Source organism: Limnobacter humi (genome assembly GCF_024518835.1).
Taxonomy (GTDB): domain Bacteria; phylum Pseudomonadota; class Gammaproteobacteria; order Burkholderiales; family Burkholderiaceae_B; genus Limnobacter; species Limnobacter humi.
This window is the reverse complement of record NZ_JANIGO010000002.1, coordinates 63,193-178,535: the sequence shown is the minus strand read 5'-3', so window position 1 is coordinate 178,535 and position 115,343 is coordinate 63,193. Positions and strand designations below refer to the sequence as shown.

Below are 115,343 nucleotides of genomic sequence, written 5' to 3'. Positions count from 1 at the left end.
GGCCCAACGCCACTTGAAGGTATTGCTTGCGTTGAATGATCAAATCCTCGCAGCAGTGAGGTGACTGGCACCCCAGGTGGTGCGCCAACGTTTTTTAACCTGCGTCAAACCGAGCAATGCACACAGAGACAATACGGCAAATACTGAAAAACCGACTTGATAACTGCCCGTCAGTTCTCGTGAATATCCCAAACTGGAGGCGAGGTAAAAACCACCCACACCACCGGCCATGCCCACCAGGCCGGTCATCACGCCAATTTCTTTTTTGAAGCGCTGCGGCACCAGTTGGAATACAGCACCATTGCCCATGCCCAGTGCCAGCATGGCCAACACAAATGCGATCAACGCCATCCACGCCATGGGCAATCCCACACTGACCACAGCCAAAAAGAGGGCAGCCAAGACATACATGACACTCAAGGACTTGACCCCGCCGATGCGGTCAGCCACTGCACCGCCGACCGGGCGCACCAGAGAGCCGGCAAAAACACAGGCTGCCGTGAAATAACCAGCCGTTTTGGCATCCAGCCCATATTGAGTGTTGAAATAGATCACCAAGGACGACGCCAAGCCAACAAAACCACCAAATGTCACGGCGTAGAAAAACATGAACCACCAGGCATCCCGGTCTCTCAGCACATCAAGGTACTCCGACAAGGTTTTGGCGGCTGGTGCACCCGGTGCATCTTTGGCAACCGCACAAAACACCACAAACACAACACCCAACGGAATCAGGGCTAAACCAAACACATTGGTCCATCCGAAAGCCATTGCAAGACTTGGGGCAAACAACGCGGCCAGTGCCGTTCCGGAGTTGCCTGCGCCAGCAATGCCCATCGCTGTACCCTGATGCTCTGCCGGATACCACCGAGACGCCAAGGGCAGGGCGGCTGCAAACGACGAACCCGCCACACCCAGGCAAACCCCAAAAACAAGCACGTCGTGAAATGAGTGAAGACCGACCAGCCAGGCGTATGCCAGGGCACCCATCACCACCAATTGACCAATGATGGCCGCCTTTTTCGGTGACAAACGATCGACCAACACACCCATGACTAGACGCAACAACGCACCAGCCAGTACCGGGGTGGCCACCATCAAGCCTTTTTGGGCGTGGGTTAAACCAAGGTCCTTTGAAATACCGATGGCCAATGGTCCCAACAGAACCCAAACCATAAAGGCCAAATCGAAATACAGAAATGCTGCAAACAAGGTGGGCGTGTGCCCAGCCTTGAGAAATGATTGCTTGCCCATGCTGATGATTGCTCCATCGCAAATTAGAAACGAAAAAAGGCGCCGCACATGCCAACCCTCAAATTGGGCTGGAATGTGGACGCCATAGTCCGGTTGTGCGAAACGACGCACACGAAGGTTCACCGTTGAACCATCAATGATCAAACCCAATGCAAAGACCGGGCCACCTGAATAAGCCAGGTCAACCGCGCGACAAAGCACCAAGGCAAAGCAAAAACACGAATGAAGGGCACTAGGGCGGTGCATGGGTGCACCAGAGGGATTGATTGATGTGTAGTAGTTTACATAATACAAATTATACGCATGAATGATGGATGTTGGGGGGACCCGAGTGACCCCCACCAAAACTGAGGATGCTGAGCAGCGTGGGTGCGGCCGACAATCCATTTGAGCAGTGTCAATCCCAATTCATTTTTTCCACGGGTGTATCGAATGTACAAGTTTCTGTTTGTCGCATTGCTAGGATCTGCCGTTTTTCCAGAATGGCCTGTCACAGTGGTTCAACAAGGTTTCTCCGTTGTGCACACCCTGGAAGGCACCACACAAATGGTGAGCTCCGCCTTGAGATAAATCAAACAAGTTGAAGATGGTGATGGCATGCATGACGTGAATTGGTGCTGATTCGCCCCTTTTTTGCGGTGTTGTGGAACGGACGCTATTTCATAGACTGTCATCGTTCTAACCAACAACAGGTGACAATTCATGTCCAGCACCGAACAACACCCCAAAGGCCGTGTCGCCCGCATGGCCGTACCCACCAACAACACAGAACGACTGCTGGATGCCAAGGTTCCCATCGTTACCAAAACCGACCTGAAGGGAAAGATCACCTATGCCAACCCTGCATTTGTGGACATTTCAGGTTTTGAACTGAATGAATTGCTAGGACAACCCCACAATGTGGTCCGCCACCCCGACATGCCCGGGGATGCGTTTAAAGACCTGTGGGAGACTGTTCGGCAAGGTGAGCCGTGGAAAGGTTTGGTCAAAAATCGATGCAAAGACGGTGGATTCTACTGGGTTGATGCCTATGTCACCCCCTTGACGCAAAATGGTCAACGCATTGGTTACATGTCCGTTCGATCCAAACCCAATGAGGATCAAAAGCGCGATGCTGAACGCCTCTATCAATCGGTCAATGCGGGATCAACACCATTTCCATGGACCAAAACCAATCAAGGTCGATTGTTCGATCTGGACTTGGCCATGGTTTGCCTGTTGCCAGTGTTGTTTGCGCTGATGGCGGCATTTAACAACCCGGTGTTGACGGTTGTGGGCACTGTGTTGGGACTGATCACCGCTGTGTCTGGGCTGTTTTGGCTGAAAAGCCGGATCAAAAACACCACTCAGGCCCTCCTGGATGCCATGTCTGCCTTGTCTGAAGGCAATTTCAAGCATGAAATCCCCTCCTCGCCTGTTCGGGAGTTCAATCAGGTCCACACCGCCTTTAAAAGCATGCAAGTGAACTTGCGCGCCATTATTGCCGATGTGGTGTCTGGCTCTGGTCAAGTCAGCGACAACGCCAATGATTTGAGAAACCTGGCGGTTGACCTGATGAGCCGCTCCAATCAGCAATCCGATGGCATTAACAGCGTGGCCGCAGCGCTGGAGGAATTGTCTGTGTCGGTCCATGAAATTTCGGAGGCCACCAACAAAAGCTCAAACCATGCGAAAAATGCCATGGATGTGGTGGAAACAGGTTCAGTGAGCATGCAACGCTCCACGCAAGCAACTGGCAAGGTGGCTGAGGTGGTTCTGGATGCCAAACGCAACATTGAAGAATTGAATGTGGCGGTGCAAAAAATCAGCACGGTTACTCGCACCATCACTGAAATTGCCGAAAAAACCAACCTGTTGGCCTTGAATGCGGCCATTGAAGCAGCCCGTGCCGGAGAATCCGGGCGTGGTTTTGCAGTGGTGGCTGATGAGGTCCGCAAACTGGCTGAAATGACCCGGCAATCCACCACGGAAATTGCATCCACGGTTCAAGAGGTTCAGACGGGCACCACGCGAGGCCTGGAGACCATGAACCGTGCGGTTCGTGAGGTGGAGGTGGGTACCGCACTCATTCAGGAAGCTGGAGAAAGCCTGGCTGCCATCAAAGCGGCCAGCAGCGGCGTGGCGCAATCTGCCAAAGACATTTCGGCCATGCTTGAACAGCAATCCACCGCCAGCTTGGAAGTGGCCAACAGCATGGAACGCATGAGTGCCCTCACGGAGAGCAACATGGCGGCCATTCAGGACCTGGATTCCGCTGCTGGCCGCTTGGCCAATACATCGGGTGACCTGAAAACACTGGTGAAGCACTTCGAAGCCAGTCTATAAAACTGCCGATGGGCCTTGTTGGTTTGGTCTGCTTATTGAACAGTGGTATCGGAAGAGCGGGGGCGATTCAGTCGCATGGCCCGCTCTTTGCGCATGATTTCAAAAGCCAGTGCTTTCTGTTTGGCACGCAGCGCGTAACCGGCTGCATTAAAACCCGCATCATTCACGCTGGATGGGTCTGCTCCCAGTTCAAGCAGCTGCCGAACCGCCTCCTCCCTGCCCGACCGCGCCGCCATCATCAGCGGTGTGGTGGAGTTTTCTGATGGGACATTGACATCAGACCCGGCTTGGACCAAGGCCTGAATCACGGGCACGCTGCCAGCGCTGGCTGCATAATGCAATGCCGTCCAGCGTCCCGCTTGCCCCAGTTCAGCACCGCGGTGGATTAATTGCTGAACCCAATCCAGCCGCCCCATGGCGGCGGCCACCATCAATGGCGTGTCGCCCTTGGTATCCACCACATTCGGGTTGATGGATGGCGAACTCAACAGCGCCGAAAATGCCGCTGGTGACTCTTGTTGCATGGCGTACACCAAACCGGCACTTCCATCCTCATTCAAGGTGTTGGGGTCGAAACCCCGAATAAGCAAGTGACGCAGCCGGGTAGCATCGTCGAATTTGATGGCGGTGAAAAAATCCGCATAGGCCCCAGCTGTTGCCCAACCAGGCCAAACGGCAAATAGGCAGCTCAGTGCGATGAGCCACAACGGTCGCCAACGCGAAGTCATGGTGCCCTGGCAGCCATGTTGAACAAGCGATCGAAATTGTGGGAGGTCATGCGGCCAACATCTTCCAGCGCAAGGTCTTTTTCACGCGCAATCACCGCAGCAACATGGGGAACAAAACTGGGCTCATTGGTTTTTCCCCGAAAAGGAACCGGCGCCAGGTACGGGGAATCTGTTTCGATCAGAATACGGTCCATGGGGGTAAAGCGCACCACCTCGCGCAGATCAGCGGCATTTTTGAAACTGACGATGCCAGAGAAAGACAAATAAAAACCCAGGTCCAAAGCAGCACGGGCGAAGTCCAATGTTTCCGTAAAACAATGGATGATGCCGCCACATTGTTGGGCCCCCTCCTCGCGCAGGATTTTCAAAGTGTCCTCACCCGCATTGCGGGTGTGCACAATCAAGGGTTTGGCACAGGCTTTGGCCGCCTGAATGTGGGTGCGGAAACGATTGCGTTGCCACGTCAAATCGCCGGTCAATCGGTAGTAGTCCAGGCCCGTCTCGCCGATGCCGATGACTTTCGGGTGCTGGGCCAAAGCCATCAAACCCTCCACTGTGGGTTCCTGAATGTCCTCATAGTCCGGGTGCACACCAGCGGTGGCCCACAACATGTCATGGGCTTCGGCCAGGGCCAACACGTTTGGAAAATCTTCCAGTTGAACGGAAATGCAAAGGGCTCTGCTGACTTTTGCTTGCTGCATGCGATCCAGCAAGTCAGGCAGGTGTTCGATCAGTCCAGGAAAATCGAGATGGCAATGAGAATCGGTAAACACTACAGCGTCGACGTCTTTTTAATGGAATACACCATTTTACCAACCATTTGCTCAATGGCCTGGCGTGCGCTTTCGCCGCTGTCATCCTTTGGGAACTGAATCCCGATGCCTTGGGGTTTGTCGCCCCGCGCATTGGGACCGCACACCCAGACCACCTTCCCATTGATGGGAAATTTTCGAGCCTCGTCACCGACCGTCAACAGCACAAAAACAGGATCACCCAGGTTGTAGTCCTTGTCGGTCTCTACAAACACCCCGCCCCCTTTGACAAAGGGCATGTACACCTGCGCCACGTGCCCTTTGTCAGTCAGGTTCAACGACAACATCCAGGGCCTGGCTGACTCTTTGGCGGTTTTGTTCACAGGGGCTGCACTGGGGTTGGACATGGCTTCGCGCATGGTTGGAGAATCACTGGTTCAAAGTTTGCCATTGTTGACCGACAAACTCCAGCGCCAAACGGGGGTTAATTGGATGGTGGGCCAAATGAAACTCCCGCTGCAGGCTGTTGTACAACAACGACCATTGGTGCGTCGGTACTTGCTTGGCCCACAACAGTTTGGGGGCCAACCAGCCGAAATAGTCTGCCTTCAAACCGTGTGCAATGTGAATGCAGTCGTGGCACAAACGCATCGACAACTCCAGCACAGCCGCCAAACCAGCTTTTTCAAGGCCGGCAGGTACCCATGCATGCTGATCCGGATTGGCCAGCCATTCCAGCAGTTTTCGTCGAAGTTCCAACTGATCAGGTTGGGCAATCGCCAGGTTGCTCGCCTCAAATGGGTCGTTCATCGCAACACTGAGGGCCACCTCTGGCGCCTGTATGCCCTGCTCTTGAAGCCAGGCAATACACTCCGATGGATTGGGTTGAGGCACGTGAAGTGACTGGCATCGGGAACGGATGGTGGGCAATAGATTGTCGACTCGGTTGCCCACCAATACAAAACGCAAACCGCGCGGCGGTTCCTCCAAGGTTTTCAGCAGTGCGTTGGCGGTGTTGGTGTTCATGGCGTCAAATGGATAAACCACCACATAACGGTCTGCGCCACGGCTCGATGCTGTGGTGAAGTAGCTCTGCAGGTCCCGCACATCGTCTATTCGAATATCGCCGCTGGGTTTGGCACTGCCTTTGATGTCCAGTGGAAAGCCCAGATCAATCGCCACCGCTTGTGGCATCAGCAAACGCAGGTCCGGGTGACCATTGGATGCACGCATGTGGCAGGCTGGGCATTGACCGCAGGGCTTGAGTGCCGTGCGGCTGGCCGCTTCACACAGCAACGCCCCCAACTGCGCATGCACCAGGTCATACAGACCACGGGCCTGGTGGCCATGCAACAGAATGGGGGCCGTGGTCGCATCGATCAATTGGTTGAATTGCAGCGCTGCCCGGTGGAGCCAAGGTGCATTCATGTCAGCGCTTGGCCTTTTTCAGGTGGGTGTGAATAAAACGATCCAGCTCAGCCAGCACAGCCTTCGCCACGGTGGTTTCGTCAGGCTCGGCATCAATCAGTCGAACTCGGGTTGGATTGATCTGGGCGCGCCGAATGAATCCCGCCCGAACCGCCTCGAAATAACTGATTGGCTTTCCCTCAAACTTGTCGCCCTGCCCTGCTCTGGCTTGAATCCGGGCCTGCGACACCGCAATCGGCAAATCAAACAGAAAAGTCAATGCAGGTTCAAATCCTTTCAAGGCCCATTTGCTGAGTTTTACGCAGTCTTCCCACACCGCCCCGCCCGCACTGGCCTGGTATGCAAAACTGGAGTCCTCAAAGCGGTCCGAAATAACCCATGCTCCTCTGGCCAGTGCCGGCGCGATGGTTTGAACCACATGTTGTCGGCGGGCAGCATACATCAGCAACAGCTCAGTGTTGATGTCCATGTCATGGTGAAGTACCAACTCCCGAATGGCTTCACCGACGGGTGTACCGCCAGGCTCGCGTGTTTGAACGCATTCAATTCCCAGCGAATCCAGATGCTGACGGACACGCTCCATGTGAGACGACTTCCCCGCGCCATCCACCCCTTCAAAACTGATGAAAAATCCGCTTTGTTGCGTGTTTAGCACGTCATCGCCCCAGTTGGTATTTGCGTACCGCGTTGTTGTGTTCGTTCAAGTTTTTACTGAAATAACTACTGCCGTCGCCTTTGGCCACAAAGTAATAATACTGGGATTCCTCGGGACGCACAGTGGCATATAGCGCAGCCTTTCCCGGGTTTGCGATGGGGGTTGGCGGAAGCCCGGGCCGAGTGTAACTGTTGTATGGATTGTCTGTTTGGAGATGCTTGCGGGTGAGGTTGCCATCAAATTGCTCCCCCACACCATAAATGACCGTGGGGTCGGTTTGTAGCAACATGCCGGCTTTCAAACGGTTAACAAATACACTGGCCACTTTTGGCCGGTCTTTTGCTTGCCCGGTTTCTTTCTCAACAATCGACGCGAGAATCAACGCTTCATAGGGTGATTTCAAAGGCAAACCGGGTGCACGTTGAAGCCAGGCTTCCTGCAGCGTTTTTTGCTGAAGCCGTGTTGCCCGTCGAAGAAATTCGCTCAATGTCGAGCCTGGCGAATATTTGTAGGTGTCCGGGTAAATCCAGCCTTCCAGACTTCCACCTTCCAGCCCCAGTGTTTTGGCGATCTGCTGCGGGCTTTGCCCGGCGAGGTCATCCACCAAATCAGGTTGAGCGCGCAACTTGCGAAGCAACTCTTGCGCCGTAAAACCCTCGACCAGGGCCACGCTGCTGAGTTTGCTAACCCCTTTGCTGAGAAATGTCACCAATGCCCAGGTGCTGATGCCCGGTGGTACTTCATAGCGCCCAGCTTTTAACTGTGCGCTAACGCCGGTTAGTCGGGCTGTCATCGTAAACAGGGTTGGGTTTACCAGCAGACCTTGTTCACGCAATTCCTCTGCAATGGCCCTTGCACCCTGCCCAGTGCTGACATGTACATCCAGCATGTTGCTGCTTCGCTCAACAGCGGCGTTAAGCCACCACCAACCGGTGATCAATACAAACAGGCTGATGGCCAACACCAGTGTTGCTGCCCGCCGAACGCCAGTCCAAGCGGCTGGAGCAGGCTTGCTGCGTCCACGGTTTTTTTTGAGAGGTTTGGGGGAAGTTTTTTTCACGGGATCGGCCAAAGCATGGAACAACTGTTCAGATGCCAACCGCTAAAACACCATCGAATGTTAAAAGCGGGCAAACGAGCGCCTATGATAACGACAAAGGCTTGAGAATGGACGACCCAACCCCATCTCCGTCAAGCCATTGAACATTCGCCATTCATTTTTACACAGGAAGTTTGTCACCATGTCCAATCGAAATGCGTTGACCCGCTGGGGGGTGATTCAAGTCACTGGACCGGATGCAATTCAGTTTTTACACGCACAACTGAGCAACGATGTGGCGGGGTTGGGAGAGACAACGCTGCGCATGGCTGGCTTGTGCACCGCGAAGGGAAGGCTGTTGGGCACATTCTTCCTGATGCGCAAGGCCGATACGGTGCTCATGATCACCCGGAAAGACACCATCGCAGCGCTGGTCAAGCGGTTGTCCATGTTTGTATTGCGCAGCAAATGCACAGTCACCGATGTCAGCGCGAATTGGGCCATTCACGCGCTATCCCACCAGGACGGTGCAACGCCCATGCAGGTCACCTGGCCCGAGGATGCAACGCAACCCATCCAGGCCAGCCTGCGTCCATTGGTGCTTGGTGAACACGCCGACAAACAGCGCCTGCCGGGTTTTGAATTGGTCAGCGGCGGTGGTCGCCAGTCCGAAGAGGATCACGCTGACGATGCATTTGAGCAAGACCTGTTTGAACTGGGCATCGCCTACGTGTCTGCGGCGACAGTGGAGTTGTTTGTGCCGCAAAGCATCAACTACGATTTGGTCGGCGGCATCAGTTTCAGCAAGGGGTGTTACCCTGGCCAAGAAGTTGTGGCCCGTTCGCACTATTTGGGAAAGCTCAAGCGCCGTGCCGTCAAGGCACTGACTTCAGACACGCATTCGTCGATCAATTCCAGTCTTTGTGCGGGTCAGGATGTGTGGCTGATCGGCAAAGACAATGAACCTGCGGGACAAGTCATCACAGCAGTTCCATATGGTCAACAGTTGGCTCTCATGGTCGAGTTGCCGCTGGACATGCTGGAATCACCAGCAGCGCAGTTTGAACTGCGCCTTCCTGCACAGACACTGCAGCTCAAGGTGCTGGGTGCACCGTATGACTTGCACCAAAAAGGCAATGTGTTCGAGGCGATTTAGATTGAACGTCTTGTATACCTACTATCGGGTTCCAAGTGTGCACGATGACTGGTGCGAAAAAGCAGCACGCCTGCTACTGAGCCAGGTCTTGCTGGCGGGCGCCGCTAACACTCGGTTGTACCGGCGCATCGAACCAGGTAAAACCTACACGACGTGGATGGAAATGGTTGAACTGCCCGCCGCTGCCGATGTGGACCGTTGGCAGCAACGACTGGATCAGCTTGCCAGTCTGTGTTTTGCCTCCACAGCCTACTTTCCACAACGAATACACGAGGTATTTCAGGCATGTGCCTAGTCGCCATCGCCATTGGGGCCCATTCCAAACTCCCATTCGTGTGTATTTCCAATCGGGACGAATTTCACAACCGGCCCACTGAACCTCTGGGCCCTCGCGAAGGCTGGGGCGATTGCATCACCTATGCCGGTCTGGATATTCAGGGTGGAGGCACGTGGCTTGCCATCTCGGAACGGGGAGACTTCGCCTTGCTGACCAATGTGCGAAACCCGGCATTAAACAAACCAGCCTCCGCACCATCGAGAGGTTTGCTGGTTAAAGCGGCCATTGAGGGTCAATTGGGCCAACTGGACAATTGGCAAGACTATTCTGGTTTCAATCTCGTCCATGGCCAAGCAACACAACACCGGTTGACCGTGTTGACCAATCAGTGGATGACTGGCTCAACCCGTGAGCCTCATTCAACAGCACTGCATGGCCCCATTCATGGCCTGTCCAACGCACACATCGATGCTGATTGGCCCAAAACCATGGCCTTGAAAACCCGCCTGCAACAACAACTCGCGCAGCTGCAGGGTGATGAACCGGATGAAACCATTGAAACTGGTTTCTTGAATCTGCTGGCCGATACGAGCACTGCAATCGACGCCGAGTTGCCCTGCACAGGAGTGCCTTATGAGTGGGAAAAACGGCTATCGGCAATTAAAATCGAGTCACCGTTGTATGGCACTCGCTCCAGCACCGTGGTATGGATGTCGGAAACGGGCAAAATCAGTATCAGTGAAGTGTCGTTTGGCACCGCAGGCCAAAAAACCGGCATTCGCCGATATTCGTTTTACACTTCGTAGTCCATGCACTGCCGGGCGCTGCGCACTTCACCAATAAAAGCCTTGATGGCTTCATGGGTGGGGTGTACCGCGTAGGCATCCAGTGCCGCCTTGCTTTCAAACACCGAGTACAAGGCCACATCATATGTGCATTCCAAACCTTGCCCACCCAGGGCCACTTCGAATTCCAGGATACCGGGCACCACCTGGGCACAGCCCAAGAGCTTTTCCTTCACCAGTTGCATATTCTGCGCTTTGGTGTGGCCCAGTGCTTCATCTTTCAATTGCCAAAAAACAATGTGCTTGATCATGTAGATGTCCTAAAAATTCAACAGGCCACGCGGTCCTCCGGGTGGCCTGAACGGGTTTGCAAATGCGGGCTGTTTAACCAGGCAGCTTGTAATCCTTGAATTGCTCCCGCAGCTTCAGTTTTTGGATTTTACCAGTTGCGGTGTGGGGAAGTTCCTCAACAAAGGCCACATCATCCGGAATACTCCACTTGGCCACCTTGCCATCATAAAACTTCAGCAATTCATCTCGGCCAACCTCGGCATTGGGCTTTCGAACCACCACCAAGAGCGGACGCTCGTCCCACTTGGGATGAAAAGCTGAAATGACGGCCGCTTCTTGTACTGCTGGATGCCCCATGGCCACGTTTTCCAGATCAATGGAGCTGATCCACTCTCCCCCGGATTTGATCACATCCTTGCTTCTGTCGGTGATTTGCATGTAGCCGTCCGGGTCAATCTTGGAAACATCGCCAGTGCTGAACCACTGCTTACCGGCTTTGTCGACCGTAAATGCATTTTTGCCGTCACCGCCAAAATAGCCACCCACCACCCAGTGGCCCCGCACCAGCAGGTCACCAAACGCTTGGCCGTCCCAGGGCAACTCATCGCCTTCGTCATTGACAATTTTCATGTCCACGCCATAAATGGCCACACCCTGCTTCTCCAGTACTTTCTGCTGCGCCTCCAGGGGCATGTCCATGTGTTTTGCTTTAAGCCGGCACACGGTGCCCAATGGCGAAAGCTCGGTCATGCCCCATGCGTGAATGACCTCAACCCCCAGGCTGTTCAGGGTTTTGATCATCGCGGGTGGCGCAGCCGAACCGCCGATCACCGTGCGGTTGAACGTGGAAAATTTCAAGCCGTGCTGCTGGACATAATTCAACAGGCCCAGCCACACCGTGGGTACGCCTGCGGAAATATTGACCCGTTCAGCTTCCATCAGTTTGTAGATAGACTCCCCATCCAGCGCGCCGCCGGGCATGACCATTTTTGCACCCACCATGGCGCCAATATATGGCAAGCCCCAGGCGTTGACATGGAACATTGGAACCACCGGCAACACCGTGTCACGGCTGCTGATGCCCAAGGCATCTGGCGTGCAGGCGGCCATGGCATGCAACACGGTTGAGCGATGGGAATACAACGCACCCTTGGGATTGCCAGTGGTGCCTGATGTGTAGCAAAGCCCGCATGCGGCATTTTCATCCAGTTCTGGCCAGTCATAGACGTCGCTGGCTTGCGCGATGTACGCCTCATAATTGAGGCAACCAGCCACTGCCGGATCGGCTGGCATTACCGCCTCGTCACACAGTTGCACCCATCGCTTTACCGTGGGGCAAGCGGGTGCAATCGCTTTGATCAGCGGTGCGAATGTGGTGTCAAAAAATACGGTGGTGTCTTTGGCGTGGTTGATGATGTACACCAACTGTTCAGGAAACAGCCTTGGATTCAGGGTGTGAACAACCGCCCCCATGCCGGAAACAGCGTAATAAATTTCAACATGGCGGTACCCGTTCCATGCCAAGGTGGCCACGTTCTCGCCTTGCTGGACACCATCAGCAATGAGGCGATTGGCCAGTTTTTTTGCCCGCTTGGCGATCTGCCCCCAATTGGTGCGGTGAATATCGCCCTCTGTGCGTCGCGACACGATTTCACCTGTGGGATGGTGCCGCTCCGCGTGCTGCAGCACTGACGATATCAATAGCGGCATGTGCATCATCAAACCCTGCATGTTGTCTCTCTCCTCCAGATCATGCTGTTTTGCCGGTGTGAACCCTTTTACAATGGCCTGTGTGGCCATGCGTCGCGGTTCGTAACCGTGGCCATGGGCCGTGTTACTCCGTCTGTCGTCATGACTATATCGCAGGACTTCACCTTGTTACATTCGACCGATTCTGTTTTGGTTCAGGAATACGCCAGTCTTGGGCAGCCATTTCTAACCGCTGTGCCCACAACCCCATTAAAAACACCAGTTCACTGGGTGTCTGTCAATCAGGCTTTGGCTGGGCGGATTGGCATCGATCCATTGGGCTTGCAGTCCAGCCATGGTCTGGATGTGTGCAGTGGTAACGCGCCTTGGCCTGGCTATCCAAGCATGGCCAGCGTGTATTGCGGCCATCAATTTGGAGTTTTTGTGCCACAGCTGGGCGATGGGCGGGCCTTGTTGATCGCGGAAATTCGGAAGGGGCGTCAATATCATCAACTGCAGCTCAAAGGCGCTGGGCCAACGCCCTACTCTCGCCATGCAGATGGCCGGGCTGTGCTGCGGTCATCCATTCGTGAATACCTGTGTTCAGAGGCCATGCACCACCTCGGCGTTCCCAGTACTCGGGCGCTGTCTCTGACTGCCAGCAGCGACCCTGTTTTCCGGGAGACCACCGAAACCGCAGCCATCGTGTGTCGGGTCAGTCCCAGCTTTTTGCGCTTTGGCCACATCGAATATTTCTGTTACAGCAATCAGCATGAGCGTTTGCGAGAATTGGTGGCCTGGCACATGGATCAACAACATCCAGAGATTGATCAGGGAAACAGCGATGAAGCATTTAGCCATGCCGTGCTTCAATGGCTGACTGTCGTTATTCATCGCACGGCCGTGCTGATGGCAAAATGGCAGGCGGTGGGGTTTTGCCACGGTGTGATGAACACCGATAATATGAGCCTGCTGGGGCTCACCATCGATTACGGTCCTTTTGGCTTTATGGACGGGCTTGATGTGGACCATGTCTGCAACCACTCAGATCAACATGGGCGGTACAGTTACCGCAACCAGCCTCGCATTGGCCACTGGAACCTGTATGCACTGGCCCAAGCGCTTACGCCGTTGATTCGCGCAGACAAAGACCAAATCCAGGCTGTGTTGGATGACTATGCGGCGGTATTCCATCAACACCACAACACCAGTTTTGCCATCAAGACGGGCCTGCTATCGCCCGAAACGCCAGCCCAACCGTCAACACCCGTAATAGACAATGCCGTGGAGAGCACCTTGCAATTCATGCACCAACACCAGCTGGATTTCACCCGTTTCTTTCGCTCGCTTTCAGTATTGAACCCCATGGCCAGTGTTGATGAAAACTTCGCAGCATGGCAGTCCAGTGCGCATTTCCCCCTGGCCTTGGGCGACGAAGCGCAAATCGACCAAGCCAAAGCATGGTTGGGCAATTGGCAGCAGTGGTTTGAGTCCATTCATGGCCGTGCAATGCTGGATTTGCCGGTTTGGCGAGCCGGTTTGAATCAGGTAAATCCCGCCTGGGTGTTGCGCAATCACCTGCTGCAACAGGCCATTGACACGGCACAGCACGGCGATTTCACCGAGGTGAACCGGCTCGCGGCTGCCTTGTCTCACCCGTTCGATGAGCAACACCCAGCCTCCGACATGGCCGCACCGCCGGAATGGGCGCGGGGCCTGGTTTTAAGCTGTTCATCTTGAGCAACCCAAATCGCATCAGAACAGGAGTTCACATGGTTCAGAAAGTGGTTAAAACAGACGCGCAATGGCGCGAGGAATTAACACCCATGAGTTACGAGGTGACACGCAACAAGGGCACTGAGCGGGCATTTACAGGCCACTACTGGGACCACCACGAACCAGGCATCTACCGCTGTATTTGCTGTGGCACCCCACTGTTTGCATCCGATACAAAATTCGAATCCGGCTGCGGTTGGCCAAGCTACTTTGCGCCGCTGAATCCGGATCATGTGGCCGAACACATTGATCAAAGTCATGGAATGCTGCGCACTGAGGTGACATGCAGCGTGTGTGATGCGCACCTTGGCCATGTGTTTAACGATGGGCCACCCCCAACTGGTTTGCGGTATTGCATCAATTCGGTGAGCCTGGCTTTTGAGCCTTTTGCGCAAGACAGCTCGGCATGACCTGTTTTTGATTTACGATGCCGACATCCATTGACCGTATTTCCCGCCATCTGCAGGCCCCATGAAACTAATTCTCGATTTTTTACCCATCGTGCTGTTTTTTATCAGCTTCAAGTGGGCTGGTACTCACCCTGATCAGGCACGTCAATGGCTGGAACCCCTACTTCAGCCATTGTCCGGTGTGGCCATTCAACCCACCCAAGTGCCTATATTGCTCGCCACGGTGGTTGCGATTGTGGTCACCGCCGTGCTGATTGTGATTCAACGGGTCAGCGGGAAAAAAATTGAAACCATGCAATGGGTTGGCCTGGCGGTTATCGTGGTGTTTGGTGGGGCCACGCTCGTCCTTCAAAACGAAACCTTCATCAAATGGAAGCCCACCGTGTTGTACCTTGCCATGGCTGTGGGCTTTGCCGTTGCAACATTGTTCAAAAAAAACCCGATTGAACTCATGATGAAAGGGCAAGTTGAAATGCCACCAGCGGCATGGACTCGATTGCTGTGGGCATGGATCCTGTTTTTTCTATTGATGGCTGCTGCCAATTTGTTGGTGGCTTATAACTTCTCCACCGATATCTGGGTTGATTTCAAGCTGTTTGGTGCTTTAGGCGCTACCCTGGTGTTTGTCATCGGGCAAGGTATCTACATGTCACGCCACATGAAACCGCAAAACGGAGCGCACTGACATGGGCATCACTGCAGATCAGTTGCGCCAACGGTTGGAGCAAGCGCTGGAAGCCACCGTCGAGGTTGATGATGAATCCCATTTGCATGCGGGACATGCCGGTGCAAAAGACGGCGGGCGTCATTTTCGGGTCCGGGTGAAAAGCCGCAAATTCGCAGGATTGAGCACATTGGGCCGTCATCGGCTCGTGTATGATGCTGTGTCAGATTGGATGAAAAAAGAAATCCACGCCCTGGCCATAGACGCAGCCCTCGCTGACGACTAGCTGGAAGCCACCAGCGCCCTTTCTTACCCTACGAGACACACAAGGTATTTGTTATGTTGAAGAATTCATTGAAAACAGCCGCTGTGGCCGGTTTGATCGCCGCCGCAGCACTGGCCGGCCCTGCCGCATTGGCCCAAAATGCAGCGCTGGTCAACGGACAGTCCATTCCCAGCGAGCTGGTGGACTTTATTGTGAAAGAACAAGGCAAGCGCGGCCAGGCGCCATCGCCAGAACTGCGTGCAGCCATTCGGCAAGAACTGATCAAGCAGGAAGTGTTGAAGCAAGAAGCCCTGAAAAAAGGCTTGAACAGCAAGGCCGAAGTGAAGTACCAGGTTCAAATGATGAATCAGGCGATTCTGGCCAATGCGCTTCGCGAAGATTTTCTGAAAGCCAACAAACCCACCGATGCGGAATTGCAGGCGCAATACAAGAAAATCGCCGACATGATGGGCGGTTCTGAATATCGGGCAAGCCATATTCTAGTCCCGTCCGAAGATGCAGCCAAAGCCATTATTGCCAAACTGGACAAAGGTGCCAAGTTTGCCGATCTGGCCAAAGCCGAGTCCAAAGACCCTGGTTCCGCACCGAATGGCGGAGATCTGGACTGGGCCAACCCCAACAGTTTCGTGCCTGAGTTCTCTCAAGCCATGGTTGGCCTGAAAAAGGGTGAATACACCAAGGCCCCCGTGAAAAGCCAGTTCGGCTATCACGTGATCCTGTTGGCGGACACCCGTCAAGCCACACCGCCCGCCTTGGACCAGGTGCGCGAGCAACTTGAACAGCGCATGGTTGAAGAGAAGTGGGAAGCCTATCAGGAAAAACTGATCTCAGGCGCCAAGGTCAAGTAAGCTCACCTTCGGTACGCCCAATGCTGGTCAGAACGTCTGATCAGCACCCAATAAAAAAGCCCTGACCAAGTCGGTCAGGGCTTTTTTCGTTTCAGTGCTGCCTCACACTTGCCCAAGGCGTTCAATGGCCGCCTGATAACTGTAGCTGCTGGCCAAACCACTCCAGGTCAACAACGGTCCAGTGCCCAGCAACCGGTTCATTCGACGGCTGCGAATTTCCATGTTGCGCAAAGCCTCGGGAATTGGGTCATTGACCAAGGTTTCGATGTCCTCAAAATTGTTGCAGCTCAACACCGCATCACACCCGGCCCTCAGCGCGGCAGCCGCCCGATCCCGGATATCACCCTCCCCATGCGCACCCACCATGTCCAGATCGTCGCTGATGACCGCTCCGTCAAAACCCAGTTTTACCCGGAGAATGTCTTCAATCCAGATTTTTGAAAAACAGGCTGGCTTGCTATCCACCTCGGAATACACCACATGAGCCGGCATGACACTGGCCATATTCAGCGCATTGTTGAACTCGTAAGGCAGTGCATCTGCGCGCAAAATATCGGCCAACGAGCGATTGTCCTGGGGAAGCGCCAAGTGACTGTCTAGCTTCACCCAGCCATGTCCAGGGAAATGTTTTCCGCAGGCTTGCATTCCTGCCAACGCCATGCCGTTCATCAGGGCTGCAGCCAAACGGGACACCATTTTGGGATCGTTTGAAAATGAACGATCTCCGATAATTTCGCTGTTGCCCCAATCCAAGTCCAACACCGGCGCAAAACTCAGATCGATGTCGCAGGCACGAAGCTCAGCCGCCATGACATAGCCAGCCTCACGGGCCAGTTTCAAACCATCGTCCAGGTCCTCAACGGCCCTGCGACCGATTTGGCGCATCGATGGAATGGCCGTAAAGCCCTCCCGAAATCGCTGCACTCGACCACCTTCATGATCAACAAACACGGGTTTGTGTCGGCCGCCATTTGCGCGAATGGATTTGACCAAATCCATCAGCTGGCTTTTGTTTTCAAAATTTCTGGAAAACAGGATGAGGCCACCCACCGATGGATTTTGGATTCGACGGATATCGTCTGAGGAAAGGGTTAGCCCGGTCAGACCAATGATGAATGGGCCAAGAGTCATGCGCGATATTCCTGTGTTTGGGTTAATCCAATAATGTCTGCAAATTTACTGCGCAGTGCGCACCACAACAACCATGGCCATGGCCAAGTGATCGGTGTCACTCAGAGAGACCTCTGCGTTCAACTGGTCATGTTCTGCCCGGCTCAACCAAGTCGCTGAAAACTCAAACACCGGTTTTCCGCTGTCCAGGTTCAATACCGATACATCCTGAAACGACAACTTTTCACCAACCCCAGTACCCAGTGCCTTGGACAGGGCTTCCTTTGCTGCAAATCTGGAGGCCACAAACAATACACCCCTTTGCCAGGATTTGCTGCTGCGTACTACATATTCGTTGTATTCCAGGGGGGTCAATATCCTTCGAATGAATGGATCCCCCAGCGATTGCATGGATTTTTCGATTCGTTGGGTATCCACCAAATCACAGCCGATTCCCACCAGTCGTGGAATATTCATCATGAACGGGGGCGAATCGAGTTCATCCGAGCCTCGACCATCAACGCCTTCATGGTTTTTATGGCTTTTTCCCACCCCATGAAGACAGCATTGGCCACAATACTATGCCCAATATTCAGCTCCGCAATGGTCTCAATCGCTGCAATCGCCTGCACGTTCTGATAATTCAAGCCATGACCTGCATTGACACGAAGACCTTCGGATGCACCAAAGTTCGCCGCAGCCCGAATACGCTCAATCTCCGCCTGCAGCGCAGCCCCCTGGGCATGGGCATAGCGACCGGTGTGGAGCTCTACGGCATCGGCACCCGCAGTCAACGCCGCTTCTATTTGTTCTAGATTTGGATCGATGAACAGTGAAATGCGCATACCCTGCGCTTTCAAACGGGCAATTGCAGGTCCAATCAAGTGGAGTCCACCAATCACATCCAAACCGCCTTCTGTGGTGACCTCTTCTCGACGTTCTGGCACAAAGCAAACATCGTGGGGAGCCACCGCCTCAACCAAGCGAATCATTTCCTCCACCACGGCGCACTCGAAATTCATGCGAGTCGCCAGTTTCGGACGAATCAGCTTAACATCACTGTCTTGCATGTGGCGCCGGTCCTCCCGAACATGCACGGTGATGGCATCAGCGCCGTATTCTTCGGCCAGCAACGCCGCTTGAAGCGGGTCTGGCTCAACACCTCGGCGCGCCTGCCGTATGGTGGCCACGTGGTCAATGTTAACACCGAGTTCAATCATGCTTTAATCAATTGCTCCATCCACGACCTTGACACCACGCCGTTGGGTGCCACATGGGCTGCCAACATTTTGCGCGTGACCATTTTCAGCACACTCGCTGCAGCGCGGGTCAAAACGCCCGACTGCAGATCCAGAATAACCTGCCCAGGTACACCATGTTCAACGATTGCATCGTCCCCAGGCAATACACCTAACCCATCTGAGTGAGACCAACCCACTTCGTTCAACCAGACATACAACGCATCGGGACGAATGGGTTGACCGTCTGCATCGTGGTCCAGCGTAAGTCCATAACCCAGGGCCTGCAGCAACTCAATCTCGAAGCGTCTAACCACCTGTGTCATGTCTTCACCAACAGCCAGCGCGGCGAGCGCCTGGGCATAACTGTCAAAAAGTGCCGGATGCGCATCCTCGCGCCCCAAGCCCTGCATCAACAATTCATTGAGGTAATACGCAGAAAACAAGGCCTTGTCAGTGGGTGCCAGAAGCCCCCCAGCCCATTCAGCAGCCATCAAGGTTTTTACCTCAGAGCGCCCGCTGAACCGGACATGGATGGGCTGAAAACTCACCAGCACAGCACGCAAACCAGAATGGGGGCGCTTGGCACCTTTGGCAACCACAGGCAATCTCCCCGATTCGCGACAAAACAGTTCCACGATCAAACTGGTCTCTTTGTAAGGCACTGCGTGCAGTACAAAGGCCGTGTCCGACAATGCGATGTTCCTGTTCATCTTTGCTCAGGGCCGTTTAGTCATAACCCAAGGTCTGCAACACAGACGCGTTGTCCGCCCAGCCACCACGCACCTTGACCCAGGTTTCCAAGTGAACGGAGCCGTCAAACAGTCGTTCCATGTCCTGTCTGGCTTCAGATGCAATGCGCTTGAGCTTTTCGCCTCCCTTGCCAATAATCATCGCCTTGTGGGAGGCCCGATCAACCAGGATGGACGCATGGATCATTCTGCGCCCCTCTTCAATCACAAACCGATCAATGACCACGGTGCAGGTGTACGGCAGTTCATCGCCCACCAGGCGGAATAACTTTTCACGAATTCGCTCTGCTGCCAAAAACTTCTCAGGTCGGTCCGTGAGCATGTCTTCGTCGTAGTAAAACGCCTGTTCTGGCAATGTTGTCGAAAGGGCCTCTTTCAGAGCATCCAAATTCAATGCTGACTCGGCACTCAGCGGCACCACCGCAGCAAAAGAACGCAAGTCTGCCACTTTCTGAAGAAACGGCAATACCAGGCCTTTGTCCTTGAGCATGTCCACTTTATTCACCACAGCGATCAGGGGAACATGTTGGGGGCACAGCTCCAGAACTCGGGTATCTGCAGACGTCAGCTTGCCCTGCTCCACCACCCAAAGCACCGCGTGAACATCGGCCAACGCAGTCATTACCGCACGGTTCATGGTTTTGTTCAGAGCGTTGGAATGTTTGGTCTGAAAGCCTGGGGTATCCACGAAAATGAATTGGGTCGGTGTGTTCTTCACCGTCTCAGTGATCACACCCAGGACCCGATGGCGTGTCGTCTGGGGTTTGGATGACGTAATTGACAAATGCTCACGAACCAGCGCATTCATCAGCGTTGATTTGCCCACATTGGGACGGCCCACCACGGCAATCACACCACATCGGGTCGTTTCCATTACACACCACCTTTGATATTGGATTGTTGGCTCAACTGGTCCAGTAAAAAACTGGCTGCCTCCTGTTCGGCCAAACGCCTGGAAGTGCCCACGCCAAGCGCGGACAATCCCAAACACTCCACCGTACACTGAACCTCGAAATTCGGCGATGTGGTGGTACCGCCCTCCACCAGCACGGTGTAGATTGGCAACTTCAGTTTCTGCGCTTGGAGCTGCTCCTGCAAGCGGGTTTTGGCATCCTTGCCCAAGTTGTCCTCCGGCGTGCTGTCCAGCACGGGAGTCAGAAGCCGAAACACAGCACTTTTGGCCCGATCGAAATCAGCATCCAGCAAGATGGCGCCAAACAGCGCCTCAACCGAGTCAGCAATGATGCTGTCCTTGATTGTCCTTCCGCTTTTGATTTCGCCAGCGCCCAGCTGCATGCACTGGTCCAAATTCAATTCACGGCCAATTCGTGCAAGACAATCTTGCTTGACCAAGTGAGAACGAATGCGGGACAAACGACCTTCATCGAGGTCGGGAAAACGCTCAATTAACAGCATGGAGACAGCGCAATTGAGCACGCTGTCGCCCAAAAACTCCAACCGTTCATAGTGAACCCCAGCATAACTGCGGTGTGTCAGGGCTTGCATGAACAGTGCTTGGTTCGAAAACACGTGCCCCAAGGCCTTCTGCAAGTCAATCAGCGTGGGCTTCACAGTGCGCGACGTGGATTGCTCCATCAACGGAAAAAACCAATCCGAGAGAAGTCGTTAAAATTCATCCACACCAGAAAAGCCTTGCCAACGATTTGCTTGTCCTGAACGAATCCCCAAATCCGGCTGTCGCTGGAATTATCCCGGTTGTCGCCCATCATGAAATACTGGCCCTGAGGTACGACGCAACGAAAGCCATTCACATCGTACTGACAGTTATCCCGGTTTGGAAAGTTTTGAGCACCCACTACGTACACAGGCGCTTCCTCATCATTCAAAATGCGGTGCTCCCGGCCGGCCAGGTTCTCCTTGAATTGCAGGGAATAACTGAAGGTGTTGGGATCGTAAAACTTGTCCATCGCGGTCTGTGCCTGGGGCACGCCATTGATGGTCAACTTTTTGTTTTTGTACTCCACCACATCACCACCAATGCCGACCACGCGCTTGATGTAATCCAGCGATGGATCCATGGGGTAGCGAAACACCACCACATCGCCGCGCTTTGGATCTGACAACGGCACAATCTTTTTGTCGACAATCGGCAAGCGAATGCCGTAGGTGAACTTGTTGACCAAAATTAGATCACCGATCAACAGCGTAGGGATCATCGAACCGGATGGAATCTTGAACGGCTCCACCACAAATGAACGGAGCAGAAACACAAACAGAATGACCGGGAAAAAGCTGGCACTGTACTCCAGCCAAATGGGCTGTTTCATGAATTGGTGGCGAAGTTTTCGCTCAGTGGCGGGGTCTAGCTGAGCCGATTGACTCGCCGACGCCAACGCTTGCTGCGCGGCAAACCGCCGTTTGGGTTTGAATACCAACAGGTCCAGCAGGTAAAAAAAGCCTGTAAAGAGGACCAGTACAAACAGGATGACCGAGAAATTCATTGTTATTTGTCTTCCACTTGAAGAATGGCCAGAAATGCTTCCTGGGGAATTTCGACGTTACCGACCTGCTTCATGCGTTTCTTGCCGGCCTTTTGCTTTTCCAACAATTTTTTCTTGCGGCTAATGTCGCCGCCGTAACACTTGGCCAGCACGTTTTTGCGCAGGGCCTTCACGGTCTCGCGGGCAATGATATTGGCACCAATCGCTGCTTGAATGGCCACATCGAACATTTGCCGAGAAATGATTTCTCGCATTTTTTGGGCCACTGCCCGTCCCCTGAATTGAGAATTGGCCCGGTGTACCATGATGGACAAAGCGTCTACTTTTTCGCCGTTGATCAGCATGTCCACCTTCACGATGTCGGCAGCTCGGTATTCCTTGAACGCGTAATCCATCGATGCGTAACCGCGCGATGTGGATTTGAGCTTGTCGAAAAAATCGAGCACGATTTCAGCCATGGGCATTTCAAAAGTGATTCGAACCTGTCGACCGTGATACACCATATTGGTTTGAACACCGCGACGCTGCTGACACAAAGTCATCACCGCACCAACGTATTCTTGTGGCATCAACAGGTTGACCGTGACGATCGGTTCGCGAATTTCCTGCAATTTGCTCAAGTCTGGCATTTTGGAGGGATTATCAACCCGCACCACCAAACCATCGCGTTGCACCACCTCATAGACCACCGTGGGCGCTGTGGTGATCAGGTCCATGTCGAATTCCCGCTCAAGGCGCTCTTGCACAATGTCCATGTGCAACATACCGAGGAAGCCACAGCGGAAACCAAACCCCAGCGCTTGCGACACCTCGGGTTCGTAGTTCAAGGCAGCATCGTTGAGTTTCAACTTGTCCAGGGCTTCGCGAAGCGCCTCATACTGGTTGGCTTCAACCGGGAACAAACCTGCAAACACTTGGGATTGGACTTCCTTGAAGCCCGGTAATGGAGCCGGTGCCGGCTGGGCAGCCAGGGTCACCGTGTCGCCCACTTTGGCGCTCGCCAGTTCCTTAATACCTGCATTGATGTAGCCGACTTCACCGGCTGACAGGCTGTCGCGCGCCACCGACTTGGGGGTAAACACACCCAAATCTTCCACCATGTGAGTGGAATTGGTGGCCATCAGTCGAATCTTGTCCTTGCGGTTCAATACACCGTTCACCACACGGACCAGCATCACCACGCCGACATAATTGTCAAACCAACTGTCGATGATCAAGGCCTGTAGCGGCGCTTCCCGCGACCCCCGGGCGGGAGGAATCTTGTTGACCACCAGCTCTAGAACATCCTCGATACCCATGCCTGTTTTGGCAGAGATGGGCACCGCATCTGCCGCATCAATACCGATCACATCTTCGATCTCGGTTTTGGCGGTTTCCGGATCTGCCTGCGGCAGGTCCATTTTGTTCAACACCGGCAGCACTTCCACGCCCAAGTCCAGTGCGGTGTAGCAATTGGCCACGGTTTGGGCTTCCACCCCCTGTGATGCATCCACCACCAGCAGCGCACCTTCGCAAGCCGACAACGAACGGCTGACTTCGTAGGAGAAGTCCACATGCCCTGGTGTATCAATCAGGTTCAGCAGGTAAGTGTTGCCATCCTTGGCTTTGTAAGTCAGGGCTGCGGTTTGCGCCTTGATGGTGATGCCGCGCTCACGCTCAATGTCCATGGAATCCAGCACCTGCTCATCCATTTCGCGGTCGCTTAAGCCGCCGCACCGTTGAATCAGGCGGTCGGCCAGCGTGGATTTGCCATGGTCAATGTGGGCAATGATCGAAAAATTGCGTATGTGCTGCATCTGCATCATTAAAAAGGGGGCAACGATGCCCCCAGGTAGATTCGGTAACTCTTTATTTTACCTGATCGGGCCCTGAATAACACGCAGTTTGCAGGGCCTGATCCGAGAAAGGCATGGTTTAGGGGGTGAGCACCACAAAGAAAGAATTTTCTCCCCGTCGCACCAGAATCGGGACAGCCTGCCCCTTCGCAACGCCCTTCACCACCTCGGCAAATTGCTTGGCCGAGCTGATGTCCTGACGCCCAACCTGAAGGATGACATCGCCCACGGCAATACCAGCGTCAGCAGCCACACCCTCCACGGCACGCACCACAACGCCGCCGCCAAAGCCCAAGGATTTCCGTTCAGCATCGGTGGCATCGCTCACTGCCATGCCGAAACGGTCTGCTTGCGCAGGCTCAGTTTTTTTCGGTGCCGACGCTTTGGCTGCCTTTTCGTTTTCAAATTCACCGACAGTGATCTGAACGGTTTTCTCTGCGCCTTTACGCCACAATGTCATGTTCACCCGGGAACCAGGCTTGGTCTCTCCCACAATGCGGGGTAAATCGGATGCCTTGTCCACCTTGCGACCATCAAATTTCAGAATAATGTCGCCGGCGATGACGCCAGCCTTGTCCGCTGGGCTGTCCTTCGTCACTGAACCCACCAGTGCGCCTTGCGCAGTGTTCAATCCCAGGGCTTTGGCAACGTCTTTGTCAACCTCGCCAATACCAACACCAATTCGTCCGCGGCTGACTTTGCCGGTTTCACGAAGCTGCTTGACCACTCGCATCGCTTCATCAATCGGAATGGCAAAAGAAATACCCATGAACCCACCGGTTCGGCTGTAAATTTGGCTGTTGATACCCACCACTTCGCCATCCAGATTGAGCAAAGGCCCACCCGAGTTGCCAGGGTTCACGGCCACGTCGGTTTGAATAAATGGCAGGTATTCTCCAGTGTCACGCCCCTTGGCGCTGATAATGCCAGCGGTCACCGAGTTGTCCAGACCAAACGGGGAACCGATGGCCACCACCCACTGCCCCACCTTGGCTTTGTTGACATCCCCAATTTTCAGGGCCGGAAACCCTTTGCCTTCAATTTTGACCAACGCCACATCGGTTCGCTGGTCCGAACCGATCACCTTGCCCTTGAACTCCCGTTTGTCAGGAAAGGTCACAAAAATGGATTCGGCGCCATCCACCACGTGGTGATTGGTCAAAATATAACCTTCTGAATCAATCACAAAGCCAGACCCAACCCCGGCGGGAACCTCACGCTCAGACTTGCCGCGAGGTGCTTGAGGCTGCTGGGGCTGTTGAGGCTGCATGGGTGGCATGAAGCGTTTGAAAAACTCGTAGAACGGATCGTTGGGATCCAGTCCCGGAAAGTTGGGCATTGCATTTTGCTGAACCTGGCTAACTTTCTGGGTGGTCCGAATGTTCACCACCGCGGGCCCCACCTTTTCAACCAGATCTGAAAAGTCCGGCAGATCTTTGGCGGCAGCATGGGCTGGTTGCATGCTGCCCACAGTCAAAATCAGGGCCAAAACTGCCAGTGCCTGTGCCCACCAGGCCTGCAGCGTGTGTTGTGTATTCGATCTCATGTTGACGTCCTTGTTATTGAGACTTCCATCGAACGGATTTTAGAAAAAGACCCAGTGTTTTCTCAGGAACCTCGCCCAGCACGGTAACCAGGTGTTGGCCCTGAACCTCTGACCTTGACATGACGGCGCCGTGGCTGATGGGAGCCTGCGGCATGGAATGCCCGTCATTGGCCTTTTGGATGAACACCGACACACTGGAGAGGCCGTCGGTGTAGAGTGTTTGATGGATCTGGGATTCCTTCCCACGGATGCGGCACAAGGTATCCGAGCGCTTGAAACCCACAAATATGTCGGGCAGGCTGTAGCTGAGTTCGCCATCTTTCAAGACTTTAATTTCTGTTGAGGTGACCTTCCAGCCAGGGCCTGCCTGCGGCATTTCGGGCTTTATAACCTGATCCGCGTCGAAGTTGATTTCGGTAAATCCAACATGTTCGAGTACTTCTCCCTTGGAGGAAAACAGCTCGGAACGCAGCAGAAGATTGCGCTGCCGATCCAAATAAAACCGATAGCCATAACGCAGGTCATCTTTGGGTGTGAGTTGAATCACCCGGGTGGAGCGACCAGCAACCCGTTTGGCTGCTGCTTCCCGGATGTCATACAGTTTGACCAGCATGGAAGTGCCATCCGGATTGGACAACAAGCGCGGGAAGGCGACCGATGTTTGCCGTTTTTCAGACAAGACCAGCTTCTTATCCGGCAATATGCACTGGATGTCTTCATTGTGCCGAACCCACTTGGCCGAGGGACCGTCCAAGCGCTCCAACACCTCAAATTCGCCCGACTGCCCGCTTTGATGCAGCAGTTTGCTGGCCTGCGTAAACTCACCAGACTGCGTGAGTAACAAGCCAGAGTATGTCAATGCCCTGGCCTGTTCATGGCTGTTATCCAACAAGGCCCACAGTTCTCTGGCGTTATTGTCTGCACGGCTGGGAAACGGCCATAGCCCGCCCAACCCAACCACCAACAAGAGGAAGACCGATAAATACCGCCGATGGTGCATGGTCAACAACCAACTCATCGGCCAGCAGACACGTAGTTGAAACGAACCGAGGATGAGTCCATCCATGCATCATCACTGGGTTGCCAAACGTTCATCCAATCAAGCCCGTCTGGCGTCCCCACATTGACCTGACTAACCGTGTTGAGCTGCGGGCGTTCCGCTTCAACCCGGGCGATGGGAGAAACACCGGAGAGGCCGCTCCGAAGACTATTTTGCTGATGCGCCATGAAATATTCCTGCCACAGCGCAAGATCCTGATCGGAGACGGTTTGAACGGGCGTTGTTCTCACCATCTGCACACTTCGCTCCAAGGGTGGAACCGCCTGATACATGGCAAATGAGAACACCGCCACCGCTGCCGCACTGGCGACCATTCGACGGGTTGAGCTGGTGCGTGACAAACGCTGGACCATGCGCTGCGACCAATGTGCAGCCAAGGCCGGAGCCAGCACGGTCGCTTCCTTGGACAACTCGACTTCAAACCGCTTTAAAAACGAGGGGGAGTGGTGGGCCACCAACTCGGAGGAACGCATCACATCCCCCACTGTATTGAGAAGGTGCCACGTCTGCAGCGCGTCATCATCAAGGTTGCGGATCACCGCATCCAGGTCCTGGTCATCCAGCTCCCCGTCTAAGAGTGCCGATAGTTGTTCAGTGTGCACCATGTTACATTCGTCCAGTTACCAACGCTTGCCACCCGTGGGTTCCAGCAGCGGCTTGATTCTTGCCGCCACCGCTTCCCGCGCCCTAAAAATGCGCGATCTCACAGTCCCAATCGGGCAATCCATGGCCTGCGCAATTTCTTCGTAACTCAAGCCATCAATTTCACGCATTACGATGGCTGCCCGAAGTTCTTCCGGCAATGCAGCCATGGCTTCATTGACCGCCTCGCCGATTTGTTTGGTCTGGTACAGCGACTCAGGCGTGTCAATGTTACTAAGAGCAGCATTGTCCTCAAAAGTTTCACTGTCTTCATCACCCACCTCTTTCAAGGTGGTTGGGCGTTTACCCTGGTTCACCAACAAATTTTTGGCTGTGTTGATGGCAATTCGATAGATCCATGTGTAGAAGGCGCTTTCACCGCGGAAATTGCCGATGGCCCGATAGGCCTTGATGAAGGTTTCCTGAACGATCTCTTCAATGTCTTCTGGATTTCTGACCATTCGCGTCAAGAGGCGGCCAACCCGCCGATGGTATTTGGACACCAGCAGGTTGAACGCCTTCTGATCGCCAGCCTGAACCCGCTGAACGATGAGATAGTCCTCGTCGCGTTCAGTGGACATGGCTGGGCCCTTGATACACCTGAGACCGGGATGTAGAACGACGATGGTTTAACCAACGCTTGCAAACGGCCATGTCTTCGGCCGCTCCAAGCAGCAGCACGGTGAGTGCGCGAACACGTCGGGAAGGTCTTCCCGATCGGTCAAAAAAGCCCTCCAGCCTCAGGAAAGCGAATCGCCCGACATGCCACGCCTGCTGAACATCGATCAACACCAGTTGGGCTGACTCCGGGGAGCGCAAATAGGCGATCGGTTGATCGGTCGAGCGCACTGCACCGTCCAAAGTAGGCTCGTTGAATGACGTTAAGATGACGTACCAGGGTCGCCATGCATCCCGGAGCGACCACTGGTGAACAGTGAGCTCCGTTTGCATAACCGGATTCCCGGGACAGATCGATTGCAACTCAACCCCGCTTCAAACCCTGGCGATCGCCAAGGTCCCGTTGGTACCGCCAAATCCAAAGGAGTTGGACAATGCCAATTGGATGTTTAAATCCCGGGCGGTGTTTGCACAGTAATCGAGGTCACAACCTTCACCGGCTTCGTGCAAATTGATGGTGGGTGGGGACACCTGGTGATGCACTGCCAATGTGGTGAACACGGCTTCAATTCCCCCTGCAGCACCCAACAAATGGCCAGTCATGCTTTTGGTGGAGTTCACCACGGTTTTGTAGGCATGGTCACCCAGCGCTCGCTTGACGGCCATGGTTTCTGCCACATCACCCAGGGGAGTTGAGGTGCCATGGGCATTCAGATAATGCACATCGCTGGCGTTCATGCGTGCGTTGCGCAATGCCGCTGCCATGCAACGAGCTGCGCCATCACCGTCTGCACAGGGTGCAGTCATGTGACTGGCGTCCGCACTCATGCCGTACCCCACCACCTCGCCATATATTCGGGCTCCGCGGCGTTTGGCATGTTCATATTCTTCAAGAACAAGCACTCCGGCACCTTCGCCCAGAACAAAACCATCACGGTCCTTGTCCCATGGCCGACTGGCTGCCGCAGGGTCGTCATTGCGGGTCGACAAAGCACGCATCGCCGCGAAACCGCCGATGCCCAAAGGCGACACGGTGGACTCTGCGCCACCCGCAACCATGACGTCTGCATCGCCATACTCGATCATTCGAGCGGCTTCACCAATCGAATGCGTTCCGGTTGTACACGCAGTTACCATGGCAATGTTGGGGCCCTTCAAGCCATGCATGATGGACATGTGCCCTGAAATCATGTTGATGATACTGCCCGGCACAAAGAATGGAGAAATTCGTCTGTAGCCCTTGTTGATCAGGTCTGAATGGGTCTCTTCAATCATCGGAAGCCCGCCAATGCCGGAGCCGATGCTGACGCCGATCCGCTCAGCGTTTTGCTCGTTGACCTCCAGGCCCGAATCCTTGAAGGCCTGGATGGCGGCTGCAAGACCGTAATGGATGAATGTATCCATGCGGGCTGCTTCTTTGCCAGGAATGTACTGGGCAACGTCAAAACCTTTCACTTCGCCGGCGATTTTGACACCGAGTGATTCGGTGTCAAATTTGGTGATGGTCGAAATGCCCGAGCGACCTTCAGTCAGGTTGGTCCATGCTTCGGTCACCGAATTGCCAACGGGGCTCACAATGCCCAATCCAGTCACAACAACACGTCTGCGGCTCACAAGCCCTCCCGCGAATCAAACGGTTTCAATGCAGCAGCCCGGCCCATCAGATGGACCGGGACTGCTTGCACAACCAAAGCACTGTTAGGCCTTGGAGTTGCCCTTGACGTAATCAATGGCTTGCTGAACGGTGGTGATTTTCTCAGCTTCTTCGTCGGGGATTTCTGTCTCGAACTCTTCTTCGAGCGCCATCACCAGTTCCACTGTGTCCAAGGAATCAGCGCCCAGATCATCTACAAAAGAAGATTCGTTTTTGATTTCCTCTTCTTTAACGCCGAGCTGTTCGGCCACAATCTTCTTAACGCGCTGTTCAATGTTTTCCATTACGGAGCCTCCGTGGGTTTAAATAAAAATCGAAAAAGTCTAGCAAAGCAATGTGACAGATCATAGTCGATTGCCGTGCCTTTAGCCCATCCACATGCCACCATTGACATGCAAAGTGGTGCCAGTTACATATCCCGCTTGATCACTGGCCAGGTAGACCACTGCCGCAGCAATGTCCTGAACCTGCCCAAGTCGTCCCAACGGAATTTGTTGCTTCAACTGATCCACCTGTGTCTCGGACAGGGCATCAGTCATGTCAGTCTGTATAAAGCCAGGCGCCACACAGTTTACCGTGATATTGCGGCTGCCCAACTCGCGGGCCAGCGCTTTTGTCATTCCGGTTACACCGGCCTTGGCTGCTGCATAATTGGCCTGGCCTGGGTTTCCGGCGGTACCCACTACGGAAGTGATGTTGATGATACGCCCGGTCCGTTGCTTCATCATGGGCCTCATCGCCAGCTTGGCCAGCTTGAAGTTCGACGACAAATTGGTCGCAATCACAGCGTCCCAATCGTCATCCTTCATGCGCATGGCCAACTGGTCGCGCGTGATGCCTGCATTGTTCACCAGGATCGACAAGGATCCGAATTCGTTGGCGATGCGCTCAAACAAAGGCTCAAATCCGGCTGTTTCGGTGACGTTCAACACGGCGCCAAAACCTTGAATGCCCGTTTCTTTAAATGCGGCCGATATGCCCTCGGCCCCAGCGTCAGAGGTGGCTGTGCCAACCACCATGGCACCCGCTTTGCCCAAAGCCATGGCAATTTCACGCCCGATACCACGACTGGCACCAGTCACCAATGCCACCTTTCCTGTCAAATCAAACCAATTCATTGAATGAATGCTCCAGTTGAAGGATCCTGTTGAATGAGCGTCAAACCGCAGCCAGGGCACTTGTCAGACTGTCGGGGTCGTTCACATTGACAACCGGCACCTCGGAGATGCGCTTGACCAACCCCGCCAACACCTTGCCTGGCCCACATTCTACAAACATAGTTGCCCCAGCCTTCTCCATGGCGACGATGGTTTCAACCCATCGCACGGGACCGTACGCCTGTCGCACCAATGCATCAACAATGCGTGAAGGCGCTGTTTCAACCGCCACGTCGATGTTGTTGTATAGCGGCACCCGCGGTGTTTGGAGATCCAGTGTTGACAAATGCGCCTCAAGCGCGATGGATGCGGGCTTCATCAAGGAAGAGTGGAATGGGGCTGAAACTGGCAGCTCAAGCGCGCGCTTTGCGCCCAGGGCCTTTGCTGCCTCACAGGCAGCCTTGACGCCGGCAGCGCTACCGGCGATCACCACTTGATTGGGGGCGTTGAAATTCACAGCTTCGGCAATTTCACCTTGGACGCTGCCCGCCTTGCAGGCTTGATGAACCTGTTCATCGCTCAAGCCCAAGATGGCTGCCATACCGCCCTGCCCCACCGGTACTGCATCCTGCATGGCTTTCGCCCGGACGCGAACCGTTCTCAAACCGTCTTCCAGGCTCATGACCCCAGCCACGACCAGCGCCGCATATTCACCCAGTGAATGCCCGGCAACCATGCTGGGCGTAGGCCCACCCGCAGCCTTCCACGCCTCAAACGCCAATACATCGGCGAGCAACATGGCGGGTTGTGTGTTGACGGTCAAATTCAAAGCTTCGGCGGGCCCCTCAGTCACCAAGGCGTCGATATTCTGGCCCAACGCGGCATTGGCACGTTCAAGGAGATTCCGACTCAGGGCTTCAGTGACAGGACTGGCCTTGAAGCCATTGAGCATTCCCACACTCTGTGAACCCTGGCCGGGAAACAAGAAGGCAATTTTGCTTGTCATGCTTTTGAGGAAATCATCTAATTTTTAATTTGGCGCTATTCTACATGCGAACGAGCACACTGCCCCAGGTAAAACCACCACCCACGCCTTGCAACAACACATTGTGCCCCTTTTTTATCAGGCCGCTGGACACTGCGAGGTCAAGCGCCAGGGGCACCGAGGCTGCCGATGTATTGCCGTGCTGCCCCACTGTCACCACCACACGAGACTCGGGCAACTTCAGTTTTCGAGCAACTGCGTGCAATATGCGGACATTCGCTTGGTGGGGAACCAGGAAATCCAGTTGATCCAGTTGGAAATCGACTGATTCAAACAAACTGATGGCGCTGCTGCCCAGTACCGAAACGGCTTGTTTGAACACAGCCTGCCCGTCCATGCGCAAAAAAGGGTCTCCCACAATGCGACCATTTTCAATGCGACCATCCGCATTCAGAATACACCCCAGGGTGCCGTCAGCCTTCAATTCGCAACCCAGTACGCCGGGCTCTTCTGAGACCTGAAGGAATGCCGCACCCGCCCCATCGCCGAACAAGACGCACGTCGTACGGTCCATCCAGTCCATCAAGCGACTAAACACTTCGGAGCCAATCACCAAAGCATTGCGTACCTGCCCCGAGCGAATCATCGAGTCGGCCACGGTGAGTGCGTAGACAAACCCGCTGCACACGGCTTGAATGTCAAAAGCCATGGCCCGCTGAGCACCCAATGCGGCTTGAACACCGCAAGCGGTCGATGGAAAAATTTGGTCAGGGGTGGATGTGGCAAGGATAATCAGATCGACAGACTGGGCATCCACACCCGCTTTGGCCAGGGCCTGCTTCGCAGCAGCCGTGGCCATCGAGGTGTTGGTTTCATCTCCTTCTGCGAAATGTCGCTGAAGAATGCCCGTTCGTGTCTGAATCCATTCGGCGCTGGTTTCAACGCCTTTGGCTGCCAGAAAATCAGTGAGTTCCTGATTGCTGACGGCCCGCCTTGGCAGGTAGGAACCGGTGCCAAGTATTGCGCTGTGCTGAGGCATTCAATCTCTTATTCTGGTTTGGCCTCGGTTTCAGCAAGGGCTTCCACGGGTGTATCGGCTGCAACAGCCGGTACATAGTGGGCCATGGTGACGCGGATACTTTCCAGCAAATTGGAATTTGCTGCATCGTAAGCGCGTTTGATGGCGTGGAAAAATGCGTAAGCATCTGCTGAGCCGTGGCTCTTGATCACAATCCCTTTCAACCCAAGCAGCGCTGCTCCATTGTATCGGCGGTGGTCCATCCGTTTTTTGAAGCGAAGCAGGACTGGCGCGGCCACAACCGCAGCAATCTTGGGCCAGAGGCCTTTCTTGAACTCTGTCTTGATTACATCGCCCAGCATGCGTGCCAGACCTTCTGAGGTTTTGAGGGCCACGTTGCCCACAAATCCATCGCACACCACGACGTCGGTGGTGCCTTCGTATATGTTGTTGCCTTCCACGTTGCCGTAGAAATTCAATTCACTGGCGCGCAACAGCTCCGCTGCTTTTTTAACAACATCATTGCCTTTGATGACTTCCTCGCCAATGTTCAGCAAGCCCACTGTGGGACGATCGATGCCTTCCGTGCCTTTAACGAAAGCCGAGCCCATGACGGCGAACTGAAACAGGTGCTCTGGCGAGCAGTCCACATTGGCACCCAAATCCAGCATCAATGTACCTTTGCCCTTTTGGTTGGGCAATGCCGATGCGATGGCTGGCCGGTCGATGCTGTCGAGTGTTTTGAGAACAAAGCGGGAAATGGCCATGAGCGCGCCGGTGTTACCGGCACTCACGAAGGCGGCTGCCAGCTCGTCTTTCACGAGGTTGGCGCACACGCGAATGGATGAGTCTTTTTTGTTACGCAGCGCTTGCGCTGGCGGCTCATCCATTTCAACCACTTCACTGGCATGGCGAATGGTGATGCGGGGGTGTTCCAATGCCTTCTTCTTGAGAAGAGCACCTTCCACCTCCGCCTGCCGGCCCACCAAAATCAACTCCACGTCGTCGTACTGCTTCAAAAAACGCAAGCAGGCGGGAATGGTCGTCGTTAGACCGTGGTCACCACCCATGCAATCAATCGCAATGCGAACCATCTGTGAGAGCCCTATTCTGTTTCGGCAACAAACTGCAGTTGCCCTGTTGTTGTCGTTGGCTGGCCAGTGTACTGCGCAATAAAACCGATTTATTCGTCGGCTTTGGTCTTCACAACCTTTTTACCACGATACATGCCATTTGGGCTGATGTGGTGACGCAGGTGGGTTTCACCGGACGCTGAATCAGCAGACAACGTTGGCGCTGTCAGGTTTTGGTGAGAGCGGTGCATGCCGCGCTTGGACGGTGATTTCTTGTTCTGTTGAACGGCCATGTTAAAACTCCAGTATCAAAGGGTTATTTCTTGCTGCCCTTGAGCAGGTCACTCAAGTTCGCAAAGGGACGCTGAACCTCGCGCTCCTGCTCCACGGCAGTGTCATCCCGTGAAGCGCGCTGCTTGTAACTGCTTAATTCGGGCGAGGTGTTACCCTCGCAGGTGTCGTGCCGGGAAAACATCGGGCACGCCAGCAAAATCTCGTCTTCTAGCCAATCCCGCAAGTTTACATCACCCACGCAGGCAATCACGTCTGTGATTTCATCCAGTGACTCGTCATCGTAGGCATCGGCCTCGGATTCAGAAGTTTTCAGGATCAAGTTGCGTTCAAATGTGAGCCTTTGCTCAACAGCCTGTTCACACACCGTGCAGGAAAACCAGCCACTGAACGCGCCTGTCAGCGTGACAACGCACTCCGAGCGGCTGTTGACATGGCCACGAACCGTCCAAGAATGCACAACGCAGCGCAGAAGATGATCGTCTCCAGCCAGGCGAGGAAATTCTAGGGTGATGTCCTTGCTTTCAACATGTCCACCCGTTTTGCAGAAGGACCATACGTCCATTGCGAGCAGATCTTTTTGGTTGGCTTTGGGCCGCATGCAGAGCAGAAAAGCAAGAAAACGCGCGATAATACCCCGAAAGAATGCGCCTGTCAAAGAAAAGCCGATCTGGTCAAACCCTCAACCAAGGCCTCTTGACGACCCAAAACTCCCACCCCATCGACGAATCGCCATGACCCCTGACCTTATTTTGGCCTCTGGATCAACATACCGGCATGAACTGCTGACCCGCTTGCGGTATCCGTTCCGGGTACAGAGCCCAGACATTGATGAGTCGGTGCAACGGGGTGAGACTCCGTTGGATACTTGCATGCGTCTGGCTCGGGAAAAAGCGCAAGCGGTGGCAAGGCTTAACCCAGACAGTATTGTAATTGGTTCAGACCAAGTGGCCGATGTGAACGGCGTTGCCATTAGCAAGCCAGGCAACCATGAAAACGCTCAAAAACAGCTGGCTGCCATGAGTGGTCAGCGCGTGGTTTTTCACAGTGCGGTTTGCGTAACGCGCCACAGTACCGCGCAGTGCGAGGTGTTTGTGGTACCCACCACCGTGGAATTTCGAGAGTTGAACGCAGCCGAAATTGAGCGCTATTTGTTGGCCGAAACCCCCTATGACTGTGCCGGGTCCGCCAAAAGCGAGGGCTTGGGCATTGCGTTGCTCAAACGAATCGAGTCCACAGACCCGACTTCGATCATCGGCCTTCCCCTCATCCAACTGGCCGCCACACTTCGACAATTTGACCTCACATTGCCGTGACATGCTGATTCTCGTTCCCAGCCCGCTCAGCCAAAAAACCCCCACACTGCCACTGCTGCAGGCTGACCTGCCCTTGGTTCGGCGCATTTCCACTTGGGTGGTTGAAAATGCGAAGCCTGCACGGGCGGCGCTGGCGTTGATGGGCATGGACAGACCCATTCGCGAACTCAACCTGATTGAATTGGCCACGCTGGATGAAGGCACGCGCACAAGCCTTCTAAGACAGGCAACTGCTGAAGCCCCGATTGGCTTGATGAGCGATGCGGGTTGCCCGGCCATCGCTGACCCCGGTGCTGATTTGGTGCGGTTGGCACATGATCTGCAATGCCCGGTGCACCCATTGGTTGGGCCCAGCGCCATCTTGATGACCCTCATGGGCAGCGGGCTAAATGGACAATGCTTCACATTCCATGGTTATCCGCCGGTAGACCCCAATGCCCGAGATGCCTGGCTTGCCGCCACAGAGAAAACATCCAAGATACAGACCTGCACGCAACTGGCCATTGAAACACCGTTTAGAAACGAACGCCTGATTGAGGCACTGCTCAAAATACTTAGCCCTTCAACCCGTTTATGTGTGGCGTGGGACTTGACCGGTGCCGAGATGCGCATGCAGACCAAACGGGTTGCGGACTGGAGAAAGCAAGCACCTTCTCCAGGAAAATTTCCGTGCATGTTCGCTTGGCTGGCCGACTAGACCCTAGCGAAAGCTGAGCCAAGAGCCAGACGCTGCCTGTGGGAGCACATTGCGAAGGGCTGCACCAAATTCAACGCCGACCCGTTTCGCGAAGCGCTCGGCGATGGACTCCTGCTCGGTGTAATCCAAGATGTCCTCTGCTTTCAGTTCGTCGCGCGCCACGCTGTCCAATGAACCCAATTGATCCGCCAAGCCCAGCTGGATTGCGCTGGCCCCTGTCCAAATCAGACCAGAGAACAGCTCTGGGTTGGGCTTCAAGCGGTCGCCCCGTCCATCTTTAACGGCTTTGATGAACTGGTCATGGATTTCAGAAGCCATTTGTTTGGCAAATTCAGTCTGGTAAGCATTTGGCTCACTGAATGGGTCCAGAAATGCTTTGTTTTCACCGGCGGTAATCAGACGACGCTCAACACCCAGCTTTTTCATGGTTTCAGTAAACCCAAAGCCATTCATGATGACGCCGATTGAACCCACTAAGCTGGCTTTGTCCACATAGATTTTGTCCGCCGCTGCGGCCACATAATAGCCACCCGAGGCACACATTTCTTCTACTACTGCATACAGGGGCTTGCTGGGATACTTTGCGCGCAGACGCTTGATTTCGTCATAAATAAGGCCTGCCTGAACTGGGCTTCCTCCCGGGCTGTTGATCCGAAGCACCACACCCACGGAATCGGCATTCTCAAACGCTGCACGCAGGCTGGAGTTGATGCGGTCTGCACTGGCCAGCGTGTCACTGGCGATGACGCCATTGAGTTCCACCAACGCGGTGTGCTTGGTCACTTCAAGACTTTTGGGGGCTGTTAGCCCCAGGAAGGTGGCGATCAGCACACCCACATAGACCAGACCGATCAACTTGAAAAAAATACCCCAACGTCGTTTGCGCCGCTGTTCAAGCAAGGATTCCGAAGCCAGCTTCTCGAGCAGCTTTCGCTCCCATCCGGGCGTATTGTTGTCACTCATGGTCAATCCTCAATGCCTTCTGGCGGTACTGTGATGGTGTTGGAAGGTTGCCAGAATACCTCACCACCGTGTTCGGTGACATCCAGACTGACCAGTGGGCTGCCAGAACAGGGGCCGCCCAGGCAATTCCCATCCGTGGCATCGTAACTGGCTCCATGGGTGGCGCACACAATGATTCGACCCGAGTCATCCAAGAACTCCCCATAGTTCCAGTCCATCTCAACTGCGACATGGCTGCATCGGTTCAGGAAGCTGCGGACCTCATTGTCCACCCGGACGACGAATGCACTGGTTTCTTCGCCGTTGTAGAGCACCTTGAACCGGTAGCCGATACCACCTTCCTGAATGTCTGCGGAAGAACACACGCGAATGTTAGTCATACGGACCTGGCTTGCTGGATATGGTCGATCAACCAAGGGGACATCTCGTTGATGGACAGAAATGATTTGTAATGCGGCACTTGATTCAACAGGTGTGGGGGATGAGCGCCGGTTTGAACCGACACGGCTTTAACACCCGCTGCCTGCGCCATGTTCAAATCATGCGTGGTATCGCCCACCATCAACGCGTGCTCAGGTTCCAGATCGAATTCCGCCAGCAATTCAAACAGCATCTGCGGGTGGGGTTTGCTGTGGCATTCGTCTGCACATCGGGAACTCATGAAGTACGGAGCGGTGTTGGAATGGGCCATGGCCCGGTTCAAGCCTTGACGGCTCTTCCCGGTGGCAACCGTGCAGATTACCCCCAAATCGTTGAGCGCTTTCAATAAAGGGACAACACCCGAAAACAACTCAAGCTCATGGTCGTTGCTCAAATAGTGCTGACGGTAACTGTCCACCAACTTGGCAACCTGTTGTTCGCTCGCACCCGGTGCAGCATGACGCAGCGCGTCTGTCAGCCCCAGGCCAATGACATAGGAGGCAATTTCGGCACCAGGATCGGGAAGACCCGCCTCGGTGCAGGCATGGCGAATTGCCCGCGTGATTGCACCAGTGGAATCGAGTATGGTTCCATCCCAGTCGAAGACGACCATCTTGAAAGTCATGATTTCGGAATTGCCTGCAAAGAGTGGAGAAAGCGCTCGAGCTCGGGGGCCAGTGGCGCCTCCAGTACTATAGGTTCATTTGTAGCGGGGTGGATCAGCCCAAGCCGCGCGGCGTGCAAAAACATCCGCTTCAACCCCAATTTGGCCACAATTTTGTTCAATTCAAAATCACCATACCGATCATCCCCAACAATTGGAAAGCCGCTGGCACTGGTGTGCACCCGAATTTGGTGGGTTCGCCCTGTCAAAATGTTGGCCTGTATTAAAGTAAAATCACCAGAACTGGATCTAAATCTTTGAATAATCTTGAATTTAGTAAGCGCATGGTCCCCCTCTGCACTGACGAACACGCGGGCCTCTTTCTCCGACGCCTGTGTTTTTAACAATGGCAAATCCACCTGATGCAAATTGGAAGGCCAGGCGCCTTTTACCAAAGCAAGATAGAATTTTTTCCAAGAACGCTGTCGAAGTTGTTCTTGTAAGCGCCTGAGCATACTTCGTTTTTTTGAAACAACCAACACACCAGAGGTTTCTCGATCAATTCGATGCACCAGCTCAAGATCAACATGCGTGTTGGCCCGAAGCGCCCTTAAACATTCAATAAGCCCGTGTGACTGACCAGAGCCACCGTGAACGGCCAACCCAGATGGTTTGTTCACCACCAACAGTCCATCATCTTCAAACAGCACCGGTATGGATTGCCCCGCCTGAGAGGCCTGTCTTTTATTGAATTCTTCTTCGGAAGTATTCTTTTCAACCTTCTGATTATTCGAGGTTTCAATAGGTGGTATCCGCACCTCATCGCCCGCGTATACCCTGGTTTTGGCTTCTGCCCTTTTTTTATTGATCCGCACTTCTCCAGAACGAATAATTCTGAAAATATGGGTTTTTGGAACGCCTTTGCACACGGCCGCCAGGAAATTATCCAGTCGCTGGTCGTGGTGGCGCTCATCGATTTTGATCAACACAGCGCGGTCAGGATTGGGCTTTTCAGGTGAGTTCACTTCTTTTTATGTACCAAGTGCTTGCATTCAGCATATAATCCGGATTATCGCTTGGGCTACTCGGGTTTTGAACACCGACCTTGACCTTTGGGCGATTTAAATGAAACGGGTGAGTCGCCAACCCTGGAGGGCGACACGACGATTGAGCAAGTGGCGTGTGGCCATTGGGCCCGCCAAAACCGAAAGCAGAATTTAACGCACCAGCGCAAGCCTATTCACAGTGCTGGGCTACAACAGAAATGACGCAAACTCGCCTGAACCAGGTGTAAATGAACCAACTTTTTATTACAAATCAATAGTTTGGTAAAAAGCCCTCTTCCTTGTCGGTGGAGGGCTTGTCGCGCATGTCCTGTTAAAACGCGTCTGTAATTTCCGCTTTCCACGCTTGCTTCGTTGTCACTTACTGCACCACGGTGCATAGGGAGTGTGCATGAAGCGCATGTTATTTAACGCGACTCACGCTGAGGAGTTGCGTGTCGCGATTGTAGACGGTCAAAAACTGATCGATATCGACATCGAAACCGCCGGCAAGGAACAACGAAAAAGCAACATTTACAAAGGTGTTGTTACTCGGGTTGAACCCAGTCTGGAAGCCTGTTTTGTCAATTACGGCGAAGACCGTCACGGTTTTCTGCCTTTCAAGGAAATCTCACGGCAATACTTCAAGGAAGGCGTGGATGCTGGAAAGGCCCGCATCCAAGACGTGATCAAGGAAGGCCAGGAGCTGTTTGTTCAAGTTGAGAAGGAAGAACGTGGCAACAAGGGTGCGGCCCTGACCACGTTTATCTCTCTGGCAGGCCGTTACCTGGTGTTGATGCCGAACAATCCACGCGGGGGCGGCGTCTCACGACGCATCGAAGGTGAAGAGCGCCAGGAATTGCGTGAAGCCCTGGACCGATTGGAATATCCCAAGGGGATGAGCATCATTGCCCGCACCGCTGGCATTGGACGGTCGGTTGAGGAATTGCAGTGGGACTTAAACTATCTGTTACAACTGTGGACAGCCATTGACAGCGCCGGCAAATCCGCCAGTGGCGCTTTCTTGATTTATCAGGAAAGCAGTCTGGTGATTCGCGCCATTCGCGATTACTTCAGCCCTGACATTGGCGAAGTGCTCATCGACACCGATGAGATTTACGAACAAGCCAAGCAGTTCATGCAGCATGTCATGCCGGACATGATGAACCTGGTGAAACGCTACCGCGACGACATTCCGTTGTTTTCCCGGTTCCAGATCGAACACCAGATTGAAACGGCCTACAGCCGCATGGTTCCCCTGCCCTCTGGTGGCGCCATCGTGATCGACCACACTGAAGCATTGGTGTCGATTGACGTGAACTCGGCCCGCGCAACCCGGGGCTCAGACATTGAAGACACCGCTTTCCGCACCAACCTGGAAGCTGCTGAAGAAGCAGCCCGGCAGTTGCGCCTGCGTGACCTGGGTGGTCTGATCGTGATCGACTTTATCGACATGGAAAAGGCTAGCAACCAGAAAGAAGTGGAGCAAAAGGTCAAGGACAGCCTGCATTTTGATCGCGCTCGCGTACAGATGGGCAAAATCAGTCGGTTTGGCTTGATGGAACTGTCTCGTCAGCGCATTCGCCCTGCCCTAAACGAAGGCTCGCACACCACCTGCCCTCGCTGTAACGGCACTGGCGTGATTCGTGATACCGAAAGCACCGCCCTGCATGTGCTGCGCATCATTCAGGAAGAAGCCATGAAGGAAGGCACGGCCAGCGTACACACCCAGGTGCCCGTGGATGTTGCAACCTTTCTGCTCAATGAAAAGCGTTCGGAAATTTACAAACTGGAAGCTCGCCTGAAGGTGAACATTCTGTTGATTCCGAATAAACACCTCGAAACACCGCACTATGAAGTGACGCGATTGCGCCACGATGACGAGCGTTTGGATGATCCGCGCAACAGTTTTGAGCTGGCTGCCGCCAAGCCAGAGCAAAGTTACTACGACAAAAAAGTGGAAGGCGAGGCGGTTAAACGTCAGGAAGCCGTGATCAAAGGCGTCATCCCGACACAACCAGCACCAGTTCACACCGAGCGCAAGCCGAAAACAGAACTGGCATTGGCCACTGCACCAACCGCCGCACCGGGCTTGCTTCAACGCATCATCGCTTGGTTCAAGCGCCCAGGTACTGTAGAAGTACCGGCTGTGGTGATTGAACAAGCAGCCACGGAAAAGCCCAAAGGCCGCGGCGGCGATCGCCGCCAAGGGCGCGATGGCGACCGCAACCGGAGCCAGGGCGGACGCGGCGGTGATCGTCATCGCCGTGGCGGACGGGATGGCGATCAATCGCGAGCAGCACGGGCAGATGGGCAGACTTCGGTCGCCAGCGAAACAGGTGATGCCCAAAACACAACCGATACAACCGCACGCCAAGGCAACCGCGGCGGACGACAACGCCACAGGGATGAACGGCCAGTCGATACTCGCCTGGAAGCGACACAACAACCCGCATTGGCAGAACGTGTACCGGTGACAAATGTCACGTCGGATGATGATGGCGAAAACACGGATCGTCAGGGTGGGCGTCGCCGCCGTCGTCGTGGACGGGGTGGTCGCGGCGCAGGAGAAAGCGAAGGATCCAATTCAAGCGCTACCACTGAGATGATCAACGGTGAATCTGCAACCGCTGCAAGCACTGCGTCTGCTGACATGTTGGATGGCCATGCCGACCAAGCCGTGAGCGAGGAAGAATTGGCCAACAAAATTGTGCAGACCATGACCTATGGTGAACAAGCCACGGATGACGTTGCAGGACAGGACGGACAACGCCGTCGCCGACGTCGCCGCCGGGGTGGTCGACAAGGAGACGGCCTGGTCGAGGACGCTGAGGAAAGCAGTAACGACAACGAGCAGCCTGAACTCGAATTGACTGCGAATGGTGTGGTTGATTCATCTGAAAGCACCGCTGAGCTTGCCAACGAACCCGTTGTTGAGACTGTTGCAAACGCTGCCACCGAGGCCGGCGCAACGACATCGACGGTTGTACCCGAGGTGATTGCCACTGCTGAAACGCCTGTGGTCACGACGCAACCAGCTGAAAAAGCGATTCCTCAGCCATCAACGCCAGTGAATATGCTGTTCACGCGTGAAGCACTCAATTCACTCGTAGAAACGGCTGGCATGCTTTGGGTTGAAACAGATCGTGAAAAGTGGACGGTGGTTCAAGCCGAATTGGCCAACACTCCAGCGCCCGTGCGTGTTCCCCGCGTGCGAAAGCCTGCGGCGGTCATGCACCACGGAGAACTGATCCTGGTGGAAACCAAACCCGAGTACCGTCAAGGTTAATCCGGGACACGACAAACGGCCGTGGTCGATTCCATCGCCCTGGTCAGGCCAGAAACCCTGCCCTTCATCGTTCGGTGATTGGCAGGGTTTTTTTATGCCTCATCCAATCGTGGACATAACCCATAAAAAAACCCTCCACAAGGGAGGGTTTAAGGAAACGCCCTGAGGTCTGATCGGTGCGAAGGATCAGTCCATCAAGACAAAACTCAATTTGAGCTCAGCGCTTGGGCGCCCAGTGCTGCTGCACCCTCTTTCGAACGAACGGCTGATACGCGTCCGGCCTTGATGTCGTCGTACCAGGCGTCGTGATGTGCTTTTGCCCACGCTTCATCCACATATCCGTCACGCATTGCTTCCAGGGCACCTTCCATGCCGATAGAACCGATATAGATATGGCCCATGGACATGACGATGAATAGCAACGCGGCACTTGCATGGAGCACATGGCTTTGTTGCATCAGCAGGCGAGTTTGGTCGAAGTTTGGAAAGTCCATGATGAGACCTGTCGCTGAAACCAACACACCCAACACGGTTACACCGCCCCAAAACCAGATCTTTTCACCCATGTTGAAGCGTCCGGCAGGTGCATGGCCCAGCAGACCGCCTCCCTTCTTCAGCCACTCCATGTCGTACTTTTCGGGCAAGTTGTCCCGAACGTACATGATGAAAAACACCACAATGCTGACCGCGAACAAAGGCCCCACAAAGTTGTGGATGACGATGGACAGTTTGGCCAGCCATGAGTTGAGCGTGAGGCCCAACACCGGGGCTAACACATATTTCCCGAACGCCATGAGCAAGCCCGTAACCGCCAGTGCGACGAAGCTAAAGGCCATGGTCCAATGAGCAAGGCGCTCCGCGGATGTAAAACGCTCAATCAGCTTGCCGGTGCGGGGTTCAGGCAGTTTGACTGGCCCTTTGACAAAATACACCCCCATGATGGTCAAAAAGACCAGCGCAACCGCCCAACCTCCGAATTTCAAGATGGTGCCGTTTCTCAGCTCGCGCCACACTTCACCACTCTTGTTGATCAGAACACCGGTTTCACGGCCTTTGGTCACGGTGGTGAATGTTTCGCCCGATGAGACACCCCGCCATACAGGCGCGTTGTTCAACGGTTGCTGAGCCTGCCGCTCTTGCTGCTCAAGCGAGCGCTGTGTCTGGGCGGGCACGCCTTCAGCATGCGCAGGGCCAAAGCCCAAGCTACAAGCCAACAGCAAGCCAGCCAACGAAGCGCCCAGCCAATGGGTTCGAGACCTTTTGATATGCATCATGTCAGCCCTCCTTTATTTGGTGGCCGCTGCACCGTCTCGCGGAGGCGTGCGCAAATACTCATTTTGGCCTTTGGCACGCACCGCAAGGCTTTCCTTCCAGCCTTCCTTGTCACCGGCTTTGTATTCGCCAGTGCTGTACGTACCCCCACCGCTGCTGAAAGCGGGGGTATCAGCCTTGCCAGCATAACCCTTGCCGCCATTGGCATCTTCCAGCCGACCACAGGCCGTGGTCAGCAAGGTCAACGCCAAACCCGCCAGCAATACACTGCGAGTATTCTGCATCATGCACCTCCCTTGGCCGGCGCTGCTGCAGGCGCTTCGGGCTTGCCGTATGCAGAGCTCCAGCCCCACACTTCGGCGCCCTTGCCGCGCACGGTCACGCGGTTACGGAAGATGTCGGACACCACATCGCCGTCACCAGCCAACAACGCCTTGGTGGAGCACATTTCGGCGCACAAGGGCAATTTGCCTTCAGCCAGTCGGTTGCGGCCATACTTCTCGAACTCGGCCTGGGAGTTGTCCTCTTCAGGACCGCCGTTACAGAAGGTGCACTTGTCCATCTTGCCACGCTGGCCAAATGCGCCTTGCTGAGGAAACTGTGGCGCGCCGAACGGACAGGCATAGAAACAGTAACCACAGCCAATGCACAGGTCCTTGTCGTGCAGCACAACCCCTTCATCGGTTTTGTAGAAACAGTTCACCGGGCACACGGCCATACAAGGTGCGTCTGAGCAGTGCATACAGGCCACAGAGATCGACTTTTCGCCAGGCTCGCCATCGTTGATGGTTACCACGCGGCGGCGGTTGATGCCCCAGGGTACTTCGTTGTCGTTTTTACACGCGGTGACACAGCCATTGCACTCAATGCAGCGCTCGGCATCACACAAAAACTTCATTCGTGCCATTTGTTATCTCCTTCGCATTCAGTGCTTAAGCAATCCGCTCAATCTGGCAGACCGTGGTTTTCGTTTCTTGCATCATCGTCACCGAGTCATAGCCGTAGGTGGTGGCTGTGTTCACAGCCTCCCCACGAACAACCGGGTGAGCGCCCTCTGGGTAGTAGGCCAGCAAATCGGCGCCCTGCCAGTGACCCGAGAAGTGGAATGGCAGGAACACTGTATTTTCGGGAACACGCCGAGTGACCTGGGCTTGAACCTGGATCTTGGCGCCCGTTGGAGTCATGACCCTGACCTGATCGCCATGCTTGATGCCACGGTCATTCGCAGCCTTGGGGTGAATTTCAACAAACATGTCTTGTTGCAATTCAGCCAACCAGGGGTTGGAACGTGTTTCCTCGCCACCGCCCTCGTATTCCACCAAACGGCCAGAGGTCATGATGAGCGGGAAGGACTTGCCGATGTCGGCATTCTTTTCCTGTAGTGACTTGTACAGGGTGGGCAGACGCCAGAATTCCTTCTTGTCATCGTGGGTTGGATACTTGGCCACCAGGTCTGCGCGGGGAGAATAAATCGGTTCGCGGTGCTTGGGAACGGGGTCCGGGAAGTTCCACACCACAGCCCGTGCTTTCGCATTACCAAACGGGTGGCAACCGTGCTTCATGGCCACACGCTGAATACCACCGGACAAATCTGTCTTCCAGTTCTTGCCTTCGGCTTCCTTCTTTTCCGCGTCGGTGAGTTCATCCCACCAGCCCAGCATCTTCAACATGTCGGCTGTAAATTCCGGATAACCGGTGGTGATTTCAGCACCCTTGGAGTGCGAGCCGTCTTCAGCCAGCAGGGATACACCATCCTTTTCCACGCCAAAGTTGGCACGGAAGTTACCGCCACCGTCCATCACATGCTTGGACGTGTCGTACAGGTTGGGTGAACCGGGGTGCTTGATTTCGGCTGTGCCGTAGCAGGGCCATGGCAGACCAAAATACTCACCATCGCAAGGCCCACCCTCGGCCTTCAGCGTGCGAACGTTGAATGTGTGCATGTTCTTCATGTGCAACTTCAATCGTTCAGGGCTTTGACCGGTGTAACCAATGGTCCAGGTGCCTTTGTTGATCTCACGCAGCACGGATTCCATCTCGGGTTCCATCATGCCGCCCTTGCCTTTCACCATGGTCATGCTCTTGGTGAACTGCTCGCCAAACCCCAGCTTTTCGGCCAGTTGAGTCATGATCATGTGGTCAGTCCGGCTGTCGTACATCGGCTCGATCACTTTTTCACGCCATTGCAAGGAGCGGTTGGACGCGGTGCACGAGCCCGAACATTCGAACTGGGTGGCTGCCGGCAGCAAATACACCTCACGGTTGGGGTTCAAGCCAGCCGCATCCCCTGGCATGGCGGCCATCGAAGCTGTTGCAGACGGATAGGGGTCAATCACCACCAACAGGTCAAGCTTGTCCATCGCCTTCTTCATGTCCAGACCACGCGTCTGTGAGTTGGGCGCGTGCCCCCAGAAGAACAGACCGCGAAGGTTACCGGCCTTTTGTCCAATCAATTCTGGATTTTCAAGCACACCGTCAACCCAGCGTGACACAGTCATCCCAGACTTGGTAGACATGCCCTCTGCATACCGCGACTTGATCCAGTCATAGTCAACACCCCAGATGCGGCACCAGTGTTTCCAAGAACCTTCAGCAACGCCGTAATATCCTGGCAGTGAGTCTGGGTTGGGGCCTACATCGGTTGCACCCTGCACGTTGTCGTGCCCACGGAAGATGTTCGCTCCGCCACCTGACACACCAATGTTGCCCAAAGCCAGTTGCACGATACAGGACGCACGCACCATCGCATTGCCGATGGAGTGCTGGGTTTGACCCATACACCACACCAGTGTGCTTGGCCGATTCTTGGCCATCATCTCGGCAACTTTGTACATCTGTGCTTCCGGCACGCCGCACACCTCTTCCACTTTCTCCGGCGTCCAGTTTTCCATCACTTCTTTCTTGATGGCATCCATGCCGAACACTCGGTCGTTGATGTACTTCTTGTCTTCCCAGCCATTCTTGAAAATGTGGTGCAACAGGCCAAACAGGAAGGCCACGTCTGTGCCTGAACGAATGCGAACATATTCATCAGCTTTGGCGGCGGTGCGTGTAAAACGAGGATCCACCACAATCCACTTGGCACCGGTTTCTTTGGCATGCAGCATGTGCATCATCGACACCGGATGGGCTTCAGCCGCGTTGGAACCGATGTACAACGCACACTTGGTGTTCTGCATGTCGTTGTAAGAGTTGGTCATGGCGCCATAACCCCAGGTGTTGGCCACACCGGCCACCGTGGTGGAGTGGCAAATACGTGCCTGGTGGTCACAATTGTTGGTGCCCCACATCGAGACCCATTTGCGCAGAAGGTAGGACTGTTCGTTGTTGTGCTTGGAAGATCCAATGAAGAACAACGAATCTGGTCCATTGGCCTCGCGCAGGGCCATCATTTTCTTGGTGATACCATCCAGCGCTTCGTCCCAAGTGATTTTCTGGTACTTGCCATTGACCAGCTTCATGGGGTACTTCAAGCGGTATTCACCGTGACCGTGTTCGCGCAAGGCTGCACCTTTGGCGCAATGGGCACCCATGTTGATGGGGCTGTCAAACACGGGGTTTTGACGAACCCACACGCCGTTTTCCACCACGGCGTCGGTGGCACAGCCCACTGAGCAGTGCGTGCACACCGTGCGTTTCACTTCAATCTTGCCGTTGCCGGAGCCACCTTCTGCGGCAGCCTCAGCCTTTTTCACCATGCCAAATGGCAAGCTACCGGCCACTGCACCAGCACCCACACCAATGCCTGAACGCTTCAGGAATGTACGTCGGTCCATGGTGGCACCCAGCCTGGAGCCAATTTTGCTCAACAGGCTGTGGTTGTGGCTTGGAACCACGGCAGCCGCTTTGTGTTCATCGCGTCGCTTCAACATCGAGGTCTCCTTGTATTACACCAGCAAGGTTTTGTAGTAGGACTTGACATGCTCGGTGAGCTGGTAGCCCTTACCCTGCGCGTCTGCCTGTTCTTGAGTACCTGCGCTATGAACGCTTGCACTTTCCTTGCTCAACACCAAGGCTGCACCGGCAGCCGCAACCCCAGCACCAGCCCCCACCAAAAATTGTCGGCGGCCCAATGTGGGTTCTTTTACTTGTGTGGATTTTTTACGCATCACAACACCTCCTTAAACTGCACTTTCGAAATCAAATGACTGCGCTTCTACGTCCAAAAAGACCCGCATGAGGCGCCCCACGGTTTTGTAAAAACTGGCTGAGCCACATTGCTCAATGGCATCGGCCAGTCGACCGTACCAAGGCGCAATGTGCGTATGAAAAAATAATCGTTGCTGGTCAAACGACACGGGCGGATCGTCTGCCAGAATGAGGTACCGCATCACTTCACACAAAAATGCGATGTGATCTTCGGTTTCCACCATGGACTCATCGCGGGTCAAACCGAACTTGGCCAAATCTGTCCTCAAGGCAACCAATGGTTTCTCATTGAGAAAACCAGCCATGTAATAAGAGCCATACAACATGACATCGGGCTTACCAACACCGATGAAACAGTCATTGTGCTCTGCGATCACCTCACGCGCGTCCAAGTTGACGACATGCCGGATCAGTTCCGAAAACTCAAAACCAATTGGACTGGTGATATCCATCTGTGCACGGTCAAGGTCGCGAAAGCGTGCCAAAAACGCATCGTCCACTTTGCCCGACATCAGTACCGACAGCAGTCCGTAGAAGTCGGCCCTGGCCCAATCCTCACCGGCCAGCAATTGATCGCCATGGTCATGCGGGTTCATCGCTTCACCTCAAAAATGGTCATTTCATCCTTGGCACTGAACATGTCGCTCACCCGACAATCGCCACACATTTTCAGTCGGTCGGTGTTTTGTGCAAACATACTGTGGCCACTGATGCGCTTGATCATGTTGTCGATCATGTGCTGTGTACCAAATGGTTTGGCACAGCGAATGCAGTGAAATGGACGTGATTCATTCAAAATCTGCTTGTCGCGCGCCGAAGCCGACAAATTTAACCGGGGAAGCAGTTCAATCGCATTTTCAGGACAAGTGTTCACGCACAAGCCGCATTGAACACAATTGCGTTCAATAAACCGCAACTGGGGCTCAAGCGGATTGTCCACCAGTGCAGAGGCTGGACAAGCGCTGGTGCACGACATGCACAAGCTACAACTGTCCTTGTTCACCACCACGGCACCAAAAGGAGCACCAGTCTTCAACGCAATCGGAAGAGAGGTATCGAAAGCCACCCCATGGGCCAGATGTTCCAGTGCGAATTCCAGCCGGGTTCGCTTTGAACCTGACAATTCAAAACTGCCTGGTTTGACGGGGTTTGGAGGCAAAACCGCGGGTTCAAACAGGTTGGCTGCCTTGTCGATGCACAATACGTTTACACGTGCACCAAGCCCCATGGCTGTCAGCACCTCGTTCACCCAAGCGGCCTGTGCAGCCAAAGCTGCGCCGTAATAACCGTGTTCAGAGGGGCTCTGGACAATCGACACCTGATCTGCACCAAAGGCCAGGGCTGACAGCCACAAATCCGGCCCGGCGCTGGCACTGTGATGCAGCGTGATCGGCAGCAAGGAAGCCGTGCCGTCGCCACCAGTCACACCCCCTGTGCGACGCGCATCCTCCAGCCAATTGGCGGGCAGGTCCGCACCATGCAACACCACATTCAGAAACCGCCCCTTGGCCGCCTTGAATGCTCTGACGGCTTGCTTCAATGCCCGCCCCATGGCAATCACCGGCGTGTATGCATACTGCAGAGCACCGGTTGGACACACGGTGGTGCATGCGCCACAGCCCAGACACAGCTGCGGGTTGACAGCAATGTGATCGCCTTTGGAAGAAATTGCGCGTGTACTGCAGGCCTGAACACATGCCGAGCAACCTGATTTTTCAGAGCGGCTGTGTGCACAAATACCTGGCTTGTAGTCGAAGAATTTGGGTTTTTCGAATTCACCCACGGTTTGAACAGCTTCCAACATGGCGGCCGTCAGCAAAGCCGGGCTGTTACCAGCATGCCAATAACCCAACGGGGGCTGCCGGTCAGAAAACAAGCCTTGGGGGGAACAATCAATGACGAGGTCGTAGTCGCGCACCGTTTCCGACTTCAGGTCATCAAAAGAGATGGCGTTGAATCCACCACACGCTTTCACACAGGCACCGTTGCGGTCACAGGTGTCCAAGCGCACGGTCAGGGAGGCCACATCGATGGACTGGGTAGGACAGGCTTCGGCGCAGGCTCCGCAACGCGTGCAGAGCTCCATGTCCACCGGGTTACTCTTGGCCACCGTCACCTGAAAGGCTCCCAGATAACCTTGAATGGCAGACACCGACACCGCCTGGATATTCATGCTGCGGTCGGCACCCAAACTCAGGCCTTGCGGATTTTCAATCAACAGATCAACGGACAGCGTTTTGGCCAGCAACTCCACTTGCTGGGCAACGCCAGCATCCGGACAAACCACGGCGAGCCGCCCGGTCGACTTGAACGGAACGGAGGGCACCGGCTCAATGCTGAGCGCCGATTCATAAACCGAGCGGGCCGCCACCACAGCAGCCAACTCTTGATCCCCCAACGCCGCAGACTGGCCACGCATAGCGCCGCGCAAATTAAAAAATTGGACAGGCTGCGCGGATTGCTCAGCCTGAAAGGCTTCAAACACCCCGGCTTCTTGGGTACAGCCGACCAAACATTGCTCCGCGCCAGACTTTCCGACCGCTGCAAACAACTCACCCAAGCCATCCCGGCATGCACGCTCCACAGACCGCAAGGTGACGAGTTCGCTCCCAGCCTTCCCGATCAAAGAGGCGGCTCTGCTGCCACTACCCTGGCACCCACAAACAAATACTTCAGCGTTGGCCATGAAAAACTTTTGGTGTGTAATTTGGCAAACTTTTGCAAGGTTTGTGCCAAAACAGACCAATATAAAAAATGCTTTAGATTCAGCACTCTAAAACTCAAGGCAATGGAACCCGGCCCGGGATGCGTCATTTTGTCTAAGTCAAAAGTGTAAAACGGTGCGACATTTTGTCTCAACACATTCGCCAGCAAACCGCCGAAACCCGCACCCGCATTGGTTAGCGTAAACCCTTACTTCAGTTCGGGCTTATCGGCTTGCACCTGTACAAACTCGGATTGGGTAGCCCCCGTAACCGGCGTATCGGTCGCTATCGTGTCCACCTCGAACGGCAGTGGCGCTGCCTCATCGGTCACCGCAGGCAACACATCGGCGGCCTCCGTGACAGCCCCGGATATTTCCGTCTCTTCGGGTAAAACTTCCAGATCCGGTCGACTCAACAACTGCTTGGCCAACGCCATTTTGTCAATGTCAGACTGTTCAAGCGGTGTGAACACGTTGTAATCGTCGATGTAAATATCAAGACCGTCCATCACATTGAATTCCGGTCTGGAAAAAAGTGTTTTGAGTGCCTTGTTCCGGAGTTCAGGGGCCACTTTGCTCTGCATGAAGGCCACCACGTCGCCCCCAGCCTGAACAGACGGAAGATCAGCCTCCGTGGGCACAGGCATGGTTGGGACGGACTGGACAGGTTCCACAAGCGAGTGGGTGGTGGTGGGCGCCATGCCACGAGGGTCGGACACCTGGGAATCCATGGCTGGCTGTGCAGTCTTCTCCGTTACGCTCGCAGCCTGTTCTTGTCGGGCCTCCTGCTTGCGGCGTGACCAACGACCTAAAAAGCCTTCCGACATACTGATTTAACCCTCCCTTTTTTCAGGCGCTACAAACGACCGTGGCCGCTTGCGCTGCTTGGGTTCAGGCTTGTAACGCTCAGCAACCAGTTCAGACAACCAGGAGCGCACCCCCTCGGGCATCGGGAGGGTCTGAACCTCCTCGTTGGAGTCCATCCAGCGGGCCGCCTCGTCATAACTCAGCGTGGCCTCCTCGACAGTGGGGCAACTCAGGCGATTGTCATCCGGATAGCGAACCATGAAGAACACGAATGGTTGATCCGTGTCCAGATTAAGAAAGTAGCCTTGCAATTCATCCTGATAAACCCTGACTGACACCGGGCACCACTGCTCATCGGGGCCGCTTACAACAGGCGCCGACTCGGCTGGAAACATCGAAGAAGCTTGCCAGCGGTAGGGTTGCCACACAGATTGCTGAGCAATTCTGGCCATTTTTACCAGCAGGCGAAATTCACCCAGGGCCAAAAAATTTGCACTCAAAATACACCTCTAAACGTTGCCGCGCCCCAACACACAAGGCACAATTTGCATACTAGATTAAAAGATACCGCCAGGTTCGCAATAAGAGTTTGCCCCACAGGGGTCTCAGGGATTGAACAATGACTGACCGAGTGATTCATCTGGTCCAGGAAGATGCACGCGTCATTCCGCTGAATACAGCCACACCAACCCACCCAAGCAATCAGCCGCTGGATGCGTTAGGTCGCCGTTTGCACGACCTTCGAATTTCCGTGACCGACCGATGCAACTTCCGGTGTGTATACTGCATGCCCAAAAGCATCTTCGACAAAGACTACGCCTTTTTGCCCCACAAAGACCTGCTGAGCTTCGAAGAGATTGAAAGAATCGCGCATGAATTTGTTGCCTTGGGCGTTGAGAAAATTCGCCTGACTGGCGGTGAGCCACTGCTTCGAAAAAACCTGGAAATTTTGGTTGAGCAACTGGCCCGCCTGCGAACACCAAGCGGCAAACCAGTGGAACTGACACTCACCACCAACGGGACACTGCTGCCCAAAAAAGTACGCGCACTCAAGGAAGCCGGTTTGTCACGAGTGACTGTGAGCCTGGATGCCATTGACGATGCTGTATTCAAACGCATGAACGATGTGGATTTCTCGGTTCAAGAAGTGTTGGACGGAATTGACGCAGCCCATGCAGCCGGCTTGGGGCCCATCAAGGTCAACATGGTGGTTAAAGGCGGGATGAATGATGAACAAATTATCCCAATGGCCCGCCATTTCAAGAGCACGCCACACATTCTTCGCTTCATTGAGTACATGGACGTGGGCAGTAGCAACGGCTGGAAAATGGACGAAGTGGTGCCATCTGCACGGGTAATCAATCAAATCGCCCAAGCGCTAGGACCACTGCAAGCCGTGAACCCGAATTACACGGGGGAGGTTGCCGAACGCTGGCAATATGTGGACGGTCAAGGTGAAATCGGCGTCATATCATCTGTGACCCAGGCGTTCTGTAAAGACTGCTCCCGCATTCGCCTGTCCACCGAAGGCAAGCTCTACACCTGTCTGTTTGCAACCAAAGGCCATGATTTGAAACCCTTGGTGCGCTCGGGCTTGCACGGCGATGCTGTTGCCCAGCAGCTTCGTCATGCGATTCAAAACCTGTGGTCATTGCGTGCCGACCGTTACAGTGAAGTGCGCACTGCGAACACCACGCAACCCCGCGACCGAATTGAAATGTCGTACATCGGTGGATGAGACGCATGAATCATCGGATTGAATTAACCCAAGCCAGCATACCCAGCACAGTCCAGATCACTGCCATCAACGAGCACGGCGACAACATACCGGTGGATATTTCGGGCGAACACCCATTGACCCTCTACCTTGACAAACGCGAGCTGCTGACCCTGATGACTTTGGGTGCACAGCCCGAAGCATTGGCCTTGGGTTGGCTTCGCAATCAACGACTCATTGCGAGCGTGAATGACATCGCCGCCATTCAAGTGGACTGGGACACGGAAAGTGTAGCGGTAACCAGCCGGCAATTGCGGGAAACCGGCATTCCACTGTGGGACAACGCGGCGCATCAACAAAAGCTGGAGAAGAAAACCACAACCAGTGGATGTGGGCAAGGCACCGTATTCGGTGATCTCATGGCCGATCTCGACCAGATTCAGTTAAGCCAGGCTCACCCTTTGAGCCAGGAGGTGCTGTACACCGTGATGGATCGCGTGCGCAAACATGAATCCATTTACAAGCAGGCGGGTGCCGTTCATGGTTGTGCGCTGTGCTCCAACACAGGTGACAACCGGGGAGATATTCTTCTGTTCGTCGAAGATGTGGGAAGGCACAACGCGGTGGATGCCATCGCGGGTTTGATGTGGCTTCAGGGCCTGTCAGGCGATGACAAAATTTTCTACACCACCGGTCGCCTAACCTCCGAAATGGTCATCAAATGCGCCCAGATGGGTATTCCGTTTCTGGTGTCGCGCTCTGGATTGACTCAGATGGGCCATGACATCGCCACCAAACTGGGCATCACCATGATTGGGCGTTGCCAGGGCAAGCATTACCTTTTGTACACCGGCGCCAACCGGTTCATCACACTCAACAGCAGTCAATTCGCATGAATATTTCACCTGATCAAATTACCGCCATTATCCTGGCGGGCGGCCAAGGACGTCGCATGGGCGGCATTGACAAAGGCTTGCAAAACTTCAAAGGCGCCCCCCTTGCATTGCATGCCCTGCTGCGCCTGCAGCCCCAGGTTGGCAGTGTATGCATCAATGCCAATCGAAATCTGGGGGTCTACGAGGGTTTCGGTGTGCATGTCATCTGCGACAAGGAAGCCAATTTTCCGGGACCATTGGCCGGAATGCATGCTGCTCTTTACGAGGCCGATGTTCCATTTCTGGTCACCGTGCCCTGCGATGTGCCCAGCTTCCCAGCAGACCTGGTTGAAAAACTGAAAGCCCCTTTTGAAGCAGACCCAAGCCTTCAGCTGAGCGTGGCCAGCACCGCGGGTAGAAGCCACCCCGTGTTTTGCATGATGCGAATCGACGTCTACGAAAACCTGGATGAATTCATGCGAAGCGGTGGCCGAAAAATTGATGCATGGTACGCCAAGCTAAACCACGCAGTGGTTGAGTTCGACGATGAAGATGCATTCCACAACGTCAACACCCTGGCAGAGCTGAAAGAGTTGGAGTCACGTGCATGAATGGCCAGGAACCCAACCAGTTTCAAACCGTCGAGCAAGCCAAAGCGGCCATTGAGCGCATGCTGACACCGGTGGCCGAATATCGCTGGGTCGCGATTCGGGAGGCGTTGAATCAGGTATTGGCTGAGGACATTCTGTCACCGATTGACGTACCAGCTCACAACAACTCGGCCATGGATGGTTATGCGTTGTCAGGCTCAGCCATTGAGCCAGCAGGCCTGACCCGCCTTCAAGTCATCGGCACAGCCTTGGCCGGAAAAAAATTCGTGGGCACCGTGGCAGCGGGTCAATGTGTGCGCATCACGACCGGTGCCGTGATGCCCGATGGGTGTGACACCGTGGTGGTACAAGAAAACGTATCCTCCCCCGAGGAGGGCTACATCCAGTTCCCGCCAGGTGCTGTCGCGGCCGGAGACAACCGGCGACTGGCCGGCGAAGACCTTCAACGTGGCAAACCAGCCATCTCGGCAGGCAAACTGATTCGCCCTGCTGACTTGGGTCTATTGGCCTCATTGGGTGTCCCAGAGGTGAAAGTCAATCGGCCTTTGCGGGTTGCTTTTTTCTCCACCGGTGATGAACTGCGCTCACTGGGACAACCCTTGGATGACGGTTGCGTGTACGACAGCAATCGATACACGCTGTTTGGCATGTTACGCAGGCTTGAATTTGTGGAGCTCATCGACCTGGGTGTTGTGCAAGACTCCCCCGAGGCACTGGAGCAAGCCATGGGTTTGGCAGCCAACCAGGCCGATGTCATCATCACGTCCGGCGGGGTCTCCGTCGGGGAAGCGGACTTCACCAAAACCGTGATGCAAAAGCTCGGCACCGTGAATTTCTGGAAGATCGCGATGCGACCCGGGCGCCCCATGGCCTTTGGACGAATCACCAATCCAGATTCTGGTCAATCGGCAGTTCTGTTCGGTCTGCCTGGCAATCCGGTGGCTGTCATGATCACCTTTTATGCGTTTGTGCGCGATGCCCTGCACCACCTGGCCGGTGCGCGAGCTCGCCCCTTGCCCACCATCATGGCCCGGGTTGCAAGTCCGATTCGGAAAAAACCGGGTCGAACAGAATACCAGCGTGTCCGGCTTGAACGGGATGCCCACGGTTGGGTGGCCCACCTCACCGGCGCTCAGGGTTCCGGGGTGTTGCGCAGCATGTCTGAAGCCGACGGACTGTTGGTATTGCGCCATGAGCACGGTGGCTTGAATGTTGGTGACACGGCTGAGGTGTGGCCTTTTGAGGGTCTGATTTAAGCGCTACCTCAACCGGTGGAGTGAACCATGTGAGTGATTTTCAGGCACCGGGCTGCGCATTAACATGGGCGCACTCTTCACCGCCCGGCCTGATGCATGTCCGAAAATACACCTCCCACAGCCCTGAAAGCGCGGCTGGCTGCCTTGGGGCAACCATTCCACGAACACCTGTGGGCGCAAATTAGCAGTAGCAACCCTGCCAACACCCAGGGCCCTGGGGAACCTGCCCTGCCCCCATCACTGGCGCATGCCAAAGCCTATTTGGACGCCGCCCACCTGCCTTATCGCTTGCACAACCATGTCACCCCCGATGAATGGGTGCATCTGGGTGCAAGGGCACTTCGCGATGAAAACTGGGCACTGGAAATCACCCCCAGAGACTCTTCCCCGGTACAAAAATCCAAATCGGCAGTGCAGGGCTTGCTGGATTTTTGGCAAACCCTGAGCCAAAGCCGTTGGCTCATGGATGCCATCCGTGAATCTTTACCCCAACTCAAGCCGGTCATCACAGCGTCGGTGCTGATTAACCTGCTGGCCTTGAGCGGTCCTTTTTTCTCCATTCAGGTCTACGACCGGATTATTCCCAATTCAGCTTACGCATCCTTGTGGGCACTGCTCACTGGCGTGGCCATCAGCTTGGTGTTTGAGCACACTTTGAAACATGCACGGCACACACTGCTGGAACATGCTGCCACACAGGCCGACATTCAATGTGCAAACCAATTGGCAAAAGCATTGCTGAACACTCGCCCCCAAAGCACCGACCCAGCCACTTTGCTGCAGCACCTGCGTTCTTTTGAGCAACTGCGTGAACTGGTGTCGGGCTTGTTTTTGGTTGCCCTAGTCGATTTGCCTTTCTTGCTGCTGTTTTTGGCCATTATCGCCATCATTCACCCCTTGTTTTTAATCATTGCCGGGCTTGCAACCGGCGCGGCATTGCTCGCGGTGTGGATCGCACACCGGCGCATGGCAGCCTCCAGCCAAGCGCACATGCAGTCTTCCCGCCATTGCCATTTGTTGTGGATCGACCAATTGGCCAACCTGGAACCCATTCAGAACTATGGTGTGCAATGGCCTGTTGCTGAAAAAATCGCGACGGCCCAGCTCCGTTCACGTCTGGACCAAAATACTGTTCGGAATTTGCTTTTTGACAATGGGCAATGGCTGCACTTGATCCAACAAACCAGCTGGCTGGCATCCATCGCGCTGGGTGTTGCCTTGGTGGTGGATCAGCACATCAGCGTTGGTGGACTGATTGCGGTCTCCATGCTCACCTTGCGCTGCTTTGGTCCCATCCAGAAACTGCAGAGTCAGTTGGTACATACGCAGTCTGCCCAAGCACATTTCATGGATCTTCATCAGTTTTTGAGCCAGTCCATGGGCTCACCCCATGCCCCACAGCACCCAGCCGACAGCGTGTTGACTCAACTGTCATCGGTATCGTTGGAGTCTGTTACAGCCCTGAAACCTGGCCAAACACTGGACACAGCGAGACGCGACAGCCACCTGCTGAAAAACGTCCACCTGAACCTGCAGGCAGGTGACCGGGTGGCCATTATCGGCGCCATGGGCTCTGGCAAAACATCCTTGTTGCGTGCGTTGGCTGCGCAACTGCCCCTGGCCCGCGGACTATTGCGCATCAACCACCTGGATCATCGGCAATTTCACCCTGCTGAACTAGGTCAGCACATCGGGATGGCGCACAACCCCCCTCACCTAATTCAGGGTACGTTGCTGGACAATATTCGTTTTTACCGCCAAAACATTGGCCCAGACGCTTGTGAACGCGTGTTACGGAGCCTGGGCGCACAGGCATGGCTTGCGTCACTGCCTGCAGGCTTGAACACGCCGATAGAACCCATGGGCGCCAATTTGTCATCCGGCCAGCGCCAATGGGTTTCCCTGGCTCGTGCGTTGTGCGGTAACCCCAACCTGGTTTTGCTGGATGAACCCACCGCGTGTCTGGATGCCCAAGCCGAGCAGGCATTCATCCACACCTTAAGCGAGCTTCCCGCCAGTTGTATCGTGGTGCTGACCACACACCGATTGAATCTATTGGGCTCCTGCAATCACCTGATTTTGATGCAAGGTGGGGAAATTCATGCACAGGGCGGACGGGCCGAAGTGCTGGCCGCGGCCCAGGCCTTAAGTCAGGGGGGAAAATCCGCATGAAATGGCCCAACACATTGAACTTGGGTGAGCTGCGCAAATGGCAACACAGCCTCAACCACGCCCGCCAAATGAACTGGAGAATCTCCATCGGCCTGCTGATGCTGCTGGTGTGGTCGGCCGTGGCCAAAGTTCCGCAAGCTGCCCAAGGAGAGGCGCGTGTGGTGCCCAGTCAACGTCTTCAGGTGATTCAAGCAGTCGATGGTGGCGTCATCACCGATGTGCTTGTTCGTGAGGGCGACGAGGTCAAGGCTGGTCAAACCCTGCTTCAGATTGACACCACCCGTTTTTCGTCGAGCCTGCGTGAAAAACAGGCGGTGGATGCATCCATGCAATTGCGTCAGGCGCGACTCAAGGCCCAATTGAACCGCAGCGGTTTTGAGGTAGAAGCGGACACCGAAAAAAACTACCCGGATATGGTGGCCCAAGAGCGCAAGTTACTGGACAGCAAGTTGCAGGAATGGCGGGCACAAACCGACATTGTTGAACAGCAACTGCAGCAACGCCAACGGGAGCTGGATGAAGCACAAAGCCGCGCAGCAGCAGCCAGGCAAACCTTGGCCAGTGCCCAACAGGAACTGGACAGCACCCGCCCGCTGCTAAAAAGCGGTGCAGTATCACCAGTGGAAGTGCTGCGGCTTGAACGGGATGTTGTGAAAGCCAAGGGCGATTTTGAAGGGGCCACCGCGCAAGCCAGCCGCCTGCAGTCTGCTGTTGCCGAGGCCCGAAACAAGCTGCAGGAAACCCGGTTGAAACAGGAAAACGAAGCGCGCACGGAGCTATCGGAGGTTAAAGCAAAACTGGCCAGCCTGGAACAAAATCAGATCGAGCTGTCAGACCGGGTGAATCAAGCCACGTTGAAATCTCCTGTGGACGGCTTGGTTCAACGTGTGCTTTACAACACCAAAGGCGCCGTGGTGCCAGCTGGAAAAGAGGTCATTGAAATTGTGCCGGTGGATGAGCAACTAATTTTTGAAACCCGCATCAACCCAAAGGATGTGGCCTTCATACGCCCTGACCAGCAAGCGGTAATTCGGGTGACCGCCTACGACTATGCTGTGTACGGTTCACTGGAGGGCCGCGTGGAATCGGTGTCTGCGGACAGCCTGACCGATGAAATGGGTCGGCCCTATTTTGTGGTCAAAGTGAGTGTGCCTCGAAAGGCCGTGCATTCCCGAATTCGCCTAATGCCAGGGATGGTGGCCAATGTCAGCATTCAAACCGAACAACGCTCTGTGCTGTCTTACCTCACCAAACCCATTCTGAGAGGCACCTCCGAAGCATTTACGGAGCGTTGACTTCCTCACAACGGGTTAACTCGCCCTCTCCACAACGAATCACCTGTTTGGCAGCCCGGTGGGATGGAACCAAACTCCCGCCTGGCCCACACACCAGACAGATGGACGGAGAGGACAAGCATGAGCGAGAAAACCCCACTACCCCTGCAGCATTGTGACCCCAGTACCCTGGGTATTGCCCGCAAGGCACCCAAGACACTGAAGAAGAAACCCGAGGTGGAATGGGTGGTTCAAATGGGCCCGTTCACCGATGGACACATCTCGGCACCCGAGCTGGTGCGCCCACTGGAAGGACCAACTGACTGGGTCATCAAGCCCAAAGATGGCACCATTCACCCACTGGATGCCGAACAAGCACCTGAGAAAGGTGTGATTCGCAAATACGTCACAGTGGGCGCTCAAGACCATGAGGTGCCCTCTGACATTCTGAAAATCAGCGATGGTTACGTGGTTGATCGGCGTCACGATGACATTCAACCCGAGCTGACCCAACGCGTGACTGAAAACGGTGGTCCACCGCCCAACACGCCCAATGAGCGGATCATCACCGAAATCATCACCAAGGAGACCCGAACTGTCGGTGAAAGCGATGGAGGAGATCCGCCGCCCTGCAAACCCTGCGATCCATGCCCACCCTGCGAACCCCAGGTACCCAGTTGCGAACCTCCCAAATCCGACTGTGATAACCACGTCTGCAAAACACCGATCGATGCGAAAGACGACTGCGCCAGCACTGAGGGTACCTGCCCGGTCACGATTGACGTGCTGAGCAATGACAAAGGATGTGGCGAACTCATCATCAAGAACGCCACTGCAGAGCATGGCACTGTTGAAGTGGTCAACGGCGAATTGAAATACACCGCCAAGGAAGGCTTTCACGGTCAGGATGTCATCACCTACACCATCGGCGACCATGGTTGCCTGACTGACAGTGCCCATGTGGTGGTGGAGGTGAAGGACACGGCCTGCCCGCCAGCCCAACCAGATTGCCCAGCCCCGATCACAGATTGCCCACCACAACAATCGGATTGCAAGCCAGAACCGGCGGATGTCTGCGACACCAAAACAACCAGCATGCATGACCAGCAATGGGACTCCAAGTCCTATGACGGCTGCATTTTGCACAACGCAGACGATCATTCCAACAGCATCCTGCATGCCAAAGAGGCTGCGAACTCAAACCTTGAACAGCACTTGCAATCGTGGGCCAATGCCGTGTATTCGGCTGACCACAGCATGGCCGCCTCACAACTGGCAGAGCAGCATGCTCTAGCCACCGCTTAATTTTATCGTCTTGCCCACATGTCCATGATTCGACACTTCGCTTTGAAAACACTGCCGCTTGCCGTACTTTCTGCTTGGGTGGTTCTGCATGACATTCCTGCGTTTGCGCAGCAGGCAGCCCATTCAATCCCATCTGGAACACCGGTTGAACAGCCTGCTTTAACCAACACGGAGGGTTTCTCCACCGCAGGGGAACCGACTCAACCAAACCCGCTTCGTGACAGCGTGGTCATCGGATTGGAAAACAACCCGACACTCAGCGCAGAGCTATCGGGGCTTTCGGCACAAATCGAAGAAGCCAATGTGAAATTTGGTGGCTTGTTGCCCACGGTTGACTTGCGGGGTTCAACTGGGCGAGAAAAGACCAAGATCGATACCGTGGGCTCGCGCACCTACAATGCCAATTCATACGGCATTGAAGCCCGTCAAAACATTTTCAACGGTTTTGCGTCGCAATCCCGATATTTGGCATCGTATGCCGATGCCATGCAATCGTATTACCGCTATTTGAACAAGGCAAACCAAGTTGCATTTGAAGCGTCCAGTGCCCACATTGATGTGTCGCGTGCGCAAGCGTTGGTCAAACTGGCTGAGCGCAATCTCAAAGTTCATCAGGACCTGATGAACAAGATTGATGAAAAGGTCAAGAGTGGCGTGGCCCGAGAGTCTGACCTGGAGCAAGCAAGAAGCCGATACACCCTGGCCTTGAGTAACCTCGCCACCGAAAAAGCCAATGCATTTACGGCGATGAGCAACTACCAGCGCATCACAGACCGGGTATGGCCCATCAACGATGAGGGTCAGTACGTACTGCAAGCCAATTTCGAGGTGGACAACATTGAGCGGCTGGTGTTTGCATTGAATACGCACCCATTATTGAGGGCAGCCAATGCGGCGATTGAGGCATCGAAACAGGCAGTGACCGCAGCCAGTGAGGGCTTCTACCCGAGAATCGATTTGCGGGCAAAAAGCGATGTTTACAGCAATTATTTGTCCACCTTTGACGAGCGTCAAATTTCATCGGTGGATGTGTTGGCCAGCATGAACCTGTATCGTGGCGGGGCAGACTCAGCCAGCCGGAATGCAGCCATTCACCGAAAAATGCGGGCACTGGATGACAAGTTGGTGACATGCCGTGCAATCCGACAAAATAGTCAGAATGCCCTCTTTGACGTCAACAGCTTGCAACGCAAGCAAAATTATTTGCGGGCACAAACCGATGCGATCGCCAAAGCCCGTGCCGCGTACGAGCAACAATTTGCCGTGGGCCGCCGCAGCTTACTTGACTTGCTCAGCGCAGAAAATGAGTACTACCAAGCCCATCGCGGGCTCATCAACATTGATGCAGACCTGAGTGTTGCCAAACTACGCCTGCTGTCGGCGACTGGGCAACTGATTGGCCTGTTTGGTGTGGATGACTTGGTGAAAGCTGGAGAGCCTGTAAAACGGCAAGTCATTCTCTACAAAGAGCAAAGTCAGTCCGGTGCAGAATCCGAGGGATGCCCGGCGGAATTGATCAACATCCAGGGTTTCCAAATGCCTGCCATCGGGTTTGATGATGCATTTAAAAAAGTGGGCAATGACCAACCCTCAAGCGTGCCGCAACCTTTGGTGCAGCAAGACGCAGCACCCGGTGTATTGCCCACCTTGCCAGTGAGCATGACTGCACAAGCCCCTCAAAAGCCAGCAGAGTCCGTTGACCCGGCCACAGTGTCCAAAAACCTGATTTCCCGAACCAGTGAATGGCTGAAGGCCTGGCAGAACAAAGATGTCAATGCCTACATTGCATTTTACGCACCGACGTTCAAACCGGAGCAAGGCAATTACGAATCCTGGGAAGTTAACCGGCGTGAACGATTAAGGTCTGCCGCGAAAATTGAAATTGACATGACCGATGTTCAGGTCGTGCCCAACTTTGACGATCCAACGGTCTACGAGCTGACATTCACGCAGAATTATCGTTCCAACAACTATCAGGAAAAATCGAAGAAAACACTGACCTGGAAACAACAGGGAGGACAATGGCAAATTGTTCGAGAGCGCAACGAACCATTGACTGGCACCTCGGCCAAGGCACCCGGCCCTGTGCAAAAGACCAGCAAAATGACGCAGCTTTAAAGACGCAGTTCGACCATGCAGGGGGCAAGCCGCGCCTCCTGCCCAACATACCCTAAGCCGGCATGGCGTGTTTCAACATTTCCAGCATGGCCAGCTTGTTCAGGCTCAACGAACCGCCCTCACGAAACACACCACAACCAGGCTGTGGCGAGCGGAAGGCATCCAAAGAATCGAATTCCCCGCCCTGTTCAACACCACCGTAAGGCACGCGGCTCGCCCTAATTACATCAATACCCGCCAGCAAACATGTCCTGAGAATGGGCACCAGCATTTCTGGAATGTTGCCATGGCCAGGTGCCGCGATTACCACCGATTGCACACCGCGCTTCAAAGCCGACTCCAGTGAGCGCAAGGGTGCAAGGCCTGGTGTGCAATACACCACCGGCACTTCCACTTGCTCAAACAATGGGGCATGAAAATCTGCACAAGCACCTGCACTGGGGCCATCCAGATCCATCATGTCCGAAAACGCACCGCCCAGCGGTTGCTCAAATGCCGCAACACCCGCGGTGCTCCATTTCATGACCTGATCAGCTGGAAGAAAACAACCATTCATGACCAAGCCCATTGGTGATGCACCCAGTTCACCGGTTAGGGCCAGGTGGACAGCTTGCCGAAGGTTGTCTGGGCCATCGGCATTGGGATGGTCTGATGGCAGCATGGCGGCCACGAACAAGATGGCCTTGGACCGCCATACAACTGGAATTGTGAGGTGCAAGAAGTAAAGCGCGTCTTCGACAGTGTCGGTGCCGTGCGTTACGATGACAGCATCCACAGTGGGGCTTTGCAAAGCCGCCAACACCGATTGTTGCAAGACCACCAGGTGCTGAGGTGTCAGGTCCTGACTGCCAATGCTGTACGGCTGTTCGACGGTCCACTGCGCCACGTTCAGCAATTCTGGCGTTGCCTGCAGTAGTTGTTCAGCACCCAATTGGGCTGCCGTATACGACCAAGAGGCCGGCGCCGTATTGACATGACTCAAACCCGCGATGGTACCGCCCGTGGCAATCAAATGAAGCCGCGGTAAAGTCATGGTGCCAGCCCTTCGTCATCATCCGGCTCTGCACCGGCAGAACCGTCGTCGCCGTGCCCCACCCCCAGAATTTGAATCGCCTCTTGTTCTGGCAGCATGTCCAGCCCTTTCAGCTTGCGCTGCATAACACGTGAACGCTGTTCGGCACCTTCAATATTGCGAGCAGCCCGTTCAAGGGTGTCTTTGGTTTTGGCAAGTACATCGCCAAACTTGCCAAATTCGGTTTTTACAGCACTCAAAATGGTCCACACCTCGCTGGAACGCTTCTCGAGGGCCAGCGTTTTAAAGCCCAATTGCAAGGCATTGAGCAAGGTGGTGAGGGTAATGGGACCAGCCACGGTCACCCGATGAACCCGCTGCAATTCATCCACCAACCCAGGACGCTTCACCACTTCGGCATACAGCCCTTCGGTGGGCAAAAAGAGAATTCCAAAGTCGGTGGTGTACGGTGGGGCCAGGTATTTTTCAGCAATGCTTTTGGCTTCCAGACGAACAGCCTGCTCCAAGGCTTTGGAAGCCGTTGCCACGCCATCGGCATCGGCGCGATCAAAGGCTTCCAGCAAACGCTCATATTGCTCTTTGGGAAATTTGGAGTCGATGGGCAACCACACGGGTTTGTCATCTTCTTTGCCTGGTAATCGGACCGCAAATTCAACAATATTGCTGCTACCGGGCACCGGTTTGATGTTTTGGCCAAACTGTGCAGGCGTCAACATTTGCTCCAGCAGCGCCTGCAGTTGCACTTCACCCCAGGTACCCCGCGTTTTGACGTTGGTCAGAACCCGCTTTAAATCACCCACGCCTGTGGCGAGGCTTTGCATTTCACCCAACCCTTTGTAAACCTGTTCAAGTCGATCGCTCACCTGCTTGAACGACTCACCCAGTCGTTGCTCGAGTGTTGCATGCAGCTTTTCATCCACCGTGCGACGCATTTCCTCCAGCTTGCCTGCATTGTCCTGTTGAATGTCCTTCAGCTTTTGCTCCAACGACAAGCGAATTTGGTTCAATTGGTCGTTGATGAGTGCATTGGTGCGGTGAAGGATTTCAGCAAACTGGTTCAAACGTTCAGCCTGCAATTGCGAGCCTTGGGAAAACTGGTTGCCCACCACAGTTTGCAAACCCTGCAACAATTGTTGAGTTTCGCCGCGCTGTTGGGCCAAGTTAACCTGCATGCCTTCTGCCTGCCGATTCAGGCGTGCTTCCAGATCCAGCCCCATTTGGTGCAATTGCTTGGCCATTTCATCGGCTTGAAAACGCTGCTGTGCAAGCGCATGGCGGGCTTCTGACAAATCGGCCTGGAGGGTTTGCAGGGGCAATTGCACAGCATCGGCCACAGCGCCTTGACTGCGGCGCCACAGTACCCACAGTCCCACAAGCTGTATCAAACTCAACACCAGCAAAACGGGCAGAAGCCAATCCATGTTGCCGTTGCTCATTGGACGTCTTCGCCTTTGATGGTGATGCCCGGAATGCCGTTGCGGCCAGGCTCATTTGATGCGCCTGTGGTGCTGCCCACCTTGGCAGAGCCCGGGGGGTCGGCCTGATTGCGCATCCAGTCTGCAGTTCTGAAAAACGACATCATCAGACCCTCGATAACCCGCTCGGGCAATTCAAGCACCCGCAATGCGTGCACCATGCACAACAACCACTGATCACGCTCGCTGCTGGCAATCGGAAACGGCATGTGGCGCATGCGCAGGCGGGGGTGACCAAACTGTGGGCTGTACAGGTCTGGCCCGCCCAACCAACCGGACAAAAACAGGTAAAACTTTTCACGTGAATGGTCAAGGTTGGCCGGATGCAGGCGACGGATGACTGCATAGGCGGGATTTTGGTCCATTTCGTCGTAGAACGTGTCAACCAACCGACGCACATTGTCCAATTGTTCGTCGGTGGTGCTGCCGAAATAGACGATGGGCGGCTGGGATGGAGCAGGCTGGTTGCTGGATGATTCAGTGGTCATTCGGATGGATTGTGTGCGTCAATGGACTCTATTGTAGACGATCCCCACTGGGCCACCCGCACTACACCCACCGCAGCGTCTGCATCACGGGTGCATTGCAAACACGGCGTACAGACCAAGCCCCAAACATCACAGACACGGCGATTCCACCCGACACCCCGGCGAAAACATACAGTGGAGACACTGTGTAATCAAACTCAAACACGAAGCGAGCCACACCCCAACCCAGACCCTGTGCAGCCAAAGCCGCCACCAAACCCGCCAGCCCGCCCAGAAGGGCCAGCTCCACCCATGCAGCCCGCTGCAATTGGGCACTGGAAGCCCCAATGGCACGGTACAGCGCCGACTCGCGCAAACGGCTGCGAACACCGGTCAGCACACACGCCACAACCACCAAGCCCCCGGCGGCCACCGTGAACAAAAACACAAACTGCACAGCCCGGCTGACCTGGGCCAAAATATTTCGAAGCTGGCCAATGATGAGGGCCGTGTCCAGCACGGTGAGGTTGGGATACTCGCGAACCAATTGACGGGACACCGCCACCGCTTGATCGGGCGGCAGGTAGACCGACGTGATCCAGGTTTGCGGGAAATCCTTCAACACGGCGCTGGGGAAGATCACATAAAAGTTCACTTCCATGGAATCCCATCGAAGGTCGCGAATACTGGTCACTTTGGCGTGCAAGGGCGAACCCGCCACATCAAAATCAAGCATGTCGCCGAGCTTCAGCCCCAATCGCTCAGCCATGCCTTTCTCCAGTGAAACTTCAGGCCCCGACTGGCCCTTGGGGTCAAACCACTGGCCTGCCTGAATGCGATTGTGACCGGGTAGTTGATCGGTAAAACTGAGATTGAACTCGCGTTGAACCAGGGCTTGCGCCCGTTGGTCGGTGTAAGTGTCTGCGGTGATGGTGTGTTGATTCACGGCAGTTAAGCGACCTCGAACCATGGGGTACAGCCTGACAGGTCCATCGCTGGCGGTGCTTAGCGCAGAGCGCACACCCGCCACTTGGTCTGGCTGAATATTGAACACAAAGCGGTTGGGCGCATGGTCTGGAATGACTGCACGCCATCGGTCGAGCAAATCCCCCTGCACCACTGAGAGCATGAGCAACGCGCTCAACCCCAGGGACAAAGCCACCCCCTGGACCACCAACAGACCAGTGCGACGTGCCATGCTTTGGAACACGTCGATTCGAGCTGTGCGCTGCGCCACAGTCCGACTGGTGATGTACAGCCCTTTGAGCAACGCCCAAAACACGCCTGCAAAAACAGTCGACGTGAACAGAAAACCGCCGAACAGCAACAAAGCCAATGTTCGATTGTTGACCATGAGCAAACACACCAGCAACGCAGCCAATACGCCGAGGGCAACAGAACCCAGCAGTTGACGGCGGCCCGTGGGCAGCGGCCGAGCCCTTAACACCGCGATGGCGGGTGACTGCAATGCAAACCAAGTGGGTGCAGCACCAAACCCCAACAGCAAAACAGCCGACAGCACCATACCCAATGGTAAAAAATACAAACCCGCCAGCGGAAGCTCGACCGTGATCAGCCCCGACAGCAAAGCCATGAGGCCCCAGTGTGCCAACCAACCTAGACCAACGCCCAGTAGGCCTGTGAGCAATGTGAGCACTGCCAGGCCCGCCAACTGCAGACGTAGCAAATGCCGGGGCGTGTAACCCAAACTTTTGAGCAGCGACAACTCCTCCGCTTGCTCACGGGCAAACAGATGCGACACCAAGGCGATGCCAACGCAGGCCACCAGCGTGCCAATCAATGCGGCCATGGAGAGAAAATCACGGGCGCGAGTCAGTGTGCCGTTGACCTCAGGTCGGCCTTTGGCAAGGCTCTCCAGTTCCTCTTGAGGACTGAGCAGCGGTTTGAGTTGTATGGCGAAAGAGTCCAGCGTACCGGCAGGACCCACAAAATAGGTTCGCCACGTTGCACGGGACCCCATGCCGAGCAAATGCGTTGCCTCGAGGTCTGCCTGATTGAACATCACCCGGGGCGCAAAGTTCACAAAGCCACCACCCCGATCGGGTTCGACCAGAATGACACGGGTAACGGGCAACTGAACATCGCCAACACTGAGAAGATCACCCAGACTGAGGTTGAGGCTGCCCAACACCCCTTGATCCACCCAAACCTCGCCCGGCTCTGGACCACTCGGTGTGTCAACCACACCACCGTCTACACTTTGGGTTTTGAGAAGACCGCGAAGCGGATAAGCGCCACCCACCGCTTTCATGGACACCAACAGGTCTGTTTTCTCCGACGGCAGCACGCTGGGAAACTCGACACTTTCGGCTTTCTTCAGGGTGTTGAACGGTGTTTGCTGTGTCAGCGCTTGCCAAGGTGAATTAACCGGGTTTCGTTTGGTTTCAATGACGAGATCACCACCCAACATTTGGGCAGCGTCACGCAACAAGGCGGCTTCGATTCGGGCTGAGAAGACACCCACCGAGGCAATGGCCGCCACCGCGAGCACCAATGCCGCAAATAAAATGCGAAACGATGCGCGACGGCTTTGCTGAAGCCAATACGTGGAAAACGACAAAGAAGCCATGCCTGAAATAATGGAATACAACAATGAACCAGTGTAGGACATGAAGCGATATGGACGGTTCCACGTGATGCGCTGCAATACAGGAATTTGCGGCATACAGGGCCGCAAGCCGAAAAAAAAATGACCGACCGTGCTAATTTGAGTAGAGATTCAAAATTTTTTGGTTACTGCGAAGTAACATAGATTCTATTAATTACAAAAAATTGCCGATTTTTTAGGAGACGGTAACGTGTCAGATGCATTTCCCATTCTGAATTCACCCCTGGACCTGGGCTTCACCACCCTGCGCAACCGCATCATGATGGGCTCAATGCACACAGGCATTGAGGACAAGTACAAGGACTTTGACAAGCTCGCCGCCTACTTTGAAGCCCGCTCCAAAGGGGGCACAGCGCTGATCGTCACAGGCGGCTTTTCGCCCAACCTGGAGGGTTGGCTGTACCCGTTCGCCTCGAAAATGAGCAGCAAAGGAGCCATCAAACCCCACCAAAAAATCACCGAAGGCGTGCACAAACACGGCGGGAAGATTGTCATGCAGCTGCTGCATGCAGGCCGTTATGCATACCATCCGTTGAGCGTGTCCGCATCCAATATCAAGAGCTCCATCAACCCATTCAAGCCCCGTGAAATTGGCGACTTTGGCATTCGCCGCACCATCGCTGCATTTGCAAAAGCCGCGAAACTGGCCCAGGAGGCTGGCTACGACGGTGTGGAGGTGATGGGCTCGGAAGGTTATCTGCTCAACCAGTTTATTTGCAAACGCACCAACCGCCGCACCGACCGCTGGGGCGGCAGTGTTGAAAACCGCGCACGACTGTCGGTTGAGATTGTTCGCCGCATTCGCGAGACAGTGGGGCCCAACTTCATCATCATCTACCGCCATTCGCTGTTGGACCTGGTTGAAGGTGGCAACACCTGGGACGAGGTGGAATACATTGCCAAAGCGGTGCAGGATGCGGGTGCCACCCTGCTGAACACCGGCATTGGCTGGCATGAGGCCAAGGTGCCCACCATTGTCACCTCGGTGCCCCGCGCCGCATTTGCCGAGTTGACCGCTCGCTTGAAAAAAACCCTACGCATTCCGGTGATTGCATCCAACCGAATCAACAAACCGGATGTGGCCGAAAAGCTGCTGGCATCCGGCCAGTGCGACATGGTGTCCATGGCCCGCCCATTGCTAGCCGACCCGGAATTCGCCAACAAAGCCAAAGAAGGCCGAGCCGACGAAATCAATGTGTGCATTGCCTGTAACCAGGCTTGCCTGGACCATGCGTTTGGCGGCAAGCGGGTGAGCTGCCTGGTGAACCCGCGCGCCTGCCATGAAACCGAAATTGTGGATGCCCCCCTGACCCGCAAAAAGAAGATTGCCGTGGTGGGTGCAGGCATGGCCGGTTTGGCAGCCTCCATCGAAGCGGCGCGGCGTGGCCACACCGTGGTGCTATTTGAACAAAGCGGCCAGATTGGCGGCCAGTTCAACATGGCCAAAGTGATTCCCGGAAAAGAGGAGTTTTACGAGACACTGGTTTACTTCGATGCGATGCTGAAGAAAACCGGCGTGACCGTGAAATTGAACACCCGCGTAACACCAGAGCTCATTCGCGACGGTCAGTTTGACGAGGTGATTTTGGCCACAGGCATCAAACCCCGAACCCCCGGCATTGAGGGTGTGGACCACCCCAAGGTCATGAGCTACATCGACGTGTTGCTGCACAAAAAGCCTGTGGGCCAAAAAGTGGCCGTCATTGGTGCCGGCGGCATCGGCTTTGATGTGTCGGAATACCTGACGCACGATTTCTCGCACCCATCCCCAACGCTGGACCTGGAAAGCTGGAAGAAAGAGTGGGGCATCACCTTTGACCCCAACAATGCCGGTGGCATTGACCGCGTCATGCCACAGCCGCCTGCGCCTGCCCGGGAAATTTGGCTCTGCCAGCGCAAAGATGAGCCCCTGGGCAAACGCTTGGGCAAAACATCGGGCTGGGTGCACAAGGCCAGTTTGAAAAGCCGCAAAGTGCATTTCATGCAAGGCGTGGAATACCTGAAGATTGACGACCGCGGCCTGCACATCATGAGTGCGCACGGGCCCGAAATTCTGGAGGTGGACAACATCATTGTTTGTGCCGGTCAAGACCCGCTGCGCGACATGGAAGAACCTTTGAAAGCCTTGGGTATCCCCGTGCACCGAGTGGGTGGTGCCGATGTGGCTGCTGAGCTGGACGCCAAGCGGGCCATTAACCAGGCAACTCGACTTGCCGTGACCCTTTAATTGCAGCACTTAACCGCCAGGAACTGATATGACACAAAAATCGATGCTGCAAAAGGTGTACGCCCAAGTCGACAAGCTGCCAACCCCACTGAAAACTCGGGCATTCACTGTCATTTTTGGCAGAGCCGTTAAATTTTTCCGCACCACGGGCTGCAAATTTGAGTGGATTGAGACCAACCACGCCATCGTGTCCATCAAAAACAAAACAGCCCTGCAAAATCACATTGGTGGCCTGCACGCCGTCGTGATGCTAATGACGGCCGAATCGGCCACAGGTGCGCTGGTTGGCCTGAATGTGCCAGCCAATGCGATTCCTGTGATCAAGCGAATGGAAGTGGATTACCGCAAGCGTTGCAGTGGAGACCTGCGCGCCGAAGCGATGTTGACCCAAGAACAAATTGCCCTGATGCAAACCCAGGAAAAAGGCGAAGTTGACGTGGCGGTGACAGTGACCGACAGCGAAAGCAAAGAGCCCATTTTTGTGCGCGCCGTTTGGGCGTGGACACCCAAGCGATGAACTCAGGAGACTGCGCGAATGGCCCCGTTTGAATTTCGGACCGTCCATCGGCTGGTGTGTGAATCGGGCAGCGCCCTTCGCCTGCCAGACATTCTGACGCCATTGCTCAGTGAGCGGGGTTTGAACGCGGCGCGCTTGTTTGTGTTGGTTGATCCATTTATACAAACCACATCGACCTTTCAAACCATTGTTGCCAGCCTGCAAGCCAAAGGCCACCCAGTGCAGGTCTGCAGCGATGTGGAGCCTGATCCGCCCGAAGCGTTGGTGCTGCGGGTGGCCGATGAAGCCAAAGCGTTTCAGGCCGACCTGATTGTGGCCATCGGTGGTGGTTCAACGCTGGATGTGGCCAAACTCATTGCGGTGCTGGCGAAAGGAAAACAAGCACTGCAAACCATGTATGGCGTGGGCAATGTGCACAGCGACCGCCTGCCTTTGGTGCTGTTGCCCACCACCGCTGGCACTGGTAGCGAAGTGACCCCGATATCGATTGTGACCACCGGTGCCGACACCAAAATGGGCGTGGTCTCGCCCGTGTTATATGGCGATGTCGCCGTGTTGGATGCCGACTGGACCTTGAGCCTGCCGCAGCATGTGACCGCCGCCACCGGCATTGACGCCATGGTGCACGCCATTGAGGCCTACACCTCCAAACGACTGAAAAACCCCTACGCTGACTTTTTGGCCTGTGAGGCGCTTCGGCTTTTGGCAGCCAACCTGCACACCGTGTGCAGGGAACCCGGAAACCGTGAAGCACGACAGGTCATGATGCTGGGCGCCTGCATGGCAGGACAGGCTTTTGCCAATGCCCCGGTGGGCGGGGTGCATGCACTGGCCTACCCGATTGGCGGCATTTTCCATGTGCCGCATGGCTTGAGCAATTCGCTGGTGCTGCCCCATGTGCTGAGTTTCAACAAACCAGCCGCTGTGCAGTGGTATGCTGAGTTGGCGGTGGTAGTGGGCCTGGGCTCACGAAATGAGCCCGAGACTTTGCTGGCCGACCGGTTTATTGACTGGACAGCCACCTTGTCACCCAGCACCGGCTTGCCCGTAAAGCTTCGCGACGTGGGCATTGCTGAAAAAGACCTCGACACCATGGCCCAGGCTGCCATGCTGCAAACCCGTTTGTTGTCGAACAACCCTCGAGAGATTGACCAGGCGGCAGCACGCGCTATTTATGCTGCCGCATACTAAGTCACAACAACCATGATCACGCTTTCCAACTATCCCCACCAACAAACCGTTCAAACCCGTTGGCACGACAACGACATTTATGGCCATGTCAACAACGTGGTGTACTACAGCTACTTTGACAGTGTGGTGAACCGCTTTCTGATTGAACAGGGCGGGTTGGATATTCACGGTGGCGACACGGTGGGGTTTGTGGTTGAAAGCCAGTGCAAATACCACAGGCCTTTGGCCTACCCCGACACCATCACCGCTGGTCTGCGGGTGGGCAAGCTGGGCAACAGCTCGGTGCGTTATGAGTTGGCCCTGTTCAACCAAGCTGGTGAACTGTGTGCCGATGGTCATTTTGTGCATGTATTTGTGAACCGCGGCAACAACCGCCCCACCCCGCTTCCCGCGCGCATTCGGGCAGCCCTTGAAGGCTTGCTTGGTGTATAGTTCGGCACACGTTGAACTTGCAACGAACGGCCATCATGAACCCTGACAGCACCCAACCCACCTTGTTAACCACCACCGACGAGGTGGAGGCCCTGTGCCAAAGCTGTGGCGTTTGTTGCTCCACATTCCGCATCAGTTTCTATTGGGGTGAAACCACGGCTTCCGAGGGGGGCTATGTACCTGAAGAGCTGACCCAACAGATGAACCCTTATCGCGCGTGCATGAAGGGCACCTCACAAAGCAACCCACGGTGCATTGCCCTTGCAGGAAACATTGGTGAATCAGTGACCTGTACCATTTACCCCAACCGGCCCAGCCCCTGCCGCGAGTACGATGTATTCAATGAACAGGGGGAATTGAACCCGCGTTGCAACCAGGCCCGGGCCAAACACGGCATGCCGCCGCTGAATGTGAAACGTCAAATCGGCTGACCACGGGCTATGTGGTCCAACACCGCGCGAACGCGTTGGGCATTCTCAACCGCGTGTGTTGAATCACCGTGAACACACAGCGTTTGTGCTATAACCACCACAGGCTCTCCCAGTTCGGACTGAAAGGTTGTTTGGTTTGCCATGGCCAGGGTTTGCCGGGTCAGTTGATCGATATCCCGAACCAAAGCATGGGCAAACTGACGGGGCACCAAGCGCCCCTCGCGTGTGTATGTTCGATCGGGAAAAGCCTCTTCGACCACATCAATACCTGCACTACGTGACCAGTCCACCTGCGGACTGCCCGCCAAAGCCAACAACCGTCGACCCGGGAACTGTTGCATCAGCCGCACCAACAGCTCAGCCACATCGGGATTAACAGCGGCATCATTGTACAACTGGCCGTGGGGCTTGATGTGGGCTGGGTTCACCCCGAACTGCGAGGCGATATTTTCAAAGGCCTCAACCTGTCGGCAGAGTTCCCCCAGCAAATCACCCACCGACATGTCAGGCTTTCTTCGACCGAAGCCCTCTCGATCCGGATAACTGGGATGAGCCCCCACCTGCACACCATGATGCAACGCCTGTTCGCAGGCCAAGCGCATGGACTGTGCATCGCCGGTATGACCACCACAGGCGATATTGGCCCAATCCACCAAGGCGAACAGTTTGTCGTCGGTGCCGCAGCCTTCACCCAAGTCAGCGTTGATGAACATGCTTTTGAATGTGTTCAAGTGTGTGCTGAAAATCTTGTTCATGCTGTTGGTTTAATTGCACGGCCTGTGGATGGTCAACCAGGCGAAAGCAAATTCGCTGTCCAGGCGATGCCTGGCCCAGTTTCCACATGTCACAGTGAAGAACTGTCGCCAGACGTGGATATCCACCGGTGGCCTGGGCATCGCACATCAGCACCATCGGCTGACCACTGGGCGGCAACTGGACCACGCCGGGATGAACAGCATGCGAGCGCATGGTGGGCATGTTGTGTGTGGGCAAGGCTCGATGGCCTTTCAAACGGTATGCCTGACGACCGCTCGCTGCTTCAATCGTGTAGCGCTGACCGGCAAACAAATCCAATCCCGTGTGGCCGAGGTGTTTTAATTCCGGCCCGGGCAAACAACGCACATCCAACGGCGTTTTGAGATCACCGGCCTCTCGCCAAATGGCCACCGGCATGGCCAATGTGGGCGCATGCGTTCGCGGGCCCCGGTCAAATCGATCGTGATCCAGCGCCTGCACACGAATTTCATCACCAGCCCTCAAAGCCCGTCCGCTGTAGCCGCCAAAGCCGCCGGACAAACACGTCCCTCGGGAGCCCAACACGGCCGGTACCTGTATGCCACCACGAACGCACACCGCCGTTACCAGGCTACCCAGGGCTGGGTGCACCTGAATAATATCGCCCACATCCACCTGAACAATGCGGCCGCTTGAGATCAAGGCTTTGTTCACTTTCACTTGCCCACTGCGGGTGGCCAGCATGAATGCACCGGGCTTGCTCACCACCAGCTCAAAGGAACCCATGAACTCCAGGCCTGCATCGTCCGCGTGGTTACCCAAGGCAAGATTGGCCAGCGAAAATGAATAAGGGTCCATCACCCCACCCTGTGGAACGCCCTGCCCCAGCAGACCAAAACGCCCTAGATCAGAGACCAACCCCAAACCTTGCGCTTTGACCACTTTAAACATGGGGAGCCTCTACAAATCGAACGCGGTCCCCAGGCTGAAGCAACGCGGGTGGCTGCTGCGCTGAATTGAACAAGGGTAATTTGGCTTGACCGATGAGATGCCAGCCACCGGGGCATTCGCCCGGATAAATGGCAGTGTAACCTGCAGCGACAGCCACGCTGCCCGCTGGAACCCTGGCCCTCGGTGACTCTAGACGAGGCAGGTGCAGCGCTTGCGGGGTGCCGTGCAAATAAGCAAACCCCGGCAGGAAACCCAAAAACTGGACGGTGTATTCCGCTTGTGTGTGCAACGCAATCAACTGGCGGGCATTGCAGCGAAGCGCTGCGCACACCCGTTCGAAATCTGCACCGTGTGCCGGGCCGTACACCACTTCAATGGTGTGCAGGCGTTCAGCACGGGTTGGTGTTGCGGGATTGGATTTCACCTGGGCGACGCGCTCGGCCACCTGCCGCAGCAGCGTCGTCATGTGTTCAACCGAATCGAACGGTGTCTGATACACCACAGTGATGGACTGGTCCGCCAACACCCATTCATGGGCAGGCCAATCGATCGATCTGCTCCAACTTTGCAAATCAGCCCACAACGCGAGCAAACGCACCGAGCTTAAATCAGAGGGTGTGGCAGAACCCTGCAAATCCAATTGCAGGGCTCGATCCGAAAGCCAGTAAATTTCAGGCTGCTTTGGTTTGATTGCTGTCTCCATCAATGGTGCGCAGTGTATTGCCGCCGATCGGGATTCGACGTGGCTTCATCTGCTCGGGAATGACCTTCAGCAACTCCACCACCAGCAAACCATTTTTCAAGGCAGCGCCCTCAACCTGAACATGGTCGGCCAAATTGAATTTCCGTTCAAAGCTCCGGAATGCAATGCCCTTGTGGAGGAATCGTTTTCCTTCATCTTCGGCCTTTCGACCACGCACCGTCAAGACACCGCGCTCCACTTCCAGTTCCAGTTCGCTCTCCTCAAATCCGGCCACGGCAAGGCTGATCTGGTAACGGTTTTCTTCCAGCACTTCAATGTTGTAAGGTGGGTAACCGTTGGATGTGTCGGCGCGCATGGCGGCGTCCAGAATACTGGCCATGCGGTCAAAGCCAATGGTGCTGCGGTACAGGGGGGTCAAGTCGATGGTAGCCATGATCATTCTCCTTCAGAAGCAATCAATCGAGGGTTGGGAACTCAGTGGTTCATGTTGTGGACAACTCTCTCGGAGACATTGCCCGCACTCCCGATGTATGGGTTTACCATCGAATTTCAAGGGCGGCGTTCATCAAACAAATCGCCATCCACATACCACCAACAACCTTCTTCTTTGACAAACCGACTGCGCTCATGCAGGCGGCTGGCCGCAGCCGATTTGGGTTTGTAGCGCGCCACAAACTCGACGGTGGCCGTGTCGCTGTCCTCGAGGTGTTTTAACACCTGAAGCCCGAGCCATTTGCCCTGCTTCAGTTCGTTTTGCAGGTCCAAGTGCGCTGGGCGTGTGGAGGCATGCCAGGTCGACAATACATAACCGGAAAGTCCCAAAGCATACGCACTGTAACGGCTTCGCATCAAAGCCTCAGCGCATGGCGCATGGCACCCACGGTCGTGAAATGGCTTGCAACAGGCTGCATAGGAGGGACTACCGCAGGGACACGACACAAGAGACATAAAAAGCAAACGTTTGATGGTTAAACAGGGTCAATTGACCGGAATTGGCAAACAGTTGTGCACAAAGCATTTTAGACTGTCGGCAGGCTTGATACAGAGCCATTGACAACACAATAACAGACGCACTTTGCCATGAAAAAAACCATTCGAAAAACCGTGTCTGCCTTTGGGCAGGATGCCCTGGGACAGTTCGACGCCACAGCCTTGGCGCAACAACTTCAAGAGGGAAACACCACCTCAACAGCCTTGGTACAAGCAGCACTGAATCGTTTGATGAAAGTTGAACGGGATATTACAGCCACTGTGTGCCTGCAGGCTGAGAAAGCCTTGGAAAAAGCCGACGCACTGGACCGTGCAGGTCAATTCTCGGGGTTTGCCGGCCTGCCCACGTTTTTGAAAGACAACATCGATCTGAAGGGCCACCCAACCCGGCATGGCTCGCTGGCCACCACGGCTGAACGCAAAACAACCAACGGGGCTGTGGCTCAGCAGATGGAAAACATGGGTTTGGTGCTGCTGGGCAAATCCAAGCTGCCTGAATTTGGATTTACCGCGACCACGGAATATTCCAAAGGCGAACCCGCCCGCAACCCCTGGAACACGGGCTTTACAACCGGCGGATCGTCGGGTGGGTCCGCTGCACTGGTGGCCGCCGGTGTGGTGCCGATTGCGCATGCCAATGATGGCGGTGGATCCATCCGCATACCGGCTGCCTGTTGTGGCTTGGTGGGCTTGAAGCCGAGCCGTGGCCGGTGGGCACCCAATGAAATGGCCAAAAACCTGCCAATCAACATCGTGTCAGACGGTGTTGTTTGCCGAAGCGTGCGGGACGCTGCCGGCTTTATGGCACTGATTGACCAACACCACCCCAGCAAATCATTAAAGCCCGTTGGCCACATCAAGGGGCCCGCCCACCAGCGCCTCAAAATTGGCTATTTTGTGAAAAAAATTGATGGTCAACTCAGCGATCCGGAATGTGTGAAAGCGGTTGAACAAGCCGCCCAATTGTGCAGCGAGTTGGGGCACGAGGTCGAGCAGATCGAAATTCCTTTGTCGGTCCAGTTTGCGGATGATTTCCTGCTCTATTGGGGCATGCTGGCCGCAGCCACCCATCGACTGGGGCCCATGCTGATGGGTCGCGGGTTCGATCGAGAAGCGTTAGAACCTCTGACCTATGGATTGTCGGGGCATTTCACCCGAAATATTCTGAAATTTCCATTTGCCTTGCATCGGCTAAAACGGTTTGCACAAGAGTACGACAACGCTTTTAATTCGGTGGATGTGTTGCTGTCTCCCACGTTGGGTCAACCACCGCAGGCACTGGGGCATTTGGGACTGGATTTGCCATTCGACATTGCACGAGAACGGTTGATGAACTTTGCCAGCTACACTGCAGCCCAAAACGTGGCCGGTGCCCCGGCCATCACGCTACCCATGCACCACACACGGCAAAACATTCCCGTGGGTGTTCATTTTGCAGGTGCCATGGGCACCGAAGCCATGCTGCTGGAGTTGGCCTATGAAATCGAACAGGCCCAGCCCTTCCGAATGCTGTTTGCAGAAGAGCCGGGCGAATTGAGTCAAACACCGGCCAGAAAAGCCTCATAAGCACCAGCAACAGCACGGGCACGGTCTGCTTGCGGGCAGTGCCCGGTGTTTTCCAACATCACATCCACCAATCGCGGGTTGGCTTGCTTCAAGATCGCCAAGCCGCTGGCGTGCACCAACTGGTCAGAATCGCCCCACACCACCATCAGGGGAATTCGGATTTGTGCCACCAAATCGTTGAGGGATGGATTGGTTTCCGGATTCACAAATTCCCGGAAAACCCGGTCCTGCAAGGCTTTGTTGGCGATGGCAATCCCAGCAAAATATTTTTGCAAAAACAGGGGCATGGGCGGCGCTGCACCGTTGAAACACAGGTTCATCACCCACTGAAACTCGGACAAATTGCCAGGTGCGAGTACAACCCTGTTCTCCTCAGCAAAGGCCTTGCCAACCGCGGTCTGTTCGCTACCCTTTACACCAGCCGGGTTTAACAGACATGCGCTGTTGACCACGGGCACGCCCTGATCGTTGGCAGCCAAAACACCAGCCAGATAACCCCCCATGGAATTGCCCATCACATGGAAATCTGTCATGCCCACAGCAACGGCCCAGCGCTGCAGACGCGCAGCCTGCGCTGCGATGTTGTACGGTGCGCCTTCTGGCCGATCTGATTCACCAAACCCAATCAGGTCTGGAATCCAGACGGTGAACTTTTTCATGAGCTTGGGCGCCAGCGCAAGCCAGTTCTCCTTGTTGGCGCCAAAGCCATGTACCAAGACCAGGTTGGGGCCCTGCCCGCCATGGAAGTAAACCCAGCGACCGTCCTGGGTGTTGATCGACGCTTTGCGAAGCCCCATTTTCTTGACCTTTGAATCGATCAAGCCCCTACACACCCAGCGCATGACTGCATTGCTCATGACATATTTCCTTTGGCAAACCTGTTGAATGTAAGGCATTTTCTGACACGCGAAAGCGCGTTTGCCTGCCCTTTTTTAGGGATTTTATCCGGCTTAATGACACCGTGTGAATGAGCATAATTCAGTCATGGCAGCGGTGCTTGTGGGAAGCAGCGAAGCCGGTCAAAAAGATTGCTGCACTGAATAGGGAGGATGTTCACCATGCGAGCAAACGAAATTCTGGAACAAATCCGCGAAGCCAATTTGTCTTACCTTCTATTGGCCAAACAGATGATCAACGACGACAAAGCCGAGGCAGTGATTCGTCTGGGCATTGATGAACAAACCGCTGAGCTGCTCTCGGACCTGACCACTGCGCAGGTCCTCAAAATGGCCGCCAGCGACTTGCCCATGTGCAGCCTACGGTTTACCGATCCACAAGTCTGGAAGCTGGCTTCGGACCACGGCAAAGATCGAAATATTTCAGGCATGCACGCCGCCATTCTGATGGCAGGCCGCAGTGTCAACATCCAAGCCTAAGTCAACACACCGAACAACGCGCACATCATCCAACAGAGGGGATTGATCATGGCCAAAGTTAAATCGCTGATTTCAGAAGCCCAACAAATCAAGCTTGCATCCGAATTGATCCACATGGACGCACGTTTGCAGGTGCTGGAAAGCGAAACCCAATTGTCACGCGAACGCTTGATCCGCCTGTACAAGGAGATCAAGAAAAAGTCTCCTCCCAAAGGCATGCTGCCCTTCTCCACCGATTGGTTCATGACCTGGCAACCCAACATCCACGGTTCGCTGTTCATGAATTTTTACGACGCTTGTATCAAAGCGACAGACATGGACGATGGCCAAGCGCTGGTGCAAGCCTACAAAATGTACCGCGAACAAATCAATCAACTGGGCCTGCCAGAGGTGCTCTCCATGACGCGCGCCTGGCGTTTGGTGAAATTTTTTGATGCCGGCATGCTAACCACCGCCCCCTGCACCTGCTGCGGCGGAAAGTATGTGGTCCACACTTACGACTTGGTCAAAGATTATGAATGTGGTTTGTGCAATGTGCCCTCACGGGCCGGCAAAACCAAGCAGGACGCCGCAACCCGCTTCTTCAATGACGAAGCACTGGTCGCAGCCTGACCCCACCCGTTTCTTGTTGTCATCCTCTCCTGGTCTAGTGAAATGGACCTTTCGATGCGCCTGCACTTCCCTGGAAGGCAGGCGTTTTTTTCAAGCCATGAAACGAGCCAGGATTTGCCGCGAACGGGCATCCAGCTCAGCCATGTTTTCAATGATGAACTGCATGCCATTGGCGTGGGTGAGCACCAGGCGTTGCCCGCCCAAACGGCGAATGCTTTCTTCGGACGGCAACTCAAACTTGCAGGGGCCGCGGTCGGTGTCCAAGTTCCACACGCTGGGCGTTGAATAGGTATTGACCGAGGTAATTTTGTGAATGACCGGCCGATATTCACGCCGGGCCAAGTGCGCTTCAACCACACAGCGAGATTGCGCATCCAGGTCATCCAGCGAGTCCAGCCACAGCAACTCCTTGCTGTACTCATCCACCAGGGAGATGTCGTTGCGGGGGTTGGAAAACGGAAAAGCCAGCACCGGGTGTATGGGTTTGGCCACCACCTGCTCACCGTCGAGCAGGGCCAGCATGCCATCATCACTTTCCACCACGCGGGGTTGGGCATAGGGGTAGCACTTATTCATACAGCGCCTGCTCCTGTTTCAGTTTTTCCTGGGCCTGGTGCAAATTCCAAAAGTGGCCTTTTGCATCCAGCAGGGCCTGATGTGCGCCCTCTTCCACCACCTTGCCCCGATCCATCACAACAATTCGATCCGCCTTTCGCAGCGTTGACAAACGGTGCGCAATCGCAATGGTGGTTCTGCCCATCACCAGGTTGTCCAGCGCTTTCTGGATTTCCTTTTCAGTTTGTGAATCGACCGAACTGGTGGCCTCATCCAGAATCAGGATTTTTGGGTCAATCAGCAGGGCGCGTGCAATCGAAATGCGTTGCCGTTCACCACCGGACAAACTTTGACCGCGCTCTCCAACCAAGCTGTCGTAGCCATGGGGAAGTCGCAAAATAAACTCATGGGCATGGGCCAAACGGGCCGCGGCAATGATGTCTTCACGCGTGGCGTCGGGCTTGCCGTAGGCAATATTTTCGGCAATGGTGCCAAAAAACAGAAAAGGCTCTTGCAATACCAGACCGATGTTTTGGCGGTAGGTTTTGAGATGAATATTGCGGATATCAATGCCATCGGCCAACACCTCGCCTTCGCTGATGTCGTAGAAGCGGCACAACAGGTTCACCAGTGTGCTTTTGCCCGAGCCACTGTGACCAACCAGGCCAATCATTTCGCCAGCTTTCACCTTTAATGACACCCCATCGAGTACCTGCCGGCTGCCATAACGAAACGACACATTGCGCAATTCCAGATCGCCCTTCAGTTTACTGATGGTGACCGGCTTCTCCGCTTCGGGTACCGAGCTTTTGTAATCCAGAATATCGAAAATGCGCTTGGAGCCCGCTGCAGCTTTTTGAGTGACCGACACAATGCGGCTCATCGAATCGAGTCGGGAGTAAAACCGGCTGATGTACGCCAGGAACGCCGTCAACACACCCACGGTGATGTTGTTGTGCATGATCATGGAAATACCACCAATCCAGATCACCAAAATACCCACCTCGGTCAACAAACTCACCGTGGGGGCAAACAGCGACCAGGTCTTGTTGATGCGGTCATTCACTTCCAAGTTGCGGGTGTTGGCCGCCAAAAAACGATTGCTTTCCCGGTCCTCCTGCGCGAAGGCCTTGACAACCCGAATACCAGGTATGGTGTCGGCCAATATATTGTTCACCTCGCCCCACACCCGGTCCACTTTCTCAAAACCAGTGCGCAGCTTTTCACGCACCAGATGAATCATCCAGGCAATCAACGGCAGTGGCAACAAAGTGAGCAACGCCAGCTTGAAATCAATGCTCATCAGGATGACCGAGGTCATCACGATCATGATCACATCGGTGACAAAGTCGAGGGCATGCAGCGACAAGAACAAGTTGATCCGATCTGTTTCGGAACTCACCCGGGAAATCAAATCACCGGTGCGTTTGGCTGAAAAATAGTCCAACGACAAACTCATCAAGTGTCGGAATGTCGTTGTCCGCAAGTCGGAACCAATCCGTTCCGAGACCAAGGCCAGCAAGTAAGTACGAGCCCAACTGAGCGCTGCCGCCACAAAAGCTGAAGCCAGCAAACCGCCCAAATACAATCCAGCCAGGTGGGTGTTCATGGGCTGCCCATTCTGGAAAGGAATCAACACATCATCCATCAAAGGCATGGACAAATACGGCGCCACCAAGGTAGCCCCAGTGGACATCAAGGTGAGCAACAACCCGACAAAAAGCTTGCCTTGGTAAGGTTTGGCGAACCGCCACAGGCGCAACAACGCGCGGGTGGACACGGGCTCTTCAAAAGCCGCACCTTCCACATCATCTTCGGCCAACAAAGCCGGCACACCCGGGTGTGCGATGGTTGCAGAATGACCAGTGCCGGCTTCCGCTTGGCGAATCGCCTCTTCCAGCATGCCCACAAATTCATCCATGGCCCGGTGCAAACTGAAGCTGGCATAAAAACGGAAAACGGGCCGATGGGCACTGTGGATCAGAATGGTTGACAGACCCGCATGATCACCCATGACCACACGATCAATGTCGGCCAAATTGGCTTGAAAAACAGGGGTTTGGGACAGCTTGTCTAACACGACCACTTCTTGCGCGTTAAACGCAAGAATGCTTTTGGAAAATTCAAGCCGTGTGTTCATGTCGGAACCGAAAACACCTTGGGCCGTTTGCCCTGTTGTCCAGCATTCCGCCAGACGCTTCAATTCCGCTTCAGACGGCGAAAATCCAACGATTTTCAATGAGATTACCCCCTCAGTTCATGAATTCGCTAATGCTACACCACTATTTCCAGCGACACGGAGTTACCATTGTTTGAACATCCAATCCTTGCGATGAACACTGCCAAAACCAACAACATGACGCAGAAAAAACTCCTCATCAAACGTACCCTGTGGTTAGACGGCCCCAACATCTGGACCTACCGCAGCTGTATCGAAGCCTTGGTTGATATTCAAGACCTGGAACAATTCCCATCCAACCTGCTGCCCGGCTTCTATGAACGCTTAACGGCTTTGCTGCCCGGTTTGGTTGACCACGAGTGTGGCATTGGCGAGCCTGGCGGCTTCCTGATCCGCCTGCGCGATGGCACTTACGCCGCCCACATTCTTGAACACATCACCATTGAACTTCACTTGCTAGCTGGCTTGAATGCCGGTTTCGGCAAGGCCCGAGAGACCAGCGTATCGGGTGTGTACAAAATGGTGTTCCGCACACCGGATCGGTTTGTGGGCATGGCCTGCCTGGAGGCGGCAGTTCGACTGATCCACGCCTGTATCGAGGACACCCCGTACGACCTGAAAGCTGAATTGAAAGTGATTCAGCGGGTGTGCGACATGAAAGGTTTGGGCCCTAGCACACAACACATCGTGGATGCCGCATACGACCGTCGCATCCCGTTCATCCGTCTCAATGACGGCAACCTGGTACAAATCGGCTACGGGGAAAAGCAGCAGCGCATTTGGACGGCTGAAACCTCCAAAACCTCTGCCATTGCCGAAGGCATTGCCAGCGACAAACAGCTTTGCAAGGACTTGCTCTCGCAGATCGGCATTCCAGTGCCCGAAGGGCGTGAAGTGGATTCAGCCGATGAAGCCTGGGAAGCCGCGCAAGACATTGGTGTACCGGTGGTCGTCAAGCCCACCGATGCCAACCATGGGCGAGGCGTATCACTGGAATTGAGCAAAGAGCAGGACATTCGTGAAGCCTATGCCCTGGCAGACGAAGTCGGCAGCGGCGTTCTGGTTGAAAAGTTCATTGCCGGCCATGAACACCGTTTGCTCATCATTAACAACCAGATGGTGGCAGCCACCCGCGGCGAATTGGTTTTTGTAACGGGTGATGGAAAATCAACCTTGCTTGAGTTGGTGGAAAGCCAACTGAACAGCGATCCACAACGCGGATGGGAAGAATACTGCCCACTCGACCCTGTGGACTTTGGGTACGACCCAACCGCACTGTACGAGGTACGCCGGCAAGGCTTTGAACCGGAGAGCGTAGTACCGGCAGGCCACAAAGTCTTGGTGCAGCGAAACAGCAACGCCTCTGAAGATGTGACTGACATCGTTCACCCTGAAATTGCGCGGCTGTGCACCTTGGCGGCCAAGGTCATCGGGCTTGACATTGCAGGCGTTGACCTGATGTGTGAACACATTGACCAGCCCCCCCAGGGCCAGGCATTTGCGATTGTCGAAGTGAATGCAGGCCCAGGTTTGCTGATGCACATCAAGCCCAGCAAGGGCACGCCCCGCAATGTGGGTGCGCCCATCATTGAGTCGCTGTTTCCGCAAGGTGAAACCGGGCGTATTCCCATCATCACATACACTGGCGGTCCAGAGCTGTCCGATTTTGGCCCCCAACTGTGCGCCATGCTGGAAGACAAAGGCCACAACGTGGGCCTGGCTTGTGAGCATGGTTTGTGGGTGAATGGCAAAGCCGTGCACCACCACGACGCAGCCAATTGGGAATCCGGCCGCAATGCCTTGGTCAACAACAAGCTCAATACCCTCATCATGCAGGTTCGGCAGTCCACCATCCTGTCCGAAGGTTTGCCATTTGACCGCAACACCGTGGCCGTGGTGACCCATCTTGGGCAACTGGACGGCTTGCAGGAGTGGGACATCGTCAACCACGAAAAACTGTTCAACGTCACGCGCACCGTGATTGATTTGGTGCTGCCGACCGGTTATGCCGTGTTGAATGCCGATGAGGTATCGCTGTTACCGTTGCAGGAACTCTGCGATGGCAAGGTGGTCTGGATTTCGACCAACCCTGACAATCCCGTGGTGCGCGAGCACGTCGGCAACGGCGGTATAGCCGTGGTTCTGCATGAACACGCCGTTCAATTCCTGGGCAACCGGGCCGAACAGGAAGAACGCAAACCGATCCCGCTGGACCACGCCGACGAAAACCCCATCAAACAATTGGCCCTGGCTGCCTGTGGCTGGGTATGCGATGTACCGCACCACCTGCTGCGTGCGGAATTGCGTAAACAACCTTGAACCGACACAGACCATGAACATCGAACGAATCCGAGCCCTGCGCGGCCCCAATCTGTGGAGCAAAAACACCAGCATCGAAGCGCTGGTGTTTTGCGAAGAAAATGAACGCCTGCTGGACCGGTTTGCCAGCATTGAAGCCCGCGTGCGGACGGCCATACCTGGCATTGGTGCACTGCGCGCCACCGGACTTGAACTCAGTAACCTGGCACTGGCTCATATTCTGGGCAAGGTGGCGTTGCGACTTCAGGTTGAGGCTGGTTCTCCGGTTACTTTTTTTCATGTGGCGGACAACCTGAACAGCGGCTATTTCCGGGTGGTCGTGCAATATGAAGAAGAGGAGCTGGGCCGCGCAGCCATGGATGAGGCTTTTGCCCTGATTCAGGCCGAACTCAAGGGCGAGCATTTTGATACCGCCGCGTCCATTGCCAAACTCAAAGACCTGTACGAAGACGTCAAGTTAGGCCCCAGCACGGGTTCCATCATCAATGCAGCCATTCGACGCGGGATCCCGGTGCGTCGACTAACCCAGGGCAGCCTGGCACAACTGGGTTGGGGTTCCAAGGCTCGCCGCATCCAGGCTGCAGAAACCGACAGCACCAGCGCAATTTCGGAAGCGATTGCGCAGGACAAAGACCTGACCAAACAAATTCTGGCTGCAGCCGGTGTGCCTGTTCCGCGCGGTTTTTTGTGCCCCACATTCGAAGAAGCCCTGGATGCATTTCGCAAACTGAACCGCAAAGACATCAACAAGGGCGTGGTGGTCAAACCCAGCGACGGCAACCAAGGCAAGGGTGTGACGGTGAACATTCTGGATGAAGACCATCTGCGGATTGCTTGGGATGCAGCCAAACCCTATGGCAGCGGCATCCCCATGGTCGAAGAATTCATTCCCGGCCATGACTATCGCTTCTTGGTGGTGGGTGGGAAACTGGTGGCTGCCGCGCGTCGCGAACCACCGAATGTCATTGGTGACGGAAAACACACCATCGCCGAGTTGATTGCGCTTGAAAATAAAAACCCGCTGCGGGGTGAAGGCCATGGCAGCGCACTGAGCAAACTGCGGCTGGATGACATCGCGAAAGCACGAATCGCCAAACAGGGTTTTACAGCCGATTCCATTCCGGAAGCTGGCACAAGGGTGGTATTGCGCAACAACGCCAACCTCAGCACCGGTGGCACTGCCACTGACGTGACTGACAATGTTCACCCTGAACTGGCGCAAATGGTGATACAGGCTGCACAACTCATCGGTATCGATGTGTGCGGTGTGGATGTGGTGTGTCAACGGGTGGATGAATCTCTGGAGGCTCAAGGCGGTGGCATTGTTGAGTTAAACGCCGCGCCAGGCTTGCGAATGCACCTGGAGCCATCGATTGGCAAGGGTCGGGATGTGGGCCAAGCCATGATTGACTTTATGTTTGCGCCCGGCGAAACAGGCCGAATACCCATTGTGGCCGTTACAGGCACCAACGGAAAGACCACCACCGTGCGGCTCATTGAACAAATTTTGCGTTACCACAATTTGCGGGTGGGGTTCACAGGTACGGAGGGCGTTATTGTCAATGGCCACCTGGTGGACACGGGCGACTGTAGCGGCCCCCGCAGCGCGCTAAAAGTGTTGATGCACCCCGAGGCGGATGCAGCCGTGCTCGAATGTGCGCGTGGCGGCATGTTGCGGGAAGGCTTGGGCTTTGACATGTGCGATGTCGGCATCGTGACCAACATCGGCGAAGGCGACCATTTGGGTCTGAATTTCATTGACAGTGTTGAAGACCTAGCCCTGCTCAAGAGTGTTCTGGTCCAAAACGTGAAGCCGGGTGGTCTGTCGGTGCTGAATGCTGACGACAAACACACCGTGGCCATGGCCAAACTGACACCTGGTCGGGTACTGTTTTTCACCAGCAACCCGGAAAACACTGTGGTTGCTGCGCACAAAGCCAAGGGCATGCCGGTGATTGTGCACGACGGGCGTGTGGTCCATGTCAGCCATGATGGGCTGGAAGAAAACATCGACCTGGCCGATGTACCCCTAACCAACCATGGGCTGTTTACCTTCCAGGTTCACAACGTCATGTGTGCAATCGGTGCTGCTTTGGGCCTGAACGTGCCATTCGAGACCATTCGAGCAGCCCTGGCCACTTTTCAGTCCACACCCGACACAGTGCCCGGCCGCTTCAATTTCTTCGATCACAAAGGCGCTTCGATCATTGCAGACTACGGACACAATCCGGATGCAATCGCCAGCTTGGTCAATACATTGAAAAACGTGCCGGCCAGCCAACGCACGGTGGTCATCAGCGCCGCTGGCGACCGACGCGATGTGGATATCATCGAGCAGGGACGAATTGTGGGTGGCTTTTTCGACCACATTATCCTGTATGAAGATGCGTGCCAACGAGGCCGACCAGACGGAGAAACGCTCGCGCTGCTGCAACAAGGCATCGCACAGGCAGACGCCACAACGCCACCCAATGTCATGGAATTGCGAGGTGAATTCAACGCCATCCAAACAGCGTTGGACAAGGCCTCATCGGGTTCGCTGGTGTTGGTGTTGATTGACCAGGTGAACGAAGCCTTGGATTACCTGAAGCAGCACACCATCCCAGCCAAACGGGCGGCGTAAAGCGGCCATGCCGTTCAGACTGCCGCGCAGCTTGATCGGTCATCAGCGCACGCGCCAGGCCAATGCCCAGTTGGGCATCTACCTGGCGGCTGTGGCGGGTGCCATCAATGCTGGCGGCTTCTTGGCTGTTCACCAATACACCAGCCACATGACCGGTGTGGTGTCCTCCCTGAGTGACGCGTGGGTTCTCGGCCAACACACGCTGGTGTTGGCCGGTGCCGCATCCTTGGTATCGTTTCTGCTGGGTGCCATGCTGTGTGCCATCCTGGTCAATTTCGCTCGAAAAAGACGGCTCACCAGCGAATTTGCCATCCCGTTGGCCTTGGAAGCGCTTCTGCTGCTGTGCTTTGGTGTTTTGGGTGGCCGCCTGGATGACTATGAACGTTTCTACATTCCACTGACAGCCGCCCTGCTCTGTTTCTTGATGGGCTTGCAAAACGCCCTGGTCAGCAAGCTGTCCAAATCGGAAATTCGCACCACGCATGTTACCGGCATTGTGACGGACCTCGGTATCGAGTTGGGCAAGCTGCTGTACGTTAACCGGACAATGCATGCAAGCACACCCGCAGTGCGCGCAGACCGTAACAAGCTTCGCTTATTGGCAGGCCTGCTGACCGGTTTTTTTGTGGGTGGTCTGGCTGGTGCCTGGGGCTTCAAGCAGTTTGGCTACATCACCACCGTGCCCATTGCAACATCGCTGATGTTGGTGAGTTTGCTGTCTATTTGGGACGATGTCCGCAAACAATTTCGCCGTCCACCCCTGTAGATCGCGCTGATCAGCCTGTGGTTTTCCAAACAGTGTAAGGTTTGTCATCCCGGGTTTTCACGGTTTGGTCCACTTCTTCAATGTACACATCACGGTCTTTCACACCAAAAATTTCCGTGATGCTCAAGCCTGCCAAACCAAACCCCGTACCCACATCGATGTAGCCGGCGGCCCAGTCCCGAATAATGCCTTTCGAATCCACCTTGAAGTACGTGGCCATGCGCATCTTGGTCTCTACGCCAATCGGCTCACCGCCACCAGCCATGTCGAAAATACTGCCTTTGCCGCGCCGATCGGTCAGGTGTTTTTTCACAGTAAATCCGCCTGCCAGTTTTTCCTCGCCAATCAGTGGTCCGTAGGTTCTGGGGTTTTCAATCACCGTGTTATAGGACTGCCCGATGTTGCTGTCCAGCTTGCCGGAAATCAACGACATGCCCGCCGATTTGGCCATGGAAGTACAAGCCACATTCAAACCCAGCGTTGTCAGCAGGAGAGCCAACAGTAAAGCGCGTACTGCCGTTACAGATTCTTTCATGGTGTGCCTGCATGTCGGGATAACTTCGCCAATGTACTGCTGGCAAACCCAAGTCGACCATCATCAGTAAAGCGTAGTCATTTTGATTACATCAAGCGGATGATTTCCCGCCATAAGCGGTGACGCATAGTATCCAAAGTGGATATTGGTATACGGAACAATTCATGCACACACCCTTGAAACACACGAGCGCCGCGGTGCTGCTTTTTGCAACCGCAGCCTGCGCCACCATCACCCAAGGCACCAAACAGACACTGATCTTCAAGATGGACCCCGACAACACGGTGTGTAGCCTTACCCGCGTTGATGACGGGGAGCTGGGCACAGTGTCAAAGCAGAACAATTCAATTGTGGTTAGCAAAGACAAAGACGACATCATTGCCCTGTGTACGGCGCCTGGCTATGACTCACAAACCATCAAAGTCGTGAGTCACGCCAGTTCTGCTGGCGTGGCCAGCGGTATTCTCGACTTGGGCATTACCGACCTGGCCACTGGCGCCATGTTTGTGTATCCAGATGAGATTCGTGTCAACCTCAACAAGGCCGGTCAGACCTCGCCCAAAGCGCCGAAATATTCAGCGCCGTTATAAACCCTCAGGTGAGCGATGGTGCATCGAACTTTGAATTCAAACAAAAACCCCGAACAACGTTGACCACGCAACATTGAATCGGGGTTTTTGGGTGTTCACTGGCGGAGACGAGAAGATTCGAACTTCCGATACCCTTTTGGGGTATGCTCCCTTAGCAGGGGAGTGCCTTCGACCACTCGGCCACGTCTCCGTAAGACCGTGGATTATACACGGTTTGCGGCTGATTACCAGCCAAAGCCCCTTTTGGGGGCTTAAATTCAGGCGGCCTGTTTGTCCAGACCAAAAGCCTTGTGCAAAGCACGCACAGCCAGTTCCATGTACTTGTCTTCAATGAGCACAGACACCTTGATTTCCGAGGTTGAAATCATCTGGATATTGATGCCTTCATCAGACAGAGTTTTGAACATCAGGCTGGCCACACCCACATGCGAACGCATGCCGATGCCCACAATCGAGACCTTGCACACATTGGTGTCGCCGGCCACTTCACGTGCCCCAACCGCACCCTGGATTTTGTTTTTCAACAAGTCCATGGTTTTGTTGAATTCGTTGCGGTGTACCGTGAAGGTGAAGTCGGTGGTGCCATCTGAACCCTGGTTCTGGATGATCATGTCCACGTCAATGTTGGCGTCGGCCACCTGCCCCAGAATTTGATACGCCACACCGGGTTTGTCGGGAACACCGCGGATGGTAATTTTGGCTTCATCACGGTTGAAGGCGATACCGGAAACAACGGCCTGTTCCATATGTTCATCTTCCTCAAAAGTAATCAGGGTGCCGGACTTCATTTCTTCAGCCAGCGGAATATCGGGATCGGTCAGGCTGGACAGCGTGCGGGTGGGCACACGGTATTTGCCAGCGAATTCCACCGAGCGAATTTGCAACACCTTCGAGCCCAAAGAGGCCATTTCCAGCATTTCTTCGAAAGAAATCACCGTCATGCGTCGGGCTTCGGGCACCACGCGTGGGTCGGTGGTGTAAATGCCATCCACATCGGTGTAAATCAGGCATTCAGCGGCTTTCAATGCAGCAGCAATCGCCACGGCCGAGGTGTCCGAGCCACCGCGACCCAGCGTGGTTTGGTTGCCCAAGCTGTCAATGCCCTGGAAACCCGTGACGATGACCACCTTGCCGGCGTTCAACTCGGCACGGATACGCGCATCGTCAATCGACTCAATGCGGGCCTTGGTGTAGGCGCTGTCGGTTTTGATGGGCACTTGCCAGCCTGAAAAACTGATGGCTTCCAGGCCTTGGGCTTTCAAGGCCATGGCCAGCAACGCCACCGAGGCTTGTTCACCGGTGCAGCACAGCATGTCCAACTCACGGGGATCGGGCTCTGCCTGAATCTCCTTGGCCAGGCCAATCAAGCGGTTGGTTTCGCCGGACATGGCAGACGGAACCACCACCATTTGATGGCCAGCGCGGTGCCACTTGGCCACTCGACGGGCCACATTTTTAATGCGCTCGGTGGACCCCATGGAGGTACCACCGTATTTGTGTACGATCAATGCCATGTTGAGTGCATCCTGCACAAATAAAAAGCGCGAACCATTTCGCGCTTTGATTTCAAAGTGTTGTGTATTTTACAACAAGGAATGACACAGAACTGACAAACCTTGTTGGTCCCGAGTTGAATTCAAACGCTGACTGAATCGCTGCGGATTGCCTGGCTGCTTATTGGTTCGCAGAGTACCCCAAGTTCATTTGCAATCCACCCGATTCCTGAACCTCCGGATGCTTGCGCATGTATTCAAGGCGGTCTAGGTATTCGGCCGTGATGTCGCAAGTGATGTAATGGCCGTCAAAACAGCTCGCATCAAACACCGTCATCGTGGGGTTCAAGTCGGTGATGGCGCGTTTCATGTCTTCGATGTCTTGATAGAACAAGGCATCTGCACCAATCTCGTCACAAATCTCCTGGTCACTGCGGCCGGAGGCGATCAACTCATCGCGAGTCGGCATGTCAATGCCGTACACATTGGGAAATCGCACCGGTGGCGCCGCGGAGGCAAAAATCACTTTTTTGGCGCCGCTTTCTCGGGCCATCTGGACAATCTCACGGCTGGTGGTGCCGCGGACAATCGAGTCATCCACCAGCAACACTGTTTTTCCGCGGAATTCCACCGAGATGGCATTAAGCTTTTGCCGCACACTTTTTTTGCGCACAGCCTGACCCGGCATGATGAAGGTACGGCCGATGTAGCGGTTTTTGATAAACCCTTCCCGATAGGGCACGCCAATCTGGTTGGCCAATTCCAGCGCCGCCGGGCGGCTGGAGTCGGGAATGGGCATGACCACATCGATTTCTTGGGGGTCCATGGCTGCCTTGATTTGATCAGCCAGGTATTCACCCATTTTCACCCGGGCTTCGTACACGGACACACCGTCAATCACCGAGTCTGGGCGAGCCAGGTACACGTACTCAAAAATACACGGGTTCAGGGAATGCTTTTCGGCACATTGCTGAGCAGAAATATTGCCTTCCATGTCCACAAAAATGGCTTCACCCGGTTCAATGTCGCGAACAAACTCAAAACCCAGGCCTGCCAATGCCACCGACTCGGAAGCCAACATGTATTCCGTGCCCTGCTCCGTTTCAATCTTGCCCAGCACCAGCGGGCGAATGCCATATGGGTCTCGGAAGCCCAACAACCCATAACCCGCGATGAGTGCCACGCAGGCATAAGCGCCACGCACCCGGCTGTGCATGCCAGCCACGGCTCGGAAAATCGTCACTGGATCAAGGTTGTAGCCCGACGCCTTGGATTGCAGCTCGTGGGCCAACACGTTCAACAACACCTCAGAGTCCGAATTGGTGTTGATGTGGCGGCGATCATTCTTAAACAGTTCGGCCTTCAGGCGTTCGCTGTTGGTCAGGTTGCCGTTGTGGGCCAACACCAAACCATACGGCGCATTCACATAAAAAGGCTGAGCCTCTTCAGAGCTGGCTGCTGAACCGGCTGTGGGGTAACGCACGTGGCCAATGCCCATGTTCCCGGGCAACGAACGCATGTTGCGGGTTCTGAACACGTCCCGAACCAGGCCATTGCCTTTGAACATTGAAAATGCATTGCCATGGGCAGTGGCGATGCCCGCAGCATCCTGCCCCCGGTGCTGCAACAACAGCAAGCTGTCGTAGAGCATTTGATTGACTGGAGAAAAACCGGCTATACCGACTATCCCGCACATTGAACTCTCCTAGTAGCGAACCCACTTGGCCACGGACTCCGGCAAATGCGGCTTGATGGTGCGCATTGCATCTTCGGCATACGGGGACAATCGGGCATCTCGCCAAAACGGTTGCTTGGGCAAGCTTGTAAAACCCGCGCCTGTAACCAGCACCAACACAATAAACAAACCACGCGCAAAACCGAACAGCACACCCATGCCGCGGTCTGCAAAACCCAAACCCGCCGCCGACACAATTCGGCCCAGCAGCGCAATGAATATGGCCCCCACGACCATGGCGGCAAAAAATGTGGCAGCGCATCCAATAAGTGCTTTCATCGGCTCAGTCAGGCCTTCCACCCAAGCCATGTGCACAGCCATGTCGGCACCATATTTATTGGCCAACCAGAACGCGATCACCCAGTTGGCCAGCGAGAGCACTTCTTTCACCATGCCACGGAACAATCCCAACACCATGGACAAGGCAATCATGGCCAACACCATGTGATCAAACACGGTCAACCCGTGCAACCAGTCGCCCACGGCGCCGCTCACTGCACCACTCTCCCGGAATAACCGGCAGCGCTCAATTTGGATTTCGTGGCATCGGCTTTGTCTTGGCCGCTGAGTGGCCCAACACGCACGCGGTACACCGTGGAGCCATTGCTGCTGGTGCTCTCAATGCGTGCCGAAAAACCTTTTCCGGAAAGCTCTTGCTTCAGGCTTTCCGCTCGGGCCTTGTCGCCCACGGCCGCCACTTGTACCCAGAACACCTCATCGGCAAACTTGGCAATCAAATCATCGCCAGCTTTGGCCGTGCTTTTGCTGTCTTGCTTGGCGCTGGACTTGCTGTCGGTTTTCACTTCCGATTTGGGATCCACTTTGGACACTGGTTTGTCAGGCGTCTTGTCGTCCACCTTGGACGCGGCTTTGGACTCCAACTTTGGCTCCGGCTTCACAGCGGGCTTTGGTTCGGGTTTGGGTTCGGGTTTGGGCTCGGGTTTTGCTGTGGCCACTGGAGGAACCACCAAGGGCTCCACTTCATCAGCTGGCGGAATGGGCGCGCTATTGGTACCAGTCACACCGTGGCCGGCTGCTTTGTCAGATTTTTCGACAGGCTTGCTGGCCGCTTTTGATTTCAGATCGGCAGAAATGTCAGACGAGGGTCGATCGGGTACCACCAGTTCTACTTTGCTCGGTGTTTGCGCCGGTTCATTTTCCACCAACGCCGGCACCACGATGACAGCAGCCAAGAACAGGGCGATGGCCCCCACCAGACGTCGCCGAGCCCTGCGCTTCAGTTCATCAACGGGATCGTTGTTGACTCTGTTTTTGGCAGTCGAACGCGAATTGGAAGCCACCGGCACCTCGTTGAATGATCAAGCAGGACGTTTCCGTAGCTGTTCTCGCGCTTGCAGCGCTTGCGCAACCGTCAGGAATGACCCGAAAACCAGAATTCTATCATTCGCAGACACTGCCTTTGAGAGCACGGTGTACGCTTGCGCCACGCTGTCGTAGGTCTGAACGGTTTTGTCGGGTGCCTGTTTGGCAATACCCCCCTTGCCCAGCGCCTCTGCGTTTGCTGCCCAATCAAAGTTGACGGCATCAACACCCGCATTTTGGAGGGAAACCTTTAATTCTTCAGCGGTCCGCCCGCGGTCGCCTTCCAGGGTCACCAAGTGCCAATGGTCGATGCGGTCTTTCAAGGCATTCACCACCGACTCGGCGTCTTTGTCGCCCAACATGCCAAAAATGCAATGCGTGTAGGGAAAGAAGCCCATGTTGTCCAGACTTTCGCGCAAATGGGCCGCGGCATGCGGATTGTGCCCCACATCCAGCACGACGGTGGGTTGACCCGGCAACACCTGGAAACGACCTGGCCATTCCACCAGCAAAAAACCCTGTCGAATAGACTGGGCTGGCACATGCAAACGGTCACGTACGCTTTCCAGGGCGGCCAGGGCGGCCGATGCATTCAACAATTGGTTGGCACCGCGCAATGCAGGGTATGCCAACGCCCCCCGCCGAATATTGCGTCCGCCGTACGCCCATTGCTGCTTGTCGCCGCTGTAGTTAAAGTCTCGGCCGAACAGCCAAAGGTCCGCACCGATGGCAGCGGCATGGTTGATCACACTCTGGGGGGGCGCGGGATCACTGACAATGGCTGGTTTTCCAGATCGGAAAATTCCTGCTTTCTCGCGACCAATGCTTTCACGGTCGGGCCCCAGGAAAGCCATGTGATCCAAATCAACACTGGTGCAAATCGCGCAGTCCGGGTCAAACACATTGACGGCGTCCAGCCGACCGCCCAAGCCCACTTCGAGAATCACCACGTCCAGTTGGCGTTTCGCGAACAACCACACAATCGCCAATGTCGAAAATTCAAAATACGTGAGGGATACTGTCCCAACACCCTGCCCTTGCCGTGCATCTTCGACCACTTCAAAGGCGCGCACCAAGTCAGCCTCGGCGACTTCTTGCCCATTGATGCGTGCCCGTTCTGTGAAACGCAGCAGGTGAGGCGAAGTATACATACCCACCTGATAACCAGCCTGCACTGTAATGCTTTCCAGCATGGCACATGTGGAGCCCTTGCCGTTGGTGCCAGCCACCGTGAATACCACACCACCCAATTGGATATTCAATCGGTCCTTGACGGTTTGAACCCGCTCCAACCCCATGTCGATGGACTTGGCATGAATGGATTCCAAATAGACCAACCACTGATCGAGGCTGGCACCATTGACGGGGCGTGCTGCGGTTGACGTTACCGGAGTACTGCTGGAACTATTCACTGAATCCTCAAAAGCAAACGCAATAAATCACTCAACTTGTTCTTCATCTCACGGCGGTCCACGATGCAATCCACCGCACCTTTTTCCATCAAAAACTCGGCCCGCTGGAAACCTTCCGGAAGGGTCTGTCGCACCGTTTGTTCAATCACGCGCGGCCCTGCAAAACCGATCAATGCTTTGGGCTCAGCAATCACCACATCACCCAAGAAAGCAAAACTGGCTGATACGCCCCCCATGGTCGGGTCGGTCAACACGGACAGGTAAGGCAGCTTGGCTTGGGACAACTTGGCCAACATGGCGGACGTTTTGGCCATTTGCATCAACGAACCCAAGCCCTCTTGCATGCGTGCACCACCCGATGCCGTGATGCTGATAAACGGCACCTTTGCATCCAGCGCAACCTGAACGCCGCGACAAAACCGCTCACCCACCACCGAACCCATGGATCCGCCCATGAACTCGAACTCAAAGCAGGCAATCACCACATCCAGACCGTTCATGGCGCCCTTCTGCACCACCAGGGCATCGGTCTCGGAAGTCGCCTCCACCGCATCTTTCAAGCGTTGTGGATAGGGCTTGCTGTCCCTGAATTTCAAGGAATCGATGGGGACCACCTCTTGGCCGATTTCAAGCCGTTCGTCGTTGTCAAACAGCAAGTTCAAGCGTTCACGCGCATTGATGCGCATGTGATGACTACAGGCCGGGCACACCATTTGGTTATTGGCCAGATCATTGGCGTACAACACGGCATCGCAAGCTTCGCACTTGGCCCAGAGCCCTTCAGGCACTGTTTTTTTGGGCACATCACTGGGCCCTTTGGTGGAAATTCGCGGTGGGATGATTTTTTCTAACCAGCTCATGTTTGCAGGTCCTTGCTTGGGTTTGACCGACGATCAAACCAGTTTCTGAGGATAACGGGCAGGATCTGGCGCCCTGTCCCGGTTTTATTCACGGTTGAATGCAAGCCTTGAATTGCGCATCCAGAGCGGCCCGAATGGGCGCAATGAACTCGCCAGCCAATCGGGCAGCATCGGCCGGCTGCCCCGCTTCCAACGTTTGAATCAGTGCGGAACCAATCACCACTGCATCGGCCGACTCCGCCACACGGCAGGCCGAGGCTGCATCCCGAATGCCAAACCCAACACCTACCGGCACTTGGGTGTGCTGGCGAATGGTTGGCAATTTGGAGCTGACCTCTTGGGTGTTCAGGTTTTGAGCCCCGGTCACACCTTTCAGTGACACGTAATACACATAACCACTGGCTGCTTTGGCCACTTTTTCGATGCGTTCATCCGACGAGGTGGGCGCCAGCAGAAAGATGGGATCCAAACCTGCTGCTCGAAGGTGTTGTGCGAAATCGATGGACTCTTCGGGCGGATAGTCCACCACCAGCACACCATCCACCCCAGCCTCCTTGGCCGCAGCCACGAAGGCCTGCTGCCCCATGCGTTCAATGGGGTTTGCGTAACCCATCAGCACAATCGGCGTGTGGGTGTTGGTTTGGCGGAATTCACGCACATAGTCGAGAATTTTCCGGGTGCTGATGCCTTTGGCCAACGCACGCTCGCTGGAGCGTTGAATCACGGGACCGTCGGCCATGGGATCGGAAAACGGAACCCCCAACTCGATCACGTCTGACCCAGCATTGGCCAGTGCATGGAGCACAGCCACAGTTTGGGATGGGTCTGGATCACCACCGGTGACAAAGGGCACCAAGCCCTTGCGGCCCTGTTTTTTGAGTGTGTCAAATACGGATTGAATGCGCGACATGGCGTTACAGTTCAAGGCTTGCAAGCGGTGCCCGATGGCCCGCCGCAGTTGTTTTGGTGACCCGTTTTGCAATCTGGATGGCAGTAAAACTCAGCGCCACTCATGCGGGCAACGGTGTGCATGTCTTTATCGCCACGCCCGGATAGATTGACCAGAATGATTTTGTCCTCGGGCAGCGTCTTGGCCAGCTTGGCTGCATAGGCCAACGCATGGCTACTTTCCAGGGCCGGGATAATACCCTCGATGCGGCAACAGTTGTGAAATGCCTCCAGGGCCTCGCTGTCGGTGATACCCACATATTCAGCGCGGCCAATGTCCTTCAACCAAGCATGCTCGGGACCAACACCGGGATAATCCAGGCCTGCGGACACGGAATGGGTTTCAATGATTTGACCGTCGTCACTTTGCAGCAAATAGGTGCGGTTGCCATGCAGCACACCCGGAGTACCTGCCTGCAGCGACGCGGCGTGGCGACCGGTTTCAATGCCCTCTCCGGCAGCCTCAACGCCAATCAAGCGGACTTGTTCCTCGTTGATGTAGGGGTAGAAAATGCCCATGGCATTGGAACCACCACCCACACAGGCCAGAACATAGTCCGGTTGGCGACCCACCAAAGCGGGCATCTGCACCAAACACTCTTTGCCAATCACACTTTGGAAATCACGAACCAGCATGGGGTATGGGTGCGGCCCAGCCACAGTGCCGATGATGTAGAACGTGTCTTCCACATTGGTCACCCAGTCACGCATGGCCTCGTTCAATGCATCTTTCAGGGTTTTGGAACCGGAAGTCACCGGAATAACCTCGGCCCCCAGCAATTTCATGCGGAATACGTTTTGGGCCTGACGGGCCACGTCTTCCTGCCCCATGTACACCACGCATTTCATGCCATACCGAGCCGCAACTGTGGCCGTTGCAACACCATGTTGGCCTGCGCCAGTTTCTGCAATCACGCGGGGCTTGCCCATGCGACGGGCCAGCAGTGCTTGCCCAATGCAGTTGTTCACCTTGTGAGCACCCGTGTGGTTCAAGTCTTCGCGCTTGAAGTAAATTTGGGCACCACCCAGCATCTCCGACCAGCGCTTGGCGTGGTAGATGGGGCTTGGACGGCCAACAAAGTATTTCAGCTCATGTTCAAATTCAGCCAGAAATACCGGATCGTTCTGGTAGTGCGCGTAGACAGATTTCAATTCTTCCAGAGCATGCACCAATGTCTCTGACACAAAGGTGCCTCCATACGGCCCAAAGTGGCCGCTTGCGTCCGGGAAGTCGTAGGGTTTGTTCATGGTCACTGCTCAATTGGGTCGTTGGCGGACAATCCTGTCCACTGGTTTGGCTGCGGTTTCAACCACCGTGTTGGGCGTTCATGTCGGCGGCTTGCACAGCTGCACAGAACCGGGCAATTTTGCGGTGGTCTTTTACCCCGCGAGCCGATTCGATACCACTGGACACATCCACGCCGTAGGGCATGACGGCCCGAATGGCTTGGCCGACATTCGCATCATCCAACCCTCCGGATAATACCAAAGCCTGCTTCAATGCGCCGGGTTTGGGCAGCAAAGACCAGTCAAAACTGTGACCGGAACCACCATAGGCCTCACTCCAGGAGTCCACCAACAACGCCTGCGCAGACTGGTACATGTCCGATGCCTGCATCAAATCCGTATCGGCCTTCATGCGGATCGCTTTAAGGTAGGGGCGGTTGAACTGCTCGCAAAACGATGGGGGTTCGTCGCCATGAAATTGCAGCAATACCTGAGGAATGGCCTGAATCACCTGCCGAACCACATCCAGCTCGGGATTAACGAACAACACCACCGGCGTTTGCCAGGCCCCCAAATACCGGGCCAGGCTGGCAGCCTGCTCGACCGAAACATGGCGCGGCGATGGTGGGTACATCACAAAACCCACCGCATCCGCACCGGCCTGTACGCAAGCCTGCACTGTATCGGGCGTTTGCAGTCCACAAAGTTTGATGCGCGTTCTCATGGGTTGAAGTCCAACTGGGCTGGATTGAATAAATCAGCTATGCCAAATTCAGGCGGATATTCCACTTCCCACAGCGTCAAGCCGGCAGCAGACGCTGTTTTGGCGCCTTGACTGCGATCCCTGGCGCTCAACACTGTTTGCATCCACGCCAGTGGTTGGCGGTGCATGCCAATCTCGAACAGCGCACCCATGATGTTACGGACCATGTGGTGCAAAAAAGCGTTTCCGTGAATTTCAACATAGCAGTGGTCACTACATTCCACAAGCGATACCCGATGGAGTGTTTTAACCGGGCTTTTGGCCTGACACTGTGCTGCACGAAATGATGAGAAATCATGAGTACCCACCAGCATGGCTGCAGCCGATTGCATTCGCAGCAAGTCCAATGGGTAATGCATCCAAGTCATGTGGGTTTTAAACGGGTCCCGCACTGGCGATGCATAAAAATAATACCGGTACATTCGAGAAATGGCCGCATATCGCGCGTGAAAGGGTTCACCCAAATATTTGGCACCGGCTACCACCACTGTGCCAGGTAGGTGGTTATTCACGCCCTTGACCCAAGCGCTCAAAGGGCGGTGTACCGACGTATCAAAATGAACCACCTGCTGACGTGCATGGACTCCGGCGTCGGTTCGACCAGCACAATGAATCACTGGTCGCTCGCCACAAATTGCTTCCAGTGCGTTCAGCAGTGTGTCTTGAACCGTGTTTCCATGGGTTTGAGTTTGCCACCCTTCAAATGAATGCCCGCTGTACCGCAGGCCCAACACCACCCGGTTCATATCAACCCAAAGTGTCTAGCAATGCTTTGGCTTTCTTGACCTGATCAGCGTCACCTTTCTTGATGATTTCATGCAGCAACTCCTTGGCACCATCGGCATCACCAATCTCGACATAGGCACCCGCCAGGTCCAGTTTGGTGGCCACCTCTTGCCAGGTGGCATCATCCAATTTGGGTTGATCGACGTCCAGATCCAAATCGGCCATGGCAGCTTCCAGGTCTTTCGGAAGTTCAGCCACTGGTGCCTCGGCGGGGTTTAATGGCTCATCATCCAGAAAGTCTGGGTTGATCGCCGTTTCATCGACCACAATGGGATTGGACCTCAAAGCCTCGATCTCGGATTGGGCCGCTGTTGCACCGGTCGACAAAGCATCCAGATCATCCAGAATGGACGAGGAAGCCGGCTCGGATATCGCAGCGCTCTGGTCTTCCGGGAAATCCAGTTTCACCTCACTGCTGAGGGATTCGGGTTCGGCCATGGCCTGCGCTGAAGCCTGACCCAAATCTGGAATCGATTCCTCAATGACCATGGGCTGAACGGGCTCTTCCGCCGCTTCAGCCACTTTGAAATCAGGCACCGGTGGAACCGCCGTCGTTGCGTCAACCGGCTCGGTACTGGCCAATAGTTCATCCAGGTCAAACGCGTCGTCAGCGACTTTTTCCAAGGCGCCAACAGGCGGATCTTCAACAGCGGGGCTTGCCTGGGCAGCGTCCTCGGCGATCAGATTTTCAAAGTCGGGCTCACGTTCCACAAACGGTTCCGGTTTGATGCGACTGCGCCACACCAACAACCCCACCACCGCTGCCACCACAGCCCCTGCACCACCCAGCAACCAAGGAATCAAGTTAAATGGCTGTTCAATAGTCGCCACAGGCACCGGTGCAGCTTTCGGAGGTTCTTCTTTCTTGGTTTCGGGTGGAAGCACTGCAGCAGACTGCACAGGTACTTCAACGGCAGGCTTGGTCGTTTCTGCGGTTTCGGCAGTTTTATCCGTGGGCTGCTCGGCTGGCTGTTCAGTCGCTGTTGCCAGCGCTTGGGCCTGACCAGGGGCTTTGGCGGCAACCTGATCTTTCTGCATGTCGATCAACTTTTGAAGATCAGAGACATTTTTTTCCAGAAGCGCAATGCGTTCGTTGGCCTCTGCCAGCGCCTTGTTTTTGGCTGTTAATTCCTCGGCATTGGCATCGGCGACTCTGGCTTGGCCACCCGGTGCAATCTTGAGACGATCCTCTTTGGATGCAGCTGCAGCATCCACCGGTGCTTTGGATTCAATTTTTCCGACACTGCTGTTGGTGGCTTGGGTCGATTGATCGGCCACCGCCAACAAGCCCAACTGGCGCGCATACCGAGAGTACACATCGCGGCCATCATTGTTGGCCAGCACCAGCAGTGCCTCACGTGGGGACTTTGCACGCAGTGCTGCCTTGTTGGGTATGCGCAGCTGCGCGCCCTCTTTCACCAGGTGCACACTGTTGCCGATAAAGGCATCCCGATTGGCCTCATAAATGGCGGCCATGGCTTGGTTGAGGGTGACCCCCGAACCAGTCAGACTTTGCGCAATCTCTGACAATGTTTCGCCCTTTTTCACCACACGAGCCCCACCATCGGCTACTTGGAGTTCAGGCTTTGCGGGCGCAGACTCAGGCTCAGTGCCCGCATTTTTTGGCGCCGGCGCTGCAACGGGTGGCAATGTTTGTGGCGGCCGGATTTCAGGAATTGCCGGCGTTTTGGATGCGGGGGCCTTTCCCTCCGCGACGCTGAAGGTGTACTCGCGGGCGACTCGGCCACCCGCCCAGCTCAATTCGATTAAGACGTCCAGAAAACCAGCCGGCAAGGGCGAATCGGCGGTAATTCGAATGAGCGCACCATCAGTCTTGCCACTGTCCTTGACTTCAAACTTAAGGGTCGACAATTTGGGATCCAGCACCAGGCGCGCAGCCTTGAATGCTTCCGGGGAAGCCAGTTTGGCCTGCAAACCGCTGCGCTCCTCAGGGCGAAGGCTTTCAATTTGTATTTGCGCAACAAAAGGCTCGGTGGACGATGACAGGACTTCCAACTTCCCCAATTGGGCTGCCTGCAAACCCGTGCTCAGCAAAAGTCCAGCCATCAGAAACGGCAATGTCTTTGTTGTAATGTGCCTCACCCGATCACTCCATGAAATAAAAAGGGCACGCTGCCTGCGTGCCCTCTTATGGTACTTGAACTTCAGCCACACACGCAGGCCCCCAAATGCACTGTTGGCAAGGTGTGTGGGCATTGACCCGTTCAGCGCTCAATCAAAATACGCAACATGCGACGCAGTGGCTCTGCTGCACCCCACAACAACTGGTCTCCCACGGTGAAGGCGCTCAGGTAATCACCGCCCATGGACATTTTTCGCAAACGGCCCACCGGCACATGCATGCGGCCAGTGACAGCAGCCGGCGTCAAGTCCTTCATGGAGGCCTCGCGCTGGTTGGGTACGACACGCACCCAGTCGTTGGCCTTGGCCAGCATGTCGTTGATTTCATCCAGCGGCACGTCTTTTTTCAGCTTGATGGTTAATGCTTGTGAGTGGCAGCGCATCGCACCAATGCGCACACACAAACCATCCACTGGAATGGAACCAGGTTGCCCAGCCACTTTGCCCAAAATCTTGTTGGTTTCAGCAGCACCTTTCCATTCCTCTTTGGACTGGCCATTGCCCAGGTCTTTGTCAATCCAGGGAATCAGGCTGCCACCCAGTGGCACACCAAAATTGGCGGTTGGGTATTCCGGTGAGTTGATGTGCGCAGCCACCTGGCGATCAATGTCTAAAATAGCAGAGGCCGGGTCGGCCAATAAACCACCCACCTTGCTGTGGATGCTGCCCATTTGCGCAATCAGTTCACGCATGTTTTGCGCACCCGCACCCGACGCGGCCTGGTAGGTCATGGAGGTCAGCCACTCCACCAGATTGTTCTGAAACAGACCGCCCAGCGCCATTAACATGAGGGAGACTGTACAGTTGCCCCCCACGTAATTCTTGACACCCTTGGTCAGACCATCCTTGATCACGTGCATGTTGACCGGGTCCAGAATGATGATGGCATCGTCTTTCATGCGCAGGCTTGAAGCTGCATCAATCCAGTAGCCATTCCAGCCCGCCTCGCGCAGTTTGGGAAACACCTCGTTGGTGTAGTCACCCCCCTGGCAAGTCAGTATCACGTCCATTCGCTTCAGGGCGTCGATGCTGTTGGCGTCCTGCAAGGGGCCTGCACCGCTGGCGAAGGCCGGGGCCTTGCCACCCGCATTGGACGTTGAAAAGAACACAGGCTCGAAATGAGCAAAGTCGTTCTCTTCCTGCATGCGCTGCATGAGGACCGAGCCCACCATACCACGCCAGCCTACCAAACCCACTTTCAACATGATTACTCCAGGTCTTGATCTTGAATACGTTTACTGTCGAGCCAGCGCGGCCACAATGGCGTCACCCATGCCGCTGGTTCCGGTGCGTTCCTTGCCTTCGCGCCAAATGTCGCCGGTGCGCGGGCCACTGGCCAGCACGGTTTGCACGGCCTTCTCGATACGGGAAGCATACTCTTCCAGTCCAAAGGTGTAACGCAGCATCATGGCTGCGGACAGCACAGTGGCCATGGGGTTGGCCAGGTCTTTTCCAGCAATGTCCGGGGCCGAGCCGTGGATCGGCTCGTACAAGCCAAAATTTGATTCATTCAGGGAGGCGGATGGCAACATGCCAATCGAACCCGTCAACATCGAGGCCTCGTCTGACAAAATATCGCCAAACAGATTACCCGTCACGATGACATCGAACTGCTTGGGGTTTTTCAGCAACTGCATGGCGCAATTGTCGACGTACATGTGGCTAAGTTCTACATCGGCATACTCTTTGCCAACTTCAGTCACCACATCACGCCAAAACTGGGTAGTTTCCAGCACATTGGCCTTGTCAACCGAGCACAGCTTGCCACCACGCTTGCGGGCAGCCTGAAACGCCACATGGGCAATTCGGCGGATTTCCGTTTCTGCGTAGCGCATGGTGTCAAAGGCTTCACGTTCACCTTTGAAGGGGCCATCTTCTGCAATGCGGTGCCCACGTGGCGTGCCGAAATAGATATCGCCCGTCAATTCGCGAACAATCAGAATGTCCAGTCCAGCCACCACTTCAGGTCGCAGGGTTGACGCATCGGCCAGCTCGGAATACACCATGGCTGGGCGAAAATTGGCAAACAGGTTCAGCGCCTTGCGAATACCCAAAATGGCCTGCTCAGGGCGCAGGTGGCGTGGCAAAGTGTCCAGGGAAAAATCACCCACCGCCCCAAACAGCACCGCATCGGACGCTTGGGCCAGTGCGACGGTGCTCTCGGGCAGCGGAACACCCGTGGCACGGTAGGCGGCACCACCAATAAGCGCATGCTCAAATTCCACCTGCAGGCCATCGGTTTTCAGGGCTTCCAGCACTTTGACGGCTTGAGCAGTGATTTCAGGGCCGATGCCATCTCCGGGCATCACAGCAATTTTCAGGGTCATTCGGTTGCTCTATTTAAATATTCCACATCAATACCTTACAAGTTAATTTGAAAGTATTGTCTTCATTGGATGGTGTTGGCCAACCAAGGTTGTTCAGCCAGTCGGCGGGCCTCATAGGCCTTGATCTCGTCTTTGTGTTCCAGAGTCAGACCGATGTCGTCCAGCCCATTCATCAAGCAGTGCTTGCGAAACGGATCCACCTGGAACCCAAAGCTGTGCTCACCAACGCTCACGGTCTGTTTTTCCAAACTAACCGTGATTTGGATGCCGGGTTGTTTGGCAATCTCAGCAAACAAAATACCCATTTCTTCTTCTTTTAAAACAATGGGTAATAGTCCGTTCTTAAAGCAATTGTTGAAGAAAATATCTGCGTAGCTAGCCGACACAATGGCTTTGAAACCATACTGTTGCAAGGCCCATGGCGCATGTTCGCGGGAAGAACCACAACCAAAATTCGGCCCTGCCACCAGCACCGTTCCGCCCTGAAAAGCAGGCTGGTTTAATTCGAAGTCCGGATTCAATGGGCGCTTGGTGCAGTCCATGCCCGGTTGACCCTCGTCCAGATAACGCCAGCCGTCGAACAAGTGCTCACCAAACCCGGTGCGCTTGATCGACTTGAGGAACTGTTTGGGAATAATGGCATCGGTATCGACGTTGGCGCGGTTCAACGCCACAGCGATTCCGGTGTGGGTGACAAATTTATCCATGGCCTATCCGGTTGTTGACGTTCGATTATTTGCTTTTGTCAGCGGCACGCTCAATGGCTGCGCCGCCCTGCTTGATGTCCTTGCCCACACCCTCAATCGTGTTGCAAGCAGATAGGCCAATTCCGGCAAAAGCCAGCAATACCACGGCAATTTTCTTCATGAGAACTCTTCTCCGTTAAAAGGAACGTGAATCGGTGAAATGACCAGCGATGGCTGCAGCAGCTGCCATGGCAGGGCTTACCAGGTGAGTACGGCCACCGGCGCCCTGGCGACCTTCAAAGTTGCGGTTGCTGGTGGAAGCACAACGTTCTCCAGCGCCCAAACGATCCGCATTCATGGCCAGGCACATGGAACAACCTGGTTCACGCCATTCAAAACCAGCCGCCAGGAATACCTTGTCCAGGCCTTCTTTCTCAGCTTGCGCCTTCACCAATCCAGAACCAGGTACAACCATGGCCAGCTTGACATTGGCCGCTTTTTTGCGACCTTTGATCACCGAGGCCGCTTCACGCAAGTCTTCAATACGCGAATTGGTGCATGAACCAATAAAAACCTTGTCGATGGCGATGTCTTCGATCTTCTGATTGGCATGCAGACCCATGTACTGCAGGGCACGTTCAATGCTCTGCCGGCGAACCGGATCTCTCTCGGCAGTGGGATCGGGAACCGCCCCCTGAACACTGGTCACCATTTCCGGCGATGTACCCCAAGTAACCTGCGGCAGAATGTCTTCGGCACGCAATTCAACCACAGCATCAAATTGTGCACCGTCATCGGAATGCAACGTATTCCAATAAGCGACAGCTTTGTCCCAATCGGCACCGGTGGGGCTGTAGGGCCTTCCCTGCACGTACTCAATCGTTTTGTTGTCCACCGCAACCATGCCCGAGCGCGCACCGCCCTCAATGGCCATGTTGCACAGGGTCATGCGCCCCTCAACAGACAGGCCCCGGATGGCTGAACCGCCAAATTCGATGGCATAGCCTGTACCGCCGGCAGTACCGATTTTGCCGATCACGGCGAGAATAATGTCCTTGGCTGAGACGCCTTGGCCCAATTGCCCTTCAACACGCACCAGCATGTTTTTGGCTTTTTTCATGATCAGGCACTGGGTGGCCATGACATGTTCAACCTCGGATGTGCCGATGCCAAACGCCAAGGCACCGATTGCCCCGTGCGTGGAGGTGTGCGAGTCACCACAAACCACCGTCATGCCGGGCAACGTAGCGCCCTGCTCAGGGCCAATCACGTGAACGATGCCTTGCCGCTGGTCCTTGATGTCGAAGTAAGCCAGCTTGTGGGCTCGCGCATTGTTGTCCAGTGTTTCCACCTGCAATCGGGAGGTCTCGTCCTCGATGCCTTTGGAACGGTCAGTGGTGGGTACATTGTGATCAACCACCGCCAGGTTGGCACTGTTGCGCCACAGTGCGCGCCCTGCCAGTTGCAGGCCTTCGAAGGCCTGCGGGCTGGTCACTTCATGCAACAGATGACGGTCGATGTAGATCAGGGAGGTGCCATCCGATTCGGTACGGACAACATGACTTTCCCACAATTTGTCGTAAAGGGTCTTTGCCATGAGAGGGCCTTGCTTCAGCCAGGTTACAGGTCAGGAACAGCCCTTTATTATGCCACAGCCCTGCACTGCACAAAACAGGGACAGGCCTGAAGGCAAACACCGATGCAACAGCCGAAACCAGGGATCAGCCCCGCCGTTTTGCTGCCTCATACAGAGGCTCCACCCGGCGGGAGTAATCTTCAAGGTCCCGCATGCGATTGGCCGGTGCCGGGTGGGTGGACAACAACTCAGGCGGTGCACCACCCCCTGCACTGCCCATTTTCTCCCACAAGGTGATGGCCGCGCGTGGGTCATAGCCAGCCCGTGCAGCCAATTCGACGCCCATGCGATCGGCCTCCGTCTCGTGCTCGCGGCTGTACGGCAGGGAAATGGTGACATCCGACACCATTCCAACCAGGTCTTTGCCCACACTGCCCAAACCCAAACCAATGGAAATCAGGTCAACACCAAGCCCAGTGGCCATTTTTTGCGACACCCGCTCCCGGGCATGTTCACGCAAGGCATGCGAAATTTCATGCCCCATTACTGCAGCCAATTCGTCGTCTGTCAGTTTGAGCTTGTCGATCAGCGCGGTGTAGACCGCAATTTTTCCACCTGCCATGCACCAGGCGTTCAGTTGGTCCGAAGTGATCACGTTGACTTCCCACTTCCAAGCGGGCGCATCGGTGCGAAACGCAGCGGTTTGCGGAATCAATCGACGAGCGATCGCACGCACGCGCTCCACCTGCTGGGCATTCACATTCAGCTTGCCCGCCGTGCGCGCCTTGTTCAATTCAGCTGCATACGCCTTGACAGAGCTGGTTTCCATGTCCTGCGCTGACACCATGGAGACGAACTGGGGTCGATCAATGCCCACAGCCCCTGCGGACGTGGTGCGTGTGTTTGCACAGCCGGTCAGACTTAAAAATGCGCTGGTGGCCACGAGCGAAGTGGCCCATAACAACCGGCGACTTGGATTCGGAAATAGTCCTGACATGCAGTCCTCGCTTAAAATCAGTAACGGTTATTGTAAGACGGCTTCCTGGCGCTTGAGTTTCAACCCGTAGAACAAGGCAATCAGGCCTGCCAAGCTGGCAGCGCCAAAGGCCGTGGACGGCCCGCCCCATCCCCACAGACTTCGACCTACCACGGTGCCCGCCGAGCCACCCAAACCATAGGCAATCGTGGCGTACATGGCCTGCCCTCGAACCACAAGCCGACCTGGCAAGTGGACGCGCAACCAGGCAATCGTGGCTGTGTGGTGAGCGGCAAATGTCAGCGCATGAAGACCTTGGGCGAACACCATCATCCACAACCAGTCGGGAAACAGTGCAGTAACCGCGAAGCGAACCGCACAGGCGGCATAGCCAATGCACAACCAGGTGGACAACGAAAGCCAATCGAAGAAACGGGTTTGAAGCGCAAAAAACGCCACTTCGCACAACACACCAAAGGCCCACAGCCAGCCCACGGTCAACTCGGTGTAGTGGTGCTCAAGCAGGTAGAGAGAAAAATAGGCGTAAAAAACACCATGGGCCAAAATCATGAAAAACGATGCGAGCCAGAGCGTCGGCATTGGCTGAGGGATCAACAATTGCCGAAAACCGGTACCGACGGAGGTTCGATTCAGACCGCCAGACGCCGAACCTGTGAGTGCAGTGGATAAAGGCTCAGACGGTGCAGGCGAAAACTGCATGGCGGCGCCAAATGCAATCAACAAACTCAGACATGCCAAAAACGGATAAGACGCATAGCCCCAGACATTGGCAATCCAGCCAAACAACAGGACCGCCGCCACAAAGCCCAGGGAGCCAAACAGCCGTATTTTTCCGTACCAGCCATTGTCACCCCGACAAATTTCCATGCAATGGGTGTCGGACATTGGCACCAAACCAGAGATGTTCAAGTTCAGCAGCAGAATGAGAAGCACCAAGGCCATGGCGCTTTGCTGGTTGAGAAACACCAGCACTGAACATAGAAACCCGCCAAAGGCCCCGGCACGTATCCAGCGAACCCGGTTCGCTGTGTGGTCCGACAACCATCCCCAGGCAAATGGGCCCACGATACGCATTAACTGCATCATGCCCAGCGACAGGGCAATCACGTCCAGACTGTGGCCCAGCGTTTTCAGGTATGGGCCAAGGAATGGAGAATACAGCCCGACAAAACCAAAATAGGCTGCGTAAAACATCGCCAGCCAGGCATGCTGGGACATCAAGCGGGACACTGTGACCTAACGGCGGGGTGCATTGAACAAATGGGCCGGCAAAACTCAACCGTTTGCGCGGTCTGCCGGGATTTTCGGCGTCGTTACCCGAACATCGGCACATTGCGCACGGTGCAGCAGCACATGGTCCATGATAACCAAGGCCAGCATGGCCTCCGCAATTGGCGTGGCACGAATACCCACGCACGGATCATGTCGACCAAAAGTTTCTACATCAATGGCATTGCCAGCCTTGTCGATGGATTTGCGGGGCAAGCGGATGCTGGACGTTGGCTTGATGGCCATGCGAACTTCAATGGCCTGACCGGTGGAAATGCCCCCGAGTATGCCACCTGCTTGATTGGAACCGAAGCCGTCTGGATACAGCTCGTCGCCGTGCTCCGAGCCTTTTTGCGTGATGCACGCAAAACCCGCGCCAATTTCCACACCTTTGACAGCATTAATGCTCATCATCGCATGAGCAATGTCGGCATCCAGCTTGTCGTAAAGCGGTGCACCCAAACCAACCGGCACACCGGTGGCTTGAACGCGCAAGCCAGCACCGCAGGAATCGCCGGACTTTCGAAGGGCATCCATGTAGGCTTCCAACTCGGCCACCTTGCTAGCGTTGGGTGCAAAAAACGGATTGTTGTGGACGTCGTCCCAAGACTCGAATGGAATGTCCACATCACCGATTTGCGTCATGCAGCCCCGAATGTCGATGCCATGGTTTAACTTCAACCATTTTTTTGCAACAGCACCGGCCGCCACCATGGGCGCAGTCATTCGCGCGGAGGAACGACCGCCGCCGCGATAGTCGCGAATGCCATATTTGTGCCAGTAGGTATAGTCAGCATGGCCTGGACGAAAGGTGTCCATGATGTTGCCATAGTCTTTGCTGCGCTGGTCCTGGTTGCGAATCAACAGACCAATGGGTGCGCCGGTGGTCAAACCCTCGAAGACGCCCGACAGAATTTCCACCTGATCAGCCTCTTGCCGCTGGGTAACATGGCGTGATGTGCCGGGCTTTCGTCGATCCAGGTCTGCTTGCAGATCAGCCTCAGTGAGTGGCAAACCTGGTGGGCAACCATCCACCACGCACCCAATGGCCGGTCCATGGCTTTCACCAAAATTGCTAACCACGAAAAGACGACCCAGGCTGCTTCCGGACATGATTGTTGTGCGCGAACCAAAACCGCTATTTTATCGGATTATTCAGACCAGGGCTGAATCCCAGGCCCGAAGCAGCTTGTTGGCCAAGGCATGGCCACTCAAAAATGCATCTTCAACCCGCGCGCCTGCCAACCAATCACCACAAGCGCCGAGATTTTGAGCCGCGTCCAAATAATACATTTCGTTGCAAGGGTTCAGAGGCAATGAATATAACCACCGGTGCGCAGTCATTTGAAGAGGCTCCACAAACTGCCCCGTTACATTGCAAAATACGTCCAGCAAGAGACGAAGCGCTTCATCGGGTGCAATGTCTTGGTGAACAGACGACCAGTCTGCGGTCGCCTGCAATACCCATCGTTCACCCGGTGCCCTACCCGGCTTGGCAGAGTCGCGGCAGATCCAACCCAAGGGGCTGTCCACCACAAATGCCCCGTCATAATCCATTTTCAGCGGTTGCTGCAAACTCAACATCACAGTCCACGTGACGGTGGACTTGACCTGCGCGGCTTTTAACGCCAATGCCGGATGGGATTCTTCAAACAAGTCACGGGTTTGCTCGGCAGGAATGGCGCACACCACAGCATCGAACCCCTGATCGACACGCACCGTTCCATCGCCCAAGTGAACAGTAACCTTGTAATGGGCACCCTGGCGCATGACGCCAACCACCCGTGCCTGGGTGTGCAACGTCAGGCCTTGGGACAACCAACGGCCCAAACTCGCCATGCCTGGTGTACCAACCCAGCGACGTGCACCGGGCGCATGGTCCTGAATCACCCCATAACTGAGGTCAACCACACGACCTGTCCACAGCGCCGCAGCGCCGTCTGAATGCGCCTGGTCAATGACGAGTTGGAACTGTGGATTGGACACCTGGAAATACTGGGCGCCATGGTCAAAACCGAGGGGAACTTCTGCATCACGATTCAACCAGCGGGTGGGCATGCGACCACCGGGACCTCGGCTTTTTTCATACAGGGTTACATCGCATCCCTGACGAACCAATTCCCGCGCACAAGCCAAACCGGACATTCCAGCGCCGACAATGGCAACTCGTTTGTTCAACATGATCACTCCTACTGCTCGAGTGTGGGCATTCAGCGTGCAACATGGCCCGTGTACCGCTGAATGATCAACCGGGTTGTGGCAACCCAATGGCTATTTTATTAATTGCTGTTTTCTTCGATCGGCCAATCGCGGATGTAGCCCTTCAACATTTTGTTCTCAAAGCCCTGCTCCTCCAACACCGCTTTGGCGACATCATGGAAAGAAATGACACCACAGAGGGTATTGCCATCCATGACCGGCAAATAGCGTTGGTGATTTTCGAGCATGAGCTTTCGCAAGGCATCGACTTCCATGTCCAAGTTGGCCACGGTGGGTGAGGTGTTCATCACTTCATTCACTACAATTTCGGCCACGGGTGGTGTTGGGCCAGTTCGGTGCTCTTTCTGACGTTTGGCCAGCACACGAATCACTTCACGGAAGGTGACGATACCGGCCAAGCGGCCTTTGTCCATCACAACCAACGAGCCCACATCATGGTCAGCCATGGTCACCACACAATCCGACAGCGATGTTTCGGGTGACACAGTAAACAAGGTATTGCCCTTCACGCGCAGCACTTCTTTGACTTTCATCACCATTCTCCTTGCAATTTTTTGGGGTTTTGTTCCATCGTACCGCATCTGCCCGATCTTTCAAGTCTGAATGTCAGACTTCTGAAATTGGCAAGGCAACAACTTCCAACCGACGCGATACACTACCGCTCATCACATACAGACACGGAGACTAGACACATGCCAAAAACCGGCAACCGCTTTCAGAGTTTTTCGGATTTTTATCCGTTCTATTTGGCTGAGCACAGCAACCTCACCTGCCGTCGATTGCATTTTGTGGGTTCGAGCATTGCGCTGTATTGTTTGATTCGGTTTGGTCTGTCGGGCAATCCGGCTTGGTTTTTTTGTGGTTTGATCCAAGGCTATGCATTTGCCTGGGTTGGGCACTTCTTCTTCGAAAAGAACAAGCCGGCGACATTCAAGTACCCCCTGTGGAGTTTCATGGGGGACTGGGTGATGTACAAAGACATCCTGACTCGAAAAATCCCGTTCTGACACCCAGACAAAGACTGAACTGCTATTGAGCTCAGTCTTTCTTGTCAAAGGGGTTTACAGTGCTGCGGAACTCAACCCGCAGCGGCGTTCCAGTCAGGTTAAACCGCTCCCGTATGCGGGTTTCAAGAAAGCGTTTATAACTATCGGGAATACCATCCAGCGCCGTACCATGAATAACCACGATGGGCGGATTCTGCCCACCCTGGTGGGCGTAACGCATTTTGGGACGGAAAATGCCCTTGCGAGGTGGCTGTTGATGTTCGACGCACTCTTGAATGAGGCGTGTTAGCTTGGGGGTGGGCAATTTGGCAAACGCAGCCGCATGGGCCTCGTCCACAGAGCGCATCATGGCGCCGATGCCGAATGCCTTGGTTGCCGATACGAAATGCAGCTTGGCATAGCCCAAAAACGCAAGTTTCCGATTGACCTCGGTTTTTACCCGGTCTTTGCGATATTCGTCCAGGCTATCCCATTTGTTCACAGCCAACACGAGCGAACGCCCTGCTTCCACAATAAAACCAGCAATTGAGGCGTCTTGGTCAGAAATGTCCTGCTGGGCATCCAGCATCAAAATCACCACATTGGCGTCTTCAATCGCCTGCAATGTTTTGATCACTGAAAACTTCTCGACCGACTCAAACACCTTGCCCCGCTTTCTCAAGCCGGCAGTATCAATCAGGGTGTAAGGTTTGTCACCCCGCTCGAAATCAATATAGATGCTGTCGCGCGTGGTACCGGGCATGTCAAATGCAATAACCCGTTCTTCGCCCAGCAGGGTGTTCACCATGGTGGACTTGCCCACATTCGGTCGACCAGCAATGGCCACCTTGATGCGTTTGCCACCCTCTTCATCTTCCGGCAACTGAGGCAAACGCTCGCAGGCCATGTCCATCAACTGACGCACACCGTCGCCATGGCTGGCTGAAATGGTCTCTGGTTCACCCAAACCCAATTCATAAAAATCGGCCGCCGCAACGGCGTGGGTGTACCCTTCTGTTTTGTTAACGACGAGAATCACTTCCCGTTTGGATTTGCGCAGCTCATCGGCAATCACATGGTCATGGGCGGTAATGCCAGCCCGGCCGTCCACAATGAACAGCACCAAATCCGACTCCAGGATGGCTTGACGGCTTTGTTTTGCCATCTCTGCGTAAATGCCGTCCTTGGCCACCGGCTCCAGACCACCGGTGTCAATCACCAGATAATCCCTCGACCCGATGCGACCCACCCCATAGTGGCGATCACGTGTCAGCCCCGGCTGGTTGGCCACCAGCGCATCACGCGTGCGCGTGAGACGGTTAAACAGGGTGGATTTGCCCACATTGGGCCGCCCCACCAGGGCTATGACTGGTTTCATGGTTTCGCTTACTGAACACTGAGCAAGGCCAGCTTGCCCTTTCTGGATTGAACAACCAGCTCGCCACTGTCGCCGGGCTGCGGGTTGCTGGAAAATGCGGCCGAGCCCACCTGTGTGCGGGCCACTGTTTTACCGGTGTCTCGATCGATGAAATGCACGTAGCCTTCAAAATCGCCAATCGCCACAGCACGGCCAATGGCAAACGGAGCAGTGGGCTGACGACGCTGGAAATTGGCCACTCGCCACACCTGCTTGCCACCCGATCGGGAGAATGCGAACAAATCGCCCAATTCGTTCGATGCAATCAGATAACGGTCATCCACCGATGCACCATTGGGTGATGAAAACTCAGTGGACCAGATACTGCGACCATTCACCGCATCCAGGCAACCGACACGGCCTTGAAAAGACGCGGCACACACTTCACGGAAGTTGTACACCGGCGAACCAGTGACATCGGTGATTCGCTCAATCTCGGTGGTACCCGAGGGAGAGGCCAACACACCCTCCCACACCTGCGCGCCATTGTTGAGATCAACACCAATCAGGCGACCGCCTGGGAAACCGGCATATACACGGGCATTGTTGACGTCCACGGTGGAATTGATCCGCAGTGTCAGGGGTGGCAACTGACGCGTGAACGCCCAACGCAGCGCCCCGTTGTCACTGGCGTAGTTATTAACTGAAAAATCGATGCCGCGAATCAGGATGCTATTGAGGGTGCCAATCGGCACGCTGATGGCATCCACCGACAGCGGGACTTTCCATTTTGGTTTGCCCTGTCCATCGAGCGCGACCAACTGGTTGCTTGCATCAACCACTGCGACGGTGTCGGCGGTAACACCCACGCCCGACTTTAGTTTACTGTCGAGCTTGACCGACCATCGAACCTTGCCGCTGGCTTTGTCCACGGCGTAGACCTTGCCTTCCTGAGACGCAGCATACACTGTATTGCCGTAAGCCACTGGCGTGAAATAACCTTGGTCAGAGTCACCCACATCCACCGACCAACGTGTATTGACGGACAGCTCGGGTTTGAACGAGGCCAACTCCGCAGGCCGCACCTTCGACGAGGAAAACGGGTTAACGGCATTGACCATGGACGACAAGGTTGAACACCCACCCAAGGCCAGCGAAACCACAGCCACACAACCATATTTCATGACCTGTTTCATTGGGCTTTGTCTCCTGTTTTGGGTAGCGCTGCCAGTTTGCGTTCAATCACAGGCTTCCAGGGGCTATCGGGTTGAATGGTTTTCACAGCTTCATCGTATTCAGCTTTGGCCGTGGCGGAATCGCCACGCGCAAGCGCAATATCGCCCTTCCGGTCGTGAAACAAGCCCTCAAACCCCGGGTAATGTTTTTCCAGCAATGCAGCGGCTTTGTCGTATTGTTTATCGTCAAGCAGAAGGCCACTCAACATCAAGCTCGCAGTCGCAGTGAACTCGTCCTGCCGGGCATGCTCCACGGCCCATTCCAACTGCGTTTTGGCCTCATTGATTTGCCCTTTGGCAAACAATGCACGCGCCATCAACACCGCACCCCGCTGCGCATAGGGGGATCGGGCATGGTCTGCGCTCAGCGTATTCTGGATTTGGCTGGCCAAGGCCAGATCACCATCGGTCAATGCTTTTTCCAACTTTTCATACGGCGCCACGGCGGCTGCCGACTCCCGGGCCTGCCACCATTTCCAGCCGTTGTTGGCAGCAAAACTGCCAAAGACAACAATCAACACCGTGAGGATGAAATTGCCGTATTTGTTCCAGAATGCCTTGAAATTGGCAATCTGCTCTTCTTCTTCGAGTGTGTAACGGCTCACTGCGCTTCTCCTTCTCCATACAGCAGACCGAAAATTGATTCGGCCAGCGTGTCTTGACTGAATTCCATTTGCTCTCCCTCACCACGCAGCAATTTAACAGCTGCGGTGCCTTTATTGAGTTCGTTCTCACCCAGGATGACCGCCACCGACGCGCCACT

114 protein-coding genes, 1 tRNA gene and 1 pseudogene (2 of these 116 only partly in view) are annotated in these 115,343 nt (G+C 55.0%); 33 read left to right on the top strand and 83 right to left on the bottom strand.

Annotated elements, in window-relative coordinates:
- Together NQT62_RS05825 and NQT62_RS05820 are read right to left on the bottom strand one after the other, a co-directional pair.
- Positions 1-43: the 5' portion of a bifunctional protein-serine/threonine kinase/phosphatase gene (locus NQT62_RS05825; protein ID WP_256763733.1), read on the bottom strand. The gene continues 1,673 nt to the left of window position 1, outside the view; the window shows 43 of its 1,716 coding nt (coding positions 1-43); the start codon lies at positions 41-43; its stop codon lies off the left edge, out of view.
- The gene (locus NQT62_RS05820; protein WP_256763732.1) at positions 40-1,254 is read right to left on the bottom strand and encodes a nitrate/nitrite transporter; all 1,215 of its coding nucleotides are present in this window, start codon (positions 1,252-1,254) and stop codon (positions 40-42) included. The genes NQT62_RS05825 and NQT62_RS05820 overlap by 4 nt, the downstream gene beginning before the upstream one ends.
- 702 nt (positions 1,255-1,956) lie before the next feature.
- On the opposite strand from NQT62_RS05820, the gene NQT62_RS05815 reads away from it, so the two are divergent.
- On the top strand, positions 1,957-3,579 hold the full coding sequence (locus NQT62_RS05815) for a methyl-accepting chemotaxis protein (RefSeq protein WP_256763731.1): 1,623 nt from the start codon (positions 1,957-1,959) through the stop codon (positions 3,577-3,579).
- Between the two features lie 32 nt (positions 3,580-3,611).
- Here the strand turns inward: NQT62_RS05815 and NQT62_RS05810 are convergent, their stop codons facing one another.
- From NQT62_RS05810 to mltG, 6 genes are read right to left on the bottom strand one after another with little or no spacing between them, the layout of a single operon-like run.
- Entirely contained in the window at positions 3,612-4,307 is a 696-nt protein-coding gene (locus NQT62_RS05810; protein ID WP_256763730.1) for an ankyrin repeat domain-containing protein, read from the bottom strand.
- On the bottom strand, positions 4,304-5,080 hold the full coding sequence (locus tag NQT62_RS05805) for a TatD family hydrolase (protein WP_256763729.1): 777 nt from the start codon (positions 5,078-5,080) through the stop codon (positions 4,304-4,306). Before NQT62_RS05805 ends, NQT62_RS05810 begins: the two co-directional genes overlap by 4 nt.
- Positions 5,080-5,478 (bottom strand): PilZ domain-containing protein, encoded by a 399-nt coding sequence (locus NQT62_RS05800; RefSeq protein WP_256763727.1) that lies wholly within the window; start codon positions 5,476-5,478, stop codon positions 5,080-5,082. The genes NQT62_RS05805 and NQT62_RS05800 overlap by 1 nt, the downstream gene beginning before the upstream one ends.
- A 10-nt stretch (positions 5,479-5,488) precedes the next feature.
- Complete coding sequence (locus tag NQT62_RS05795) at positions 5,489-6,487, bottom strand: DNA polymerase III delta subunit-related protein (RefSeq protein ID WP_256763726.1); 999 nt, start codon at positions 6,485-6,487, stop codon at positions 5,489-5,491.
- Between the two features lies 1 nt (position 6,488).
- Positions 6,489-7,142, bottom strand: a complete 654-nt coding sequence (tmk, locus tag NQT62_RS05790) for a dTMP kinase (protein WP_256763725.1) — start codon at positions 7,140-7,142, stop codon at positions 6,489-6,491.
- 1 nt (position 7,143) lies between these two features.
- Positions 7,144-8,202 (bottom strand): endolytic transglycosylase MltG, encoded by a 1,059-nt coding sequence (gene mltG, locus NQT62_RS05785; protein ID WP_256763724.1) that lies wholly within the window; start codon positions 8,200-8,202, stop codon positions 7,144-7,146.
- A gap of 181 nt (positions 8,203-8,383) precedes the next feature.
- Between mltG and ygfZ the strand changes: the two genes are divergently transcribed.
- The 3 genes from ygfZ to NQT62_RS05770 are packed head-to-tail and all read left to right on the top strand — an operon-like array spanning position 8,384 to position 10,420.
- Entirely contained in the window at positions 8,384-9,337 is a 954-nt protein-coding gene (gene ygfZ / locus NQT62_RS05780) for a CAF17-like 4Fe-4S cluster assembly/insertion protein YgfZ (RefSeq protein ID WP_256763723.1), read from the top strand.
- Position 9,338: 1 nt separating this feature from the next.
- Entirely contained in the window at positions 9,339-9,632 is a 294-nt protein-coding gene (locus NQT62_RS05775) for a DUF4936 family protein (protein ID WP_256763722.1), read from the top strand.
- Positions 9,623-10,420, top strand: a complete 798-nt coding sequence (locus NQT62_RS05770) for an NRDE family protein (protein ID WP_256763721.1) — start codon at positions 9,623-9,625, stop codon at positions 10,418-10,420. The genes NQT62_RS05775 and NQT62_RS05770 overlap by 10 nt, the downstream gene beginning before the upstream one ends.
- Here NQT62_RS05770 and NQT62_RS05765 read toward each other — a convergent pair.
- Both NQT62_RS05765 and NQT62_RS05760 read right to left on the bottom strand, forming a co-directional pair.
- A complete protein-coding gene (locus NQT62_RS05765) occupies positions 10,408-10,710 on the bottom strand; it encodes a Dabb family protein (protein WP_256763720.1) in 303 nt (100 codons plus the stop codon). The two genes, NQT62_RS05770 and NQT62_RS05765, sit on opposite strands and share 13 nt — an antisense overlap.
- 73 nt (positions 10,711-10,783) lie before the next feature.
- Complete coding sequence (locus NQT62_RS05760) at positions 10,784-12,421, bottom strand: 3-(methylthio)propionyl-CoA ligase (RefSeq protein WP_256763719.1); 1,638 nt, start codon at positions 12,419-12,421, stop codon at positions 10,784-10,786.
- 144 nt (positions 12,422-12,565) lie between these two features.
- Between NQT62_RS05760 and NQT62_RS05755 the strand changes: the two genes are divergently transcribed.
- The 5 genes from NQT62_RS05755 (at position 12,566) to NQT62_RS05735 (ending at position 16,363) form a co-directional block, all read left to right on the top strand.
- Positions 12,566-14,119, top strand: a complete 1,554-nt coding sequence (locus NQT62_RS05755) for a protein adenylyltransferase SelO (protein WP_256763718.1) — start codon at positions 12,566-12,568, stop codon at positions 14,117-14,119.
- 32 nt (positions 14,120-14,151) lie between these two features.
- Positions 14,152-14,565, top strand: coding sequence for a peptide-methionine (R)-S-oxide reductase MsrB (msrB, locus tag NQT62_RS05750; protein ID WP_256763717.1), 414 nt, complete (start codon positions 14,152-14,154; stop codon positions 14,563-14,565).
- 61 nt (positions 14,566-14,626) lie between these two features.
- Positions 14,627-15,250: a septation protein A gene (locus NQT62_RS05745; RefSeq protein ID WP_256763715.1), complete on the top strand. Its 624-nt coding sequence runs from the start codon at positions 14,627-14,629 to the stop codon at positions 15,248-15,250.
- 1 nt (position 15,251) lies between these two features.
- Positions 15,252-15,515 (top strand): BolA family protein, encoded by a 264-nt coding sequence (locus NQT62_RS05740; protein ID WP_256763713.1) that lies wholly within the window; start codon positions 15,252-15,254, stop codon positions 15,513-15,515.
- A gap of 53 nt (positions 15,516-15,568) precedes the next feature.
- Complete coding sequence (locus tag NQT62_RS05735; RefSeq protein ID WP_256763711.1) at positions 15,569-16,363, top strand: peptidyl-prolyl cis-trans isomerase; 795 nt, start codon at positions 15,569-15,571, stop codon at positions 16,361-16,363.
- Between the two features lie 102 nt (positions 16,364-16,465).
- On the opposite strand, the gene nagZ is transcribed toward NQT62_RS05735, so the two are convergent.
- The 21 genes from nagZ to NQT62_RS05630 form a co-directional block, all read right to left on the bottom strand.
- Positions 16,466-17,494: a beta-N-acetylhexosaminidase gene (gene nagZ / locus NQT62_RS05730; RefSeq protein ID WP_256763709.1), complete on the bottom strand. Its 1,029-nt coding sequence runs from the start codon at positions 17,492-17,494 to the stop codon at positions 16,466-16,468.
- A gap of 45 nt (positions 17,495-17,539) precedes the next feature.
- Complete coding sequence (gene acpS, locus NQT62_RS05725; protein WP_256763708.1) at positions 17,540-17,953, bottom strand: holo-ACP synthase; 414 nt, start codon at positions 17,951-17,953, stop codon at positions 17,540-17,542.
- Positions 17,950-18,693, bottom strand: a complete 744-nt coding sequence (locus NQT62_RS05720) for a pyridoxine 5'-phosphate synthase (protein ID WP_256763706.1) — start codon at positions 18,691-18,693, stop codon at positions 17,950-17,952. The genes acpS and NQT62_RS05720 overlap by 4 nt, the downstream gene beginning before the upstream one ends.
- A complete protein-coding gene (recO, locus tag NQT62_RS05715; protein ID WP_256763705.1) occupies positions 18,690-19,424 on the bottom strand; it encodes a DNA repair protein RecO in 735 nt (244 codons plus the stop codon). Before recO ends, NQT62_RS05720 begins: the two co-directional genes overlap by 4 nt.
- Before the next feature lie 16 nt (positions 19,425-19,440).
- Positions 19,441-20,337: a GTPase Era gene (era, locus tag NQT62_RS05710; RefSeq protein ID WP_256763704.1), complete on the bottom strand. Its 897-nt coding sequence runs from the start codon at positions 20,335-20,337 to the stop codon at positions 19,441-19,443.
- A complete protein-coding gene (rnc, locus tag NQT62_RS05705) occupies positions 20,337-21,059 on the bottom strand; it encodes a ribonuclease III (RefSeq protein ID WP_256763703.1) in 723 nt (240 codons plus the stop codon). The genes era and rnc overlap by 1 nt, the downstream gene beginning before the upstream one ends.
- Positions 21,059-21,925 carry a signal peptidase I gene (gene lepB / locus NQT62_RS05700; protein WP_256763702.1) on the bottom strand — a complete coding sequence of 289 codons (867 nt, stop codon included), beginning with the start codon at positions 21,923-21,925 and terminating at the stop codon, positions 21,059-21,061. Before lepB ends, rnc begins: the two co-directional genes overlap by 1 nt.
- 2 nt (positions 21,926-21,927) lie before the next feature.
- Positions 21,928-23,721: a translation elongation factor 4 gene (gene lepA / locus NQT62_RS05695; RefSeq protein WP_256763701.1), complete on the bottom strand. Its 1,794-nt coding sequence runs from the start codon at positions 23,719-23,721 to the stop codon at positions 21,928-21,930.
- A gap of 118 nt (positions 23,722-23,839) precedes the next feature.
- Positions 23,840-25,306, bottom strand: coding sequence for a DegQ family serine endoprotease (locus NQT62_RS05690; protein WP_256763700.1), 1,467 nt, complete (start codon positions 25,304-25,306; stop codon positions 23,840-23,842).
- A gap of 13 nt (positions 25,307-25,319) precedes the next feature.
- On the bottom strand, positions 25,320-26,324 hold the full coding sequence (locus NQT62_RS05685) for a MucB/RseB C-terminal domain-containing protein (RefSeq protein ID WP_256763699.1): 1,005 nt from the start codon (positions 26,322-26,324) through the stop codon (positions 25,320-25,322).
- On the bottom strand, positions 26,321-26,971 hold the full coding sequence (locus tag NQT62_RS05680; protein WP_256763698.1) for a sigma-E factor negative regulatory protein: 651 nt from the start codon (positions 26,969-26,971) through the stop codon (positions 26,321-26,323). Before NQT62_RS05680 ends, NQT62_RS05685 begins: the two co-directional genes overlap by 4 nt.
- 15 nt (positions 26,972-26,986) lie before the next feature.
- The gene (rpoE, locus tag NQT62_RS05675) at positions 26,987-27,589 is read right to left on the bottom strand and encodes an RNA polymerase sigma factor RpoE (protein WP_256763697.1); all 603 of its coding nucleotides are present in this window, start codon (positions 27,587-27,589) and stop codon (positions 26,987-26,989) included.
- A complete protein-coding gene (locus NQT62_RS05670; RefSeq protein WP_256763696.1) occupies positions 27,579-27,959 on the bottom strand; it encodes a hypothetical protein in 381 nt (126 codons plus the stop codon). The genes rpoE and NQT62_RS05670 overlap by 11 nt, the downstream gene beginning before the upstream one ends.
- A gap of 42 nt (positions 27,960-28,001) precedes the next feature.
- Complete coding sequence (fabF, locus tag NQT62_RS05665) at positions 28,002-29,240, bottom strand: beta-ketoacyl-ACP synthase II (protein ID WP_256763695.1); 1,239 nt, start codon at positions 29,238-29,240, stop codon at positions 28,002-28,004.
- A gap of 84 nt (positions 29,241-29,324) precedes the next feature.
- The gene (acpP, locus tag NQT62_RS05660; RefSeq protein ID WP_256763693.1) at positions 29,325-29,564 is read right to left on the bottom strand and encodes an acyl carrier protein; all 240 of its coding nucleotides are present in this window, start codon (positions 29,562-29,564) and stop codon (positions 29,325-29,327) included.
- A gap of 81 nt (positions 29,565-29,645) precedes the next feature.
- The gene (fabG, locus tag NQT62_RS05655) at positions 29,646-30,398 is read right to left on the bottom strand and encodes a 3-oxoacyl-ACP reductase FabG (RefSeq protein WP_256763692.1); all 753 of its coding nucleotides are present in this window, start codon (positions 30,396-30,398) and stop codon (positions 29,646-29,648) included.
- 40 nt (positions 30,399-30,438) lie between these two features.
- The gene (fabD, locus tag NQT62_RS05650) at positions 30,439-31,383 is read right to left on the bottom strand and encodes an ACP S-malonyltransferase (RefSeq protein WP_256763691.1); all 945 of its coding nucleotides are present in this window, start codon (positions 31,381-31,383) and stop codon (positions 30,439-30,441) included.
- 40 nt (positions 31,384-31,423) lie between these two features.
- Positions 31,424-32,401 carry a beta-ketoacyl-ACP synthase III gene (locus tag NQT62_RS05645; RefSeq protein ID WP_256763690.1) on the bottom strand — a complete coding sequence of 326 codons (978 nt, stop codon included), beginning with the start codon at positions 32,399-32,401 and terminating at the stop codon, positions 31,424-31,426.
- 8 nt (positions 32,402-32,409) lie between these two features.
- Positions 32,410-33,474 carry a phosphate acyltransferase PlsX gene (gene plsX / locus NQT62_RS05640; RefSeq protein ID WP_256763689.1) on the bottom strand — a complete coding sequence of 355 codons (1,065 nt, stop codon included), beginning with the start codon at positions 33,472-33,474 and terminating at the stop codon, positions 32,410-32,412.
- 89 nt (positions 33,475-33,563) lie between these two features.
- The gene (gene rpmF, locus NQT62_RS05635) at positions 33,564-33,746 is read right to left on the bottom strand and encodes a 50S ribosomal protein L32 (RefSeq protein ID WP_256763688.1); all 183 of its coding nucleotides are present in this window, start codon (positions 33,744-33,746) and stop codon (positions 33,564-33,566) included.
- Between the two features lie 23 nt (positions 33,747-33,769).
- Positions 33,770-34,309 (bottom strand): YceD family protein, encoded by a 540-nt coding sequence (locus NQT62_RS05630; protein WP_256763687.1) that lies wholly within the window; start codon positions 34,307-34,309, stop codon positions 33,770-33,772.
- 169 nt (positions 34,310-34,478) lie between these two features.
- On the opposite strand from NQT62_RS05630, the gene NQT62_RS05625 reads away from it, so the two are divergent.
- Both NQT62_RS05625 and NQT62_RS05620 read left to right on the top strand, forming a co-directional pair.
- On the top strand, positions 34,479-35,060 hold the full coding sequence (locus NQT62_RS05625; protein ID WP_256763686.1) for a Maf family protein: 582 nt from the start codon (positions 34,479-34,481) through the stop codon (positions 35,058-35,060).
- Position 35,061: 1 nt separating this feature from the next.
- Complete coding sequence (locus NQT62_RS05620) at positions 35,062-35,757, top strand: SAM-dependent methyltransferase (protein ID WP_256763685.1); 696 nt, start codon at positions 35,062-35,064, stop codon at positions 35,755-35,757.
- A gap of 3 nt (positions 35,758-35,760) precedes the next feature.
- On the opposite strand, the gene NQT62_RS05615 is transcribed toward NQT62_RS05620, so the two are convergent.
- The 4 genes from NQT62_RS05615 to NQT62_RS05600 are packed head-to-tail and all read right to left on the bottom strand — an operon-like array spanning position 35,761 to position 38,769.
- Entirely contained in the window at positions 35,761-36,720 is a 960-nt protein-coding gene (locus NQT62_RS05615) for a S49 family peptidase (RefSeq protein ID WP_256763684.1), read from the bottom strand.
- A gap of 2 nt (positions 36,721-36,722) precedes the next feature.
- On the bottom strand, positions 36,723-37,100 hold the full coding sequence (locus NQT62_RS05610; RefSeq protein WP_256763683.1) for a Rieske (2Fe-2S) protein: 378 nt from the start codon (positions 37,098-37,100) through the stop codon (positions 36,723-36,725).
- The gene (locus NQT62_RS05605; protein WP_256763682.1) at positions 37,097-37,765 is read right to left on the bottom strand and encodes an HAD-IA family hydrolase; all 669 of its coding nucleotides are present in this window, start codon (positions 37,763-37,765) and stop codon (positions 37,097-37,099) included. The genes NQT62_RS05610 and NQT62_RS05605 overlap by 4 nt, the downstream gene beginning before the upstream one ends.
- On the bottom strand, positions 37,762-38,769 hold the full coding sequence (locus NQT62_RS05600; RefSeq protein WP_256763681.1) for an RluA family pseudouridine synthase: 1,008 nt from the start codon (positions 38,767-38,769) through the stop codon (positions 37,762-37,764). The genes NQT62_RS05605 and NQT62_RS05600 overlap by 4 nt, the downstream gene beginning before the upstream one ends.
- Positions 38,770-39,199: 430 nt before the next feature.
- Here NQT62_RS05600 and NQT62_RS05595 point away from each other — a divergent pair, with 430 nt between their 5' ends.
- The gene (locus NQT62_RS05595) at positions 39,200-42,076 is read left to right on the top strand and encodes an Rne/Rng family ribonuclease (RefSeq protein WP_256763680.1); all 2,877 of its coding nucleotides are present in this window, start codon (positions 39,200-39,202) and stop codon (positions 42,074-42,076) included.
- Between the two features lie 206 nt (positions 42,077-42,282).
- Here NQT62_RS05595 and NQT62_RS05590 read toward each other — a convergent pair whose 3' ends face one another.
- From NQT62_RS05590 to NQT62_RS05550, 9 genes are all read right to left on the bottom strand, one after another.
- Positions 42,283-43,350 (bottom strand): formate dehydrogenase subunit gamma, encoded by a 1,068-nt coding sequence (locus tag NQT62_RS05590; RefSeq protein ID WP_256763678.1) that lies wholly within the window; start codon positions 43,348-43,350, stop codon positions 42,283-42,285.
- A gap of 12 nt (positions 43,351-43,362) precedes the next feature.
- The gene (locus tag NQT62_RS05585; RefSeq protein WP_256763677.1) at positions 43,363-43,635 is read right to left on the bottom strand and encodes a hypothetical protein; all 273 of its coding nucleotides are present in this window, start codon (positions 43,633-43,635) and stop codon (positions 43,363-43,365) included.
- Positions 43,632-44,255, bottom strand: a complete 624-nt coding sequence (gene fdh3B, locus NQT62_RS05580; protein ID WP_256763675.1) for a formate dehydrogenase FDH3 subunit beta — start codon at positions 44,253-44,255, stop codon at positions 43,632-43,634. The genes NQT62_RS05585 and fdh3B overlap by 4 nt, the downstream gene beginning before the upstream one ends.
- Before the next feature lie 25 nt (positions 44,256-44,280).
- Positions 44,281-47,220 carry a molybdopterin-dependent oxidoreductase gene (locus tag NQT62_RS05575; protein ID WP_256763674.1) on the bottom strand — a complete coding sequence of 980 codons (2,940 nt, stop codon included), beginning with the start codon at positions 47,218-47,220 and terminating at the stop codon, positions 44,281-44,283.
- Positions 47,221-47,235: 15 nt separating this feature from the next.
- Positions 47,236-47,457: a twin-arginine translocation signal domain-containing protein gene (locus NQT62_RS05570; protein ID WP_256763673.1), complete on the bottom strand. Its 222-nt coding sequence runs from the start codon at positions 47,455-47,457 to the stop codon at positions 47,236-47,238.
- A 12-nt stretch (positions 47,458-47,469) separates the two neighbouring features.
- A complete protein-coding gene (locus NQT62_RS05565) occupies positions 47,470-48,093 on the bottom strand; it encodes a TorD/DmsD family molecular chaperone (RefSeq protein WP_256763672.1) in 624 nt (207 codons plus the stop codon).
- A complete protein-coding gene (locus tag NQT62_RS05560; protein WP_256763671.1) occupies positions 48,090-50,123 on the bottom strand; it encodes a 4Fe-4S binding protein in 2,034 nt (677 codons plus the stop codon). Before NQT62_RS05560 ends, NQT62_RS05565 begins: the two co-directional genes overlap by 4 nt.
- 287 nt (positions 50,124-50,410) lie before the next feature.
- A complete protein-coding gene (locus NQT62_RS05555; protein ID WP_256763670.1) occupies positions 50,411-51,028 on the bottom strand; it encodes a DUF3306 domain-containing protein in 618 nt (205 codons plus the stop codon).
- A gap of 6 nt (positions 51,029-51,034) precedes the next feature.
- Positions 51,035-51,508, bottom strand: a complete 474-nt coding sequence (locus tag NQT62_RS05550; protein ID WP_256763669.1) for a DUF3305 domain-containing protein — start codon at positions 51,506-51,508, stop codon at positions 51,035-51,037.
- Between the two features lie 119 nt (positions 51,509-51,627).
- Here NQT62_RS05550 and moaA point away from each other — a divergent pair, with 119 nt between their 5' ends.
- The 8 genes from moaA (at position 51,628) to NQT62_RS05510 (ending at position 62,336) form a co-directional block, all read left to right on the top strand.
- Entirely contained in the window at positions 51,628-52,746 is a 1,119-nt protein-coding gene (gene moaA / locus NQT62_RS05545) for a GTP 3',8-cyclase MoaA (RefSeq protein WP_256763668.1), read from the top strand.
- Positions 52,747-52,751: 5 nt separating this feature from the next.
- Complete coding sequence (locus NQT62_RS05540) at positions 52,752-53,621, top strand: formate dehydrogenase accessory sulfurtransferase FdhD (RefSeq protein WP_256763667.1); 870 nt, start codon at positions 52,752-52,754, stop codon at positions 53,619-53,621.
- Complete coding sequence (mobA, locus tag NQT62_RS05535; protein ID WP_256763666.1) at positions 53,618-54,211, top strand: molybdenum cofactor guanylyltransferase MobA; 594 nt, start codon at positions 53,618-53,620, stop codon at positions 54,209-54,211. Before NQT62_RS05540 ends, mobA begins: the two co-directional genes overlap by 4 nt.
- The gene (gene moeA / locus NQT62_RS05530) at positions 54,208-55,467 is read left to right on the top strand and encodes a molybdopterin molybdotransferase MoeA (protein ID WP_256763665.1); all 1,260 of its coding nucleotides are present in this window, start codon (positions 54,208-54,210) and stop codon (positions 55,465-55,467) included. Before mobA ends, moeA begins: the two co-directional genes overlap by 4 nt.
- Before the next feature lie 96 nt (positions 55,468-55,563).
- Positions 55,564-57,639 (top strand): peptidase domain-containing ABC transporter, encoded by a 2,076-nt coding sequence (locus NQT62_RS05525; protein WP_256763664.1) that lies wholly within the window; start codon positions 55,564-55,566, stop codon positions 57,637-57,639.
- Positions 57,636-58,934 carry an HlyD family type I secretion periplasmic adaptor subunit gene (locus NQT62_RS05520; protein WP_256763663.1) on the top strand — a complete coding sequence of 433 codons (1,299 nt, stop codon included), beginning with the start codon at positions 57,636-57,638 and terminating at the stop codon, positions 58,932-58,934. Before NQT62_RS05525 ends, NQT62_RS05520 begins: the two co-directional genes overlap by 4 nt.
- 120 nt (positions 58,935-59,054) lie before the next feature.
- Positions 59,055-60,218 carry an Ig-like domain-containing protein gene (locus tag NQT62_RS05515; protein ID WP_256763662.1) on the top strand — a complete coding sequence of 388 codons (1,164 nt, stop codon included), beginning with the start codon at positions 59,055-59,057 and terminating at the stop codon, positions 60,216-60,218.
- An 18-nt stretch (positions 60,219-60,236) separates the two neighbouring features.
- Positions 60,237-62,336, top strand: coding sequence for a TolC family outer membrane protein (locus NQT62_RS05510; RefSeq protein ID WP_256763661.1), 2,100 nt, complete (start codon positions 60,237-60,239; stop codon positions 62,334-62,336).
- 52 nt (positions 62,337-62,388) lie between these two features.
- Here the strand turns inward: NQT62_RS05510 and NQT62_RS05505 are convergent, their stop codons facing one another.
- From NQT62_RS05505 to NQT62_RS05490, 4 genes and pseudogenes are all read right to left on the bottom strand, one after another.
- The gene (locus NQT62_RS05505; protein WP_256763660.1) at positions 62,389-63,369 is read right to left on the bottom strand and encodes an asparaginase domain-containing protein; all 981 of its coding nucleotides are present in this window, start codon (positions 63,367-63,369) and stop codon (positions 62,389-62,391) included.
- On the bottom strand, positions 63,366-64,805 hold the full coding sequence (gene rmuC / locus NQT62_RS05500; protein WP_256763659.1) for a DNA recombination protein RmuC: 1,440 nt from the start codon (positions 64,803-64,805) through the stop codon (positions 63,366-63,368). The genes NQT62_RS05505 and rmuC overlap by 4 nt, the downstream gene beginning before the upstream one ends.
- A gap of 104 nt (positions 64,806-64,909) precedes the next feature.
- Positions 64,910-65,332 (bottom strand): annotated as a pseudogene (locus tag NQT62_RS05495) (group II truncated hemoglobin); the annotation flags it as partial.
- 61 nt (positions 65,333-65,393) lie between these two features.
- On the bottom strand, positions 65,394-67,997 hold the full coding sequence (locus NQT62_RS05490; protein WP_256763657.1) for an ABC transporter permease: 2,604 nt from the start codon (positions 67,995-67,997) through the stop codon (positions 65,394-65,396).
- A gap of 133 nt (positions 67,998-68,130) precedes the next feature.
- On the opposite strand from NQT62_RS05490, the gene NQT62_RS05485 reads away from it, so the two are divergent.
- Genes NQT62_RS05485 through NQT62_RS05465 form a run of 5 tightly spaced genes read left to right on the top strand, consistent with a single transcriptional unit; the run spans position 68,131 to position 72,738 of the window.
- Positions 68,131-70,167, top strand: coding sequence for an oxidoreductase (locus NQT62_RS05485; RefSeq protein WP_256763656.1), 2,037 nt, complete (start codon positions 68,131-68,133; stop codon positions 70,165-70,167).
- A 28-nt stretch (positions 70,168-70,195) separates the two neighbouring features.
- Entirely contained in the window at positions 70,196-70,684 is a 489-nt protein-coding gene (locus tag NQT62_RS05480; protein WP_256763655.1) for a DUF4442 domain-containing protein, read from the top strand.
- Between the two features lie 18 nt (positions 70,685-70,702).
- A complete protein-coding gene (locus NQT62_RS05475) occupies positions 70,703-71,875 on the top strand; it encodes an iron-containing alcohol dehydrogenase (protein WP_256763654.1) in 1,173 nt (390 codons plus the stop codon).
- Positions 71,876-71,887: 12 nt separating this feature from the next.
- Positions 71,888-72,307, top strand: a complete 420-nt coding sequence (locus tag NQT62_RS05470) for an acyl-CoA thioesterase (protein ID WP_256763653.1) — start codon at positions 71,888-71,890, stop codon at positions 72,305-72,307.
- Positions 72,308-72,342: 35 nt separating this feature from the next.
- Positions 72,343-72,738: a YkgJ family cysteine cluster protein gene (locus NQT62_RS05465; protein ID WP_256763652.1), complete on the top strand. Its 396-nt coding sequence runs from the start codon at positions 72,343-72,345 to the stop codon at positions 72,736-72,738.
- Here the strand turns inward: NQT62_RS05465 and NQT62_RS05460 are convergent.
- From NQT62_RS05460 to NQT62_RS05440, 5 genes are all read right to left on the bottom strand, one after another.
- The gene (locus tag NQT62_RS05460) at positions 72,726-73,469 is read right to left on the bottom strand and encodes a LamB/YcsF family protein (RefSeq protein WP_256763651.1); all 744 of its coding nucleotides are present in this window, start codon (positions 73,467-73,469) and stop codon (positions 72,726-72,728) included. The two genes, NQT62_RS05465 and NQT62_RS05460, sit on opposite strands and share 13 nt — an antisense overlap.
- Positions 73,435-74,424, bottom strand: a complete 990-nt coding sequence (locus NQT62_RS05455; RefSeq protein WP_256763650.1) for a 5-oxoprolinase subunit C family protein — start codon at positions 74,422-74,424, stop codon at positions 73,435-73,437. Before NQT62_RS05455 ends, NQT62_RS05460 begins: the two co-directional genes overlap by 35 nt.
- Positions 74,417-75,127: a 5-oxoprolinase subunit PxpB gene (pxpB, locus tag NQT62_RS05450; protein ID WP_256763649.1), complete on the bottom strand. Its 711-nt coding sequence runs from the start codon at positions 75,125-75,127 to the stop codon at positions 74,417-74,419. The genes NQT62_RS05455 and pxpB overlap by 8 nt, the downstream gene beginning before the upstream one ends.
- Positions 75,096-75,560, bottom strand: a complete 465-nt coding sequence (locus tag NQT62_RS05445; protein ID WP_256763648.1) for an Hsp20 family protein — start codon at positions 75,558-75,560, stop codon at positions 75,096-75,098. Before NQT62_RS05445 ends, pxpB begins: the two co-directional genes overlap by 32 nt.
- Positions 75,561-75,676: 116 nt before the next feature.
- Positions 75,677-75,976, bottom strand: a complete 300-nt coding sequence (locus NQT62_RS05440; protein WP_306173572.1) for a YchJ family protein — start codon at positions 75,974-75,976, stop codon at positions 75,677-75,679.
- 231 nt (positions 75,977-76,207) lie between these two features.
- On the opposite strand from NQT62_RS05440, the gene NQT62_RS05435 reads away from it, so the two are divergent.
- Positions 76,208-77,683 (top strand): amidase, encoded by a 1,476-nt coding sequence (locus NQT62_RS05435; RefSeq protein WP_256763646.1) that lies wholly within the window; start codon positions 76,208-76,210, stop codon positions 77,681-77,683.
- Here the strand turns inward: NQT62_RS05435 and NQT62_RS05430 are convergent.
- Positions 77,656-78,540 (bottom strand): alpha/beta fold hydrolase, encoded by an 885-nt coding sequence (locus NQT62_RS05430; RefSeq protein WP_256763645.1) that lies wholly within the window; start codon positions 78,538-78,540, stop codon positions 77,656-77,658. The genes NQT62_RS05435 and NQT62_RS05430 overlap by 28 nt on opposite strands.
- A gap of 201 nt (positions 78,541-78,741) precedes the next feature.
- Here NQT62_RS05430 and flhD point away from each other — a divergent pair, with 201 nt between their 5' ends.
- On the top strand, positions 78,742-79,059 hold the full coding sequence (flhD, locus tag NQT62_RS05425; protein WP_256763644.1) for a flagellar transcriptional regulator FlhD: 318 nt from the start codon (positions 78,742-78,744) through the stop codon (positions 79,057-79,059).
- Positions 79,060-79,107: 48 nt separating this feature from the next.
- Positions 79,108-79,671 carry a flagellar transcriptional regulator FlhC gene (flhC, locus tag NQT62_RS05420; RefSeq protein ID WP_256763643.1) on the top strand — a complete coding sequence of 188 codons (564 nt, stop codon included), beginning with the start codon at positions 79,108-79,110 and terminating at the stop codon, positions 79,669-79,671.
- 90 nt (positions 79,672-79,761) lie between these two features.
- Here the strand turns inward: flhC and NQT62_RS05415 are convergent, their stop codons facing one another.
- Positions 79,762-80,247, bottom strand: coding sequence for a cyanophycin metabolism-associated DUF1854 family protein (locus NQT62_RS05415; RefSeq protein ID WP_256763642.1), 486 nt, complete (start codon positions 80,245-80,247; stop codon positions 79,762-79,764).
- Entirely contained in the window at positions 80,240-82,429 is a 2,190-nt protein-coding gene (locus NQT62_RS05410; RefSeq protein WP_441007050.1) for a cyanophycin metabolism-associated ABC transporter, read from the bottom strand. Before NQT62_RS05410 ends, NQT62_RS05415 begins: the two co-directional genes overlap by 8 nt.
- 129 nt (positions 82,430-82,558) lie before the next feature.
- Here NQT62_RS05410 and NQT62_RS05405 point away from each other — a divergent pair, with 129 nt between their 5' ends.
- Genes NQT62_RS05405 through NQT62_RS05395 form a run of 3 tightly spaced genes read left to right on the top strand, consistent with a single transcriptional unit; the run spans position 82,559 to position 88,113 of the window.
- Positions 82,559-84,724 (top strand): cyanophycin synthetase family protein, encoded by a 2,166-nt coding sequence (locus NQT62_RS05405; RefSeq protein WP_256763641.1) that lies wholly within the window; start codon positions 82,559-82,561, stop codon positions 84,722-84,724.
- A 13-nt stretch (positions 84,725-84,737) separates the two neighbouring features.
- On the top strand, positions 84,738-87,347 hold the full coding sequence (gene cphA, locus NQT62_RS05400) for a cyanophycin synthetase (protein ID WP_256763640.1): 2,610 nt from the start codon (positions 84,738-84,740) through the stop codon (positions 87,345-87,347).
- A gap of 7 nt (positions 87,348-87,354) precedes the next feature.
- The gene (locus NQT62_RS05395; RefSeq protein WP_256763639.1) at positions 87,355-88,113 is read left to right on the top strand and encodes a YoaK family protein; all 759 of its coding nucleotides are present in this window, start codon (positions 87,355-87,357) and stop codon (positions 88,111-88,113) included.
- A 10-nt stretch (positions 88,114-88,123) separates the two neighbouring features.
- On the opposite strand, the gene NQT62_RS05390 is transcribed toward NQT62_RS05395, so the two are convergent.
- Positions 88,124-88,648 carry a hypothetical protein gene (locus tag NQT62_RS05390; protein ID WP_256763638.1) on the bottom strand — a complete coding sequence of 175 codons (525 nt, stop codon included), beginning with the start codon at positions 88,646-88,648 and terminating at the stop codon, positions 88,124-88,126.
- 164 nt (positions 88,649-88,812) lie between these two features.
- Between NQT62_RS05390 and NQT62_RS05385 the strand changes: the two genes are divergently transcribed.
- On the top strand, positions 88,813-89,238 hold the full coding sequence (locus NQT62_RS05385) for a hypothetical protein (protein ID WP_256763637.1): 426 nt from the start codon (positions 88,813-88,815) through the stop codon (positions 89,236-89,238).
- A gap of 99 nt (positions 89,239-89,337) precedes the next feature.
- On the opposite strand, the gene NQT62_RS05380 is transcribed toward NQT62_RS05385, so the two are convergent.
- The 22 genes from NQT62_RS05380 to NQT62_RS05275 all read right to left on the bottom strand — a co-directional run bounded on the left by NQT62_RS05380 (position 89,338) and on the right by NQT62_RS05275 (position 111,535).
- Positions 89,338-89,428: transfer RNA gene (locus NQT62_RS05380), tRNA-Ser, on the bottom strand.
- Positions 89,429-89,495: 67 nt separating this feature from the next.
- Complete coding sequence (locus tag NQT62_RS05375) at positions 89,496-90,752, bottom strand: aspartate kinase (protein ID WP_256763636.1); 1,257 nt, start codon at positions 90,750-90,752, stop codon at positions 89,496-89,498.
- Positions 90,753-90,912: 160 nt separating this feature from the next.
- Positions 90,913-92,427, bottom strand: coding sequence for an amidophosphoribosyltransferase (gene purF / locus NQT62_RS05370; RefSeq protein ID WP_256763635.1), 1,515 nt, complete (start codon positions 92,425-92,427; stop codon positions 90,913-90,915).
- A 9-nt stretch (positions 92,428-92,436) separates the two neighbouring features.
- Entirely contained in the window at positions 92,437-92,961 is a 525-nt protein-coding gene (locus tag NQT62_RS05365) for a CvpA family protein (protein WP_256763634.1), read from the bottom strand.
- A complete protein-coding gene (locus tag NQT62_RS15505) occupies positions 92,958-93,767 on the bottom strand; it encodes an SPOR domain-containing protein (RefSeq protein ID WP_256763633.1) in 810 nt (269 codons plus the stop codon). The genes NQT62_RS05365 and NQT62_RS15505 overlap by 4 nt, the downstream gene beginning before the upstream one ends.
- An 18-nt stretch (positions 93,768-93,785) precedes the next feature.
- The gene (gene folC / locus NQT62_RS05355) at positions 93,786-95,201 is read right to left on the bottom strand and encodes a bifunctional tetrahydrofolate synthase/dihydrofolate synthase (protein WP_256763632.1); all 1,416 of its coding nucleotides are present in this window, start codon (positions 95,199-95,201) and stop codon (positions 93,786-93,788) included.
- A complete protein-coding gene (gene accD, locus NQT62_RS05350) occupies positions 95,198-96,061 on the bottom strand; it encodes an acetyl-CoA carboxylase, carboxyltransferase subunit beta (RefSeq protein WP_256763631.1) in 864 nt (287 codons plus the stop codon). The genes folC and accD overlap by 4 nt, the downstream gene beginning before the upstream one ends.
- Before the next feature lie 88 nt (positions 96,062-96,149).
- Complete coding sequence (gene trpA / locus NQT62_RS05345) at positions 96,150-96,971, bottom strand: tryptophan synthase subunit alpha (protein WP_256763630.1); 822 nt, start codon at positions 96,969-96,971, stop codon at positions 96,150-96,152.
- An 11-nt stretch (positions 96,972-96,982) separates the two neighbouring features.
- Positions 96,983-98,257 (bottom strand): tryptophan synthase subunit beta, encoded by a 1,275-nt coding sequence (gene trpB, locus NQT62_RS05340; RefSeq protein ID WP_256763628.1) that lies wholly within the window; start codon positions 98,255-98,257, stop codon positions 96,983-96,985.
- Between the two features lie 58 nt (positions 98,258-98,315).
- Positions 98,316-98,960 (bottom strand): phosphoribosylanthranilate isomerase, encoded by a 645-nt coding sequence (locus NQT62_RS05335; RefSeq protein WP_256763626.1) that lies wholly within the window; start codon positions 98,958-98,960, stop codon positions 98,316-98,318.
- A complete protein-coding gene (truA, locus tag NQT62_RS05330; RefSeq protein ID WP_256763625.1) occupies positions 98,957-99,745 on the bottom strand; it encodes a tRNA pseudouridine(38-40) synthase TruA in 789 nt (262 codons plus the stop codon). The genes NQT62_RS05335 and truA overlap by 4 nt, the downstream gene beginning before the upstream one ends.
- A 1-nt stretch (position 99,746) precedes the next feature.
- Complete coding sequence (locus NQT62_RS05325) at positions 99,747-101,852, bottom strand: motility hub landmark protein FimV (protein ID WP_256763624.1); 2,106 nt, start codon at positions 101,850-101,852, stop codon at positions 99,747-99,749.
- Between the two features lie 158 nt (positions 101,853-102,010).
- On the bottom strand, positions 102,011-103,129 hold the full coding sequence (asd, locus tag NQT62_RS05320) for an aspartate-semialdehyde dehydrogenase (protein ID WP_256764413.1): 1,119 nt from the start codon (positions 103,127-103,129) through the stop codon (positions 102,011-102,013).
- A gap of 33 nt (positions 103,130-103,162) precedes the next feature.
- On the bottom strand, positions 103,163-104,248 hold the full coding sequence (gene leuB, locus NQT62_RS05315) for a 3-isopropylmalate dehydrogenase (protein ID WP_256764412.1): 1,086 nt from the start codon (positions 104,246-104,248) through the stop codon (positions 103,163-103,165).
- Positions 104,249-104,316: 68 nt separating this feature from the next.
- A complete protein-coding gene (gene leuD / locus NQT62_RS05310; protein ID WP_256763623.1) occupies positions 104,317-104,961 on the bottom strand; it encodes a 3-isopropylmalate dehydratase small subunit in 645 nt (214 codons plus the stop codon).
- Positions 104,962-104,986: 25 nt separating this feature from the next.
- Entirely contained in the window at positions 104,987-105,121 is a 135-nt protein-coding gene (locus NQT62_RS05305; protein WP_256763622.1) for an entericidin A/B family lipoprotein, read from the bottom strand.
- Between the two features lie 15 nt (positions 105,122-105,136).
- Positions 105,137-106,537: a 3-isopropylmalate dehydratase large subunit gene (gene leuC / locus NQT62_RS05300; protein WP_256763621.1), complete on the bottom strand. Its 1,401-nt coding sequence runs from the start codon at positions 106,535-106,537 to the stop codon at positions 105,137-105,139.
- Between the two features lie 124 nt (positions 106,538-106,661).
- Positions 106,662-107,513, bottom strand: coding sequence for a M48 family metallopeptidase (locus NQT62_RS05295; RefSeq protein WP_256763620.1), 852 nt, complete (start codon positions 107,511-107,513; stop codon positions 106,662-106,664).
- A 27-nt stretch (positions 107,514-107,540) separates the two neighbouring features.
- The gene (locus NQT62_RS05290; RefSeq protein ID WP_256763619.1) at positions 107,541-108,731 is read right to left on the bottom strand and encodes an MFS transporter; all 1,191 of its coding nucleotides are present in this window, start codon (positions 108,729-108,731) and stop codon (positions 107,541-107,543) included.
- Between the two features lie 57 nt (positions 108,732-108,788).
- On the bottom strand, positions 108,789-109,895 hold the full coding sequence (gene aroC / locus NQT62_RS05285; protein ID WP_256763618.1) for a chorismate synthase: 1,107 nt from the start codon (positions 109,893-109,895) through the stop codon (positions 108,789-108,791).
- A 42-nt stretch (positions 109,896-109,937) separates the two neighbouring features.
- The gene (locus tag NQT62_RS05280; protein WP_256763617.1) at positions 109,938-110,963 is read right to left on the bottom strand and encodes an NAD(P)/FAD-dependent oxidoreductase; all 1,026 of its coding nucleotides are present in this window, start codon (positions 110,961-110,963) and stop codon (positions 109,938-109,940) included.
- Positions 110,964-111,061: 98 nt separating this feature from the next.
- The gene (locus NQT62_RS05275; protein WP_256763616.1) at positions 111,062-111,535 is read right to left on the bottom strand and encodes a CBS domain-containing protein; all 474 of its coding nucleotides are present in this window, start codon (positions 111,533-111,535) and stop codon (positions 111,062-111,064) included.
- A 159-nt stretch (positions 111,536-111,694) separates the two neighbouring features.
- Between NQT62_RS05275 and NQT62_RS05270 the strand changes: the two genes are divergently transcribed.
- Positions 111,695-112,009 (top strand): Mpo1-like protein, encoded by a 315-nt coding sequence (locus tag NQT62_RS05270; RefSeq protein WP_256763615.1) that lies wholly within the window; start codon positions 111,695-111,697, stop codon positions 112,007-112,009.
- Between the two features lie 31 nt (positions 112,010-112,040).
- Here the strand turns inward: NQT62_RS05270 and der are convergent, their stop codons facing one another.
- The 4 genes in view from der to hisS are tightly spaced (at most 8 nt apart) and all read right to left on the bottom strand, a layout consistent with a single transcriptional unit that may run on beyond the window.
- A complete protein-coding gene (gene der / locus NQT62_RS05265) occupies positions 112,041-113,366 on the bottom strand; it encodes a ribosome biogenesis GTPase Der (RefSeq protein ID WP_256763614.1) in 1,326 nt (441 codons plus the stop codon).
- 8 nt (positions 113,367-113,374) lie between these two features.
- Entirely contained in the window at positions 113,375-114,541 is a 1,167-nt protein-coding gene (gene bamB / locus NQT62_RS05260; protein WP_256763613.1) for an outer membrane protein assembly factor BamB, read from the bottom strand.
- On the bottom strand, positions 114,538-115,185 hold the full coding sequence (locus tag NQT62_RS05255; RefSeq protein ID WP_256763612.1) for a YfgM family protein: 648 nt from the start codon (positions 115,183-115,185) through the stop codon (positions 114,538-114,540). Before NQT62_RS05255 ends, bamB begins: the two co-directional genes overlap by 4 nt.
- Positions 115,182-115,343: the 3' end of a histidine--tRNA ligase gene (gene hisS / locus NQT62_RS05250; protein ID WP_256763611.1), read on the bottom strand. The gene runs 1,167 nt beyond the window's last position; only the last 162 of its 1,329 coding nucleotides appear in the window; its start codon lies beyond the right edge, outside the window; its stop codon occupies positions 115,182-115,184. Before hisS ends, NQT62_RS05255 begins: the two co-directional genes overlap by 4 nt.

Coding starts and splice junctions, on each gene's coding strand:
- NQT62_RS05290 (WP_256763619.1), bottom strand. CDS start 108,731: ATGTCCCAGCATGCCTGGCTGGCGATGTTTTACGCAGCCTATTTTGGT.
- NQT62_RS05720 (WP_256763706.1), bottom strand. CDS start 18,693: ATGATTGAACTCGGTGTTAACATTGACCACGTGGCCACCATACGGCAG.
- rnc (WP_256763703.1), bottom strand. CDS start 21,059: ATGGAGCAATCCACGTCGCGCACTGTGAAGCCCACGCTGATTGACTTG.
- NQT62_RS05795 (WP_256763726.1), bottom strand. CDS start 6,487: ATGAATGCACCTTGGCTCCACCGGGCAGCGCTGCAATTCAACCAATTG.
- NQT62_RS05810 (WP_256763730.1), bottom strand. CDS start 4,307: ATGACTTCGCGTTGGCGACCGTTGTGGCTCATCGCACTGAGCTGCCTA.
- NQT62_RS05395 (WP_256763639.1), top strand. CDS start 87,355: ATGCCGTTCAGACTGCCGCGCAGCTTGATCGGTCATCAGCGCACGCGC.
- plsX (WP_256763689.1), bottom strand. CDS start 33,474: ATGGTTCGCATTGCGATTGATTGCATGGGTGGTGACCACGGTCTAACG.
- NQT62_RS05610 (WP_256763683.1), bottom strand. CDS start 37,100: ATGACTAACATTCGCGTGTGTTCTTCCGCAGACATTCAGGAAGGTGGT.
- NQT62_RS05305 (WP_256763622.1), bottom strand. CDS start 105,121: ATGAAGAAAATTGCCGTGGTATTGCTGGCTTTTGCCGGAATTGGCCTA.
- NQT62_RS05465 (WP_256763652.1), top strand. CDS start 72,343: ATGAACCCTGACAGCACCCAACCCACCTTGTTAACCACCACCGACGAG.
- nagZ (WP_256763709.1), bottom strand. CDS start 17,494: ATGACTCTTGGCCCATTCATCATTGGTCTGACCGGGCTAACCCTTTCC.
- NQT62_RS05455 (WP_256763650.1), bottom strand. CDS start 74,424: ATGTTTAAAGTGGTCAAAGCGCAAGGTTTGGGGTTGGTCTCTGATCTA.
- NQT62_RS05505 (WP_256763660.1), bottom strand. CDS start 63,369: ATGACTTTACCGCGGCTTCATTTGATTGCCACGGGCGGTACCATCGCG.
- NQT62_RS05515 (WP_256763662.1), top strand. CDS start 59,055: ATGAGCGAGAAAACCCCACTACCCCTGCAGCATTGTGACCCCAGTACC.
- cphA (WP_256763640.1), top strand. CDS start 84,738: ATGAACATCGAACGAATCCGAGCCCTGCGCGGCCCCAATCTGTGGAGC.
- NQT62_RS05435 (WP_256763646.1), top strand. CDS start 76,208: ATGAAAAAAACCATTCGAAAAACCGTGTCTGCCTTTGGGCAGGATGCC.
- flhC (WP_256763643.1), top strand. CDS start 79,108: ATGGCCAAAGTTAAATCGCTGATTTCAGAAGCCCAACAAATCAAGCTT.
- fabG (WP_256763692.1), bottom strand. CDS start 30,398: ATGAATTGGTTTGATTTGACAGGAAAGGTGGCATTGGTGACTGGTGCC.
- NQT62_RS05800 (WP_256763727.1), bottom strand. CDS start 5,478: ATGCGCGAAGCCATGTCCAACCCCAGTGCAGCCCCTGTGAACAAAACC.
- NQT62_RS05670 (WP_256763696.1), bottom strand. CDS start 27,959: ATGCAAACGGAGCTCACTGTTCACCAGTGGTCGCTCCGGGATGCATGG.
- NQT62_RS05325 (WP_256763624.1), bottom strand. CDS start 101,852: ATGGCTGGACTTTTGCTGAGCACGGGTTTGCAGGCAGCCCAATTGGGG.
- NQT62_RS05440 (WP_306173572.1), bottom strand. CDS start 75,976: ATGCGAAGCCGTTACAGTGCGTATGCTTTGGGACTTTCCGGTTATGTA.
- leuC (WP_256763621.1), bottom strand. CDS start 106,537: ATGGCAAAGACCCTTTACGACAAATTGTGGGAAAGTCATGTTGTCCGT.
- NQT62_RS05625 (WP_256763686.1), top strand. CDS start 34,479: ATGACCCCTGACCTTATTTTGGCCTCTGGATCAACATACCGGCATGAA.
- lepB (WP_256763702.1), bottom strand. CDS start 21,925: ATGAATTTCTCGGTCATCCTGTTTGTACTGGTCCTCTTTACAGGCTTT.
- NQT62_RS05390 (WP_256763638.1), bottom strand. CDS start 88,648: ATGAAAGAATCTGTAACGGCAGTACGCGCTTTACTGTTGGCTCTCCTG.
- NQT62_RS05375 (WP_256763636.1), bottom strand. CDS start 90,752: ATGGCATTGATCGTACACAAATACGGTGGTACCTCCATGGGGTCCACC.
- NQT62_RS05615 (WP_256763684.1), bottom strand. CDS start 36,720: ATGAGTGACAACAATACGCCCGGATGGGAGCGAAAGCTGCTCGAGAAG.
- aroC (WP_256763618.1), bottom strand. CDS start 109,895: ATGTCCGGAAGCAGCCTGGGTCGTCTTTTCGTGGTTAGCAATTTTGGT.
- rpmF (WP_256763688.1), bottom strand. CDS start 33,746: ATGGCCGTTCAACAGAACAAGAAATCACCGTCCAAGCGCGGCATGCAC.
- NQT62_RS05520 (WP_256763663.1), top strand. CDS start 57,636: ATGAAATGGCCCAACACATTGAACTTGGGTGAGCTGCGCAAATGGCAA.
- bamB (WP_256763613.1), bottom strand. CDS start 114,541: ATGAAACAGGTCATGAAATATGGTTGTGTGGCTGTGGTTTCGCTGGCC.
- fabD (WP_256763691.1), bottom strand. CDS start 31,383: ATGACAAGCAAAATTGCCTTCTTGTTTCCCGGCCAGGGTTCACAGAGT.
- acpP (WP_256763693.1), bottom strand. CDS start 29,564: ATGGAAAACATTGAACAGCGCGTTAAGAAGATTGTGGCCGAACAGCTC.
- NQT62_RS05590 (WP_256763678.1), bottom strand. CDS start 43,350: ATGATGCATATCAAAAGGTCTCGAACCCATTGGCTGGGCGCTTCGTTG.
- NQT62_RS05295 (WP_256763620.1), bottom strand. CDS start 107,513: ATGTCAGGACTATTTCCGAATCCAAGTCGCCGGTTGTTATGGGCCACT.
- NQT62_RS05685 (WP_256763699.1), bottom strand. CDS start 26,324: ATGAGTTGGTTGTTGACCATGCACCATCGGCGGTATTTATCGGTCTTC.
- mobA (WP_256763666.1), top strand. CDS start 53,618: ATGAATATTTCACCTGATCAAATTACCGCCATTATCCTGGCGGGCGGC.
- NQT62_RS05605 (WP_256763682.1), bottom strand. CDS start 37,765: ATGACTTTCAAGATGGTCGTCTTCGACTGGGATGGAACCATACTCGAT.
- purF (WP_256763635.1), bottom strand. CDS start 92,427: ATGTGCGGGATAGTCGGTATAGCCGGTTTTTCTCCAGTCAATCAAATG.
- NQT62_RS05470 (WP_256763653.1), top strand. CDS start 71,888: ATGATCACGCTTTCCAACTATCCCCACCAACAAACCGTTCAAACCCGT.
- NQT62_RS05555 (WP_256763670.1), bottom strand. CDS start 51,028: ATGTCGGAAGGCTTTTTAGGTCGTTGGTCACGCCGCAAGCAGGAGGCC.
- moaA (WP_256763668.1), top strand. CDS start 51,628: ATGACTGACCGAGTGATTCATCTGGTCCAGGAAGATGCACGCGTCATT.
- lepA (WP_256763701.1), bottom strand. CDS start 23,721: ATGCAGCACATACGCAATTTTTCGATCATTGCCCACATTGACCATGGC.
- NQT62_RS05525 (WP_256763664.1), top strand. CDS start 55,564: ATGTCCGAAAATACACCTCCCACAGCCCTGAAAGCGCGGCTGGCTGCC.
- NQT62_RS05270 (WP_256763615.1), top strand. CDS start 111,695: ATGCCAAAAACCGGCAACCGCTTTCAGAGTTTTTCGGATTTTTATCCG.
- leuD (WP_256763623.1), bottom strand. CDS start 104,961: ATGGATAAATTTGTCACCCACACCGGAATCGCTGTGGCGTTGAACCGC.
- fdh3B (WP_256763675.1), bottom strand. CDS start 44,255: ATGGCACGAATGAAGTTTTTGTGTGATGCCGAGCGCTGCATTGAGTGC.
- NQT62_RS05445 (WP_256763648.1), bottom strand. CDS start 75,560: ATGGCTACCATCGACTTGACCCCCCTGTACCGCAGCACCATTGGCTTT.
- moeA (WP_256763665.1), top strand. CDS start 54,208: ATGAATGGCCAGGAACCCAACCAGTTTCAAACCGTCGAGCAAGCCAAA.
- NQT62_RS05510 (WP_256763661.1), top strand. CDS start 60,237: ATGTCCATGATTCGACACTTCGCTTTGAAAACACTGCCGCTTGCCGTA.
- ygfZ (WP_256763723.1), top strand. CDS start 8,384: ATGTCCAATCGAAATGCGTTGACCCGCTGGGGGGTGATTCAAGTCACT.
- NQT62_RS05645 (WP_256763690.1), bottom strand. CDS start 32,401: ATGCCTCAGCACAGCGCAATACTTGGCACCGGTTCCTACCTGCCAAGG.
- NQT62_RS05620 (WP_256763685.1), top strand. CDS start 35,062: ATGCTGATTCTCGTTCCCAGCCCGCTCAGCCAAAAAACCCCCACACTG.
- acpS (WP_256763708.1), bottom strand. CDS start 17,953: ATGATGAATATTCCACGACTGGTGGGAATCGGCTGTGATTTGGTGGAT.
- truA (WP_256763625.1), bottom strand. CDS start 99,745: ATGAACCGGGTGGTGTTGGGCCTGCGGTACAGCGGGCATTCATTTGAA.
- NQT62_RS05275 (WP_256763616.1), bottom strand. CDS start 111,535: ATGAAAGTCAAAGAAGTGCTGCGCGTGAAGGGCAATACCTTGTTTACT.
- NQT62_RS05815 (WP_256763731.1), top strand. CDS start 1,957: ATGTCCAGCACCGAACAACACCCCAAAGGCCGTGTCGCCCGCATGGCC.
- accD (WP_256763631.1), bottom strand. CDS start 96,061: ATGAGCTGGTTAGAAAAAATCATCCCACCGCGAATTTCCACCAAAGGG.
- NQT62_RS05575 (WP_256763674.1), bottom strand. CDS start 47,220: ATGTTGAAGCGACGCGATGAACACAAAGCGGCTGCCGTGGTTCCAAGC.
- era (WP_256763704.1), bottom strand. CDS start 20,337: ATGGAAACGACCCGATGTGGTGTGATTGCCGTGGTGGGCCGTCCCAAT.
- rmuC (WP_256763659.1), bottom strand. CDS start 64,805: ATGAGCAACGGCAACATGGATTGGCTTCTGCCCGTTTTGCTGGTGTTG.
- NQT62_RS05385 (WP_256763637.1), top strand. CDS start 88,813: ATGCACACACCCTTGAAACACACGAGCGCCGCGGTGCTGCTTTTTGCA.
- rpoE (WP_256763697.1), bottom strand. CDS start 27,589: ATGTCCACTGAACGCGACGAGGACTATCTCATCGTTCAGCGGGTTCAG.
- NQT62_RS05475 (WP_256763654.1), top strand. CDS start 70,703: ATGGCCCCGTTTGAATTTCGGACCGTCCATCGGCTGGTGTGTGAATCG.
- NQT62_RS05540 (WP_256763667.1), top strand. CDS start 52,752: ATGAATCATCGGATTGAATTAACCCAAGCCAGCATACCCAGCACAGTC.
- trpA (WP_256763630.1), bottom strand. CDS start 96,971: ATGTCGCGCATTCAATCCGTATTTGACACACTCAAAAAACAGGGCCGC.
- NQT62_RS05430 (WP_256763645.1), bottom strand. CDS start 78,540: ATGAGCAATGCAGTCATGCGCTGGGTGTGTAGGGGCTTGATCGATTCA.
- NQT62_RS05820 (WP_256763732.1), bottom strand. CDS start 1,254: ATGGGCAAGCAATCATTTCTCAAGGCTGGGCACACGCCCACCTTGTTT.
- flhD (WP_256763644.1), top strand. CDS start 78,742: ATGCGAGCAAACGAAATTCTGGAACAAATCCGCGAAGCCAATTTGTCT.
- NQT62_RS05630 (WP_256763687.1), bottom strand. CDS start 34,309: ATGGACGTATGGTCCTTCTGCAAAACGGGTGGACATGTTGAAAGCAAG.
- NQT62_RS05745 (WP_256763715.1), top strand. CDS start 14,627: ATGAAACTAATTCTCGATTTTTTACCCATCGTGCTGTTTTTTATCAGC.
- NQT62_RS05480 (WP_256763655.1), top strand. CDS start 70,196: ATGACACAAAAATCGATGCTGCAAAAGGTGTACGCCCAAGTCGACAAG.
- NQT62_RS05585 (WP_256763677.1), bottom strand. CDS start 43,635: ATGATGCAGAATACTCGCAGTGTATTGCTGGCGGGTTTGGCGTTGACC.
- NQT62_RS05280 (WP_256763617.1), bottom strand. CDS start 110,963: ATGTTGAACAAACGAGTTGCCATTGTCGGCGCTGGAATGTCCGGTTTG.
- NQT62_RS05490 (WP_256763657.1), bottom strand. CDS start 67,997: ATGCCGCAAATTCCTGTATTGCAGCGCATCACGTGGAACCGTCCATAT.
- NQT62_RS05595 (WP_256763680.1), top strand. CDS start 39,200: ATGAAGCGCATGTTATTTAACGCGACTCACGCTGAGGAGTTGCGTGTC.
- msrB (WP_256763717.1), top strand. CDS start 14,152: ATGGTTCAGAAAGTGGTTAAAACAGACGCGCAATGGCGCGAGGAATTA.
- NQT62_RS05690 (WP_256763700.1), bottom strand. CDS start 25,306: ATGAGATCGAATACACAACACACGCTGCAGGCCTGGTGGGCACAGGCA.
- pxpB (WP_256763649.1), bottom strand. CDS start 75,127: ATGGAGACAGCAATCAAACCAAAGCAGCCTGAAATTTACTGGCTTTCG.
- NQT62_RS05765 (WP_256763720.1), bottom strand. CDS start 10,710: ATGATCAAGCACATTGTTTTTTGGCAATTGAAAGATGAAGCACTGGGC.
- trpB (WP_256763628.1), bottom strand. CDS start 98,257: ATGAACAAACCCTACGACTTCCCGGACGCAAGCGGCCACTTTGGGCCG.
- recO (WP_256763705.1), bottom strand. CDS start 19,424: ATGAACAGGAACATCGCATTGTCGGACACGGCCTTTGTACTGCACGCA.
- NQT62_RS05760 (WP_256763719.1), bottom strand. CDS start 12,421: ATGCAGGGTTTGATGATGCACATGCCGCTATTGATATCGTCAGTGCTG.
- NQT62_RS05565 (WP_256763672.1), bottom strand. CDS start 48,093: ATGAACCCGCATGACCATGGCGATCAATTGCTGGCCGGTGAGGATTGG.
- NQT62_RS05735 (WP_256763711.1), top strand. CDS start 15,569: ATGTTGAAGAATTCATTGAAAACAGCCGCTGTGGCCGGTTTGATCGCC.
- NQT62_RS05415 (WP_256763642.1), bottom strand. CDS start 80,247: ATGAATAAGTGCTACCCCTATGCCCAACCCCGCGTGGTGGAAAGTGAT.
- NQT62_RS05740 (WP_256763713.1), top strand. CDS start 15,252: ATGGGCATCACTGCAGATCAGTTGCGCCAACGGTTGGAGCAAGCGCTG.
- NQT62_RS05680 (WP_256763698.1), bottom strand. CDS start 26,971: ATGGTGCACACTGAACAACTATCGGCACTCTTAGACGGGGAGCTGGAT.
- NQT62_RS05570 (WP_256763673.1), bottom strand. CDS start 47,457: ATGCGTAAAAAATCCACACAAGTAAAAGAACCCACATTGGGCCGCCGA.
- NQT62_RS05405 (WP_256763641.1), top strand. CDS start 82,559: ATGAACACTGCCAAAACCAACAACATGACGCAGAAAAAACTCCTCATC.
- NQT62_RS05335 (WP_256763626.1), bottom strand. CDS start 98,960: ATGAGAACGCGCATCAAACTTTGTGGACTGCAAACGCCCGATACAGTG.
- NQT62_RS05770 (WP_256763721.1), top strand. CDS start 9,623: ATGTGCCTAGTCGCCATCGCCATTGGGGCCCATTCCAAACTCCCATTC.
- der (WP_256763614.1), bottom strand. CDS start 113,366: ATGAAACCAGTCATAGCCCTGGTGGGGCGGCCCAATGTGGGCAAATCC.